This is a genomic window from Sinorhizobium sp. BJ1 (assembly GCF_002531555.1).
Taxonomy (GTDB): domain Bacteria; phylum Pseudomonadota; class Alphaproteobacteria; order Rhizobiales; family Rhizobiaceae; genus Sinorhizobium; species Sinorhizobium fredii_B.
Genome location: NZ_NWTH01000008.1, coordinates 113,848 through 227,976, shown reverse-complemented (window position 1 = coordinate 227,976; position 114,129 = coordinate 113,848). Strand labels below are relative to the sequence as shown.

Here is a 114,129-nt window from a genome sequence, read left to right as displayed (position 1 = left end):
ATATCGTTGCAGCTCTGAGCGAGGCCGAAGTGAACGCTCTGCGGACCGTATCCGAAACCGCTTGTACCGAGTTCGGAATTCGCCGAACGGGGCCACGGGTTCAGGGGCTTGCAAATTTTCTGATGGCCGAGTTCCGGCTCTGTCCATTGGACGAAGACACGCTGCTCGCGGCCGCGCCGGCGTTCTGCCTCAGCCAGGAGCAGGCAACCGGGGCAAGGATAGGTGAGCTCATCTGAGAGAGACAGCTCCAGATCGGCCCTCTTCTGCGAAAACGACAACGGCAGAAATGAGAGAACTCAATGAAATCGGATATTGGAAATTTCGGATGCGGTTTCAGGCCGGTTGAGTTCCTGATCCGCTTCTATCTCGTGATGGCCCTGGGGATCGTCGTCTATTTCACGTTTTATGGCCTCTTTTGGTAACACGGCGATGCGGCGGCCGTTGGTCGCCGAGTTTGTCTCCCTTCCCGTGCGGCACCCAGCCACCTTCGAAAGACGGCGCTAATTTAAGATAGGCGATCTCACTGCGCTGCGTTAGAATCGCACCGGACCGCCGATCTGCCAGTCCGGAGATGGCGCATCCCTAGTGGCAACTCTATGAAACAGAAACTAGCTGCAGTCCTGGCGGCCGATATGGCAGGCTATAGCCGGCTGATGGAGACCGACGAAGCAGGAACGATCGCCCGCCTCAGAACGCACCGTATTGAATTGATCGATCCCGCCATCGCAAAGAACGAGGGCCGGATCATCAAGACGACGGGCGACGGCATGCTGGTTGAATTCCAGAGTGTGACCGACGCAGTGAAATGCGCCGTGGAAATTCAGCAGCGCATGAAGCGGCGCAATTCGGACGTGCCTCCGGATCGGCGGATCGAATTCAGGATCGGCATCAATCTCGGCGACATCATTTTCGACGACGACGATATTTTCGGCGACGGCGTGAATATCGCCGCCCGCATCGAGCAACTGGCCGATGTGGGCGGCATCTGCGTCACGGCTGCGGTGGCGACGCAGATTGCCGACCGACTTGAAGTTCCCATCGAGGATTTGGGCGAGAAGACACTGAAGAATATCAGCCGTCCTGTGCATCTTTATCGTATCGGGATCGAGGGCTCCGCCCTGTCTGCTCCGTCGGAAGAGAAGGACGCGAAGCGAGCCGTCTCCAAGCCGTCGATCGTCGTGCTGCCGTTCGACAACATGAGCGGCGATCCCGAGCAGGAGTTTTTCGCGGATGGCTTGACCGAGGACATCATCACCGAGCTGTCCCGCCGCCATGAACTCTTCGTCATCTCGCGCAATTCCAGCTTCGTCTACAAGAACCAGGCCGTGAACGTGCGCGAAGTGGCCGAGAAGCTTGGGACCCAATATCTAGTGGAAGGCAGCGTCCGGAAGATCGGCGACCGGGTGCGGGTGACGGTCCAGCTCATCGACGCGATCAACGATGCCCATGTCTGGGCCGACAAATACGACCGAAGACTGGACGACATTTTCGCCATCCAGGATGAGGTGACGGCGGCGATAGCGGCCACGCTCCCAGGGCGTCTCGAGGCGGCCCAGCGAGACCAGCTCGCCCGCACGAAGCCGGGGAACATGGCCGCCTACGAATGTGCGCTCACAGCCAAGGTGCTGCACCACCGGAGCACCGTGGCAGACAATGCGCAGGCCCAGGCGTTGATAGACAGGGCACTCGCACTCGATCCCGGCTATGCGCATGCGCATGCCTGGCGGGCCTGCATCCTCGGGCAGGCGTGGGTGCACGGCTGGTGCGAGGACAAGGATGCGGTCTGGGCCGAAATCGTTGCCGAGCTGGAACGGGCGCTGGCGCTCGACGATAACGACGCCGACGTGCATCGCATTCTCGCCGCCGTGAACGTCAACAACAACGAGCTGACGACGGCACGTTATCACCAGGAGCGCGCCCTTTCGCTCAACCCCAATTACGACCTGGTGGTCGTCCAGCAGGGCGAGCTGTTGACTTGGCTCGGCCGACCGGAAGAAGGGGCCGAGTGGATTCGCAAGGCCATGCGGCTCAACCCTCATCATCCGGAACGTTTCTGGAGCCACCTCGGAAAGTCACATTTCGCCGCACGGCAATACGGAGAAGCCATCGAGGCATTCATGCACCTTTCGGTGATGGACCACGTCCAGCACGCTTTCGTCGCCGCCTGCTACGGCTGGCTCGGCGACGACGTTGCCGCGTCTGCGCATTTGACGAAGGTCAGAACGCTCGCCCCCGACTTCGGCCTCGAATCCTTCCTCGCCACCTTGCACTACGCCCAGGAATCCGACACGCAGCACATCCGCGACGGGCTCGTCAAAGCCGGTGCGGACGCCGGCTTGTCAGCGACGGGCGACATCGCGGCGCAATAGAGCCTTCTCAGACGAAGTCGAAGACCCGGCATCACGCCGCTGTCACGTATTCGTTTCAGGCGGCGGGGCGATGTAGGGCGGCACCGCCATTCAAGGGCCGGATGAGGACGCCATCAAAGGATCTTCGCGGACGACCTCGATGAGGAAATCGAGGGCGACCCTGACGCGCAGCGGCAAGTTCCGTCGCGATGGATAGACGACATTGATCGGCAGGCGGGTCGGCGGAAAATCCGGCATCACGTTCACCAGCCTGCCTGCCTCGATGTCGGGGCATGCTAGGATATGGGAAAGCACCGCAAGGCCGCTGCCCGCCAGCGTCGCGCGATGGACGGCCAGCGCATTGTTGGCGATCAGCCGAGGCGCAATCCGTACGGCAACCTCCTCCGCCCCGCTGGAAAACCACCAAGTACGACCGTCGCCGGCCCGGCTGTAGCAGATGCATTCATGGGCACTGAGATCGTCGGGCTCTTCCGGTGCAGTTCGTCCCTTTAGGTAGGAAGGCGCTGCGACGAGAAAGGCAGTCGTCCAACCGATCCGGCGGCACATCAGGCTGCTGTCTGCAACCGGTCCAAGGCGCACCTCGAGATCAATTCCTTCCCCAACCAGATCCGACGGTTCTTCACGGAAGATCAATTCGACGGAAAGCCCCGGATGGCCGGCAAGCAGCCCCGCGAGGCGATCGCTCACATGGAGCCCGAGCGGCGCGGGAAGAGTGAGCCGTACTTTCCCTGATGCCATTGCTCCTTCGGTACAGCTGGTCTCTCCGAGCGCGTCGACTGCTTCGACGACCCTGAGCGCCATCGGGATGATTTGCTCGCCTTCGACCGTCAACGCGACTGCGCTGGTCGTGCGATGCAGAAGGCGTGTGTTCAGATGCGCTTCCAGCGCCGACACCTGCCGGGACACGGCCGGCTGCGTCAGATTGAGGTCGACCGCCGCCGCGGAAAACGAGCCGGTCTCCGCTACCCGCAGGAAGGTTCGCAGCGCGGATACGATGTCCATCCTCAACCCCCATGCTGTTTCCGAATAAGGCTTATGTCGCGAGCCTAGGCAGGAACGGCTTTACTGTCCAGATAATAAGGATATCTGTTATCCATAAGGACACCAAATATCCTTAATTAAGGAGAGAAAATGACCCAGCGCCTGAACTACGCCCAGCAATCGCCGGAGCTATTCAAGAAGCTCTCTGAACTCAGTATGGTCCTGAAAGACAGTGTCATCGACCAAACGATCCAGGATCTCGTTCATATTCGGGCATCGCAGATAAACGGCTGCGGATTTTGCCTCGACATGCATGTGAAGGAAGCTAAAATCCACGGCGAAAGCGAGTTGCGTCTTTACCACGTTGCAATCTGGCGGGAGTCGAATCTCTTCGTCCCGCGTGAACGCGCTGCACTTGCCTGGACCGAAGCCGTAACGAGGCTCCCCGATGGCGGCATCCCCGACGAACTCTACGAGCGAGTGCGTGGTCAGCTTTCAGAGAAGGAAATCTCGGACCTGACTTTCTCGGTCATGGTCATCAATGCCTGGAACCGCGCCAGCATCGCCTTCAGGACCATGCCCGGTTCCGCTGACAAGCTCTACGGCCTCGACAAGGCCGGACTGAACTAACTAGCATGCCGGCCGCGGGGCCAAAGTCACGGTCGTCTATGAGCACGAACTGCCGAACGTTCCGGGCAAGAGCATGAAGGTCGTTCTGGTCGAGTATGGTCCGGGTGGATCCTCCGAGGCCCCTACCCATCCGGATTCCGCCTTCATCTATGCAAGGGTTCTGGAAGGCGCCATCCGCAGCCAGGTCAATGACGGTGACGGTCTATAAGGCCGGAGAAAGCTGGTCCGAGGTGCCGGGCGACCGCCACAGCGTCAGCGGAAACGACAGCACCACAAATCCTGCTAGACTGCTGGCCGTGTTTGTGGTCGACACCGGGTGAGACGGAACTGGTCCTTCCCATGAAGTAGTGGACGCAGGCCGGGTGACATTCGCGTGCCCGGCCCTGCCCCCCGGGACGGGACGAGTAGCCAACGGAACGAGAAACCATTGCCAGCGAGCCCTGCCATGATCGCCGATCAACTTTCGCTGCCCTTCCTCCTGATCAACCTTCTTGGGATTGCCGGCATCATCGTTTGGCATCTGCAGGGGCGCGGCCGCCCGACCGCCCGGTTGATCGTCCAGATCCTGTTCTTTGCCGCCATGACCGCCATACTCGGCTTCAGCGGAATCCTGCCGCACCGGGTGGACGAGACACATCTGAGCGGGTTGGCAGCATTTCTCGCAATGTCTGCAAGGGTCCTCTGGTGGACGCATCTCGCTTGGGCGACCATCGGATTTGTGCGCATCTACATCGTTCTGGACCGACGCCCGAGGGAAGCGCGTCTGTTTCAGGATCTGATCATTGGCGTCGTCTATCTGGGTGTGGCGCTGTCGATCATGGGCTTCGTCTTCGGTGCGCCCATCGGCACGCTGACCGCAACCTCCGGCGTGGTCGCCATTATTTTGGGCCTTGCGCTGCAGAACACGCTTGGCGACCTGTTCTCGGGCGTAGCGCTCACGCTTGGGCGGCCCTTCGCCATCGGCGACTGGATCCAGCTCGACGACGGCACCGAAGGACGTGTCGTCGAAAACAACTGGCGCTCCACGCATCTGCTCACGCTCGCTAACAACGTCGTGGTCCTGCCGAACAGCGTACTGGCAAAGGTTGGGCTGACCAACCTCAGTCGTCCCGACGAGACACATCAGGTCTTCGTGATCGTTCGTATCGCGGCAACGCATATGCCGCACTTTGTCGAGGAGGTCCTGCGAACCGCGCTAGAAGGCTGCGAGCGGATCGTCCAGGATCCACCGCCAAGCGTCGGTCTCAAGGCGATCGATGCGGTGGCGATCGAGGCGGAGCTCCTGTTTCGCGTGGTCGGCCCGGCCAACCGGACGCCGGCGAGAAATGAAGTGATCGATCGGGTGGATCGTCACTGCAAGGAGAGCGGTCTCTCGTTTGCAATGCCGCCCCAGAGTTATCTCTACGCGCTTACTGGCCCCGGCAAACAGCCGCAGGCGGCCATGCATTCACGCTCATCCGGCACGCTCTAACACCCATTCGAAGCTGCTTTTCCAAAGCTCCGCCGGAATCTCCTTCGCCAAAGTTTCGGCAAGATCGGAAAGCCGGACGCTGCGGAGCTTTTCGCGCCATGCTTCGTCGGCCTCCCACATCACACGCGCCACCGCGCAAGGCGCGCTTTCGCAATAGTCTTGCGGGCGGCACGGGTTGTTTGCCCGGATATTGTTGCAGACGAAGGTGCGTGCGTTGCCCTCCACCGCCTCGACGATATCGAGGAATGTCAGCTCGGCCGGTGTCCTGGCCAGGCGATAGCCACCCGAGGGACCCAGCGTCGTATGGACAAGCCCCGCCTGCGACAGGCTCTGCAGAGCCTTGGACAGATATTCCTTCGGCACACCATGAAACTCGGCAAGCGCCTTGGTCGACAGATAGCGGCCCTCGGGCAGGCCGGCGAGGATAGCGCAGCAGTGCAGTGCCCATTCCACTTGGCTTTTCAGTATCATAGATGCATTACCGGATCATGCGGAACAGCTATTACGGATATCAAATATCCCTATTTGTCGATTGTGTAAACACGCGTTATGAATGTCACAGGTTGCATTCGATCCACGCATGCTGAGCGGCAAATCCGCTCCAGGCAAAGCGGAGACGTTGATGAAGCGACACCCGGAAAATGACGGGGCATTGAAGTCCAAAAGTTCAAGGCTCTACCCGCCGCCGCCCTTTCCGCCCAGAACGTCCTTTCGTGCGACGGTTCGGCGTCGATGGGGTGACCGAGGAGCGCTTGCTTGGACGAGGTCTGCGGACTTATCTTGAACGTTTCACGAGCCTGCCCCAGCGCGCAGCCGAGGTGGAAGGCTCGGCGAGACAGAGGGAGGTTCATCATGAGAATTGCATCTCTAGTTGCAGTCGGCTGGATCGGATTCTGCGGGATCGCCTCCTTTGCTTCGGCAGAGGATGCGCACACGCTGGTCACTCCCGACGACGTCAAGTGGACTCCGGCCCCCAAAATGCTTCCTGCCGGAGCAGAAACAGCGGTCTTGTTCGGCGACCCCACCAAGGAAGGTTTGTTTGCGCTTCGGCTCAAAGTGCCTTCGGGCTATGCGGTCGCACCGCACACGCATCCTGCGGATGAAGTGGTCACCGTCATATCGGGGACCATCAAACTTGGAATGGGCGAAGCGGCCGATCGGAGCGCTGCCAAGGCACTGCCTGCAGGCAGTTTCTTCGCATTGCCGCCCGGCATGGCGCATTTCGCTTACTTCGACGAAGAGACTGTCGTCCAAATTACCACCAATGGCCCGTGGGGCATCAAATATGTCAATCCGGCGGACGACCCTCAAAAGTCGCAATAACCGGTGGCGGCACGGTAGGCCAACTGCCCCGCCACCGCGCGCGGCGCGGCATGACAGCGCCGTGCGTCATTTCCCGCGGCCAAAGGAACTGACGGCAAGAACGATCTGTCACCGTTGCGAGGCTGCTGAGGGAGCAGCCAGCGGAGAAAAAATCGCCGTGCATGTCACATTGGCCGGATCCTGTCTCGTCATGGTGTCGTAACCAACAAAGGAAAGCCACCATGACCGCCAAACTTGATCCTTTCGCCGCTGCCCCTTCCCTCATGAAGAACTGGATGAGCACATCGATGGCCGTCGCTTCGAGCCTCGAGCCTACGCTTATCGAACTGGTCAAGATCCGCGCCTCGCAGATCAATGCTTGCGCCAACTGCATCAACATGCACACGGCCGAAGCCCGTGCGAAGGGCGAGACCGAGCAGCGGATCTATCTGCTGTCGGCCTGGCGCGAGGCGCCGTGCTATACGGATCGCGAACGCGCCGCGCTCGAGTGGACAGAGGCCCTGACGCGGCTGTCGGAAGGACATACGCACGAAACAGCCTATCAGGGGCTGAAGGCTCATTTCACGGAGGAGGAGCAGGTGAAGCTCACGCTGATGATCAATGTCATCAACGGCTGGAACCGCATCGCGGTCGGCTTCGGTCTGTGGGTCGATCCGGCAGCGGCAGCGGCCGCCGCCAAGGCGGTCGCCTGATGGCGGGCGCCGGGCACGAAGATGCCGCACTGAGCTTCGATCCGTTGCGTCCGAGGCTCCTGCGCGTCGCCTATCGTATGCTCGGCTCCGTCGCCGACGCCGAGGACATTGTGCAGGAGGCCTTCATCCGCTGGATGGGGGCCGACCGCGTTGCCGTGCAAGAGCCGGAGGCCTTCCTGCGTCGTACGGTGACTCGGCTCTGCCTCGATCAGCTGAAATTGGCACGGCGCCAGCGCGAGACTTATGTGGGGCCCTGGCTACCCGATCCCGTCGTCGAGGAAGAAGAAGACCAAGACGTCACCCTGCCGCTGATGCTGGCACTGGAGCGCCTCTCGCCGCTCGAGCGCGCGGCCTTCCTGCTGCATGACGTGTTCGGACTGGCATTCGAAGAGGTGGCGGCGACCATCCAGCGCAACCCGGCTGCCTGCCGGCAGCTCGCAACCCGCGCGCGCACCCATGTCCGCGAGGCGCGACCACGTTTCCGGGTCGAGAAGGAGCGTGGCATCGAGCTCGCCAAGGCATTCTTCACCGCATCGCGCAACGGCGATATGAAGGCGCTCGGTGCCATGCTGGCGGCCGATGTCAGCATCCATTCCGACGGCGGCGGCAAGCGCGCGGCGGCCATTCAGCCGATCATCGGATTCGATGCGGTAATGAAGGTGCACGAATATCTGGCGGCGCTGTTTCAGAAGAACGGCTCGAAACTGGTTCGTGCCGGCTTTGTCAACGGACTGCCCGGTTTCGTCACGCTGGAAGCCGATGGTGAACTCCAGACGACGGCACTCGAAATCGAGGATGGAAAAGTCGCTGCGATCTATGTAGTGCGCAACCCCGACAAGCTCAGGCACCTGCACTAGATCATTTCATGGTTTGAATGAATGAAGTGATCTAACCCTTTGGACCTACGCAATTCCCGACGGAGAACCGTTACACACTTTTCCTGGAATTGTTTTAGGCTGTGGGGCGAGTTCAGAAGAACTGCGGGGAAACATGGGGGCGACCCGGCCGACGCATATCATCGGCCGGTCACTCAAATCAAATTTCGGCGGGCAGGAAATCCGAAACCGGCACCTGAAGGGCTATGGCGATTCGCTTCAGTTTTGCCGGACTGTTATCCATGCCGCTTTCAATTTCGCTAATTTCAGCATTGGCGAGACCACAGGTGACGGCGAGATCCTCGATGCTGTAGCCAACGGCTTCACGAGCGGCCCGGACGCGAGCGGCGATATCGCCGCCGAGTATGGCAGAGGCGCTATGGCCAATGCTGGAGGGTGAAATGGACATAAATGTCTCCTTCTCTTGGCATCAAATTCTAGCGAATTCGCGGTTGAGTGCGGGTGACACGCGCCTTGGGACAAGCGGTAACGTTTTATGTCAATGTTGTAACATGAACAAGCCGAAATGACCGGTGCTGCTACGATTGCGCTCCCAAGGCGATCACAGTAGCGATGCCGCGCACCCCCAATAGGCAGCAAAACCTGTTTCCATGGGGGCCGGTTGCCCGTAAACTGGCTGCATGGTTGTTACTGATTTGGCTGCATTTCAGCACCTACGGATATTCAGTCGTATTTTTGCCTTGAACGGGCTGCCGCCCGCCCCTGAATGCGGGCATTTGATCGGCAGTCTCCGACCGTCCCGACTTTTACAGGATGTGCAATTGCCGACGCTCCTGGAGCGGGGCATTGACCTCGTTGATTCGGTATCGCTGCGAGCCTGCGTCCACTGCAGGACCGACCGAGATCGCAAAAACCCTGAACCGTCTGTTGGTGCGTCGTGCTTGCCGATCAGTCCGGCGTACCGACCGTCGGGTTAGGCCCGACAGGCTGTGCCCCTCGAAGGGAGGAACTGACGATGAAGAAACCGCCCGGCAAGAAGACCGCGCCCCGATCGCCGGCCGCACCGCCAGACGGCAGCAGCATCTGGCAGCAGTTCGACATGATGCGGCGTGCCTTCGTCGCCTCTCCGCTTCTGAAGCCGATCCTGTGGCTGACGGCCGGCAGCTTCACCGTCATCGTCGTCACCGCGATCGGGCAGATCATCCTCAACCGCTGGTACAGGCCCTTCTTCGACGCGATCGAACGGCGCGACCTCAATGCCTTTTTCTATCAACTCATGCTGTTCCTCGTCATTGCCGGCGTTCTCCTGGTGTTCAACGTCACCCAACAGTGGCTCAACCAGATGGTGCGCCTGAAGCTGCGTGAAGGATTGACATTGGACCTGATCGGCCAATGGATGCGGCCGCGGCGCGCCTTTCGGCTCGCAAATGCGGGCACAATCGGCGTCAATCCCGATCAGCGAATGCAGGAGGACGCCGGCCACCTCGCCGATCTCACTACCAGCCTCGGCTTCGGCCTTCTGCAATCGTCGATCTTGCTCATCTCCTTCGTCGGCGTCCTGTGGTCGCTCTCAGCCGGCTTCGCCTTCCAGATCGGCGACAGGTCCCTGGAGATTCCCGGCTACATGGTCTGGGCGGCGATCCTCTACGCCGGCTCGGCCTCCTGGCTGAGCTGGCTGGTCGGACGCCCCCTGATCCACTTGAACGGCGAGCGCTATGCGCGGGAGGCCGATCTGCGCTTCTCGATGATGCACGCCAACGAGCATATCGACGGCATTTCGCTTGCGGGCGGTGAGGCGGGAGAGCGCCGGAGGCTGGAGCTCGATCTCGCCGCGGTGCTCAGCGCCATGCGCAACATATTCCGCGCCGAAATCAACCTTGGCTGGGTCCAGGACGGCTATGGCTGGGTCACGGTCGTGGCGCCCATCCTCGTCGCCGCGCCCGTCTATTTCGCCGGGAACATCAGCTTCGGCGGTCTGATGATGGCGGTCGGCGCCTTCAACCAGGTCCACACGTCGCTCAAATGGTTCGTCGCCAATGTCAGTGCCATCACCGACTGGCGGGCAACACTGCTGCGCGTCGCCGCCTTCCGCCGCGCGCTGATCGTGGCGGACACCCTGCACGACAAGGAAAAGCGGATAGAATTCGTCGAAAACGACAGAGGCAGCCTGACATTCGACAATCTCGAGGTGGTCTCGCCGTCGGGACGAACGAGGCTCGCCGAGCCCCATATCGAGATCGCCGCCGGGCAGCGCGTCATCATCAGCGGCGATCCACGCGCGGGCAAGACATTGCTCTTCCGGGCCCTTGCCGGTCTCTGGCCTTGGGGCAGCGGACGCGTCGGTCTGCCCGCCGACGATGACGTCGCCTTCATACCGCGCGACCCCTATTTCCCGCGCGGCCGGCTGCGCAATGCGCTGGCCTACCCTCGCCCCGAAGGCTTTGCCGACTCGGAGATTGTCGCCGCCCTCTCGAAAGTCGGTCTCGACCATCTTGCGACATCGCTCGACCGCGAGGCCAGGTGGGAGCGCGAACTCAGCGACGACGATCAGCGCCTCTTGGCTTTCGCTCGGCTGCTCCTGCAACGGCCGCGCTGGGTGATCATCGATGAAGCGCTCGAGACCATGGACAGCGATGCACTGAAGCTGGCGCTGTCGATCTTCGAGACCGACCTCAAGGAAACGGCAGTCGTCAAGATCGGCCGCACGCCACGCAATGGCGCGCTGTTCTCACGCGTCATCCATCTCGTCAAGGATGCCGAAGGCCCGGCGTTGAAACCGGTCCGCCTCGACGCAGGCGTGCCAGAGCTGGAAATGGCGGGGTCGAGCGCGCCTTGATTGCTCGCGGCTACACGCCGCGCCTGTTGCCCCAGATCAGCACGTGCAGTTGCGGCAGCACGTGCGCCACGAACCACTTGTCCGCGATGACCTTCTCGACCAGCCAGCGCATCCGCTCCGTCACGCCCTCGATGTCGATCGGCGCATCATCGTCATCCGGCGGTGGCGGTGTGTGATTGCCCGGCTGCAGATAAATCGGCAATTGCGGATGGCGGGCCGCCGCCGCCCGTGCATAGGCGTAATCGGCCTCGTCGAAGACGACGATCTTAATCACGGTCTGCGGCTTGCCCCCAACCATCCGAAGACAGGCGTCGAATGCCTCCCAATCCGTCTCCATGCCGCTCGAGGGCGGTTTCGGGCTCAACACCAGCATGTCGAGTTCGGCGAACCAGTCGCGGGCGACCGAGCCTTGTGTCTCCAGGGCGAAACGGTAGCCTTCCCGATGACCGCGGGCGATCAGCTCCCCGAACGGCTGGATCGCCGGATTGCCGCCGGAAAGCGACACCGTCAAAGGCATGCCTCCGGAAAGCCGGGTGACTTCGCTCCAGACTTCTTCTGTCGTCATCGACCGCCACTCATCGCGATACGCGCTGTCGACGGCGTAGAGGCTGTCGCACCAGGAACAGCGGTAATCACAGCCGCCGGTGCGGACGAATACCGTCGGCAGGCCGATCAGCGCGCCCTCGCCCTGGATCGTCGGGCCGAAGATCTCGCTGACGCGGATCTCGGCGGGTCGCTTGCCGGTCATGGCCGATATTCCGCCCAGGTCTTCGCCGTCTCGCTGACCCGCACCGCCGTCGTCTCCGGCAGCCGCGCCTTGCACCATTCATAGAAATGCTGCGCCAGGCATTCCGCCGTCACCCGGTCATGACCGAGCACGTCGTTCAGGTGGCGGTGATCGAAGGCCTCGTCGATATAGTGCTTCAGCGGGGCAAGCTCGTGATAGTCGCGCACGAAGCCGTGCTCGTTGAGCGTTGCGGCCGAAAGCTCCACTTCGACGACATAGTTGTGCCCGTGCAGCCTTGCGCACTGATGCTCGGGCGGCAGGCTCTTCAACTGGTGCGAGGCGGAGAAGTGGAATTCCTTGGTGATGCGGAACATCAGCTCACCTCCTCGGCGGCGAAGGCGCGCGTGGCCGCGACCCAGAAATCCGAATCCTCATATTCTGTCGGGTCGGCGACGCCGGCGAGGTGAAAAGCTTCCCGCCGCTCAACGCAGGTGCCGCAGCGGCCGCAATGGCGCGTGCCGCCTTTATAGCAGGACCAGGTCTCGGCAAAGGGCGTGCCGTGTTTCGCGCCGTCAGCGACAATGTCGGCCTTCGATACGTTGACATAGGGCGTGTGGAGGGTGACGTCGGCATATCCTTCCAGCGCATGATTCTGCATTGTCTGGAAGGCATTGATGAAGCCCGGCCGACAGTCGGGATAGATGAAGTGGTCGCCGCCATGCACGGCGGCGGCGACCGCATCGGCCTTGCGGGCCGCCGCGACGCCGAAGGCGATCGCCAGCATGATCGCGTTGCGGTTCGGCACGACCGTCGCCTTCATCGTCTCTTCCGCATAATGGCCGTCCGGCACATCGACGTCGTCGGTCAGTGCCGAACCGGTCAGATGGCGGCCGATCTCGCGAATGTCGATGATCTGGTGCGGCACGCCGAGGCGCTCGGCACAGGCGGCGGCGAAGTCGAGTTCCTTGCGGTGCCGCTGGCCGTAGTCGAACGACAGCAGGCCGAGAAGCTCATGTTCCGCCGCGATCCTGTGCGCAAGCGAAACGGAATCCAATCCGCCGGAGCAGATTACGATGGTTTTCATGACAGGTGTCCTTGTTTTGACCGGGTAGGCTGCGACCGGAGTGTTACCTGGCTGCCTTTTAGAGCCTTTCATGCTCAAATGAAAGGTCTTCTTCTTCTTGTCTGTTTGGGAAGACACAAAGGTTCTCACCGCTCCCCTGAATTGGACGATCACCAATGAGTGCAGTGATATTGGGCGACACCCAAGACCTTCCCCAGGCCGCTTCGTTCTTCTGCTACACAGGCGACAATCAGCGATTGCTTGGCTATAGTTGCCCTCGATCGATGGACACAGGCGCTGCCGCGCCACGTCCGCGAGGCACGTTAAGGTCGTTGTCGCACATCGAGTTTCTGCGTCGTTCGGATGTATGGGAGGTATATGGCGGGTTTAGGTCTCAGGCCCAGCAATGGCGTGGTGCTTGCCGCGATCCTGGTGCTGGCGGCCCTGTTCCGTTTGCATGACGTGCAGCAGCCACTGGTCGATGCCTTCAGTTGGCGCGAGGCCAGCACGGCGATGATGGCCGACAACTTCTTCCAGCGGAGCTGGAACATCTTCTTTCCGGAGGTGAGCTGGACCGGGCCGGGGCCTGCCTATCAGGGTCGCGAGCTTCAGGTGATATCTTATATCACCGCCCTGCTCTATGCCGTCTTCGGTTGGGACGAGGTGCTGGGGCGGCTCGTCGCCATCGCCTTCGGCGTCTGGGGCGTCTACGCACTGCACCGGCTGATCGAGCGCATCTGGGGCACGGCCCACTCCCATGCCGGCGCCTTCCTGCTGGCGATCATGCCCGGCTCGGTGATGATCGACCGCTCGTTCCTACCAGACCCGGCGATGCTGTCGCTGGTGATAACAGGCGCATGGCTCTATGTGGCCTATCTGCAGAACGACCGCTTACCGCTCCTCGTTGCCGCCGGGCTGATCACCACCATCGGCGTGCTCGCCAAGCTGCCGGGGATCGCGGTCGTCGTGCCGATGACCTATGCGACCTTTCTCATCCTGCACCGGAGAGGCAAGCTCAGCCTTCGCCGCATCCTGCAGATCCTGCCCGTCGCACTTATCGCCGGCGCGCTCATTCTCGGCTACTATCGCTGGGCCCACTATGTCGGCACCAACTATCCGCCCTATCACATCGCCGGCAGCGGCTACCTCTGGAGCGATGGGCTCGCCAAGTTCTTCAGCGAGGCCTTCTACATTCCAGCAACTTGGAAGATCGCCAGCAACTGGCTCTTCACCCTGCCCGTAGTGATGCTTGCGGGGATCGCGCTCTTGACCGCACCACCGACGGCGAATGACCCGACGCCCGTCCGCGCGCCCTGGTTCTTCCATGTCTGGCTCGCCGGCGCGGCGCTCGTCTATTTCTTCGCCGCGCGCGAGATCAAGACCAATCCCTGGAACTTCCATATCTTCAACGTGCCGATGGCCGCACTTGCCGGGCGCGGGCTGATCCTGTTGATCGGCATAGGGGGCGAGCAGGCGGGGGGTATCCGGTCGCGCGCGCTGCGCTTGGCGGCGATCGCAGCCGTCGTCATCATCGGCGGCAGCATCCCAGGGCTCACGCTGATGAAGACGCCCTATGCCGATTCCGGCTACAAGCTCGGCACACGCCTCAGCGAACTCAGCCAACCCGGCGATCTCGTCATCACCGCCACGCCCACGATCGGCGATCCGGTGGCGATCTATTACAGTCGCCGCCGCGGCTGGGTTTTCCCGCCGGGCGGCGGCAACAACGACTGGTCGATGCTGATCAAGGACGAGGACGCGATCCGGGCGCTGGAGGCGCTGCGCGCCCAGAAGGCGACCTGGTTCGGCATCACCAAAAATGCGCGCGACATGCGGCGGCGCAAGCTCATCGAATACAACACGGGGCTGATTGCCCATCTCGACGGGACTGCCGAGCGCGTCGTCGATGACGACACGATGCTGATCTACCGCCTGGCTCCTCGCGTCGATGCCGCGTCGAATTGAAGGAAGGCTCCGGTTTCGACCGAATTGCAGCCGCGAGCTTGCGACGTTCGACCCGCGGCTTAACTTGGCCCCTCACCCAAGATGCAATTCCAGGAGAAGTGGAGATGGTTTCCCCGGAACCACGTCGCTCTAAGCGGTCGGGGCATTTCATGTATGAATGGCCGGCGGCGCAAGAAAATTCCTCTTACCCGGCCGGCGGTGCGGTTGCGACGAGCCTCACTCAGCCGTCGCTGAGCACGAGCCCCTTGGTCAGTTCCAGTGCCTGCCTTTCGAAGAGGCTCCGGTAGATGCCGCCCTTGAGGCGGATGAGCGTGTCGTGATCGCCCTCCTCCGCGATGCGGCCCCGATCGAAGACCAGCAGGCGGTCGAGTGCCCGCACGGTCGACAGCCGATGCGCGATCACCAGCGTCGTGCGGCCGGTCATCAGCCGTTCCATAGCCCTCTGGATCAGTACCTCGGATTCCGAATCGAGGCTCGACGTCGCCTCGTCGAGGATCAGGATCGGCGCATCCGCCAGGAAAGCCCGGGCGATGGCGACGCGCTGACGCTCGCCGCCGGAAAGCTTGACGCCGCGTTCGCCCACCAGTGTCGCATAGCTCTTCGGTAGGGCCGTAATGAAATCGTGCGCGCTCGCAAGACGTGCGGCCTCCTCGACCTCGTGCTGCGTCGCGCCGGGGCGCCCATAGGCGATGTTCTCGGCGAGCGAGCGGTGAAACAGCACCGGCTCCTGCTGGACGATGGCGATCTGCTGGCGCAGCGAGGCCTGCGTGACGCCGGCAATATCCTGCGCGTCGATGCGGATCTCGCCCGACTTCACGTCGTGGAGCCGCTGGATCAGCTTGACGAACGTCGTCTTGCCGGAGCCGGAATGGCCGACAAGGCCGACCCGCTCGCCGGGGCGGATCATGACCGAAAACCCGTCATAGAGGGGCGACCGATGGGCTCCGTAGTGGAAGGTCACATTGCGGAACTCGATCTTGCCGTCGGTGATCTGGATCGGCCGGGCAGCGGCGCGGTCTTCGATCCCAAGCGGCTGGGCGTGGATGGCAACAAGCTCCTCCATGTCGTTCACCGAACGCTGCAGGTTGCGGATGTGCATGCCCACCTCGCGCAGATAGCCCTGTAGGATGAAGAAGGCGGTGAGCACGAAGGTGATGTCGCCGGCGCTGACCTTGCCCTCGGCCCAGAGCATCAGCGCAAGACCGAAGATCGCGGCGCGCAGGACGAGGAGCATCGCGCCTTGCGCCGTACCATTGAGTGTCGCGCGCGACCAGGTGCGGTCGGTCCGGTTTTCCCACTTGCGCAGCACCCGGGCGAGTCGGGCGTCCTCGCGTTTCTCCGCCCCGAAGCCCTTGACGACAACGTTGCAGCTCACCGCGTCGGCGAGCGCGCCGCCAAGACGCGTGTCCCAACTATTGGCAAGGCTTGCCATCGGCGCGACATAGCCGAGCGAGAGCGACAGCGTAACCGCGATGAAGAGGACGGAGCCAAGGCCGACGATCGCGCCCATGATTGGCCAGTGCCAGGTCATCAACGCCGTCGAGCCGATGAGCATGACGATCGAGGGGAACAGGGCGACGAGCAGCGTATCGTTGAAGAGGTCCAGCGCCCACATGCCGCGCGTGACCTTGCGCACGGTCGAACCGGCGAAGCTGTTGGCATGCCAGTCGCTGGAAAGCCGCTGAATGTGATGGAAGGCGCCGGCGGCGATGTCGGACATCATCACGAGCGTGAGGCGCACGATGCTCATGAAGGCGGCATGTCTCAGGACGATGGCGCCGAGCGACAGGACCAGCAGGATCAGGAAAGCCGAGACCGCGGCATTCCAGGCGATCGCATCGGTGGCCGCACCGGATACCACCGCATCGACCAGCCGACCGGAATAGAGCGGCGTCAGCACATCGGCCAGCGTGGACAGCAGCACGACGCCGAGAATGCCTGCAAGCCGCACCGGCTGCTTCTTCCAGTGCGCCCAGGAAAAACGGAAAACATTGCGGAAGGCGCGATCACGCGCCGCAAAACGAGTAAACGCCATATGACTTGCCCGGTGGCAACGCACCGGCCTCAACATCTGATCAGCAAGGGATGCCGCCCGGGAAGAATGCGCGTGCGACATTGATGGAACGGCGCCGTCTCCAAAAAAAGGAGGGGCCGGACGGTCTGGGATCCGTCATGCAATCAGGAAGCGCAGGCGCTTCCGTTCACGAGGTCAGGATCGTGGACCGCCCCGTAGGGAGAAGCAATAGCCTGTCATCGTAACCTCCCTGTTCTGATTGCTGGAGGACCGCTTATAGTTGAAGTCGCCTTCCGTGCCAAGCGTCAATATTGCATTCGTCGCCATGCCACGGCAAAGTGCTGCATGTCTGCCACAGGCGCGGCGCCTTTGCCATGCGATCGCGAAGCGAACCACCGTTCGGCGTTGTCTGAAGCGCCATCTTTTGCAGAACTTTCACACTGTGTTGGAAAATCGCCGCTATTGGTTGCGAAGCCTAATGCCGTTCCATTCCATTTTCTGAAGTCATTCCCTGAGGTTGCCCCGTGCAGAACAACAACATCCTCGTCGTCGGCGGTGCCGGCTATATCGGCTCCCACACCTGCCTCCGACTGGCCGAAAAGGGCTATACCCCCGTCGTTTACGACAACCTTTCCAACGGCCACGAGGAATTCGTCCGGTGGGGCGTGCTGGAGAAAGGCGATATCCGTGATCGGCGGCGCCTCGACGAGGTACTGGCCCGCCATCAGCCCCGCGCCGTCCTGCATTTTGCCGCCATGATCGAGGTCGGCGAATCGGTCAAGGATCCGGTCGCCTTCTACGACAACAACGTCATCGGTACGCTGACCCTGCTGTCGGCAACGCTTGCCGCCGGCATCGAAGCTTTCGTCTTCTCGTCCACCTGCGCCACCTATGGCCTGCCCGACAGCGTACCTATGGACGAAACGCACAAGCAGGCTCCGATCAATCCCTATGGTCGGACCAAGTGGGTCTGCGAGCAGGCGCTCAAGGATTACGGCCTCTACAAGGGCTTGCGGTCGGTGATCCTGCGCTATTTCAACGCCGCCGGCGCCGATTTCGAAGGCCGCATCGGCGAATGGCATGAGCCGGAGACCCACGCGATCCCGCTGGCGATCGACGCGGCGCTCGGGCGACGCGAAGGGTTCAAGGTCTTCGGAACGGACTATGAGACGCGCGACGGTACCTGCGTGCGCGACTACATCCACGTCCTCGACCTCGCCGACGCGCATGTGCGCGCCGTCGACTACCTGCTCGAGGGAGGCGACAGCGTCGAACTCAATCTCGGCACCGGCACGGGGACAACCGTGAAAGAATTGCTCGCGGCCATCGAAAAGGTCTCCAAGCGACCGTTCGAAGTTGGCTATGTCGGACGCCGCGAGGGCGACTCGACGACGCTCGTCGCCAACAACGACAAGGCCCGACAAGTGCTCGGCTGGGAGCCGCAATACGACCTGGCGGCAATTACCGAGTCGGCCTGGAACTGGCATTCGCGCCGAAACGGTTGAGCGCCGACTCGCCGGGCATAAAGCGGGATGAGGAAAAGTGTGTGCGGTTTTCCGCCCGCATCCCGCTCTAACTTCTTGGAATGGATCCGGATTTTGATTGATCCGACCAAAATCCGGATCTATTCGGCAGCAGGCCCGGCGACAGCGACTGCTGGAGGCGGCGTCCGCCCTCGCTGAAGCAGCGGGCGCTCGAGAAACAAATAGGCCGCGATACCGAGAAGCGTCCCCGCCACGATCCCGAGGGACATCGAAATTGCCGGGTGGATGCCGAGCATGTTCGCTGCTTTGGCGACGACCGAGATCGCGAAGCTGTGCCACAGATAGATCGAATAGGAAGCGTTGCCGAGCAGGCTCGGCAGGTTCAGCATCGGCACCCGGCCGCTTGCCTCGATCGACAGCGCTCCTAGAACCAGCAGGACCGCCAGCGGCCCGGTCGTCCGTTCATCGAAGGGAAGATGAAGGGATCCGATCAGTGCGAAGCCGCCAACAGAGCAGGCGATCAAGAAAGAACCGATCACGGCCCCGGGGACCCTCCGTCTCAGCCAGAACTCGCCGAGGATCATGCCGGCGACGAATTCGAGGATGATCAGCCGCGTGTACGTCAGCCACAGGGCATTCTCGACGGGCACAAGCAGTCCGATCGCCGCCAGCGCCACGAACAGACCGGCTATGGCCGGCAGGCGCCATTGGCGCGGCAGCAGCAGAGAGACGGCGAACACGCCATAGAAAAGCATCTCGAAATTCAGCGTCCAGCCCTGCACGAGCACCGGCCAGATCTCGCCGCTGCTCGGCGAACGGGCCGGGATGAAGAACAGCGACGCCAGGACATGGTCGACGGTCAGCACCATGCTGGGAAAAAGCCCTGCCAGCGCGCCGGCAACCATCACGGCTGTCGCAAACCAGTAGACGGGGACGATGCGGCGGATGCGCTCCCACATGAATTTCGCCGGGGTCGCAGGCCGTCGATCGCTGATGACCCACATGATGAAGCCACTAATGACGAAGAAGACGTCAACGCCGGCCGCACCGATGGCAAAATGGTGGCCGGTCTTCTCTGCGGCATGAAAGATCACGACCGCGAGCGCTGCCGCCGCCCGAAGATACTGGATCGCCCGGATCGTTCCCATCGCCCCCTCTGACCGTGATATCACATGCTGAGCCGCGGCCGATAGGCCGCCGCATGCCCGTCGCCTGGCCAAAGCCAGGCCACCGCCTGTCGGCGGCGTGCGATCGTCAATTTCCCTGCGTTGAAATACAGCAGGAACGACCCGACATGGTACGGGTTCATCACGTCGATCTCGACAAAGGAGCGAATGAAAAGCAGCATCGCGATGCCGAACAGCACCATGGCTTCCGCATCACGATCTTCGGACAGCAGGCGCTTCAATTGCCCGAACACCGCCGTGAGCAGCAACATGGTGAGCAGAAGGAGCCCAACCAATCCCGTTTCGACGGCGGCCTCAATATAGGTGTTGTGGAAGTGGAAGCCGGAGCGCGCAGTGATGTAGAACTCTTCCCACAGGCGCTCCGCTTCGGAAAATCCCTGCACCCAATAGGCCTGATAGCCGATGCCGAAGATAGGGGAAGCCTGTGCCGCTTCGATACCTTGCTGCCACAGATAGGTGCGTCCGGTGAGCGTCGAATCCTTGCCGAATGCGCCAAGGACGAGATCGGTGGCACCGGCATAGATCAGTGCCACGGCGGCAATGCTGCCGAACGCCGCCAGGCCGACGAAGAGACCTTTTCGGCTCGCGGGCCTGAGCGCGGTGATCGCCCGCATGCCGACGCAGAGCCCAAGGATCACGACCGTCGTCAGCACCGACGTGGCCGATTGCGAGGCAAGCAGCGAATAGGCGGCAGTCGCTCCCGCGCCCGCCGCGGCCGCCCGCCAAACGCCTCGTTCGCCCAGGACGAAGATAGCCATGACGGCGAAATAGATGCCGAGCGAGGCATAGAAACCCAACTGGTTCTTGGAAGCGAATGCGCCGACGAAGCTGAACGTGCCGTCGAGCGGGTCGTAGTGGTAGACGCCGAAAAGCAGCGAGTAGACGAGCACGATGGCGACGCCCGCAATGGCACCGCGGCAAAGCGTGCGGATGTCGATCACCCGCATGGCAATGAGCGCGCAGACAATATGGCTCAAATACTGGATTCCGGTGCGCAGCGTCACGCCGGGCGCGGCCGACCAGAACATCGAAAGGCAGGCAAGGATCACAAAGGCGAATATCCAGAGACACTTGCCGTAATTGCCCAGCACTCTCCGGTAATCGACGAGAACGAGCGGCAGCCACAGGCCGTAATAGAGAAGGACGGAAACCGGCCCGAACCGGGTCGAGTAGGCGAAGACGAACAGCGAAAGGGCAACGGCCGCGGTGCCGTAAAGCCCGTTCGCGTCAGGATCTATGAGGCTCGCCTTCCGGATCCTCATGCACTCACCGCATCGCAACTGCGGCATTGACCTTGATCACGTCACCGGGAAGCACCGGCGTGGTCTCGGTCGCCGCGATCTCCGTCGACTTTCCGTCCTGTTCGCGGATGATCGAATAGGTGATGTTCTCAGCCTGCTCATCCAGCTGCGCCGCCTCGGCCGATTGCATAAGCGCCTCGGTCATCAGGTCCCGGCTGGTGCCGAGCTTCAGCGTGAGCGTGTCGAGCTCGGCCTCGGTGTTCTGCAGTTCCTGGGCGAGTTGCGCATCCCAGTCATTGCGCAAATTGGATTCGTCCTGTGTCGCCTTGCTGATGTCCTGCTTTGCCTTGAGCGAGGTGGTATCGATGTCGAGAAGCTGCGACTGCACGTCCGCAACCCGCTGTTCGAGGGAGAGCTTGCGCTGGCTCAGGGCCAGGCCCTTCTCGGCAAGACTGTCGACCTTCTCCAGGTCCTCCGTCGCGAGCTCGAACTGGCGCTGTTGCGTTTCGGACTTCTTTGCCAGCGAATCGATCTCGCTTTGCAGCAGGGACTTGAGATCCGCCAGGGCGGCGAGCTGGCGTTCCTGCCGCTTGTCGCGCGATACCATCAGCGCCGTCTCGCTTTCGAGCAGCTTGTCCACCGCGGGAACGTTCTTGAGCTCCTCCGGCAGCGTGATCTTGTCGCGATTGGCGATTTCCGCCTGAAGGCGGGCTCGGCGGATGAGCAGCCGGTTGCGCTCAGAGACCTGGACGGAGGAATCGCCATTCGCAGCAATATAGTCGCGGGCAAAGCGCTGGCCGCTCTCGGCCCGACGCAACCCGCCGCCAAGGCTAATCGCCTTGAGGACCGTCAGATTGGGAGCGTAAGGATACTCGCCCGGAGTTTCGACCTCTCCGTAAAGATAGACCGGGCGGTACTGTGCCATCTCGACCGAGGCGGTCGGCCGGTCGCGAAGCCCGAAGAGCTTCTGCATCTTGATGCCGATCTCTTCCGCAACCTCCGTCGTCGTCCGGCCCGAAACCTGCAGATCGCCGACGAAAGGCAGCGACACGTTGCCCGAGGCGCCTACCGTGTATTCACCACTGACAGCCGACCAATCCCGGACCGCCCCCTCGGCGGTCTGCCATTCGGCAACGCGGATCCGCAATTTGTCCATGACGCCGAGCCTATAGTCGTCCGCCCGGGCCATGGCCGCACCGGACAGGAAAAGCGCCGCGCAGAGTGCGAGGCGGGCGAAATGGAAAAACTTGCGGGAGCCAGCAGGCGCCCCAGGAACTCTGATCAATTGCATATGGAATACCCGTTACTTGACGTCGTGCTCAACCGCGAGCGGGCGTCAAGGGTTTCAGTAGCTGCCGCGGGAGAGGCAGACGGCGGGGATAGTTTTGAAGACGATGACAAGGTCGGCGAGGAGTGACCAGTTCTGGACATAATGCGTATCGAAGGCCACCCGGGTGGCGTAGGACACATCGTTGCGGCCGCTGATCTGCCAAAGGCCGGTCAGGCCAGGACGCGAGCGCAGATAGAATTCCGCCGCCGAATCATAGAGCTCCAGCTCATCTTCGACCACTGGACGCGGGCCGACGATGCTCATTTCACCACGAATGATGTTGAGGAGCTGGGGCAGTTCATCAAGGCTGAGCTTGCGCAGTACGCTTCCGACGACGGTGACACGCGGATCGTCTTGCAGCTTGCGGGTCGCGCGCCATTCTTCGTAGGCGGCAGGGTTCGACTTCAAGAACTCCTGCAGAACCCGATCGCCATTTTCCATCATCGTGCGGAACTTGAGGCACTTGAAGGTCTGGCCGTTATGGCCGATTCGGCGATGGCCGTAGAAAATGCTGCCGCCATCCGAGAGCTTCACCAGCGCCATGATAAGCAGGAAAAGCGGACTGAGGGCGATGAGTGCCAAAATGGCGGTGAGAATGTCGAAGCTTCGCTTGGATATCCCGCCGATCGGCCGGATCGCACCGGTCTCCTGGGGAATAAAAAAAGCCGTACTGGCCGAGCGAGTCGCGGACTTCATAGAGGTGACTCCATTTACGTTGGCGATTGTCGGTCCCGAGGGACGGGGCGTCATCTAGCGCGAGTGTATGGTGAGAATTTGTTTTTTGAAGGCGGAATGATGGCAGCACCCATGCGCAGTGCCGCAAGGCGTCTTGGCGGCTGTCCCGCTGTGACACTATTACCAATTCTTAAGGATACGGATTGGAGAACACGCCTAAAATAGATTGACGTGGCATCACCACATTCAAACATCGGCGCCCGTCCATTATTTGCGATACCTAAAGTATTGTATTTGACGCATCAATTTTTCACTCACGACGACGACGACTATCTATGGGCACGATTTGACACGCCCCAAATTCCTCGCTTTTGTTGCATTGCATCATTTTATTGCACCGCACATATTCTCCACCATCCGCCCGGTCGCCTGTAACAAAAGTTGATCGGGAAAAATGGCACTGGCAAAGACAAAAATTGCAACAATCAGAACGAGTTCGCATTTTCCCCTGTGAATTTAGGGGCCGCGGGAGCGAGTCATCTTGACCGTCGGATTTCGCGGAAAAATAATCCCCTAAATCTGTCGAACATATCTCTGATTGTATCGTTAACCCCCAGACCCATTCGAATTGCTCCGTCTACCTAAAGATGACGGAAAGCTTTTCCGGTTAGGAACCGTAGCCACAAAGTTGCATTTTGCAGGTTGAAGAGACAAGCGACCGCTAATATAGTGAGAAACAGGAGCGAGGGCGGGAGTGCGATGACGGTTCCATCAGAAAACCAGAAAGCGGGGTAGGCAATGTTTGCACCACGCTTCGTCTTGAGCATGTTCGGCGCGTTGGCGGCGTTTGCCATCGCAACCTATTTCCTTACCGGGTCGCTCGCCTCCACGGCCATCCAGACGCTGCTTTGTGCCGTTCTGATACAGGTCGGATATTTTCTCGCCGTGCTTTTCCTGGTGTGGAGAGAGGCGCGCGAGCGCCGAAAGTTACCCCTCGGCAAACTACCGGCAGATTCAATGAATGACGAAAAGCAGGCGAGCAAAATTTCTCTGCGCCGGCTGAACCGTCCGCCCCACTTCAATTCCTGACCGAGGATCTCTCGGCCCTTTTCGCACCTGCGAAAAATTCTTGCCCTTTGACGCGTTTGCGACATGATCGCGATGCATGTTCCCGCGTGCCCGCTCCGGCACCATGCGTTCTTCCAGGCGCACAAGGTCGCTGGGGCACATTGAATCGCTGCATGTTTTTTCCTCAGATCGGCTCCCATCGAAGGAAACCATGCGGCAGGACCCGCGCAACAAGACGCATCCGATGACTTGCTGGAGGCCCTTATATGACCGCAGCCGCGCCGACGAATGTCTGCATTATCATTGCCGCCAAGAACGCCGCCGACACGATCGCCAGGGCCATCGTCTCTGCGCTCGCCGAACCGGAAGTCGCCGAACTCGTCGTTATCGACGACGGCTCTACCGATGATACCGCAGCCGTCGCTCGCGCCTCAGCCGATGGCAGCGGACGTTTGAATGTCGTCCGCTTCGAAGAGAACCGCGGACCGGCCGCAGCCCGCAACCACGCGATCGCTGTCTCCAAATCTCCGCTTCTCGGTGTCCTGGATGCGGACGACTTCTTCTTCCCGGGGCGGATGCGCCAATTGCTTGGGCAGGACGACTGGGATTTCATGGCCGACAACATTGCTTTCATCGATGCTGGGCAGGCGACCGGCGCAGAGCGGAAGATCGACCGCTTCGCGCCCAGCCCTCGCCTTCTCGACCTCGTCGGTTTTGTTGAAGGCAATATATCCCGGCGCGGCGTACGGCGTGGCGAAATCGGCTTCCTGAAGCCGCTCATGCGGCGTTCGTTCCTGGACGAATTCGACCTCCGCTATAATGAGACATTGCGCCTGGGCGAGGACTTCGACCTCTATGCCAGGGCGCTCGCGCGCGGCGCGCGCTACAAGATCATCCATAGCTGCGGTTATGCGGCGGTGGTGCGGGGCGATTCCTTAAGCGGCAAGCACCGAACGATCGACTTGCGGCGTCTCTATGAAGCCGATCGCGCCATTCTCGCCGAGGCCCACTTGAGCGGCAACGCCGCCGCAGCGATGCGGCGGCATGAACGCCACATTCGCGGCCGCTACGAGTTGCGGCACTTCCTGGATCTCAAGCGCAATCAGGGAATCGCCAGTGCATTCGCCTATGCCCTGGCACACCCGGGCGCCCTCCCCGCGATCGTCGGCGGAATCGTCGGCGACAAGACCGAGCACCTTCGACGTAACCGGTCGCCCGCTCCGGTGGCGCTCGGCGGAACGGGCGATGTCCGCTACCTCCTCGACGGCCTTGCGTTGGATCGAGCGGAATAACGCACAACTGTGGAAGCGGGAAAAGGCCGCGGGTCGGCAGCTCGCGACTCTCACCCCTCCGCGTCGCCGCGATCCGACCGATCCTGTTGCGCCGGCGGGCAGCAGGAACGCTTTTCTGCGCGCAGCGTTACCCCGGCATGGTCAACAACAACCGGGATATCGAAATGAAAGGCATCGTTCTCTGGCTGATGGGTGTTCCCCTGATTGTCATCGTCTTGCTCTACATGTTCGTCTTTTGATCGCAAACCCCGTGGGATGATTTGCCGAACGGAACTGAAGGGGCTGACGCCCCTTCAGCGGCTACTGCGAATATCCACTGGTCTCGAGCGCCTTCCCCTAGTTTTTCAAGGATGCGAACCGCAATCCGCCTGAGCTAAGTTCATGCCCAGAACAGGGGCTGGATGGACGCATGGTCGGCAGTCGGATGGCCGCAAAGACCCTCACCCGAGGACGCTCCCGCCCGCAAGCGGGAGGGGTGTCGCCGTCGTTTCCGACGAGGCCGGGTACGATAGCCCTTGTTCTGCTGAGCACGATGGGCGATGCCGCAGGGGCGGGGTCGATCATCGGCGACGCCTTCGTCATTGATGGCGATACTATTGAAATTGCAGGCGAGCGCATCCAACTTTACGGGGTGGATGCACCGGAAGATTGGCAGTTCTGCCTCGACGAAACCGGAGCAGACTATCGGTGCGGCAAGGAATCGTCGCTGGCTCTGGACGCATTTCTATCGGCATCCCGCCCCACCCGCTGCGAATTCGCCGGCCGCGACCGTCACGGTCGTTATCTCGGCACATGCTTCCGAGCGGACGGGAGAGACGTCAACCGCTGGCTGGTTGAATCCGGCCATGCAATAAATCGTGAAAACCACGACAGAGGGCTGTACGCCGGCGCACAGGAAATGGCACGATCGCTCCGAGCCGGAATGTGGAGAGGGCAACCCAGAATAGACGGATCCCGGAGCGTTGCGGAAGAGTAAACCGAGGGTTTTCCTCGCTAGGTGGCAAGTGAGAGTCAATGATCGTCGAGTTCTGGGTATTATGCGCCATCGCGACCGCGGTCGTCGCTGCGGTTAGGGGTGGACACAGTCTTCTTTGGCTGCTGATCGGTTGCGTTCTGGGCCCGGTAGGCCTGCTGGCAGCAATCCTGAAGCCTTCTCTTAAATCGAAAGAACCGATCGTCGCGGCAGAGCGTCAGGCTGAACTCGACGAACTGAAGAAGCCCCTCCGGGAGAGCAATCCCCACACGATCTCGGCCAGGCCCAAGGACGAATAGGCCGGTCGAAAAATCGTCTCCGGCGAGACGATTTCACGTGTTCGCAAAAAACCCGCCGATCGCGCGGCGGGCTTGCTTGGTACTGAAAGCAGTAAAGTATGCAGCCACTATTGCCGTAGGCGCGGAATATTTCCAGTAACATTTTAGGGGCTTTCCAACCTCGGATGGGCCGTGGCGCGCTCGGCGTTGCCGCAGGAAGGCCTCCACGCGCCGGGCTTTCTGTTCGACAAGCAGTCGAGAATGCGAATCGATTTATCTCGTGTCGCAGCAGCCCCGACAGGAAAGCCTCGCCTCATCCTTGCCGCATTTCCCCTTGGCAGTTGCCGAAAGGCCGGTTCCACACCGGGAAAACCTTGTCCGTTTAGGAAAATTCACAGCCTCTCCACACAACCGGTAATTGCCCCCAAATTTTGCGGGGCACACTTTTCGCAACATGCGAGGAAACAGGGATTTATCCTGAATGGCCGCCGCATGCAGATGCGGGCTCGTTGTCGAAAACTTCGCCGCTTGGGTGCGGTGCAGCATGGCTTCCCTCAATTTTCTGCTGCACCGCCATATTTTCTCTTTGCAAATGCCCTAGTTTATTCGCCGTGAGCTTAAGTTTGCTCCGTTGAAACGGCGCTGCGAAGCGCCGCCCGATAGGAGTGACCGATATCGTAAGTATGGGCGCTTATGTCTCGACGCAGATCGACCTCGTGCGCGTTGCGCTGCTCTGGGGCGCCGCATTCGCGCGCCGTCTCCACAATCCTCAGTCGAGCCTCGCTCGGGCCTTGATGATCCCCCCGGACCGAATTCGCAGCAAAGGCAGCAAGACAATGAAATCCGACCACTATGGGCGCCTGTGGTGCCTCGCCCTCGTCACGGCACTTCCCCTCACTTGCAGCGTGAGCAGCGCTACGGCGCAGGAGGGTGCCAACGGTGCCTCCTTCATGGATGACTTCGACAAGCTGGACAGCAAGATCTGGTACGTCTCGGATGGATGGGACAACGGCGCCCATCAGAACTGCACCTGGTCGAAGAAGCAGGTGAAGGTCGTCGACGGGATACTCGAACTGGGCTTCGAGGAGCGCAAGGAAGGCAAGCGCAATTTCGCCTGCGGCGAGATCCAGACGCGCAAGCGCTTCGGCTACGGCACTTACGAGGCGAGGGTCAAGGCGGCCGACGGTTCGGGCCTCAACTCGGCCTTCTTCACCTATATCGGCCCGACCGACAAGAAGCCGCATGACGAGATCGATTTCGAGGTGCTCGGCAAGAATACCGCGAAAGTGCAGATCAACCAGTATGTGTCGGCGAAGGGTGGCAACGAGTTTCTGGCCGATGTGCCGGGCGGCGCCAACCAGGGCTTCAACGACTATGCCTTCGTCTGGGAGAAGGACCGGCTACGCTACTACATCAACGGCGAGTTGGTCCACGAAGTCAACGATCCCGCCAAGATACCACCCAACGCGCAAAAAATCTTTTTCAGCCTGTGGGGAACGGACACGCTCAGCGATTGGATGGGCACCTTCTCCTACAAGGAGCCTACCAAGCTCCAGGTCGATCGGGTCGCCTTCACGGCCCCTGGCGACGAGTGCCAGTTCGCCGAGTCGGTCGCCTGCCGACTGGATTGACCGCAATCTGAGCAATTGACCATTTAGTGAGCAACTGCAACATCATGTTGCGCTGCACAAAAAACTGAATTAAGCTCGGCCCGGGCTGAGCAGGGAAACGGATGTTTTCATGCTGCAGATACTTTACCTGGCACAGGATCTTGCCGACCCCGCCGTGCGGCGCAGGACGCTGACGCTGGTCGCCGGCGGTGCCAATGTCACGCTGGCGGGCTTCCGCCGCAGCGGCAATCCGCTCGCGACGGTGAGCGGCCTCGAGCCGATCGAGCTCGGAACGACGGCGGACGGCCGCTTCGCGCAGCGGGTCGGCGCCGTCGCCTCAGCCTGCCTGTCGCTGAAGAGCAGGCTTGGACATCTTCGCAAGCCTGACCTGATCATCGCCCGCAACCTCGAAATGCTGGCTGTCGCGAAACGCGCCGTCACGCTCTTCGGCGGTGATGTTCCGACCGTCTACGAGTGCCTCGACATACACCGGCTGATGCTGCGCAGGGATATGGTCGGGCGGGCGCTGCGCGCTGCCGAAGCGCGCCTCGGGCGGGACGCCCGTTGGCTGATCACCAGTTCGCCGGCCTTCATCGAGCATTACTTCCGCCCTCTTTCGGGCATCGAGGCGGCGCCAATGCTGCTCGAGAACAAAGTCCTTGAACTCGACGGGAGCACGCTTCCGGCGGCTGTCCCCGCACAATATCCGCCGCCTGGCGCGCCTTGGAAGATCGGTTGGTTCGGCGCGCTGCGCTGCCGCAAGTCACTTGGTCTCCTCGCCGAATTCTCCCGCAAGATGGAAGGCCGCTACGAGGTCGTTCTGCGCGGCAGACCGGCCTATTCGGAATTCAGGGATTTCGACGGCTTCGTGCAAAACGAGCCCTTCATGCGGTTTGGCGGCGCCTATCGCAATCCGGAGGACCTCGCCGAGATCTATGGCGACGTCCACTTCACCTGGGCGATCGATTTCTTCGAGGAAGGCCAGAATTCCTCCTGGCTGCTGCCCAACCGGCTCTACGAAGGATGTCGTCATACCCGCATCCCGATCGCCATGAAAGGCACCGAAACTGCGCGCTTTCTCGCCGTGCGCGGCATCGGTCTCGTGCTTGAGGAGGCCAATGCCGACAGCCTCGCCGCGCTTTTGGGCTCGATGACGCCGGACCACTTTGCCGAAGCCGCCGATCGCATCGGCCGGTGCCATCCGGCCACCTGGGTGTTCGATCGGTCGGATTGCGAGACACTGGTTCGACGGCTGGCAACGCTCACCGCCGATGCACCGCAAACTATCATTCCAGCCGCTGCCCTTGCGGAAGCCCGTCACAACGAAAGTGGATTGCTATGACCGCGGACAGTCCGGCATCGACATCGAGCCTCATCGTCATACCCTGTCTCAATGAAGCGCTGCATATCGAGGCGCTCATCGAGAAGCTGCGTCCCTCGCTTGGCGTCCTCGATGCGAAGGTCGTCATCGCCGACGGCGGCAGTACCGACGGCACGCGCGAGATCGCTCGCCGCCTTTCAGAAGAGGATCCGCGCGTCCTGTTCCTCGACAATCCGAAGCGAATCCAGAGCGCTGCCGTCAATCGGGCCGTCGCCGAGTTGGGGTCCGGGTTCGACTACCTGATCCGCATCGATGCGCATGCGAGCTACCCGGACGATTATTGCGAGCGTCTCGTGGAGGACGCGCTCGCAACCGGAGCCGACTCGGTCGTCGTCGCCATGCAGACCGAAGGTTTCAGCACCTTCCAGAAGGCGACGGCCTACGCCCAGAATTCCAAGCTCGGCAATGGCGGCTCCAAACACCGCACGGGTGCTGCCGGTCACTGGGCCGAGCACGGCCATCATGCCCTGATGCGCATAGCCGCCTTTACGGCGGTCGGGGGGTATGACGAGTCCTTCAGCCACAATGAAGATGCCGAACTGGACTATCGCCTGGCAAAAGCCGGCTACCGCATCTGGATGACCGACAGGACCAGCATGGTCTACTATCCGCGCACCCGGATCGTGCCGCTGTTCAAGCAGTATTTCGGCTATGGCCGCGGCCGGGCGAAGAATATCCTCAAGCACCGCGCCATGCCCGGCCTCCGGCAGATGCTGCCGCTTGGCGTAGCGCCCGTCGCGTTCGGCGCGCTTCTTGCCATCGTCAACTGGGCGGCGATCGTCCCCTTCGGTGTCTGGGCAGCGGCATGCCTCGGCTACGGCGTCTGGATGGCGGTCGGCCAGCGCAACCCCTACGGGCCGCTCGCGGCGATCTCGGCCATGGTCATGCATCTGGCCTGGTCCGCCGGCTTCTGGCGGGAGATTCTCGATGTCCGGCGGCGGGTGGCGGGATGAGCGCGACCCTTCAGATCGACATCGGCATCTGCACGTTCCGGCGGCCCGAACTCGCCGCGACGCTGCGATCGCTCGCGGCAATGACCGTACCCGCAAGGGCCACACTCCGCGTCATTATTGCCGACAACGACGCCACGCCGAGCGCCCGGGCGCTCGTCGAGGAGCTGCGGCCGGAGATGCCGTTCGACATCACCTATCTCCATTGCCCGGCCTCGAACATCTCGATCGCCCGCAACGCCTGTCTCGACAACAGCACCGGCGACCTGCTCGCCTTCATCGACGACGATGAGACCGCCTCGAGCGACTGCCTGGTGCGCCTCCTCGAAGAGGCGCAGGCGACCGGCGCGGACGCAGTTCTCGGCCCGGTCCGGGCCCACTACGCGCCCTCGGCCCCCGCCTGGATGCGCCGTGGCGATTTCCACTCGACATCGCCGGTCTGGGTCAAGGGCGAAATCCGCACCGGCTATACCTGCAACGTCCTGCTCAGGCCCAAGGCTCCGTCGCTCCATGGCCGCCGCTTCAAGCTTTCGCTCGGCCGGAGCGGAGGCGAGGACACGGACTTCTTTACCGGCATGCATGAAGCCGGCGGAACGATCGCCTTTGCCGAAGATGCCTGGGTATATGAGCCGGTGCCGGAAAGCCGGGCCTCGCTTGCCTGGCTTGCCAAGCGCCGTTTCCGCTCCGGCCAGACCCACGGTCGGCTGCTGACGGAAAATGCGCGCGGCGGCCAGCCCCTCAACCTTGCGCTCGCCGCCTCGAAGGCTGCCTTTTGTACATTCGCAGCGGTTCTTTGCCTGCCCTCGCCTGTCCGGCGAAATCGCTATGCGCTGCGTGCCGTCCTGCATGCCGGCGTGATAAGCGGTCTCCTCGGGCATAAGGCGCTCGAGCAATATGGAGCGGCCGAGGTGACCTCCCAATGAGCGCGCCCATCAACGAATCTATGAACGAGCTTACCCCGGACGTCACATTCGTCGTTGCCGCCTACAATGCCGCCGACACGATCACTCGTGCCGTCGCCAGTGCCCTTGCCCAGGAGGGCGTCGCGGTCGAGGTGATCGTCGTCGACGATTGCTCCTCGGATGCGACCGCCGCTCTGGTCACGGCGATCGACGACCCTAGAGTCCGGCTCATTGCGCTCGAACGCAACCGCGGTCCGGGCGGGGCCCGCAATGCCGGCTTCGAGGCGGCACGGGGCCGATGGATCGCCGTTCTCGACTCCGATGACACGGTGCGCCCCGGACGGCTGGCGCGGATGACTGCCCGTGCCGAAGCGACCGGAGCGCAGATCGTCGTCGACAATCTCGACGTGCTGTCGCTCGACGGCAGCAATGTCCGGATGTTCGAAGACGCCGAGCTCGAGGCGCTGCCCGAACTGACGCTGCCGGCCTTTATCGAGTCGAATGTGATTTTCCGCTCCGAACACAATTTCGGCTACATGAAGCCGGTGTTCGAGCGCCGCTTCCTCGCCGAACATGGCCTTTCCTTCGACGAGTCGCTGAGGATCGGCGAAGACTACATCCTGCTTGCATCGGCGCTTGCCTGCGGCGGGCGCTGCGCCGTCGAGCCCTCGACCGGCTACACCTACCACATCCGCGAGGGCTCGATCTCGCGGGTGCTGAAGCTCGAGCACATCGACGCGATGATGGCGGCCGACGAGACGTTCCTGCACCGTTACGCGCTCGATCCGCTGTCGCAAAGGATGCAGCGCATGCGTGCGCGCGGATTTCGTCAAGCGCGCTCGTTTCTTCTCCTCATCGAGCACCTGAAATTGAGATCGTTGGCTGGAGCGCTGAAGGCCGCGCTCGCCGACCCGCTTGCGCTTCGGCATCTCAGGATGCCGATCGCCGCGCGATTGCGCCGCCTGGCGGCGCGGGCGCCGCAACCCGCCCCGATCACGGTGTCGGCTGAACGATCCCCGCTGGGCAATGATCCTCACACAAGCAAAGGATAACAAAATGGACCGCATCAGGACCGTCAGGAAAGCAGTGATCCCGGTCGCAGGAAACGGAACGAGGTTCCTTCCCGCGACAAAGGCCGTGCCGAAGGAAATGTTGACGATCGTCGATCGCCCCGTCGTCCAATACGCGGTCGACGAGGCGCGTCAGGCCGGCATCGAGCACATCGTCTTCGTCACCAGCCGCAACAAGCAGGTGATCGAGGACCATTTCGACGACTCGCCCGAACTTATCTCGTCGCTGTCGCGCTCGGGCAAGAACGCGCAAATCTCCGAGCTCGAAGCCATGTTGCCGGCGGCCGGCTCGGTCAGCTTCACGCGCCAACAGGCGCCGCTCGGCCTTGGCCACGCCGTCTGGTGCGCGCGCGATCTGATCGGCGACGAGCCCTTCGCATTGCTGCTGCCGGATATGGTGTCCTTCGGGGCGCGCGGCTGCATGGCCGGACTCATGGACCTCTATCGCGAGGTCGGCGGCAACGTCGTCGCGGTCGAGCAGTGTGCACCCGAAGAGGCGTCGAAATACGGTATCGTCGGCAAGGGAGAAACCGTGCGCCACGGTTTCTCGGTGTCCGAGATGGTGGAAAAGCCGCCGGCGGGCCACGCGCCGTCCAACTATTATCTCAACGGCCGCTATATCCTGCAGCCGGAGATCTTCTCCATTCTCGCGCACCAGACGCGCGGTGCCGGCAACGAGATCCAGCTGACTGACGGCATGCTGACGCTTTCGGCGTCCCAGTCCTTCCACGCCCATCCCTATGAAGGCCGCACCTTCGACTGCGGCTCGAAGCAGGGCTTCATCGAGGCCAATGTCGCCTTCGCGCTCGCCCGCGCGGATATCGGCGACATCGTGTTCGAATCCGTTCGTGAGATCGTCCTGTCTCACGAAAGCCGCATCCGGGCGGCATAAGCGCAAACCTTCGGCGGCCGAAAACGGCCGCCGAAGCTGCAGCGCCGCGCGTCTGATCAGGCGCGCAAAGGCCGCAGCACTTTGAAAGACTGCATGTTTTTAAGAATATGCAGGAGGACCGGAGAAAAAGATGAACAGAACGGCCCCGATGAAACAGAGAAGTGTACCCTTGAGCGTTGTGCCTCGCGAAGAGCAGTCGGACGGCTTTATCGATCTCGACCGTCTGCTGGCTGTCGTCGTCCGCAGGGCAAGGCTCGTTGCGGCTTTTGTGGTGCTCTTCATTCTGCTGGGGGCCGCGTACCTCTTGTTCGCGACACCATTCTACACCTCGCTGACACAGATCCTCCTCGACGACAACCTGTCGAAATACGCCGAGGAAGAACCGGTGCCGACGAACAGCCAGATGCTCGACACGCAGATTGCCAGCGCGGTCGAGATCCTGAAATCCGGGGAACTTGCGCTGCGCGTGGTCGACAAGCTCAACCTTTCGGAGAACGATACGCTCGTCAATCCGCCCCGATCCCCCGCCACCGTCGTCAAGGATTGGCTGAAGACGGCGACCGGTCTCTTTTCCGGCGGCCCGGGTGTCTCCGAGGAAGCGGCGCGAAACGGTCGCCGGCTGAAGGCCGCCGCCCTCCTGCAGCAATCGCTCTATGTAGAACGCGTCGGCCGCAGTTCGGTGATTGCGCTGTCCTACCGCTCGAGCGATCAGCAGCTTGCTCGAAATGTCGTCAGTACCTATGCCGCCGCCTATCTGACGGACCAGCTGAACGCCAACTTCGAAGCGACGGAACGGGCCTCGGTGTGGCTGCAGGAACGGCTTGCCGATCTTCGGCAGCGCTCGCAGGCGGCCGCTCTCGAGGTCGAACAATTCCGCAGCGCGAACGGGCTGACCGCCGCGCGCGGCGAACTGATGTCCGAACAGCAACTCTCCGATCTAAACAGTCAGTTGATCGTCGCCCAGGCGGACACGGCCAGCGCCTCGGCGCGCTACGAGCAGTTCAAGTCGATCATCGATCAAGGGCAGGACGCCGGCGTCAACAATGCCACCATCTCTCCCAAGGAGGGTGACAATTCGGTGATCCGCGATCTCAGGACGCGTTATCTCGCCATCGGCAAGCGCGAGCAGGAGGTCGCCCAGAATTTCGGCGAGGACCACCCGCAGGCGGTGTCGCTCAGGGCCGAGAAGAGTGACATCGGACGGCAGATCTACCAGGAACTGCAGCAACTGACTGCAAGCTACAAGAACGAGTTCGAAGTCGCGCGCTCGCGCGAGGCCTCGCTGCGCAAGAGCATCGAGGGAATCACCGGCAAAAATTCCGACGCCAGCAAGTCGCTCGTGCAGTTGCGGGAGTTGGAGCAGAAGTCGGCGGCGCTGAAGACGCTCTATGAATCCTATCTCGGCCGCTATGAACAGGCGACCCAGCAGCAGTCCTTCCCGATCGCCAAGGCACGCGTTATTTCCGAGGCCGGCGTCCCGACGGCACCGTCGAGCCCGAAGAAGACCATGACGTTGGCACTTTCGGCCGTGCTCGGCCTGATGGTCGGCGGCGCCTATGCCGCGTTCCTCGAGTTCCGCGAAAGAACCTTCCGTCTCGAGGGTGAAGTGCGTTCCGTGCTCGGGCACCGCTCGCTCGGCTACGTTCCGCTGATCGGCACGCGGACGAAGAAAACGGCAGAGCTGGTACGCGCCCGCTTCGGATCGGACCGGCAGCCGCACGATCCATCCCATGAGGCCACCCCATTCCAGCGTCTCTCTCGCGTCGTGCTCGACGCACCGCGATCCGCCTTCGCGGAAACGTTCCGGAATGCCAAGCTCGCCTGCGATCATATGCTTCCGGGCAACGAGAGCCGCGTCATCGCGATTGTCTCCGCCCTCCCGGACGAGGGCAAGTCGATCGTCGCCGCGAATTTCGCGGCACTCTTGGCCTCGAGCGGCAAGCGGACCCTGCTGATCGACGCCGACATCCGTAAGCCGGGGCTCACCCAGATGATCACGCCCGCCCCGCGCACGGGGTTGGTCGAGACGCTCACGGGAGAGGCGACCTGGCCTGCCGGCATCAAGGTGGATCAGCGTACGAAGCTCGCGATCCTGCCGGCCGGCGGCGGAGCGGCGGATCGCAGGCACCAGAGCAATGAGTTGCTCGCCTCCCCGGCCATGGCGGGGCTCATCGAGAATGCCCGCAACTCCTTCGACTACGTCGTGGTCGATCTCGCCGCCCTTGCTCCCGTCGTCGACGCGAAGGCCTTCACGCCGCTCGCCGACGGCGTCCTCTTCGTCGTCGAATGGGGCCGTACGCCATCGAGGCTCGTTCGGGACCTGCTCAATTCCGAGCCGCAGATCGATGCGAAGGTCCTCGGCGTGATCCTCAACAAGACCGATATGGACGAACTCGAGAAATACAGCGATTTCGGCGGGGCGGAAAAATATCGGCACCGCTACGGCAAGTATTATATCGAGCAGGGTATCACCGACAACCGACACACTGCCGCTTGACCAACGGACAAGTGGCCGTCGGATGGCGGCCGCCATACCTGCGGTCGAGGCGAATGAGCCAGGTAGCGACCTTTACTGCCTCAGCGAGGCCACCATTCATGAAAATGGTGGACTGGTCCCCGCCCCTCTCCGACCTTCAACCTGTCGGCGGCGGAGATCGCCGCGTGCAGATAGGTCTTTGCGGCGCCTGCCGCCTCGGCCAGTGACTGCCCCATGGCAAGACCGGCGGCGATGGCGGCCGAGAGCGTACAGCCGGTGCCGTGATCGTTACGTGTCTCGACGCGCCTGGCGGGGAACCGGATGAGCCCAACGCCATCGAAGAACAGATCGGTGGCGTCGCTGCCCTTCCGATGCCCTCCCTTGATCAACACAGAGCTAGCGCCCGACCTCATCAGCGCTTCGGCCTGGCGGGCCATCTCGGCTTCGTCCTCGGCAATCGGGCGGCCGGTGAGAAGTGCCGCTTCCGGCAGATTGGGCGTGACGACGATGGCCAGTGGCAGAAGCTCCTGCGCGAGCGCGGCCATGGCATCCGGCTGCAGCAACGGGTCGCCGGAGGTTGCAACCATCACCGGGTCGACGACCGCTTTTCTGTCGAAGCGGCGCAATCCTTCGGCGATGGCGATGATGGTCTCCCGGCGCGAGACCATGCCGATCTTGACCGCCTTCACGTCGAGATCGGAAAAGACCGCGTCGATCTGTGCGGCCACGATATCTGGCGAGACGTCCTCGACGGCGATCACACCCTTGGTATTCTGAGCCGTGATCGCCGTAACGACGCTGGCGCCGTAGACGCCAAGGGCCGAAAAGGTCTTGAGATCGGCCTGGATACCGGCCCCGCCGCCCGAATCCGATCCGGCAATCGTGAGGGCGATCGACGGGAAGGCAGAATGAGGCAGCATTGTCGATCTCCCTACGATTGGAGACCCAGGTGAAGGCGAAGACGTCGTGAGGGAAGCCTCTTTCCGTTCCTACGCCGGCATGACCCGGATCAGGTTCAAGGGTCCGGCTCACCGCCGTCTCAGCGCCGCTCGGCGCTCCCCTCGGAATGGCCGCATTCTATGCGGCAGCGGTGCTGCGGTGTCAACGTGGATATCGACTACCGGTGCTTGCGGCCGAGCCTGAAATCGCCAAGGGGAAGATTTTTCTCCGAATCCTAAAAATCACGCTGCGGCTATTTCCCTTAAGGCCCGCGATCGCGCGTTTCCTCCTCGAAAACTCCGTTGTTTGCGCTATCCTTGGCCCCATTCCCGCCGACCCGAAAGGAGCAAGCTATGAGCCTCCGCATCAACGAAACCGCCCCTGATTTCACCGCCGAGACGACGCAGGGTACGATCAATTTCCATGAATGGATCGGCGACGGCTGGGCCGTCCTCTTCTCGCATCCGAAGAATTTCACGCCCGTCTGCACCACCGAACTCGGCGCCATGGCCGGGATCGAAGGCGAATTCCGCAAGCGCGGCGTCAAGATCATCGGCATTTCGGTCGATCCGGTCGACAGCCACGCGAAATGGAAGAACGACATCAAGGTCGCAACCGGCTTCGATGTCGAATATCCGCTGATCGGCGACCGGGATCTGAAGGTCGCCAAGCTCTACGACATGCTGCCGGCCGGCGCCGGCGACACGTCCGAGGGCCGCACCCCGGCCGACAATGCCACCGTGCGCTCGGTCTATGTCATTGGACCGGACAAGAAGATCAAACTGATCCTCACCTATCCGATGACCACCGGCCGCAACTTCAACGAAATCCTGCGCGCCATCGATTCCATCCAGCTCACCGCCAAGCACCAGGTCGCAACGCCGGCAAACTGGAAACAGGGCGAGGACGTCATCATCACGGCGGCCGTATCCAACGAGGACGCAATTCAGCGCTTCGGCTCGTTCGATACCGTACTGCCCTATCTTAGGAAGACCAAGCAGCCGACCGCCTGAGGCTGTTCCGCGCACGCCGGTCGAACCGACAGTCGCGAAAGGCTCGTTCAGCCTTTCGCGACTTCCCGTGATCCAGCCACACGACATCGGCTCGCCGCAGCCGTGGTATCAATCGGTTTTCACCGCGCTTACGATCTCCGCCAGAACGCCATGCAATGCGGCGCGATATCCGTTGCGCGCCGAGGGGCCGCTCTCCTCGGACGTCATGACGACGGTGAGCTTCAGCGCCGGGACGATGTAGAGCATCTGGCCACCGTAGCCCCAGGCGAAGTGGACGGTCTCGCCGCCGATCTGCCGGGCGAACCAGCCATAGCCGTAGGCGTCACCGGAAAAGTAGGAGTTCGTGCGCGGTTGCCACGAAAGATCGATCCAGTCTGCCGGAACGACCTGCCGTCCATCGGCCGTCCGACCGCCTTTGCGGTATAGCTCACCGAAGGCGAGCAGTGATCTTGCGCTCATCGCCATCTGGTTGCCGCCGAGATAGATGCCCTGCGGATCGCGTTCCCAGGCGCCGATCCTGAAGCCCTGAACCGGGCCGAGCCAATCGCGCGCGAGCGCGAGCGTCGACTTGCCGCCAACCTTCGTCAGGATCGCCGAAAGCAGATGCGTGGACGCCGTCGAGTAGAGCATCCGGCCGCCCGGTTCGTCGGCGAAAGGCTGTGCGAGCGCGAAACGGACCCAGTTGCGGCTCGACACCCAACGGCCGTAATTCGGGCCCGACAGGCGGCCAAGTCCGGCCTGCATGGAAAGCAGGTTGCCGATCGTGATGTCGTTGACCCGCGGGTCCGCCGACGAGGGCAGATCTTCCTTCAGAAGCGGCGCGATCTTCTGCTCAGGGCCGTCGAGAAGACCCTTGTCGATCGCGATTCCGACGAGTGCCGAAATGATCGATTTCGATGCGGATTTGATATTGGTAGACTCGCCCGGCGCGTGGCCGCGATAGCCCTGTTCGGCGATTGTTTCACCGTCACGCGCGACGATGACTGTCTTCAGGGGTTTCAGCTCGTCTCGGTCGGCAAGCCCCTTCAGCAGTTCCGGAACCGCAGCGGGCTGTTCGGCCGCAGCGGACGAAAGCGAAAGCAAGAGCCATAGGACGACGGCCATCAACCTGATCATGCTTCCGCACCTAATGCGAACAGGCGGTGAAGTCATCACCTGCGCCCACAACTCACGACGAATTGAAAGGGTTTCTCTCCGCGACCCAGCCCACCCGTCCTGCCTCAGGCACGATGGGTTGCGAGCAAGCCAATGACCTCTTCATCGGTCAACTGCTCGAAATCACGATAGAAGTAGCCGATCGCCCCCAACATCCGCGGCTGAATCGGACACACGACTTCATCCGCCTCCTTCTCCAGCTCGGCGATGGCACTGGGCGATGCGATGGGCACCGCGACGACGATTTTCGCGGGCATCCGCGCCTTGAGCCCGGCGACGGCGGCCCGTATGGTCGCGCCGGTCGCAATCCCGTCATCGACGACGATGGCGATGCGCCCGGCGATCTCCAGCGGTGCGCGGCCGGCGAAGTATCGACGGCGGCGGCGTTCGATCTCGGCGAGCTCCCTCTGACAGATGGCGTCGAACTCGGCGTCCGAAATCCCGGCAAGGCGGATCGTCTCCTCGTTGCGGACGACCGCCGGCCTGCTGCCGTCGATGACCGCGCCCATGGCGAGTTCCGGCTGCCACGGGACGCCGATCTTGCGCACCAACAGGAGATCGAGCGGAGCGCCGAGTTGGTGTGCAATCTCCACCGCAACGGGCACGCCTCCGCGGGGCAGGGCGAGGACGACGGCCTCCTGCCCGCGATAGGCATCTAGGACCTTCGCCAATTCCTTTCCCGCTTCCGAGCGATCCGAGAAACGCACGGGCCGTGTCCCCCTTCCTGTTCGAGTTTCGTGCCGCGCAGCCGGTGTCGAGGCACTGCTGAAGCAGAGATAACCGCGTCGTTCGCTTCGAAGTTCCGGATTTGGCGGCTGTGATCACCGCAAGTTGAGCCGTCCATCGGGGCGCTGCTCTAGGACTGTTCCGAACCGACCGCTCTCACGGGCAAGCGTTTCGCTGATCCATTCCAGGTCCGATCCGGAGGGATCGACAAGGCTGAAGCCGTGAGCCTGCAACGGCACGATCTCCAGGGCCGAGAGATCGCCAGCCTGATCGATGTCGGCGAAGTACATCAGGCGCAGATCGCTCCTGAATTCCGCATAGCCGGAGATCCCCTCATAGTCGTTGATGAAATCGCCGCAGCCATAGAGGATGAGACGGTTGCGGTAGAGTTCGATCGCCTTGGCGTGATGCGAGGAGTGTCCGTGAACGATCGAGACATCCGCTTCGTCGATGAGCGCGTGCGCGAAGTCTCGCTGGGCGGCAGGCACGCCATGGCCCCAGTTTGGACCCCAGTGGATCGATACGACCACCACGTCGTGCGGCCGCTTGATGTGGCGGATATGTTCGGCGAAGCCACTTGTGTGGAGCGGGTCGAGAGAGGGCAGGAAATTCACACCTGCCCTGCCCTCACTAGCCGCCCAGCTTGGAGGCACGCCGCTTGTCGGGGTCGCCAGCGCGAATAGCAGGAGGCGCCCCTCGGTACCGATATCGAAGGCCACCGGCTTGCTAGCCTCGTCGAGGTCGCGTCCAGCGCCGACTGTCACGATCCGCAAGCGCTCCAGCGTTACCAATGTGTCGAAAAGCCCGGCCATGCCCCAATCCAGAATGTGGTTGTTGGCGAGCACGCAACAGTCGACGCCGAAGGCAGCAAGACAGGAGGCGTTTTCCGGACTCATGCGATAGTTGATGCCCTTTGAAACATGGTCCTCGCTGCGGGTGATGGCCGTTTCGAGATTGATGAGGCGGAGGTCCGGCTGGGCGCGAGCGCATTCGTCAAGCGCTACGCCCCACACCAGAGCCGGGTCCATCGGCACAGGTATCGGACCGTTTGCCTTCTCCGCCAGGCGGACATAGTCGCGCGCCGAGCGAATATAGCTCTCGTACAGGATCGGATCGCATGGAGCGGGCAGGACCTGATCGATGCCCCGTCCGGTCATGACGTCGCCGCACAGGAAGACGCGGATCGTGCCCTCCCTTGTGCGTGAGTCGGAGAAAAGCTGGCTGGTGGTGCTCATGTTTGCCGACCTCTCTGCGCGCCATTCTACGAAGCTCGCCCCGGCAAGGAAAGGTCGCTCGACCGCGCGCGATTTCAATGCGCGGCCGATGGCCCGAGAGCCACGCCTAGTCGAACTTCTCGCGAGCATCCGCCTGACCCATGACCCAATATCCCGATGCCTTGACCCAACTCAGCGGATAGCCTCGCTCGTCGACAATATGCCAGCGGATTGACCGGGTCACGGCCGCCTCGGCGGCGATCCAGACGAAGGTTCCCGGCTCGATGTCGATCGTCTTGACGGCGGCAACCAGCGCCTCGGGATCCGCGGCCCGGGAGAGCGGTCGATGGACCCAGAGCGCAACATAGTCCGCCCGGGTTTCAAATCTCTGATGTTCCTCCGGCCCTTGTCACGGCTGCGATCCTGGTGACGCGCCTACCGGCGGCTGCCTCTTCGATCCGCCGGCCGATCGCCGGCAGCGCCGTCTCGTCGCCGATCAGCAGCCATCGTTCCACGTCGGGCGAGACCACCGCCGATCCGCGTGGTCCGGCGACCTCGAGCCTGTCACCCGGCTGCGCCCAAAGCGCGCACAGCGTTGCCGCGCCGGCGTCATGAACGACAAAGTCAATCGCAAGTGTGCGTGAACGTGCATCATAGCGTCATGGCGTATAGTCGCGCCGCTCAGCCTCCCCGGAAGAGGACGGCACAAGGATCTTGACGTGGTCGTCAGGCGACAGGCTCGGGAAGTCCGCGAGATCATCACCGGTCAAGTTGACCCGCAGCATGCCTGGGGTGAGTTGAACAACGCTCGTGATCGTCAGAAGTCGCCGCTTCAGTTCATGACGGACACGCTAGATGCGAGGTGCGGCAGATACGGATGTTGAATCAACGGGAACACCCATAGCATCGCGCTGGACCGTGGCGGCGAAGACACGCCCCGGGGTTAAACCGAGGCTCCTTTGCCTCTTCTAACGGCACCCTGCACAACATTTGCGCAGACATCAGAGGCGACAGGCATCTCATGAGGAAAAAGTGACCGGCAGCCCCATCTTTCCGCTTGTAAAGCCCTGTGTCGTTGCATAATCGCGCGCCAACCAAACCATAAAGCGATGGCGACAGACGGTAGCCACTTCGACTGCGGCGCGATCGTGAGCTATCGGGCCATCGCGGCGGTGCCACGGGGAGGATGCATATCTTCATTTCTCTTTGGGAAATTGGCGGATGCAAGGGCAAAGGCGGGGAATGAAACTCTCATATCTGGGCAGCGACGCCGAAGAACTGTCGGATGTTCTGACGCGCTGCATTGGACCCGTCAGGGTGCAAAGGCCGCTGAACACGGATTTCTCCTATAGCTATGAGTTCGTCGCCGCCGGCCGCGTTGCCTTCAGCCGCGTGACGTCGCAAGGCAGTCTGAGTATAGGCCAGAAGGACGAGGTGCCTAAGCTCCTCATATTGCTCCCCCTGCACGGCTCCGCCTGCGTGAAGATAGGGCGAAATGAGAGCCTGATTTCCAAACCCGGCCAGGCAGCGATCCTCGACGGCAACAGACTGTCCGAACTGCAGATCGAGGGAGACCGCCGCCATCTATCGCTTGTCATCGACCAGGAAGACATTTTCCACCGCCTCCGTGGCGGACTGGAACGGCCGGTCTATGGTTCGCTCGACTTCGTGCCCGAACTCGACCTTGCAGATGGGGCGGGCCAGATCATCTTGAGGCTGTCACAGATCATGGCGGCTTCCCTCGGGGCGGAACCCGCGATGCGTGACATGCCCAACGCGCTTTCATATCTCTCCGGAAGCATCGTTAACCTGCTGGTCGATACGGTGCCGCATCGGTTCTCGGCGGCCTTGAGTCAGGGCGAGTGGCTGCCGTCCCCAAAGCACGTCAAACGTGCTGTCGACTTCATGCACGCCAATCTCTGTGCGCCAATTTCGATGACCGACATCGCAGGGGCGGCCGGCATCGGCGTTCGGTCTCTGCAGGAGGGCTTCAAGCGGTTCAAGGGCACGTCGCCGATCAGCTATCTCGCCCAACTGCGAATGGAAGCGGCCCACCGCGACCTTCTACAAGCGGATCAAAGGGTCTCGGTGGCGGAGATCGCCCGCAAATGGGGTTTCAGGCATATGGGTCGTTTCGCGACCGAATACCGGAAATGCTATGGGTGCCCGCCTTCCGAAGCGCGAAAAGGGCGACCGCACGCGTTGGAGCCGGGAGAATAAGAGATAGGCGGCGCGGCTAAGCCGCACCGCCCAAAGATCGACTTTTCCCTGCGTGCACGGATCGGCATGATCAGTGATAGCCCGCATTGCCCGTAAAGAGATCATTCAGCTTGTAGGCCACCTCGGTCCGGTTCGTCGCCTTCAGCTTTTTCATGATGTTGCGAATATGGACCTTTACGGTGCTTTCGCGAAGATTGAGCTCATAGGCGATGATCTTGTTCGCCTTGCCCTTGCGAAGCGCTTGGACGACTTCCGCTTGCCGAAGCGTGAACATGCCGGCCATCGGCTGGGCTTCCGGCCTTTCCGTCTCGATCAGATGTCGTACGGCGAGAACGCTGCTGGCCGGCAGGAAGATTCCGCCTGCTACCGCCAATCCGATCGCTTCGATGCAAACCTCCACCCCAACGGAGGTAGGGATATATCCGCGCGCCCCGCATTCGAGCACCCGCAAGATCTGGCCGAGATCATCGATGTCGGACAGGACGACGACCGGGAGCGGCCGGAACTCGGCGGCAAGCTTTGCGATCTCGGCCGCGACATCGGCGACCTTGCGGGCGCCGATATTGAGGAGAACGGCTCCGACTGGCGGGCAGGTGCCCTTCTTCTCTCGCCATTCATCGACAGAACCGAAGGCGCCGACTTCCATACCAAGACCATGGGTGGTCAGGGTCCTCGCCAGGCATTCTCGGTCCAGCGCCCTGCTATCGAGGACAAGTAGACAGCGTTTGTCCACCCCCTCCGTTTGCTGCATTTCGCCGTCTCCGGTACGATGTGTGAGACTGTTTGAGCCGTTCGGCTCCAGCGCAAATGCCGGCATTTTCTCAAATCTTGAAATTGAAGAAGCCATTGCAAATCCCCTTAAACGAATGGTCCCAATGGAGGCAAATTCCTCAGACCGAGCGTTCTTCTAGAAAATACTCTGAATACTACTTTATAATTAATACTTTCGGCGTCACCCTTTTGGAATAACCTCGTTTTTAGACACCGAGTTATCAAAAATATACATGTAATACACGATAGTCTAGTAGAACACCCCCAAAAAAATGAAGGGATGCACACGAAGATCGCGCCGCCGCGTCAATGGCGCAACGATAGCCGACCGGCTCGTGGCGCGACCACGGATTCCCGGCCGACCAAAGTGATCCCCTAAAGGCGTGGGCGACCGGATAGAGACGGTTCCTGGCGGAGCAAAATGGGAAGGCAGTCTCTCCCCTCGAATGAGCAGTACCATGACATCCACCCCCCGACCTTCAGGCGGAGCTTCGGATTAAGAGACGCAGTGCGGCTTTTGACAATTGACGAAATGAGAGGATGCCTACCGCCTTCGAAGGCTGACCGGGTATCTGCCGATCCACCTTTCGTGGTACCCACAGCCGAGACTCGGACGCAGCAGGCGGCCGGTGCTCCGGCGTTGGCGCCGTCGGGCTCCGACAGGGACGTGCTCAAATCGTGGAGCGGAACTCCCTGAGCGCCGATGATTTCCGGTCCTGAAAGTTGCGGTACCTGGCCGCTGCCTCAGTTCGGTTATGAGCACCCAGCTTGGTGATGATGTTGTGCAAATGGATCTTCACGGTGTGTTCCGACAACCGGAATTCAGCCGCAATGAGCTTGTTCTGCAGCCCGCGTGAAACCATCTCGAGAATCTGCAGTTCGCGAGCCGTCAACTCGGCAACGCCATCGCCCTCGATCCGCGCGCCCGCGGAAACCCCGTTATGGGACGGCAACGGGGGGCCGCCTCTGCTTGCCTGAAGCATGAGCTCGGGCGGAAAATACGCGCCGCCGCAAAGCATCAGCCGGATCACCGACAGCCATACATCAAGCTTGACGTTCATAGGCAGCATGCCACGGACCAGGGGCGACCGCAGAACCTCGGCGAAGGACGAATTCTGGCCATGTCCATGCGGTTCGATGACGGCCGTAAGAGATTGCGGATGCAAGCGCAAAATTCGTGTCGAGGCTCCCTCAACGTCCTTCATCAGGCCGATGTCGACAAGAAGCAACGACACCGGATGCGAGAAGGCCCGGCATGCCGCATCGACATCGTCGACCTGTTCGACGAGCACCCATGGAAATTCGCGTTCCGTCGCCTCGATCAGCCGCTCCGAAACACTTCCGGCGCTCGATACGATCAGAATGACGCGTCGGGGCTCGGCCCGCCGTTTTCCGTATGCAAACGCCCCGGCCCCAATCTCACCCCGCTCAGCCACGTTTCGCAAAGCCATACCCCTCACTCGCTCCATCGATCGGCAACTGCTGGTCGATTGAACCTGCGCAAATCACGTCGCTTCGGCGAACTCTAGCCCACGGCGCGCCCAGTCGCGACGACGCAAAAGGTGTGAGCTATCCGTTGAAAGGTTACCAGGCGGCGGAGCTTTGCCCCGCTCTGCTTCATCCAAATGAACGAGACAGTACCGCGGCGACATCCATCCTGTGAAGCCCTGGGACGTTCCGCAAGCCGCAGATAGAACGGAGAGCGGCGAGGTGCCGCGAATTTTAACAAGCATGCTGATGTGGGATGAGAACGTGAAAGTCTAGTTGATCAGGACTTCAAATGCTTGGCTTCATCGGTTTCGCCACGCGGCGAGATTGGCGACGCTCGCGAATTACTATCCCGAAACGCCGGTAGACTTGACGCACTCGAGCCCAGTGACCGGATTTATTGACCATCGCCCGCAGGAGTGGAGCCCTGGAATTTACTTGACGACATACGGAGCGATCGACCTGCGATGGTAATTCGCCTTCACGCTTCGAAAGTCTTCTTTTAAAGAGCGTAGCTGCCCAAGGTACCATCTGCCACTCGTGCTGGCCGTGAACTGCACCCCTGGAAAGCGGGGCATCAAGGATGCGCAAAACTGCACCGAAAGAGGTACGCACTTTCCAATTTAATTGCTTCAATAGTACGCATTTTTCTGCACTATTCACAATGTTGCAAATGAATGATACTTGTTTGCGTGATTATTTCCATCTCATTTAGGAATTTTTCATCACGCTCCTTCTGCAGTAGTCAATGCTTTATTGTGATTTTATTTAAGACTTTTTTCGAGGCGAATGTGGTCAACGAAACAGGCGCATTAACCAAATCTGCAAGACGCAAGCCCCTCAACCGTAGCCGAGGTTTGACGAGTTGCCGAGGGCTACGGCCATGAACTCACCGAGCCCGGAAGATGGCGGCGGAGCCCCAATCAAGCCTGCTCACGAGGGCACTGGCGACGAACCCCGCGCAACGGAAACAGAAGCGTGGTCGCCGCAAGAGCGGCACCTTGTCATCATCGACGGGCGAGCTCTCTGGCGCGATAGCCTGGCGCGAAACATCGCCGCCGACAATCCCGGCTGGTCTATTCTGACGTTCGAGTCCTCCGAGGTATGGAGGCGGCAACGCGAGGAAGACACGCCGCCGGCGGCAATCCTGTTGAACATTGCGGACAAGAGGATCGATGATCCGGCTGTTGAACAAGAAATCACGATACTCGCATCCGAGTTCGCTCCGGCTCCGGTGATCGTCCTATCGGACAGGGACGATCTGACACAGATCGTGAAAGCACTGGAATGCGGAGCAAAGGGGTATATTCCTTCTTCTGTGGGCGTGGATGTCTGTATCGAGGCCATCTCGCTTTCGCTCGCGGGCGGCATCTTCGTTCCGGCGAGAAGTGTGTTCGCGATGCGTCACCTGTTTGAACCGGGGGGCGCCGCCGAGCGGCCATTGGCTGGTTTGTTCACCGAGCGCCAGGCGGAGGTGGTGGAGGCGCTGCGGCGTGGAAAGGCGAACAAGGTCATCGCTTACGAGCTCAACCTTCGGGAAAGTACGGTAAAGGTTCACGTCCGCAACATCATGAAGAAGATCAAGGCGGCCAATAGGACCGAGGTCGCCTACAAGATCAACGATTTACTCCCCGATTATCCCTCGGTCGAGAAACCGTCGAGCACTGCCGGTGTCGATCCCGACAAGAGGCGCCGCGACTAGATTTTGCACGCGGGCGCTCACCTCGCCTTCGCGCGAACGAGCTGCTGTGCATATTGGTGGCGAATGCCGCATCGGTTTCCGCCATGGCCTCCACAATGGCGAGCGCGGCGCCCCGTGCGTCCGTCAGGATAGCACTCGCTTCTTGGACAAAACCACAAATGGTGGCGACCGCCGCATCCACTACTAGATAGTTACTTGCAAGTATTGCCTCCATCTAGAGATGTTCCGCGCCGACTGGCCAAGAAGCACGTGCCGTAAAGCAAGTTCGCTTGCAGGTAGATTGCCTCGTCGGCTTCCGGAAACTCAATATCCGCTGCGCGCAAATTCTGTCCGTATGACGCCGAGATGTCTTTGCCGTGCGATATTTTTGTGGAGCTTTAATTCTCCCGGAAGGACGAATAGCGCCGTGCGATTCTTCCTTCGCAGAGAATGGCGTGGGCGGGATAGTTTCATGCACCACGGGATGTGGAAGATACGGTAGCGCGGCAGCGGCGGCCGACGGCCCTATTTCAGGTTTGCCCTGTGGTCAGCCCGCCCCCGCCGAGGGAGGGAAGCAGCGAAGTGGACAGGATTTCTATTGCAGCCACGTCGTTTCGCGGCTTCGATCCGGACGAACTCGCAGCCGTCCTGTCCACGCCCGCTTCCCCAATCAAGGTCGAGAGGCTGAGCGGTGAAGCTCTTTCGTTTGACTGCGAATTCTTTTCGACGGGGACGATATCATTCGGCAGCTGCGCCTATGAAGGCGAATTGGAGTGCAAACGGCAGGCGGCAAGCGACAAGCTGCTGATTTTTCTGCCGACACGAGGAGCCGCCCTGTTTGAACCCAGCGGCAGGGAAATCTGGTCGCGGCCCGGCCAGGGAACGATCGTCGATGGGGCGCGCAACGAAAGCGTCCGGCTATATGGTCCCCGTCGACACCTCACCTTGTTCATCGATCACCGCAAGATCGCCAACCATCTGATCAACATGCTGGAGCGGACGATCAGCGGCAATCTCGAATTCCACCCGCATATCGATGTCACCGCGGGACCAGGGCTGGCCCTGGCACAACTTGTCGAAACTACATGCAGCGGTCTGCGGGGTGACGCCCCCCTGCGGCAATCCCCCTTGGCTCTTGCGTCGCTCGGCGATGCGGTAACCCACCTCATACTGGAAGCCGCACCGCACCGCTACTCGGACCAGCTGTCCAGCCCCGTACCCCTGCCGGCGCCGCGACATGTGAAATGGGCGATCGATTTCATGCATGCGCATATCGCGGAGCCGATCACCATGGCTGATATTGCTGCGGCGGCGAAGGTGAGCGTCCGCACCCTGCAGCAGGGATTTCGACAGTTCCGTCTGACCACGCCCATGGCTTATCTGCATGAATTGCGATTGACCGCCGCCCACCAGGATCTCATGAACACACATGAGGCCCAAAGCGTCGCCGATATCGCGCTGAAATGGGGATTCACCCATCTTGGCCGGTTTGCAGCCGACTACAGGAAGCGCTTTGGCCTGTTGCCTTCGCAAACGATGCGAAGCGGCAAGCGCTGAAGGTCGAAAAAGGACGGCCCGTCCGGACTCCTGAAGAAAGCAGGACATCACTCGACCTGGACAGAAAGCTCGCCTGACACCAGCCTGTTACCAAAGGAACCCACACTACTTAGAGCGGTCGATAGACAGGAATGGCACCAATTCGGTGCGCCAGCAATGGAACGAAGAACCTGCCGATGACGCCCGAACGTTTTGCCGAATGTCTCGCCAGTTTGAGATGGACGACCATCGATCTCACATCCGCGCTCCAGTGCCAGCTTTCGTGGGTCGAGGCCATGGAAAGCGGTCAGGCAGAAATTCCTGAGGACCTGGCGCGCTGGCTGGAAGGCCTTGCCAGGTGCCATGAGGCCGCGGGGATTCCGACCGGCTACCGCGACGTTGCGCATTTTTGACATGAGGCGCGCGCGCGTCGGCCATGCTTGATGAGCCTCCCACGCCGCCTCCCGTCCAGGTTTAAGCGACCCGCGCGCCCGTGGCGTCGAAATACCGCCTACGCTCGGAGGGCGCCGACAGCCATACCGTCGATCCTGACGGAATGTCGTCGCCTTCCCGCAATTCCACCACGACATTCTGCGCATCGCCGAGCCTGCAATAGATATAGCGCGTGCCCCCGAGATATTCGGTGAACTCCACGGTCGCCTGCACCGCATCGGGTCCGCCGGCGACGATCCGGGTATGTTCGGGCCGCATGCCGAAGACGATCCTTTCGCCGGCTCGAAGCGAGTCCAGGCGGGCCTCGATCTCGCAGCCGGCAACCCGCACCTTTCCCGAGCCGCTCCATTCTGCATCCAAGAGGTTCATGCGTGGCGAGCCGATGAAGCCGGCGACGAAGGTGTTGACGGGGTTCTCGTAGACCTCGCGCGGCGTGCCGGTCTGCTCGATCCTTCCGTCGCGAAGGATGACGATCTGGTCGGCGAGCGTCATCGCCTCTGTCTGGTCGTGCGTCACATAGATCATCGTGTTGCCGAGTTCGCGATGCAGCCGGGCGATCTCGACACGCATCGAGACGCGCAGTTCTGCATCGAGGTTTGAGAGCGGCTCGTCGAACAGGAAGACGTCAGGCTTGCGGACGATCGCCCGGCCGATTGCCACGCGTTGGCGCTGGCCGCCCGACAATTGGCCCGGCCGCCGGTCGAGCAGGTGATCGATCTTGAGGATTTCGGCGGCTTGCCCGACGCGCCGCTCGATTTCCGCGCGGTCGGTCCGCGCCAGCTTCAGTCCGAATGCGAGGTTGTCGCGCACGCTCATATGCGGATAAAGCGCATAGGACTGGAAGACCATGGCGATGCCGCGCTCGGAGGGGTCGAGATCCGTAACATCGCGCCCCCTGATGGCGATTTCCCCGTCGCTTACCTCCTCGAGCCCGGCGATCATGCGCAACAGCGTCGATTTTCCGCAGCCCGACGGACCGACGAACACGGTGAAATCGCCTTCCCTGATCGTCAGATCGATGCCATGAACGACCTGCAGCGCGCCGAAGCTCTTGCGCACTCCGTTGAGTGCCACACCGATCCTATCCCGTTCCGTCATCTAGCCGCCACGCTTCTCAGCTTGCAGCCAGACGAGCATTTCGCCCGGTGCGCGATTGTCCCAGAGGTGGTAGGGCACCAGGCGCAGCCGCGCGGCGCGCTTTGCCGCCGGCGTCGGGCGATAGAGCGCGCCCCCCCAGTCCGCCGTATCCTCGCGCTCGACCGGCAGTTCGACGGCGACCGCACCCTCGAGGTCCTCCAGGGTCGTCGACGTCGTTTCAGGCAGATCCTCCGGCACGACGATGGCGTTGAGATCGCCGCCATTATCGATCTCCTCGGCACAATAGACCAGAGGCCCACGCAACAGTGCAATGCGGCCGGCATCCTGCCGGACCTTTGGATTGGCGAATTGCGGACGCAGTTTCATCGGCAAGTCAATCGAAACCGCGTCGCCATCGGACCATTCGCGCTCGATGCGAGCATAGCCGTCCAGCGTGACGTGTTCGAGGTCGATACCGCTTCCATTTACCGAGATGCTGGCGCCGTCGGCCCATTCCGGAATGCGCAAGGACAAGGCGAATTGCCTCGGCTCCGCGAGTTCGAGCCGGATCGAAACCGCACCCTCCCACGGATAGTTGGTGACCTGCCGTAACGTGACGCCCGAGCCGCCCAGTTTCAGCCGCGCCGTGCTCTCCCCATAGAGATGCACCGCTATTTCGTCGGTCGCCACGCCATACATGTAGGCGCCTACCGAGGCGACAAGCCGGGCGATGTTCGGCGGGCAGCAGGGGCAATTGTGCCATCTCCAGCGATGATGCTTGCCGGTGCTCTCCAGCGGATTGTCATAGAAGAAGGTCTTGCCGTCGAGCGACAGGCCGCTGAGCGCGCCGTTGTAGAGCGCCTGTTCCATGATGTCGGCAAAGCGCCGGTTCGGTCCGCGTCCGAGCATCCGGCTTGCCCAGAAGACCAGCGCGACCGAGGCGCAGGTCTCGGCATAGGCGGTGTCGTTCGGCAGGTCGTAATAGTCGGTGAAGCCTTCATTTCTGGCTGAAGGGCCGATGCCGCCCGTCACATACATCTGCTTGGTCGTCAGGTCGTCCCAGAGCGTTTCGAGCGCGTCGGTGAGCGTGTCGTCCTTATACTCGGTCGCCAGATCGGCCATGCCGGAATACATGTACATAGCGCGCACCGCGTGGCCGACGACCTTCTTCTGCTGGCGCACCGGCTCATGGGATTGGCTATACTCGTGGGTCTTATGCACGTAATCCTTCGGTGAACGCCCATCGCGGATCGCCTCTTCCGTGAAGAAGTGCGGCTCCTGGCCGCGCTCGTCGATGAAGAACTTCGAAAGATCGAGATACTTCGTCTCGCCGGTCACGCGCGCGAGCTTGACGAGCGCAAGCTCGATCTCCTGGTGGCCGCAATAACCGGGAATCTGCCCTTCGCCGTGGCCGAATATGTCGATCATGTAGTCGGCAAAACGGCACATCACGTCGAGCAGCTTGCTTTTTCCGGTCGCCTGGAAATAGGCGACTGCCGCCTCGATCAGGTGCCCGGCGCAATAGAGCTCATGGTGATCGCGCAGGTTGGTCCAGCGCCGATCCGGCTGCACCCTCTGGAACCAGGTGTTCAGATAGCCGTCCTTATCCTGCAGCCGTTCATACATGTCGATGATCTCATCGGCCCTGGCCTCCAGCCGCGGATTGGGCTTGCGATAGAGCGAGTAGGCGATGGTTTCGATCGACTTAGCCAGGTCGCTGTCCCAGAACATCTGTGTCGTCCCCCCCCAGGACTGGATGGGAATAACGATGCCGGGATTCGGATGATTGACGTCGACGGCGCGCAGCATTCCCGCTTCGACGCAGCGGTCAAGCAGGATCTCGGCCGTGGCGTTGCAGACGGCATCCTGCCACTTGCCCCAGAATCCCCCGACCCGGACATCCGGAACGGCCACGGGCCTGAACTGTCGGTCCTTCTTACTCATGATGTGCCTTTCTCTCGTTATTTGACCGCGCCGGCCATCAGCCCGCGCATGTAGTATCGTTGCAGCAGCAGGAAGACGATGAGGCAGGGTACGACCATGACGGCGACCCCCGCCTGCACGGCGCCCCAATTGATCGCCCCAAGCCGGCCGGCGCGCACGGCCATCATCAGCACCGGCAGCGTGTAGTTCTCGTTGCTGGAGAGCAGCACGAGGGCCGCGAGAAACTCGTTCCAGGCATTGAGGAAGGCAAAAATCGACACCGTCGCGACGCCGGGCATGACCAGCGGCAACAGCACCCGAACCAGCAGCTTCAGGTCGCGCGCGCCGTCGATGCGGGCCGCCTCCTCGATCTCCTTCGGCACCGCGTCGAAAGCGTTGCGCATCATGAAGACCGAGAACGGCAGCTGCAGCGTGACATAGACGAGCATCAGGCCGAACAGCGAATTGTTGAGCCCCAGCCGCGCCAGGATGATGAACAGCGGCGTCAGGATCGACTGGAACGGAATCATCAGCGTCGCGATGATCAGCACAAACAGCGCGTTCTTCAACGGAAAGCGGTAGCGCGAGAAGCCATAGCCGGCAAGCACGCTCACGACGACGGTCAAGACCACAGTCCCGAGCGACACCACCAGCGAATTCATCGTGTGCTGCAGGACGCCGGAGCCGAAGCCGTCGAGGATGCGATAGGCATCGAAGCTGACGCCCGAGACCGGCCATGGCGGCAGCGGCGGCAAGCCGGATTCGCTGCTCGGCCGAAACGATGCCAAGAAGCCGATGACGAACGGCGCCAGGAAGAAGAAGGCTGTGCCGATGCCGATCCCGTGATAGGCGATCCGATCGCGCAGCGCCTTGCGGGCGCGGAGTTCGCGGCGCGTCCTCATGGCCTCTCATCCCCCACCTTGAGCAGCCAGAGCTGGAAGATGCTGATGGCGACGAGGATTGCGAGCAACGCGATCGAAAGTGCCGCGCCGTAGCCCAGATTGAAGGACACGAAGGACTGGATGAAGATGTAATAGACGACGGAGATCATCCGGTTTTGCGGACCGCCGCTGGTCATGATGTAGAACTGGTCGAAGGCAAGGATGGAGCCGGTCACCGACAGGATCAGCGCCAGTGCCATGGTTCGTCGCATCAGCGGCAGGGTCAGATAGCGGAAGCGTTGCCAACGGCGGGCGCCGTCGATACGGGCGGCCTCGGTCAGTTCCGCCGGTATCGCCTGGAGCCCTGTCAGCAGAATGATCATGGTGAAGCCGGCAATCTTCCAGACAACCATGACAATGATGGTCAGGAAGGCCGTATCGAAACCGGCAAGCAGGTTGATGCGGCCATTGGTCAGCCCGAGCCATTGCATAAGCGGGGCAAAGAGGCCGCTGTCGACATTGGCGAGCCAGACCCAGAGCAGCGAGGCCGAGGCCAGCCCGACGACGACCGGCAGAAAGATGATCGTTCGATAGGCCGAAACCAGCGGCCGCTGTTTTTCGACGAAAATCGCCAGTGGAAAGGCCACGGCGAAGATCGCGAGGGTGACGATGATCGTATAATGTGCCGTAAAGCCGAGCGCCGTCATGAAGCGTGCGTCGCTTACCATGCGCACATAGTTGCCGAAGCCGATCCAGGCCGGCTTTCCGAGCAATGGCCATTTGTGCAGGCTCATCCAGACGGTGAAGAGCACCGGCAGGACAAAGAACACCGTGACCAGCGCCATCGCGGGTGCGATGTAGAGTAGGCCGCGCCAGCCGGAACGCTTCCTCTTGCGGCGACGCGGCGACGGGGATGCGATGCCCGAGATCGTCATAGATGATTTCTTCGATCCTGTTCCGAATGCTGGAAGGGCAAGGCGCCCTTCCAGCGTTAAGGGCTACTGGCCCGCGCCGATGATCGACTGCATCTCGGATTGAGCATTCGAGAAGGCGCCGTCGACGTCATCGCCGTAAATCGCTGCATTGATGAAGGTGGCCCAGGGGCCGTTCGAGCTGTTGATCAGGTCGTTGAACTGCAGCGTATAGGGCGTCTTTGCGACCGCGATGGCCTCGATGCCGACCTTGAGGCGCGGATCCAACCCTTCGAGAACCTCACCGGCGATGTCGCCGCGAGTCGGCAGGCTGCCGTATTTCGCCATGATCTTCTGGCCCTCCATCGAATAGGTGAATTCGAGGAACTTCTTGACCGTCTCCAGCTTCGGCGTTCCCTTGGTGACGACGAAATTGTCGCCGCCGGCAAAAGACGAGGGCTTGCCGTCGACACCCGGGATCAGCGTGACGCCGAAGTCAATCTCCGGATGCTGGGTGACGAGCGTGCCGATGGCGAAGGCACCGATGCTCTGCTGGCCGATCTTGCCGTTGGTGAAGGTCAGGAAATTGACGCCGTTGTCGCTCGCGGAACCGGCGGGAACCGTGTCCTTGGCGACGAGATTGCGGTAGATGTCGACCGCCTTGCGCATCTGAGGCGTGTCGAGCGTCGCCTTCTTGCTGTCGGCGGAGAGGATGTCTGCCCCCGCCCCCCAGACCAGCGGCGTGAAGGTGAAGATCATGCAGCCGCCGCAGCCGCCGCCGGAGAAGTAGAAGCCGTAGGTGTCGCCGCCAAGCGCGCGGATCTTCTCGGCGTTGGCCGTAATCTCCTCCCAGGTCTTCGGCGCTTTTTCCGGATCGAGGCCGGCCTTGCGGTAGAGCTCCTTGTTCCAGGCGAGAATCGAGGTCTCGACCGAAAGCGGCAGACCGTAGATCTTGTCCTGATAGGTGCCGAGCTTGACATGCGACGGCGAGAGCGCGTTGAAATAAGGGAGCGATTTCGCCCATTCGCTCAGGTCTTCGAGTTGCCCGGCGGCGGCGAAGGCCGGCGTGTAGATCAGGTCGAGCGATAGCGCATCCGGCGCCTGTCCGCCGGCGATGGCGGTGGCGTATTTCTGCACAAGCTCTGAAAAGGGAACTTCGGTCAGTTCCACCTTGTCCTCACCGGCAGCATTGTAGGCTTTGACGACTTCCTTGAAGGAGTCGCCGATGCCGGAGCGAACCCACATGCTGATCGTTTCGGCGGAAGCAACGGAGAGCCCCAGCCCGTAGGCGAGCGTCGTTGCGGCAAGCAATCTCTTCAACACTTTCCATTCCTCCTCTTGATTGGAGCCGCATGCACGCGAGCTCCCTCCTCCTCGTTCAGTCGCACTCGGTCAGCCGCGCTTAGGCAGGCGTACCGGCCCCACCACAGGATTGCCGGACGACAAGCTTGCAGGGCAGCTTGCGCAAGCCCGGCTCGGCCGTCCTACCCTCCGCAAGGGCAAGCACCATCAACCCGGCCTCCCTGCCGAGTTCCTTCAAATTCATGTCGATCGTCGTCAGCGGCGGGCGCGTCTGCTCGGCAAGGATTTCCCAATTGTCGAAGCCGATGACGGAGACGTCGTCCGGGACCTTGACGCCGCGCTCTCGAAGCGCGTCGATCACGCCGCGAGCAATCTGGTCGTTCCCGCAGAAGATGCCGTCCGGCAGCCTTTCACCAGCGCTCCACAGTTCGGCGATGGCCTCGTGGCCCCAGCGCTCGGACCAGACGCCGTAAAGGACGGGCGCATCCCCGCCCGCCTCCTTCGCGAAGGCGCAGGCGCGCTCGCGCACGGAAACGAAATCCTCGGGCCCGGTGATATGCACCAGGCTGCGGCGGCCGATCTTCTTGAGCCAGGCCGCGGCAAGAGCCGCGCCGTGGGCATCGTCGGCCGTGAATGTCACGCTTTCCGGCGCCCCGGCAGTAAAGGCATAGACGACTGGCACCGGCAGGCCAGCGAGATCGACCGGGAGAGACCTGTCGATCCGCTTGCCTGTCGCGATGATGCCGTCCACCTGCTTGTCCAGCATGGCATCGACATGGACCTTGCCGAGGGCAGGATCGTCTTCGATTGCACAGAGGAAGACTGAGACGCCGTGGTCGACCAAAGCCTCCGAAACACCCGCCATGACGGGCAGAGTGAAACGGCCATAGGTGTCATTGGTCAGAAGCCCGATGGTGAACGACCGGCTGGAGAGCAGCCCCCGCGCCAGCGCGTTCGGCCGGAAGCCGATTTCGGCGGCCATCCGCTTGATCCGCGCCCGCGTCTCGGCGGCCATGCGGCCGTTGTCGTTCAACGCCTTCGACACTGTCGAGACGCTGACGCCCGCCACTCGCGCCAGGTCGTGAATCGTCACGCGCCCGCTTCTGGATCGCTGTGTCGTCAAATCGGTCTCCCACCCTAAAGCGTGTGTGAGAAAACCTTTTCGCATGGAGGATGTCAATATGAGAAAACGTTTTCTCATGCTGCTGACGTTTGTGACTTTCCTGAGCGATCGTAGTGAATACCCGGCAGTAAAACTTCGTTGCGCCGCTTGCTTCCGCTTCCGCCCACGACGCACCACATTTCCGAGCAAGGCATTGTCGGCCCGGGTGGGTTCGTGCTCCGACGCTTCATCGGCGCAAAGCGAAACCGTTGCGAACTGGTGGTTGGGCCTTTCCTTCCGCTTTTACTCCCATAGGTAAAGCTTCGTAAGCCAACGCAACGGAGCGGAAATACATGTCCTTACTGATCAGCGTGCTCGTGACATTTCTCGTCGTCATCCTGGTGCTTTACCTCGTCAATCGGCTTCCGCTGGACGGACGCACCAAGCAAATCGTCCAGGCCATCGTGATCATTATCGGCGTGTTGTCGTTGCTGAGATATCTTGCGGTATTCTAGCTTGGCCGCCCTTTGGCCTGAACAGCCCGTCATGGGCCCGCGAGTTCGGATCGGTGTCCGTCGCCCATCCAATATTGACTTCCGTACCGCGTGTCGCTCGGGCGAACGACACCGCAGAATACACTGTCGCAGTTCGCCAACGCCACTCGCAATAAATAGAATCAAGCAATTGGTTGCGAATCACCCTGTTCAAGGGTGATTATGGGCTGTGTTCACTGATCTCTGATTGCAAAGCAGACTGGCCGCTCCAATAATCGAGTCGAGACCGTCAACCAAAGATGGTCTCCAGTGTCGGAGGAACTATTCAATGAACAGAAACGTGATCATCGGTATCATAGTGGTCGCGATCGTCATCCTCGCGGTAATCTTCCTGATGCCGGGTGGCACCGAACAGACAGCCGAAACGCCCCCGGCGCCGGCTCCAACAGAACCCGCCCCCGCGCCTGCGGCACCAGAACCCGCACCCGCAACGCCCGCACCCGCGACACCGGAACCCACTACTCCGGCGCCCGCTACGCCCGCGCCTACTACGCCGGCCCCCGCTACGCCCGCGCAATAGACCGCCGGCCACCGTTCTGGAAGCCTCGCGCCCGCCAGGGCGCGAGTGCTTGTTTCTTTGGCTTCTCCACCAGAGGACAAGAGAGTTGCGCTTGCGTCGCCGATGTCCTCGCGAGCGCTGCGACCTGTCAGTCCGTCACGATGTGGATGCCCAGCATATGGATGGTCTCCGGCGGCCGCTCTGTTTCGAGGGGATAATCCTCGATGCTGCCGCCTCTTCCCCATCGCGCGGCAAGGCTCATCAGTTCTTCCTGTTCCTTCCTGAGCCTATGCCAGGCAAGGATATCGTCGGCATGGACGGCGTTCAGCCGCGGATCGTAGAAGCGGTCGATTTCTTCACCGGCATCCTTGCGGGCGGCCTCCATCCGCTGCTTCAACGCGTTCGCCTCGTCCTTCAACAGAAAATAGCGGCGCATCACGGCAATCAGCGCAAGATCGTTCGGACTGGCGTTCAAGAGCGTTCCTCCGCGTTGTTGCTGACAACCATTTCGCCGGGAGGCATTCCCGGCTCGCCGTGGCCTTCGCCCGAAACTGTGACGCTTTTCCGGCAAAAAATGCAGAAGCAAAATCTCTCTCGCATGGACCCAGGATGGCTTCGGCATCACGCCAGCGGATCCGACGGGAGAATGCGACGCCGGCACTTTCCGCCTTGACCTGTGCTGTGGCAAGCATATCCGCGGCGTGCGGGATCGCCATGCCTCGGGGTAAAACAAAGACGGCCCGGCATGGATTGCCGGGCCGTCCCATTCCTATGGTGGCGATAAAACTTACGCCCGCAGCCGCCCGTCCGGCTCGCCCGCCAAAGTCTCCCCTTGCGCCTCGCGCCGGTTGTGGCGAATCGACGACCAGAGCGAAAGGCCGATGAGACCCGCGCCGCCAAGTCCGGTGATGACCTCGGGAATATGCATAAACGTCTGGAAATACATCACCACCGAGAGGATCAGGATCGCATAGAAGGCGCCATGCTCCAGGTAACGATATTCGCTGAGCGTTCCCTTTTCGACCAGCATCACGGTCATCGAGCGGACATACATCGCGCCGATGCCGAGGCCGATAGCGATGATGAACAGGTTCTGGGTCAGGGCGAAGGCGCCGATGACGCCGTCAAAGGAGAAGCTGGCATCGAGCACTTCCAGATAGAGGAAGGCGCCGAAACCGCCTCTAGCCGCAGCGCTCATGGTCTGCTCCGTGGCGTCCAGCAGGCCGCCGACGATCTCGACGACGAGGAACGTCAGCAGCCCGTAAACGGCCGCATGGACGAAGGCGACCGCCTCATCTCCCTCGAGCAAGGTCGAGAAGCCGAGAATAAGCGCCAGCACAAAGGCGATCTCGACGCCCCTGATGGTCGCAAAACGCGCCATCTTGCGCTCGAGCCAGGCGATCCAGTGCACGTCTTTCTCATGGTCGAAGAAATAATTGAGACCGACCATCATCAGGAACGTTCCGCCGAAAGCGGCGATCGGCAGGTGCGCATCGTGCATGATGCGGGCATATTCCTCTGGACGGGCCGCAGCGAGGATGATCGCGTCGATGGGGCCGATATTTGCCGCGATCACCACGATCAACAGCGGAAAGACGATGCGCATGCCGAAGACAGCGATGAGGATACCCCAGGTGAGGAACCGCTGCTGCCAGACCGGCGTCATGTCCTTGAGCTTGTTGGCGTTGACGATGGCATTGTCGAAAGACAAGGAGATTTCGAGAACAGCGAGCACGGCACAGACAAAGAAGACCGTCATCATGCCGCTGAGGGTACCGGTCGATTGCCAACCGACCCAGGCGCCGAGAACGAGACCGGCAGCGGTGGTGAGAAAGGCCCATTTGAAGTAATCAAGTGTGCCTGTTTGCGAGCGCGGCTGTGTCATTGGCGAATCTCCTCTGCCCGCGAGCTCGTCGCCTTTGCGAAAGGGAGATTGTTGGAAACAAAAGAACGCACGGCCGAACGGCCACATGCGTGGAGCATGAGTTGAATTGTCATGGTAGCGTTTTTCCGCCGGCTGATTTGCTGGCGGTACCGACATCACGAGAGCGCCGTAAAAACTCTCGCCAGAGGGGCCCGGCACCAATGTTCCTCCCGCGATCCGATGTCTGAGAGCGGGAGCTTTTCTTTACTTAGCGAGATCGGGCTTCGCGTCAAGAGTTCACCTCGTCTCTCGCACGTGCACGGGGCGTGTTATCGCCATTTGCGCGGGAACCAAAAGCCGGCTCCAACAGTTTGATTTCCAGCGGTAAACCAGTGGTGAGGCAAGGCATCATGCACTGTTTCTGGTGGGAAAAGAGCGTCGAATTGGAGCTCGGTGAAATGGGCGGATATCGCGCCGTGAAGAGTACGCGGGAGGCCGTCGAATGCCTGCTGTTGCGTTGGCCGCAGCGCGATGGCCGCGCGCTTGCCGCCGCCAAACGGACTTGCCTCCAGGCACTGGACGGCAAGATCAAGACCGAGAAAGCCCGCAGGGCCTTCATCAAGGCGGCGGAGGAGGCCCACATCTCGATTCGCAGTCAATAGAAGCGCATAGTCTCAGGCGCTACGTGTAAGAGCGTCGCACAGGCAGTTCGGGACGCAGAGGAGCACCTGCAGCGCCGCGCGTCTAAACGCACAAAGGCTTTTCAAATGTTCCTTATCCTTGGATCGGCTCCGGTTTAAAAAACATGCAGGAGGGGCGAAAGGACAGCCATGCTTGAGATTCCATGGAACGAGCCCGTCAACCTCAACATGCTGGACGGCAAGTGCCGCACCGTCATTGGGCCGCTCGACGCGATGAAATGCCTGCAAAGCGAATGGCCGGTGCGGCATGGTGCCTATTACGGCTGCGCCGTGCGTGCATGCAACGCGGCGCTGAGGCACCGGAAGAGACCCGAGGACGCCCGCGCCGCTTTCCTTGCCGCTTCCCGCGAGGCCTTCCTGACGATCGTCACCGGGACGGTGCAGGACAGCGGTGGCAATGCACATCCGCGCTTGGAGTGAACGTGGCTGGGCGGCATGGGCCGCCTTCTCCTGCCCCTGATCTCCCTGCTGGCGACGCAATCGCCACATTGTCACAGGGAACTCTTTTTTGGTTTCAGGCATTTACAGCGAGCCGACGTGAAGCGGTTTGCCGCTTCGGCACCGGAACAATTCGATGATCATCGCAATGCATGGGACGGGTCTCTCGCATGGTGAACAATTTCAGCAGATTCTCCACGGCGGTCGCAGAATATTCCGGCAGGCCGGTCACTTTTGTGATCGCGGTTGCAACGGTCGCTCTCTGGGGCATGACCGGACCGTTCTTCGATTTTTCCGAGACATGGCAGCTCATCATCAACACCGGCACGACGATCGTGACCTTTCTGATGGTCTTCGTTCTCCAGAATTCGCAGAATCGCGACGGCACCGCGCTCCAGGCGAAGCTGGATGAGCTTATCCTGACGAGTGAGGCCGAAAACCGTTTCATCGGCATTGAAAAACTCGATGATCGGGAGTTGAAGCGCCTCAGCGAAATCTTGAGGGAGCACGCGGCGAGCGAGGACGATCAGGCGCTGCACAGGAAGATCTCCAAGGCAGCCGGGCGAAAGCCGCGACGGGCCGAGGCCCGGTAGCTGGCGGGCCTAGTCGGTGGAACTAAAAACAACACGTGGCCGTTTGCCTGAAAGGCAAAGCACCACAGGAAACGCAAACCGGCTTCCGCTCGGTCGATGATGTCAACATTCGACCCGCGCCTGGAAGCGCGACCAGGAGGATAAGCATATGCACGTTGTCGGCACGCAGGTTATTCCGGAACAGGGCGGCAGGGCCGGTTTTACGGTTGAATTCGTCGGTGAGGGAGGTGAGATCGTATCGGTATCCCTACGCAACGACGCCTGCCGCAGCCTCAACCGCATGAATGCGGTGGAGCGGGCGAAGGAGGTGATGATGGAACTCGCCACCACCGAGACCACCGTTCTCGAGAACGGCGAGGCTCCGGAAGGCCAACCGAATATGCGCCGCAGCGCTCGCTTCAACAAGGATACCGACGAGATGGAACGGCAGCTCGACGAGGGGCTCGAGGACAGCTTCCCGGCCAGCGATCCCGTTTCGGTGACGGCTTCCACGATTCCGACAGACCGCGCGAAAAAGCACTAGCCATGGTCGGCCGCTCGTCTGTCGCGCTCGTCACCGGCGCGGGATCCGGCATCGGCAGGGCTACGGCACTTATGCTCGCCGCAAGAGGCGCCAAAGTAGGCCTGCTGGGGCGTAGGCGGCCCGAACTCGACCAGGTTGCCGCCCAAATCAGCGCCGAGGGCGGGCAGGCGCTCGTCCTTGAGGCAGACGTTTCCGAGGAGACGCCGATGCGCGAAGCGGTGGACGAACTCGTCTCTGTGTTCGGTGGTCTAGACATCGTCGTCGCAAATGCCGGCATCAACGGCGTTTGGGCGCCAATCGACGATCTGAAGCCGTTCGAATGGGACGAGACGATTGCCGTCAATCTGCGCGGCACCTTTCTCACCCTGCACACGACGGTCCCTCATCTGAAACAAAACGGCGGCGGGGCCATCGTGGTCGTCTCTTCGATCAACGGGACACGTACCTTCACGACGCCGGGCGCCACAGCCTACACGGCCACCAAGGCCGCCCAGGTCGCCATGGTCCAGCAACTGGCTCTGGAGCTGGCAAAGCACCAGATCCGGGTCAATGCCGTCTGTCCGGGGGAAATCGACACCAGCATTGCAGAGAATACGAGCCTTCGCCACGAGCAGGAAACCGCGATACCGGTCGAGTGGCCGGATGGACAGGTTCCGATTACCGGCGGCGAGCCCGGACGCAGCGAGGACGTCGCAGAAGTCATCCGCTTCCTCGTCTCGGACGATGCGCGGCACATAACCGGCAGCCCTGTCTGGGTCGACGGCGGCCAGGGGCTGCTGCGCTAGAGTCCTGCCACACTACTGCAGTTTCCTTAAAATTGTTGCCGATTTAAAATATGCAGCGATTCAGAGTGCTACAGTTGTCCAAAAGAAGCCCCGCCGGGGTGGCGGGGCCATTATCCGCATCAGCACTATGGAACGCCCGGATCCGTAGGGGCTTGCGGAGAGGGAACTATTCCGCGCGTTCCGTTGGCCAAACTGGAAGCGCACCGAATTGTTCCCGGCAATGGGAAATAATCGTGGTCTCCGTTAGCGGACAAGCCGGAGCACAGGGACGGGACGAAGGAATCGTTAACTATCTTGCCGATAGAGCTTTCCCGGAAGGCGAGTGCGGGGTGATTCGATGGAAGTTGAAGTAAGCGAGCGGACGAGTGTGTTCAAAGCCGGCGGGATCGTCGCATTTCCGCTCGAGGCGCGCGCCGGCGAGATCGATCGCTGCGCCCGGGAGCTCGATCGGCTCCATGGAAGCGCCGCTCTGCAATTCTGGAAAGCAGAGTGCCGGAAGCTTGCCGATGAGCTTGCGCAGTTGGGCCTGGGGGAAGACGAAATCCGCAGCCAGGTCCTCGCGTTCCAGGCGGAAGTCCAGGCCGCCATCGCGCGCCGTTACGAGCCGCCTGCCGCCGGGCGAAACCGTTCCGACAGCAGGACGTGATGATCATCGACAGGATTGCCTGAAACGCCCGATCGCGCGCCTTCATTCACCTGTCCAGCTATGGACGGCGAACTGGGCCTCCTCGGCCGCCTTGATGAACGCAGCGCGTGCGACATCCGGCTCGTCCTGCCCGTCAATCACGCGGTCACAGGCGGCGAGCGCCGCACTCCTCGCGCTCCCGTCGCCATCCGGCACCGGCCAATGGTTCTTGAGGCAAAGAAACGCATCGCGCGTGCTTTGCACACGAAGCACACGGTTCGGTGCCTCCAGGATCACCACTTCACTCCACAGTCGGTCCTGCGTCAGGCCGGGCATGGCGACATTCCTTCAAGCTGCTCGTTTGCCGGTTCCTGGCGGGACATGCCATCAAGCACGAGGCCACCGAGTTCCGGGCTGACGCGAATGATGTCCGCCAGCGCGATGATACCGGCAGCGTGGCGCTTTTCGTCTACCACAACGAGCTGCCGTATCCTCAGATCGTGCATCTTCTGAGCGGCGAGCAGGATGCTGTCTCCTTCTTCGCAGGATTCAGCCGCCACCGTCATGAATTCGAACACCGCCGTCGATGTCGATCGTCCTTGGGAAACGACCGAGGTAAGGATGTCGCGATCGGTGACGATCCCGAGGATCGTCCCCACTCCCGGAACCTCCACCGGCAATGCGCCCACTCCGGTCTCCTTCATCAACCGCGCCACGGACTGTGCCGTGTCCGTCGGCGAAACTGTATAGATCTGGCGAGACATCACGTCGCGGACGCGAATCGCCTTTTCCTCATGGCCGGCCATCTATGAGGCTCCTACCGTTGACCGAGGCCGGCACCGCGATTTCTTCGTCTGGCGATTTCTTTAAGGTGAGATCGACCTGGTGCGGCACGGTGACCTGGGGTTGCCATGAGTTCCGTGGCGCCTTCTTTGTAGGATTTGGATTTTCAGGCGGCCGGGCAAACCTCGGACGCATTTTCTTCGCTCGTTGTCGCACGATTCAATCCCTTCTGTTGACGTGGACCTGCGCGGCTGCAACCGCGGGCTTGTTGTTAACGCGCGAACAGGGAGTGCGGTTCCCCACAATTGGTTGGCTTTGCTGACTACGCCGTTCGAGGAGCGTCTGGATCCAGCGCAGCTCGCATCGCAGCCGCCCGCAGGATGGCGGTAATCTCCGCCGTCATCGCGTTTTGTCTCGCGAAGGCCTCAGAGGGAACGATCCCCGGATCTTCTTCATGATCCTGGACGATGCGGGTCTCGTCGAGGACGCGGTTGATCTCCGGCCACACATCCTCGTGGCGCGCGAGAGCCGAGAGAACGGCGATCAGAATCTCCCGGTGGGCTGCCAGCTGAAATTCCGCATTCTCCATCGTCGCCTCACTGCGGTGGCGTAGAAGGACAAGAAAAGCGGCATGGAGGCAGTTCCGCCATGCCGCGCTCTTCGAATTACTGGACGACCTCCACCACCGCGCGGGTCTTAGGATTTATGACAACTCGTTTCTCGTTCACGATCGCGTAGGCAAAATCCGGCTGATCGGGAATCGTATGGATCTCGACGGTTTCCGGCAGGGGCTGCCCCACGACGATCTCCCCCTCAAAAGCCACGGACGGCGTCTTCTGCTCCATTACATAGGTTCTGACCTCGCCCGGCAGCACAACGGTCGTTTGAGCGATCGCCGATACGGGGAGCATGAGGGCGGCACAAATCAAGGCAAACTTCTTCATGGTTTTCTCCTTCCTAAGGCCTACCCAACCGGGAACGGAGGCATTTGGTTCCCGCGGGCGTTTTGGCCGTTCAAGTGCCAAACAGGGAAGTCCGTGACCTCGGCTGAGGCGGAGCGACGCAGAAGAAGCGGCAGAAAGCGCTTGGCGGACGGGCGATATCAGCGCAGTGCCGGTGTCAACCGCCGTGAATTGTCTGCCTTCTAGGAACCAAAACCGCGGACAGGCATTTTCCTTCGCGTCACCAAAAATACTCACGGCCAGAAGGGCGATAGTCGATATGCCTGCCACCGCCGGTCACGCGTCGCAGCCATCACCACACATTGAAGAGCAGGTCGTCGACCTGATACCGGCATTGCGGGCCTTTGCCCGGACCTTCACGTCGGCGTCATTCGAGGCTGACGATCTGGTGCAGGAAACCCTGCTACGCGCCCTGCGCAGCATCGATCAGTTCGCGCCGGGTACGAGCCTCAAGTCCTGGCTGTTCACGATCATGCGCAATGCTTTCCGCACGCAATACAAGATCCGCACCCGGGAAGGCCCGGGAAGCACCAACTGTGCGGAATTGCCGATCCCGACAGCTCCCTCCCAGGAGTGGTGTGTGCTCAACGGCGAGCTTCGGACGGCCTTGGGTTGCCTTTCTCCCGAGCACCGCGAAGTTCTGGTGCTCGTCGCCGGTTTCGGGATGAGCTACAAAGAGGCCGCCGACATTTGCGATTGTGCGATCGGAACGATCAAGAGCCGACTAAGCCGCGCGCGCGATGAATTGACCGTGCAAATGCACGGGAACCCCTTGAACTAGAGGATCACTGCGCGCCTACAGCGCCGCGCGTCCAGACGCGCAAAGGTCGCTGTAGCACTTTGAATTGCTGCATGTATCCTTAGATCGGCGACGATCTAAGGATACATGCAGTAGGCCCGGTCACTTCCTGCGCGTGTTGAGCGCTTCCTGCAACTGCTGCGCCAGTTCAAGCAGACGTTGCGGCACCGCCTCCTTCTCGATCTTGCCCAACAGGAATGCGATCCGCTCCTCGACGGCCATGTCTGCGTCCGCATCTGCACGGGCTTTGGGTTCGCTCATTCGTCCGTCCTTCTTACCGGGGTGCCAAACTTAAAATATGGTCCCCGGTTCCTGGTGTAAATCACCAAAACGAAGCCGACACGAAAACCCTATCCCCTTGAATTCGGCACGTCTTTGCCGCCAGCGGCGTAGACGGTCCTTCACCCTCCGAAGGTTCGCGGCGCTTGAATGGGAGCAGCAAATTGGGCTCCTTTGCGGCGCCTTCAAGACTTCGAAACGTGTTCCTTCTTACCCTTGCGCTTGGTCGACGCCATTTCCTCGAGCTCCTTCTCGCTCATGGACTCGGCCATGCCCTTGGAGGCTCCCTTGAGTTCGCTTTTCTTCATGTCGCCGCGCTTGGCCGCGAGTGCGGCGCCGGCTGCCTTTTGCTGTGCCTTCGATTTTGCAGGCATCTTTCTTCCTCCGCTCAAGCGACGGCACGGCCCGGAAGACCCGCCGATCTTGCGACATTCCGCTCCGGCTATCGATGATATCGAGGCCCTCGGAACCGGCGAGATCGAATTATGTTCCGCGACCGGTGACTGGCTTAGGAGATGTTTTATTCGAGCTCGGTGAGGCTCGTCGCCAGGATCTTGTCTATCCGTCTGCCGTCCATGTCGACGATCTCGAACCGCCAGCCATCGAACTCGAAACACTCGCCGGCATCGGGCAGATGCCCGAGGATGTGCAGCGCGAAACCCGCGATCGTGTGATAGCCGCCATCCTGCGGCCGCTCGTGCAGCTTCAGCCTGTCGAAAGCGTCATGGGCCGGCATCATGCCGTCGATCAGCAGAGACCCGTCCTCGCGTTCTACCACCGCCCGCTCTTCCGCCTCCAGATCCGGCAGCTCGCCGGCGATCGCCTCCAGGAGGTCCGTCTGCGTGACGATCCCTTCGAGGCTTCCATATTCGTCGACGATCGTTGCGAGGCGAACAGGCGCGGACTTGAACCGCTCGAGAACGCGGAAGACCGGCGTTGCCTCGTGGAGGATCAACGGTTCGCGAATGACGCCGAAGGGGTTCACCGACTTGCCGTCGAGCAATTGATCGAGCAGGTCCTTCTTCAGCACCATGCCGATCGGCTCGTCGATATTGCCTCTGCCGATCAGCAATTGCTCGTGCCGACAATCCCGGATGGTCCTGAGAACATCCGCCGGCGGGTCGTCGGCATCGATCCAGTCGACGTCGACGCGCGGCGTCATGAAATCGGAAATACGGCGATCGCCAATGCTGAAGATGCGTTGCACAAGTTCCTGCTGGGCTTCATCGAGGAGCCCGGCTTGATGGCTTTCCGCAACGATGAGCTTCAGTTCCGCGGGCGAGTGCAGCGAGGCCTCACCCGCTCCCGGACTCAAGCCAGCGAGGCGCAGAACGAGATTGCCAAGGCCATTCAGCACCAGGATTGCCGGTCGGAGCAGAAACAGGAACAGACCAAGCGGCCGGACGACTGCAAGCGCCGTACCCTCGCTGCGCTGCAGCGCCAGGCTCTTCGGCGCCAATTCACCGAGCACGATATGAAGCGCGGTGATGATCACAAAGGAGATCACCGAGGCAATGGCATGCGATCCGGCCACGACCCAGAACTGCGGCAGCACCGCCAGCAAGGGTTCGATCAGATGGGCGAGCGCCGGCTCGCCAATCCATCCTAGGGCGAGCGACGAGATGGTGATGCCGAGCTGCGTCGCGGCGAGATTTGCGTCCAGATTGTCGACGGCGTGCCGAAGCGCGCTCGCATTCATGCGTTTCTGCGTCACCAGTTCCGCGACGCGGCTGCGCCGGACCGAGACCAGCGAGAATTCGGCCGCGACGAAGAACCCGTTCGCGGCCACGAGCAAGAACACCGCCATGATTCCGAAGAAATCGAACAGGCTACTGTCAGGGTTCGGCATGTTCTCCTCTCGGCCCGAGCGGCCAGCCGTTTTCACCGAACAGGGAGTTTAACACGCTGTTTAGGCGGGCATGCCGTCAAATCGCCAAGCACAACACCTCTCTCCGAAACCTCGCAAGGTGCGGCCAAGGCGAATGCCCATCGGAGCCAATGTCCTGACCCTAGTCGTTATTGATCTCGAGAGTCTTGCTGAAGATCAGCGCGGCGATCGTGCAGAGCGCGCCGGAAAGCAGATAGTAGCCTGCAAAACTCAAACCGAAACGGCTGGTCAGACCCAGCGCCACCAGCGGCGCGAAGCCCGCACCGATCAGCCACGACAGGTCCGAGGTGAGCGCGGCACCGGTGTAACGATAGGCCCTGCCGAAGCGCGACGCGACAGCACCGGCCGCCTGGCCGAAAGACAGGCCGAGGAGGCTGAAGCCGACGATCACGAAGGCATTCCTGCCGGTGGCACCGGCCTCGAGCAGCATCGGGGCGATAAAGCTGAAAATCGCGATCAACACGGCGCAGACGCCGAGGTGGTAACGGCGGCCGATGCGATCCGCGACGAGCCCCGAGGCGACGATGGCCAGGATCCCGCAGATCGCGCCCAGGAACTGCACGATCAGGAACGAGCTCGCGCCATGATCCGTGTAGATCTCCACCCAGCCGAGTGGAAACACGGTGACGAGATGGAAGAGCGCAAAGCTGGCAAGCGGCACAAAGGCCCCGATGAGCACGTTGCGCCCATGCAGTCGCAGCACTTCGGTGACCTGCCTTGCCTGCAACTCGTGCTCTTCCAGCAAGGTCCCGAATTCCTTCGTCATCACAAGGCGCAGCCGCGTAAAGAGCGCCACGACATTGATCGCGAAGGCGACGAAGAACGGGTAGCGCCATCCCCAGCTGAGGAAATCGGCCTCGGAAAGCGACATCAGGAAAAAGGCAAAGAGCGCACTTGCCAGCATGAAGCCGATCGGCGCACCGAGTTGTGGGATCATCGCGTACCAGCCGCGGTGGTGCTGCGGGGCGTTGAGCGCGAGCAGCGAAGCGAGACCGTCCCAGGCGCCGCCGAGTGCGAATCCCTGCCCCAGCCGAAAGATCGCCAGCAGGAGTATCGACCACGCCCCGAGCGTTTCATAGCCCGGAAGAAAAGCGATCGAAGCGGTCGAGCCGCCGAGAAGGAAGAGCGCGATCGTCAGTTTGACGCCGCGGCCGTAGGTCCGGTCGATCGCCATGAAAACAAGGGAGCCGACCGGCCGGGCGATGAAGGCCAGGGCGAAGATGGCGAAGGAATAAAGCGTCGCGGTCAGCCGGTCGGGTGCGAAGGGAAAGAAAAGCTGCGGGAAGACGACGACCGAGGCAATGCCATAGACGAAGAAGTCGAAGAATTCGGCGGCACGCCCGATAACGACGCCGATCGCGATGTTACCCGCCGATACCGGCCTATCGTCGTGAATGCGCCGCGCGTCACGCTCCATCGAAGAAGACGACGGGCCTAGGGACTGTTGCGTCACACTGTTCATGAAAGGCCTCCCACCACTCGGAGCCGCTTTGCCCGGCGCCCCTCAGAGGGGATGTTGATCAATCATCCGATCATATCAAGTGTTGAATTGCGAAATTGCGGCTTGCCGTAGTAAAAATTCCGCTCTTCCGGGACAGACTAACCGGCAGCCGACGTACCCCGACTTCACGCCGCAATGCACAAGATTGCTGCGGTGCGACTAAAAACCTCATACCGTTCGAACCACTCCTACTTTAGTCGCAGGGCGGTCGTCATCAGAAAGGGCTCAGAGTCGTGCCAGCATTTCTGAAGTTTATCCGCCGCATCACCCTCTTGCCGCCGCTCTTGCTGCTTGCGGGCTGTGACTTGGTGGTCATGGCTCCCTCCGGCGACGTCGCCGCGCAGCAGCGCGATCTCATCGTCATATCGACGGTCCTCATGCTGCTGATCATCGTGCCGGTGATCTTCCTGACGCTTTTCTTCGCGTGGCGCTATCGCGGCTCGAACACGACCGCAACTTACGATCCCGATTGGCATCATTCGACGGCGCTCGAAGTGGTGATCTGGTCGGCGCCGCTCACCATCATCATTGCGCTCGGCGCCGTCACCTGGATCAGCACGCACAAGCTCGACCCCTACCGCCCGCTCGATCGGCTGGATTCCGAGCGCGCGCTGCCGGCGGACGTCAAGCCGCTCACCGTCGAGGTCGTGGCGCTCGACTGGAAATGGCTGTTCTTCTATCCCGAGCAGGGGATCGCGACGGTCAACGAGCTCGCAGCACCTGTGGACGTACCGGTCAAGTTCAAGATCACCGCCTCCTCGATGATGAACTCGTTCTATATCCCGGCGCTTGCCGGCCAGATCTACGCAATGCCGGGCATGGAGACGAAGCTTCACGCGGTGATCAACAAGCCGGGCGACTATGAGGGCTTCTCCGCCAACTATAGCGGCGACGGCTTCTCGCACATGCGCTTCAAGTTTCACGGGGTCGACCGGCAGGGTTTCGACGACTGGGTGGCGCGCGTGAAGGCGCAAGGCACCGCGCTCAACCGCGACGCCTATTTGAAGCTCGAAAAGCCGAGCGAGCGGGAACCGGTCCGTTACTTCGCCACTGTCGAGGCGGGCCTGTACGAGACGATCCTCAACCTGTGCGCCACGCCGGGCAAGATGTGCATGCATGAAATGATGCACATCGATGCGATGGGCGGCGGCGGCAAGGAGAGTGCCGGGAACCGAGAAAAACTCGAATACGACAACAGGCACGCCCTCGAAGAGGGAGCTGGTGCCGCGACTTTTCCGGCCACGGGAACGCCCGCGCGCAGCCAGGAGGAACCGCAGGGTACCAATGGCGCCAACGTACCGATCCAGCACGACAGGCCCGGGATGGGAGGACACGAGGGACACTCGACCCCGGGCATGCACGAGGGCGGCGATCCGGCACCGGCGCAGCTCAGAAACTGAACGCTGGCGCGCTAGCGTCGCAAAGACACCAACGAACGGGTTTTTCCATGTTCTCCGATCCAGATCTCCTGAAGTTCGTCTTTGGCCGACTGACCCTCGAGGCGATCCCCTATCACGAGCCGATCCTCGTCGCGACATTCCTCGCCGTCGCCGTCGGCGGCATCGCGCTCGTCGGTCTGATCACCTATTACCGGTTCTGGGGAGCGCTCTGGCGCGACTGGCTGACCAGCGTCGACCACAAGAAGATCGGCATCATGTATGTCATCCTGGCGCTGGTGATGCTTTTGCGCGGCTTCGCCGACGCGATCATGATGCGCCTGCAGCAGGCAATGGCCTTCGGCGGCTCGGAGGGCTACCTGCCGCCGCATCACTACGACCAGATCTTCACCGCACATGGCGTCATCATGATCTTCTTCATGGCCATGCCGTTCGTCACCGGGCTGATGAACTTCGTCGTGCCGCTGCAGATCGGCGCCCGCGACGTGTCCTTCCCTTTCCTCAACAATTTCAGTTTCTGGATGACGACCGCCGGGGCGATCATCATCATGCTGTCGCTCTTCGTCGGCGAATTCGCCCGCACCGGCTGGCTCGCCTATCCGCCGCTCTCCGGCGCCGACTATAGTCCGGGCGTCGGCGTCGATTATTACATTTGGGGACTGCAGGTCGCCGGCATCGGCACGACGCTGTCCGGCATCAATCTCATCGCCACCATCGTGAAGATGCGCGCGCCGGGCATGACGATGATGAAGATGCCCGTCTTCACCTGGACGTCGCTATGCACCAACGTGCTGATCGTCGCGACCTTTCCGGTTCTGACGGCGACGCTCGCGCTGCTGTCGCTCGACCGCTACGTCGGCACGAACTTCTTCACCAACGACCTCGGCGGCAATCCGATGATGTATGTGAACCTCATCTGGATCTGGGGCCACCCGGAGGTCTACATCCTCGTTCTCCCAGCCTTCGGCATCTTCTCGGAAGTCGTCGCCACCTTCTGCGGCAAGCGGCTCTTCGGCTACGCCTCGATGGTCTATGCGACGGTCGTCATCACCATCCTCTCCTATATCGTCTGGCTGCATCACTTCTTCACCATGGGCTCGGGCGCCAGCGTCAACGCCTTCTTCGGCATCACGACGATGATCATCTCGATCCCGACCGGCGCGAAGATGTTCAACTGGCTCTTCACCATGTATCGCGGCCGCATCCGCTACGAGGTGCCGATGCTGTGGACGGTCGGCTTCATGGTGACCTTCGTCATCGGCGGCATGACCGGCGTCCTGCTCGCCGTGCCGCCGGCCGATTTCGTGCTGCACAACTCGCTGTTCCTCATCGCCCATTTCCACAACGTCATCATCGGCGGCGTCGTCTTCGGGCTGATGGCCGGCATCGTCTACTGGTTCCCGAAGGCCTTCGGCTTCAGGCTCGATCCGTTCTGGGGCAAGATGTCCTTCTGGTTCTGGCTGATCGGCTTCTACTTCGCCTTCATGCCGCTCTACGTGCTCGGCCTGATGGGCGTCACCCGCCGCGTCAGCCAGTTCGAGGATCCGTCGCTGCAGATCTGGTTCCTAATCGCCGCCTTCGGCGCCTTCCTGATCGCGCTCGGCATCCTGTCCATGCTCATCCAGCTCGTCGTCAGTTTCGTCAAGCGCGAGGAATTGCGCGACACGACAGGCGATCCGTGGGATGCCCGCACGCTCGAATGGTCGACCTCTTCGCCGCCGCCGGACTACAATTTCGCCTTCACGCCTGTCGTCCACGACCAGGATTCCTGGTGGGACATGAAGAAGCGCGGCCACAACCGTCCGCTCGCCGGCTTCAAGCCGATCCACATGCCGAAGAACACCGGCACCGGCGTCATCCTCGGCGCGATCAGCGTCGCCTTCGCTTTCGGGATGATCTGGTATATGTGGTGGCTCGCCGGGCTCTCCTTCCTCGCCATGATCGCGATCGCGATCGGCCACACCTTCAACTACGACCGCGACTTCTATATCCCGGCCGAGGTTGTCGTCGAAACGGAGGGCAAGCGCACCGAAATGCTTGCCAGCGAGGTGTAGGATCATGACCGAGCTTACCGACCACGCCCTACACGAAGGCCCGGCGCCGACCTTCTACCTGCAGGAAGAGCATCACCCTGAAGGGAGCACGATGCTCGGCTTCTGGCTCTACCTGATGAGCGACTGCCTGATCTTCGCAGTGCTCTTCGCCACACACGCCGTCCTCGGCCGCAACTATGCCGCCGGCCCGTCGCCGGCCGACCTCTTCGATCTGCCGCTCGTCGCCGTGAACACCTCGATGCTGCTCTTCTCGTCGATCACCTATGGCTTCGCCATGCTGGAAATGGAGAAGGCCAACAGGAAGGCGACGCTTGTCTGGATGGCCGTCACCGCCCTGTTCGGGATCGCCTTCGTCGGGCTCGAACTCTACGAGTTTGCGCACATGATCCACGAAGGCGCCGGGCCGCAGCGCAGCGCCTTTTTGTCTTCCTTCTTCACGCTCGTCGGCACCCACGGCCTTCACGTGACGTCGGGCATCGTCTGGATGTTCGTGCTGATGGCTCAGGTGACAAAACATGGCCTGATCCTGGAGAACAAACGCCGGTTGATGTGCCTGTCGATGTTCTGGCACTTTCTCGACGTGGTGTGGATCGGCGTCTTTTCCTTCGTCTATCTGATGGGAGTTCTCGGATGAGCACGCACGCACCTTCGCATGAGGATGCATTTGAGGCCCATCATGGCCATAGCCACGGCCACGAGGCCGGTCACGGTACGCTCAAAAGCTATATGACGGGCTTCGTCCTCTCCGTCATCCTGACCGCCATTCCCTTCTGGCTGGTGATGGCCGACGTCCTTGACAGTCCGGTCCTGACCGCGGTCATCATCATGGCGCTCGGCGCCGTCCAGATCGTCGTGCACATGATCTTCTTCCTGCACATGAACACCCGATCGGAAGGTGGCTGGACGATGATGGCGCTGATCTTCACCATCGTCCTCGTCGCCATTGCGTTATCCGGCTCGATCTGGGTCATGCATCATCTCAACGTGAACATGATGTCGATGAGCCCGGAGGTGATGAAGAACATGCCGTGACAAAGCGGCTTCAGCTTCCCCCCTCACCCCCCCTCTCCCCGCGAGCGGGGAGAGGGGGGCAAGAACGGCGCGGCATATCCCTTCTCCCCGCCTGCGGGGAGAAGGTGGCGGCGGCCGGTTGAGGGGCGGCACTGATCCAAGCCGCATGCATTTTGACCTCCCCTTTTCAATCGGCGACACGCAATGAGCAATCCCGAAACCGCGCCTCCCCCGCGCTCCCGGCTGTCGCTCGCGATCCTGAGCGTTATCGGACTTCTTCTGATCGTCGGTCTGCTGGCACTCGGCACATGGCAGGTCAAACGTCACTACTGGAAACTCGATCTGATCGCCCGGGTCGAGGAACGCATCCATGCAGCGCCCGTCCCCCCACCGTCTCGAAGCGACTGGGCGAATGTCGGCGCGGCGCGCGACGAATACCGACGAGTGCAGGCCCGTGGCCACTTCCTTCACGACAAGGAAACGCTGGTCTATGCCGCGACCGAACTCGGCGCCGGATACTGGGTGATGACGCCGCTGGCGCTCGGCGATGGCCCGACCGTGCTCGTCAATCGCGGCTTCGTGCCGACCGAGAGGCGCGCCCCGGCGACTCGGTCACCGGGGCAAGTATCGGGCGAGACGGAGGTCATCGGTCTCATGCGGATGGACGAGCCGGAAGGCTCGCTGCTGCGTTCGAACAAGCCTCAGGAGGAGCGCTGGTACTCCCGTGATGTCGGCGCAATCGCCGCGGCCCGCGGCCTTCCCGACGTGGCGCCCTACTTCGTCGATGCCGATGCCACGCCCAACCCCGGCGGCCTTCCTGTCGGCGGGCTGACGCGCGTCGTCTTTTCCAAAAACCACCTCGTCTACGCGATTACCTGGTACTGCCTGGCTGCAATGGTCGGCGGTATGATGATCCCTGTCTGGCGGTCCGGGCGAAGCCATGCGGAAGGCTAAGCCACCCGCATCAAGCCTCGAACGTCAATTGACGGAATTGAGGGTCATCGACGTGCCGGCGGCCGCAACGTTCAGTCCGAGCTGCCCGGTGACGCTGACCGTCTGGAGATGAATGGAACCGGAGGTGCCGCCGACGAGCACATTGGCGCCCACGCCGGCGCCGATGGTTGCCTCGGCGGTCGCGCCCTTGTAGAGCCCGCTGAGGGACCCGTGATGGTAACCGGCCGTCGGCGCGAATACCGCCCAGAGCAGCCGGCTGCGCATGGTAAAGCCGATATCGACGCCGAGCTTGCGGATCTCGCCGGTATAGCGATCTTCGATCTCATCGCCCCCGAGCGAGCGGAAGACGCATTCGATCTCCTTCGACGAGCCTAAAACATAGCCGGCGCCACCGCCGATATCGCATTCGAGATAACCGATCTTGACGCCGTCCTGGTCGTCCAGCACGGGCGGCGGCGCGGGCTCCCGGTAGGGCGTAAGGTCGGCCGCATGGGCAGTCATGCCGGCGAGAGACAGCGACGCTGCGGAAAGAGCCGCGACAAGATTCGTTTTCATGCAAACTCCCTTCTCGGACCGGCGGTCAGGCTCGCCAATCCGACAATACATTCAGCAATGGGTGGCCCGCATCGCAGAAGATGGACGACGCGCGCGTGTAAGACCGCGGCACAGTTCAACTCCATTGAGACAATTCGGGGGCGTGTTTGTGGCCGTCACCAGCTTTTTGCGTGTATCTATTGCGGCCCGAAGCGCGTACGTCTTCCCGGGAAAGCTTCTATCCCCCGTTCACAAGATCGAGGATGAGCTGGTGAATATTGCCGCCGTCGCTGAGTTCCACGCGGTCGAAATCTCGGCTCTGCTGGCGCTGCGCATTGGAGAGCGCCCCGAGCCGCTTCGTCATCTCCTTTTTGATCTTGCGGCATTGCGGGTCGCCGGGAACCGTGAGCCCCACGGTGGCGGCCTCGATCTTTCTCACCATCTCCTTGATGAAATCGCCATGCACCAGTTCGTGCTTGTGCACCCCGGCGATGAAGGCTTCCCAAAGTTCCCCGACGGCGCCCGGCAAGGGCTTGGCCGGTTTCGGTAGGGTGTAGGTGATGGCAAGCTTCGGCAGCGCCGAAACGAGAACGCAGGCATCGCCCTGAGCCTCGTATTTTCGCGACCAGGTGAGCTTGAAACTGGTATGTGCGATGGCGCGCGTGGGTCCAAGCTTCGGACCGCGCTCGCCGATCGAGGCATAGAGTTCCGGACCGGATTGGCCGGCGATTGTGTAGCTCTGCACCTTCTCGACTGCCTGCCAGTCCGCATTGGCTGCCGACGGTTGAAATGCCAGACAGGCAAGTAGATGAAAAAATCGACGGCCTCTCGTCACGCGAATATCCCCGACCGACCTCAGTTGATTGCGGCCGGAAACTAATGGGCACGCGTCTGGCTTTCAATGACCGATTTCGCGCCAGCCGCTCAAACGCTGCTCAAGAGAAGGCTGGTTTCGCTGTTGGCCACGCCATCGATCATCCGCACCTCGCGCAGGATGCGGTCGAATTCGGAAAGGTTCGCGGCGCGTATATTTGCAACCAGATCCCAATTGCCGTTGGTCGTATGCAGCGAGTGGATTTCGGGGATGCCGCGCAGCTTGCGGATGACCTGGGTCGTCGATTTCCCGACGACCTCGATCATCATCACCGCCTGTACGGTGTTGAGGTCGTAGTCCTCGCGGATGCGCACGGTGAACCCCATCAGCGTTCCGGTTTCGGTCAGCCGGTCCAGCCGGTTCTGCACCGTGCCGCGCGCGACGCCGAGCGCGTCTGACAATTTGGACAGCGAAGCTCGGCCGTCGACGCGCAGGTGAGCGATGATCCGGCGGTCCAGATCATCCGGCGTATACTTCGCAATGCCCGTAGCTCTCGATGTCATGGTAAAATTGTGCAATCTAGCTGTCAAAACTGATCAATCTCGTGACGAAAATAGCACAGCTTTGAGCTTTCGACCAGCAGCGCCTGTCAGTACCCTTCTAAGATGTTCAGCACATGCAGGAGGAACCTCATTGCTCTCACCGCTCCCGTCCGCCAAGGCCATGGTGCCCTTCGTCAGCGTCGAGAACATGATGCACCTCGTCCACCACCTCGGTATCGAGACCGTTTTGGCGGAGCTCACGGATGCGATCGAGACGGATTTCCGCCGATGGGAGAGCTTCGACAAGACTCCGCGCGTCGCCAGCCATTCGCGTGACGGCGTGATCGAGTTGATGCCGACCTCCGACGGCGCCGTCTACAGCTTCAAATATGTCAACGGCCATCCGAAGAACATCGTCAACGGGCTCCAGACCGTTACCGCCTTCGGCTTGCTTGCCGAGGTTTCGACCGGCTATCCGGTGCTGCTCACGGAAATGACGCTGTTGACGGCGCTCAGAACGGCTGCGACCTCGGCGATGGCGGCGCGCCACTTGGCGCCGAAGGGCGCACGCACCATGGCAATGATCGGAAACGGCGCCCAGGCCGAGTTCCAGGCGCTGGCGATGAAGGCCGTCTGCGGCATCGACACCATTCGCCTTTACGACATCGATCCTCGCGCGACCGAGAAGACGGCACTCAACCTCGCGGGCTCTGGCCTCGAGATCGTCGCCTGCCCCTCTGCGCAAGTGGCGATCGAGGGTGCGGAGATCATCACCACCTGCACGGCCGACAAGCAGTTCGCGACCATCCTCACCGACAACATGGTCGGCGCCGGTGTCCATATCAACGCGATCGGCGGCGACTGCCCCGGCAAGACGGAGTTGCACCACGACATCCTGCTCCGCTCGGACGTCTTTGTGGAATATCCGCCGCAGACCCGCATCGAAGGCGAGATCCAACAGATGGCTTGGGATTTCCCCGTGACCGAGCTCTGGAAGGTCGTCACAGGCGCAGCGGAGGGCCGGCGCGATGCGAGGCAGATCACGCTCTTCGACAGCGTCGGCTTCGCCATCGAAGATTTTTCGGCGCTCCGTTACGTGCGCGAGCGGCTGTCCGGCACCGACTTCTATCAGAATCTCGACATGATCGCCGATCCGGACGATCCGCGCGATCTGTTCGGAATGCTGCAGCGTGCGAAATAAGCGGCAATTGCTCCACTATTCCATTCAGGCTGCCACCGCGGTTGTGATGGTGCGGCAGCAAGCCGGATCGCCGACAAGGCGGCGGGAGATCGTCGCCCCGCTGGAGCGCTCCGGCCGGCGGGTGACCGGCATTACTGCCTCTTGAGCCGCGCCAGGGCCTCTGCCGCCTCCTTGCTCAATCGATGGTCCGGATGGCGGCGGATGAAGCGTTCATAGGCTTCCACCGTATTCTCCGCCTTCACCCGCTCGAATTCCGCCCGGACGGCCGCCTCATGATCCGGAGGCTCCTGCATGTCCACTCCTCTTGCCTTTGTCGTTCCTGATGCAGTAGGAGCGGAGAATACTGCTGCCAGAAACATCGCGGCAAAATACGCCACCACCCTCAGGAACGGCACGATTCTCTCCAATCTTATTGAACTCGTTACAATAATCGTAGGCATTCGGAGCCTAACGTCGCCCGCACGATCTGCGCTTTTTGGAGCCGAGGCAACGGCCCTGCGCTCTTATGATAGGAATTTGGCATGAGCGGCACCGGTAAGACCGTCAAGACTTTGAAAACCACCGGCAACACTCTGATCGACGGCGTGCTGTCGGGCTATGCCTGGACGGGAACCATCACCTATGCCTTTCCAACGTCGCGCAGCAGCTACAGCTACAGCGGAGAGAAGGACAACGGCTTTGCCGCAGTTTCCCCGGCACAGATAAACGCCGCGCTCTTCGCGTTGGAGCAAAGCTTCGGTTCGGCCGCCAATGACGGTTTTTCCGTCGAGGGCTTCACCAATGCCAATTTCACCTCCGGAAGCGCATCCAGCGCGACGGTCCGGTTTGCGCAGTCGAACGAGCCGGACACTGCGTGGGCTTACCTGCCGGGCGGCTATGCTCAGGCCGGCGATATTTGGTTCGGCACCACCTATGCCGGCACGGTTGCCGATAATCGCAAACCGGTCGCCGGAAACTACGCGTGGCACACGCTGCTGCACGAACTCGGCCATGCACTTGGCCTGAAGCACGGGCACGAGGTAGAGGGAGCCTTCAAGGCTCTGCCTTCCCAATACGACTCGATCGAATATTCGATCATGACCTACCGGGGCTATGTCGGGGGCTCCGGCTACTACTATGAACAATACGGCGCGCCGCAGACCTTCATGATGGCTGACATCGCCGCCCTGCAGGAAATGTACGGCGCCGATTTCACTACCAATAGCGGCAACACGGTCTACAAGTGGACGCCCGGCAGCGGCGCCACACTCGTGAACGGAGAAGCCGGCGTTGCTCCCGGCGCCAATCGGATCTTCGCCACCATATGGGATGGCGGCGGCAACGATATCTACGACCTCACCGCCTACAAGACGGCACTCAAGATCGATCTGCGGCCCGGCAAGGCCTCGACCTTCAGCATCGACCAGCTCGCCTGGCTCGGCGGCGGCTCCAACAAAGGCTTCGCCGCGGGCAATATCTTCAATGCCCTGCTCTACCATGGCGATGCGCGCTCTCTAATCGAGAACGTCAAAGGGGGGTCGGCGGGTGACACGATCACCGGCAATCAGGCAGCGAACGCTCTATGGGGCTATAGCGGCAACGATGTGCTCAGCGGGGAGTCCGGCAATGACTCGCTCTACGGGGGGGCCGGGGCGGACAAGGTCTATGGCGGCAACGGCAACGACGCCCTCTATGCCGAGTCGAATAATGACGTGCTCTACGGCGGCAGCGGCGCGGACAAGTTGACCGGGGGTAGCGGCGCCGACACGTTCCAGTTCAAGGCATCGTCGGAAAGCACCGTTGCCGGCTCAGGCCGCGACACGATCTACGACTTCCTCGCCTCTGAATCTGACCGTATCGACCTTTCCGCCATCGACGCCGACACGACCACGACCGGCAATCAGGGTTTCACCTTTGTCGGAACCGCCGCCTTCAGCGGCAAAAAGGCCGAACTTCGTTACGACCGAGCGTCCTCCGACAGCTATATCTATGGCGACGTGAACGGCGACAAGAAGGCCGACTTCGCCATCCACCTCGATGACGCGGTTACCCTGCAGAAGGGCTATTTCATCCTCTAGCGGGAGCGATAGCTCGCATTCATCTACCGCGACGTGGCGAAACCTCCTCGGCATCGCGGCCGAGTGAAAGTATTTTAACGAGGCGCTCCGAAGTCGCTCTGTAGCGCTCAGCACTGCTGATCCCCGCGAGGGAGCGAGGTTGTTCCCTCGCGGGGAGCAGCATTCTTTTTCGCTGATCTTCAGATCTCGCGAACGCTAATCGAAACTTTGCTTTTCCATTCTCCGCCGACACGGGACTGGCCTTGTGCAGGAGCGCACGAGTTGGGCTGCGATTGACAACTGTCGCATTCCGGATTATGAGTGACGAAATACGAAATTCGTCACTCATAATCCGGAATGCGACCCCATGACCGAGCCGGCAGACAGCAGCATCGACGCGACCAGGCAGGAAAACATTGCGCGGATCCTTGAATCCGCCGAGCGGCTTTTCCGGCACTACGGCTACACCAAGACGAATGTGGCCGATATTGCCCGTGATCTCGACATGTCGCCCGCCAATATCTACCGCTTCTTCGCCTCGAAGACGGAGATCCACCAGGCACTTTGCGACCGCATGCTCGCGGCGAGCTATCAGCAGGCCTATGAGATATCCCGCCTCGCCTTAAGCCCCTCCGAGCGCCTGAGGCGCTATGTGCACGGGCAGCACCAGATGACGGTGGAGACCATGCTGGACGAGCAGAAGGTCCATGAGATGGTCGTCGTGGCGATCGAGCGGGACTGGCACGTCATCGAGAAACACATCGACCGCCTCGACAAGCTTCTTGCCGGCATTATTCGCGAGGGCATCGAGGCCGGCGAATTCGCCGAACAGGATCCGGAAGTTGCTGCCCGATGCTTCGGTGCGAGCATTGTCACCCTCTGTCACCCGCAGATTGTCGCCCAGTGTCTTGCCAAGGACAATCGCCCGACCCCGGACGAGCTGATCGAATTCGCCATCAAAGCGCTGAAGAAGTAAGAGCGGCGCCGCCGCCAAATACCGGATCAGGAGTCCGAACGATGTTTTCACCGAGAGCTTACAACCGGCCGCTCTTTGCCCGTGTCCTGGCCCTGATCTCGCTTACCGCCGTCCTCTCCGGCTGCGCGGAGGAAAAGGCGGAAACGAAGGAGATCATTCGGCCCGTCAAGGTGATAGAGATCGCCGGCATGGGTGAGGCCCGCCAGCTCGACTATTCCGGTGTGGTGAGGGCACGCACCGAGATGACTCTCGGCTTCCGTGTGGCCGGCAAGATCACCGAGCGCCTCGTCAATGTCGGCGACCGGGTGAAGCCGGGCGATCTCCTCGCTCGCATCGATCCGACCGACTACCAACTGGCCGTAAATAGCGCCGAGGCAACCCTCTTCGCCGCCGAAAAGCAGGTGCAGACGACTTCGCTGACCAAGGCTCGGGCCGAGCAACTCTTCACCAAATCATTCTCCTCAAAGGCCGAGCTCGACCAGGCGACTCTCCTCTATGATCAGGCGGTTTCCACGCGCGACGCGGCCGCCTCGAGCCTCAGCCAGGCGAAGAACCAGGTCGCCTATGGGAATCTCAAGTCGGACCAGATCGGCATCGTGACGGCGATCAATGCCGACATCGGCCAGGTCGTCGGCGCCGGTACGGCGGTCGTAACCGTCGCGGTCGACGGCGAGAAGGAAATCGAAGTTGCCGTTCCGGAAATGGATATTGCCGAATTCAAACCCGGCAAGACGGTAAAGGCGCGTTTCTGGTCCAACGACATGCTCACCCTCGACGGCCATGTTCGGGAAGTCTCCGGCAGTGCAGAACGGCAATCCCGGACTTTCTTGGTTCGCATCAGCCTGCCCAACGATCCGCGAGTCTTGCTCGGCATGACCGCAACCGTCGAGGCGGCTGCCGCCAGTTCCGAACCCCTCGTCGCCATTCCCCTGAGCGCGCTTGCGCAGAAGGACGGCAGGGAGATCGTCTGGGTGGTCGATCGCAGCGCCTCGACCGTCCATGCCCGCCCCATCGGGCTCGCCGATTACGCCGGCGATCAGGTGCGCATCGCCGACGGGTTGCGACCGGGCGATCTCGTCGTCGCAGCCGGCACGCAGTTCATGGCCGAAGACCTGAGGGTCAAGCTGCCCCTCCCCGAGCAGCAGTCCGCCCGCGCCGAAACGCGCGAAATCCTCCGCTAAGACCAATCAGCAGAACGGAAATACGCCGATGCAAGCCTCCACCGGGGACAAGAAACCGTTCAATCTGTCGCGCTGGGCGATCGGTCATCCGAGCATCGCGCGTTTCCTGTTCGGGCTGATCATTATCACCGGCGCGCTCGGTCTCCTTCGCATGGGGCAGCGCGAAGATCCGGAATTCACCTTCCGCACCATGGTCGTGCAGGCCGTCTGGCCCGGCGCCTCGATCCAGGAGATGCAGGACCAGGTCGTCAACAAGATCGAGCGCAAGCTGCAGGAAACGCCGCATCTCGATTTCGTCCGCTCCTACACGCGCGCCGGCAGCGCCATCATCACCGTTCAGATCGAGGGCGATACGAACGCCGACGACGTGGCCGATGCCTTTTACCAGGTGCGCAAGAAGGTAGGGGACATTGCCAACGAACTGCCGGACGGCGTGCTCGGCCCATATTTCAACGACGAGTTCGGCGATACCTTCATCACGCTTCACGCGATCAGCGGCGATGGTTACAGCTATCCCGAACTGAAGCGTTTCGCGACCGAGGGCCGCGACATGCTCCTGACGACGCCGGGTGTCGAGAAGGTCGTCATCCTCGGCGACCAGCCGCAGAAGATCTATATCGATGTTTCCTCCAAACTGCTCGCCGCCCGCGGGCTGACGCTCAATGACCTGCGCAACGCCGTCGCCGGCCAGAACAATGTCGATCCGGCCGGTACCGTCGAGACGGGCGCCCGCTCGGTTCGCATCTCCGTCGACGGCGATGTCAGGCGTGCCGAGGATATCCGCGAACTGAGGCTGCGCGCCGGCAATGAGACGATCCGGCTTGCCGACATCGCGACCGTCACCGCCGGTCTTGAAGACCCCTATTCGCGCAAATTCCGCTTCAACGGCCACGACAGCGTTCAGATCGGCGTCGTGATGGCCAAGGGACACAAGGTTACCGACGTTGGCAAGGCGGTGGAGGCAACCTACGAGCGCTTCGAGTCCGCCCTTCCCTATGGCGTCTCGGTCGAGCAGATCTCCAACCAGCCGGAGGTGGTGACCGATGCGATCAGCGAATTCAGCCACGCGCTCGTCGAGGCGTTGATCATCGTGCTCGTCGTCTCATTCCTGTCGATCGGCTGGCGCTCTGGTCTGGTGATCGCCATCGCCATCCCGCTGGTGCTCGCCGCCACCTTCGCGATCATGTACGAGCTCGGCATCGACCTGCAGCGCATCTCGCTCGGGGCACTGATCATCGCGCTTGGCCTGCTCGTCGACGACGCGATGATCGTTGTGGAAATGATGGAGCGGAAGCTCGAGGAAGGGCTGGTCAAAATCGAGGCGGCGAGCTTTGCCTATTCCTCCACCGCCTTTCCGATGCTGACGGGCACGCTGATCACCACGGCCGGCTTCATTCCTGTCGGCTTCGCCGAATCGACCGCCGGCGAATATGTCCGTTCTCTCTTCTACGTCGTCGGCATCGCGCTCGTCGTGTCATGGTTCGTGGCCGTCTATTTCACTCCCTGGCTCGGCTACATGATCCTGAAGCAGCGCCACCACGCCGGCACCCACCACGATGCGTTCGACACCCGCTTCTACCGGCGCCTCAGGGCGACCGTCGGCTGGGCGGTGCGCCACCGCGTCATCGTGCTCGTGATGACGCTCGCAACCTTCATGGCAAGCCTCTGGGCGTTCCAGTTCATTCCGAAGAACTTCTTCCCGCAGTCCTCGCGGCCGGAGATTCTGGTCGATCTCTGGCTGCCGGAGGGCACGAGCATCGAGGAAGTCGAAAGGCAGGCCAAGGCGCTCGAGGCGCGCATGATGGGCGACGAGGACAAGCGCTTCATCGCCACCTATATCGGCGAAGGCATACCGCGCTTTTTCCTGCCGCTCGACCAGCAGCTCCGCAATCCCAACTTCGCGCAACTCCTCGTGATGGCGAAGGACGAGACGGCCCGCGAAAGGCTGATCGTCAAGTTGCGGACGATCCTTGCCGAAGATTTCCCGTCGATCCGCGCCAAGGTCGACCGCCTCTTCCTTGGCCCTCCGACCGGCTGGCCAGTGCAGATCCGGGTGATGGGGCCGGATCGCCAGGAGGTTCGCCGCATCGCCGATCAGGTGAAGACGAAGTTCCGCGAGAACCCGCTGCTCGGCGCCGTCCATGACGACTGGCTGGAGCCCGTGCCGGCGATGAAGCTGGTGATCGACCAGGACCGCGCCCGCGCCCTCGGCGTTACCTCGCAGCGCATCCGCCAGATGCTGCAGGCGGCGATGTCCGGCGCTCCGCTCGACGATTTCCGCGATGGCGAAGAGACTGTCTCGATCGTAGCGCGAGAGCCGGACGGCAACCGCCAGCTGCTTTCGGCCGTCAACTCGGTCTATGTGCCGACGGATTTCGGCAGCTTCGTGCCTGTGTCGCAGGTTGCCAAGGTGGTTCCGGTCATGGAGCAGGGCATCGAATGGCGACGCGATCGCTTGCCGACGATCACCGTGCGCGCAACGCTGCCGGACGGCATCCAGCCGAACGACGTGACCCTGCAGATCTACAACGAATTGCAGGGTCTCAGGGACGGTCTTTCTCCCAGCTACAAGGTCGAGATCCAAGGCGGGGCAGAAGACAGTGCCGAGAGCCAGGCGTCGATCGCAGCAAAGGCGCCGATCATGCTGCTCGTCATCGTCATCCTGCTGATGGCGCAGCTCCAGCACTTCGGCAAGTCAATGCTGGTGCTCGCAACCGGGCCGCTCGGCATCATCGGTGCGGCTGCGGCCTTGCTCATCAGCGGCGCCCCCTTCGGCTTCGTCGCCATCCTCGGCGTCATCGCGCTGCTCGGCATCATCATCCGCAACTCGATCATCCTAGTCGACCAGATCGATCAGGACATTGCGGCGGGGATGGAGCGCTCCGAGGCGATCATCGGCGCGGCGGTACGGCGCTTCCGGCCGATCGTGCTGACGGCGCTGACCGCCGTGCTCGCGCTGATCCCGATCTCGCGCGGCGTGTTCTGGGGACCGCTTGCCTATGCGATGATGGGCGGCATCCTCGTTGCGACCGTGCTGACGATCCTGGTGCTGCCGGCCGGCTACGCGCTGTTCTTCGGCAAGGAGCCCAAGGCGCGCGAACCGGAGGGCGAGGCCGCCGAGCCGCGGCAGGAGGCGGCCGAGGATCGCGCCGCCTACCCCGCACCTATTGCCGCCGAATGACCTGTACTGTCATCGGCACCGCTGCGCTTGGAGCGGGATGAGGAAATGTGTGCGCGGTTTTCCGCCCGCATTCCGCTCCAACGTTTACTGCATGTCTCCTCAAATCCGCGACGATTTAGAAGACATGCAGTAGGATCGAAAAGCCTGGCTTGCGGCGCGAACCTTCGATCGCGCCTTGAAGCCGGACAATACTGTAATCGGCCGCAGCCGGTGGCCCTTACTCTTCGAAGGCCATTGCCGGGGTCGGCGCGGCATCCGTGGCGACCAAGGCCTTGACGAGCGCCACGATCTTGCGCCGGACCTGTGGATCGCTGAGCCGGGTAAAGGCGCGATTGAGTGCCACGCCCTCCTCGGTGGCAAGGAACTGCAGCATCTCATCGCTGGACGTCACCGCGGCATTCTGCTCCGAGCCATTCAAGCTTTCGGGACCGCCTTCGAAGAAATAGGACACCGAAACGCTCAGGACCTCGGCGGCACGCTGGAGACGGCTCGCACCGACGCGGTTCAGGCCCTTTTCGTATTTCTGCACCTGCTGGAAACTGACGTCGAGCGCCTCACCGAGCTTTGTTTGACTCCAATCCAAAGCCAATCGGCGCAAGCGGATGCGATTGCCTACATGGATGTCGATCGCACGGGGTTCTTTCTTGTTCGGTCTGGCCTGCATTCGTTCTTGTTCCCACCTTTTTGCGGCGTCCTGCGTTCAATGACTCAAGCGCCGTGATTTCCCGCACGACACCACGCTCAGTAGAAGCCAGCGCCGCCGGGAGTAGTTTTCAACTTAAATTCACGACTTCCTTGAATATGTCGGACGGCTTGCAAAAGACATATGGAAACAAGCTCTCCAGTATCCGCATAGCGCATGGCCTATCCCGAAGACGACGCTTTCCGTCTGCAAGGATTAGTTCGCTGGTCGCCATCGATGGCCTCTGCAAAGGCATGAACATTGCGGCTCGCCGATTGGCCAGCCAAAATGAGTCGGCTCGGCTGCGCTATCAGTCGCCCGCCACGGCCCGCGACGCCGCTGTTTGGATCGCTACGATGCTACGGCTGATTTTGATCTCTACGAACTTGGCCCGAGAACGGCCGATCGATGGTGCACGCTCTCCACCGACGGAATTTGCACGCCCTTTTCGTTCGAGTACCCGCAACCTGTGAGCGAGAAGTTCTCCTCCGGGCGACGCGCACAGCAATTCTTGCGAAATCCGGCTTCGTTTTTCGTTTTTTGGATATCCGGCTTCATATAACCGTTTACGACAAAGCTAATATACGCTTATTTGTACGACAATTGCGGGCGTGGAGAGCGCCCTTGAAAGGGAGGTGGCGTGAACCTGATACGTCAAAATGTAAGCCAAGGCGCTACCCTGCAGGGCGCCAAGGCTATTTCGGGACTTTGATGAGGTACGTCCCTCATCGCCCGGCATTCCGCATCGTCAAAGCAGATGCCGACGAAATGTCCGAGCATTATGCAAGGACATTGTCACCTGCAAAGGTTGAACCCTTGGACGGAGGTGGACCTATCTCGGTCGAGGACCGGCACTATTCTGCCGGGCCCTTCAGCATCTGGGCCGGCATTTGCCATTCGGGCATGAAGGTCACATTCTCGCAGCCCTCCGACGCCTTCGTGCTCTACTTGCCGCATTCGAGCGCGATGGAGATCGATATCGGCCGCAAACGGCTTCTGTCGACGCCGGGAACCGCCATGGTCGGCAACATGGCGCAGTTCGAAAAACTGACAATTCACGAGAACCGCGGCCACATCGGTATCGCTTTCGACAAAGCGGCGATGGTTGGCCAGCTCAGTCAGCTCCTCGACGCCCCCGTCCTGGGAGACATCGATCTTTGTGCGACCTTGGAAACGAGTTCGGCCATCGGCTCGCGGCTTGCCGCTCTCGGAGGCCTGCTCTGGGATTGTTTCGACGTCGCGGGCGAAGACCGAGTTTCGACGACGGCGACCACGCATCTTTTCCAGGCAGCAATGGTCATGATCCTGGAATCACTTCCCCACAACTACAGCGCCCGACTGCACAAGCCAATGTCCCCCGCCATGCCACGAAACCTGAAACGGGCGATCGAATACATGGTTGCCAATATCGCCGAGCCCATGACCGTTGCCGATATCGCCCGGGAGGCAGGCACGAGCGTGCGCGCCTTGCAGACCGCCTTCCAGCAGTTCAAGGACACGACACCCTTGAATTTTCTGCGCCATATGCGGCTGGAGGGTGTTCGCAAAACCCTCTCCGACGAGGCCAATACGCTCTCGATCGCGCAAGTGGCACGCGCCTGGGGCTTCACCCATATGGGCCGGTTTTCCGCGGTCTACCATGACGCCTTCGGCCAGACGCCGTCCGAAACGGCCAAGCTTCACAGCCGGTGCGGCATCGGCGTTCCTCCGTCACGATCGAATCGCTGACACCTATTCCGGGCCCGAACGGCGAACCTGCGCTGTCGGACGAAGCCGCTTGCACCCCTCAGTCGTTTTCCTGCGCGATCCGGATAACCAAGCGCCAATCGGCTAGCCAAACACGCCGCTAATTTACCCCCGAATAATATTTCCCCAGCACGATCGGCACGCGAAGTAACGGAGCTGGTCACTAAAACATGCATTTGGATTTCGGCGTTTTCCGTCGGTTGATCGCCAGCCGAATGGCAACAATGGTCAGCGACAGGAGCGGCAATGTCGCCCTGACGGTCGCAGTCTGCATCATTCCCATGATCCTCGCCGTCGGCGCCGGCCTCGACTATACGCGCGCCTACAACGTCCAGAGCAGGATGCAATCGGACCTCGACGCCGCGCTGGTCGCCGCCATCAAGGAGATCGACGAATACGATGAGGACGAAATCGCCGAAAAGATCAAGGAATGGTTCGACGCCCAGTCCGAGAAGCAAGGCGCCACCTATGATCTGACGGAGATCACCGTCGACAAGAGCGGCCACACGATCACCGCCAGCGCAAGCGGAACCGTCCCGACGACGCTGATGACCCTGGCGGACATCAAGACCGTTCCGGTCGGCGTCATCAGCGCCATCGAGGGACCGGCAACGTCCTACCTCGAAGTCTACATCGTCATCGACAAATCACCGTCGATGCTGCTGGCCGCGACGAGCGAGGACCAGGCAATGCTGCGGGCCGACAAGAATATCACCTGCGAGTTCGCCTGCCATGACACGAAGGATCCAGTGAAGAAGAATGGCTCCGTCATCGCATCGACCTACTACAACTATATTAAGAGCCTCGGTGTAAAGCTCCGAACAGACGTGGCCCTCGACGCCGTCGAAGAGGTGCTCGAAATGGTCGACGCGGCGGACGAGGACCATGCGAGGATCAAGGTCGGCCTCTACAGCCTAGGCGAGACCATTACCGAGGTTGTCGCGCCGACCTATTCGACCAGCACCGCGCGCAAGAAACTGTCCGACGATGACAGTGGGCTAACGAGCGCGACCTCCACCACTTCGACCGACTTCAAGACGTCGCTCAAAGGGCTGCAAAAAAAGGTCGGGATGGCGGGAGATGGCACTTCGGCCAACTCACCGCTCAAACTCGTGCTTTTGCTAACAGATGGCGTTCAATCGCATCGCAACTGGGTTATCAACGACATCCCGAAGGGTACTAAATGTATTCAGTGGAACGCCGCTGGAACGTGTATCCGACACACATCCAACGCCGGTAAGAACTGGGGGATTGTGACGCCTCTTAATCCCGACTGGTGTGGATACCTCAAGAATGACGACGCCACAGTGGCCGTCCTCTATACGGAGTACCTCGCCATCCCCGATGATTGGGGATACAACGATACCCTTGACGACACGATGGCGAAGAGCAGGTGGGCCTCCACCTGGGGCGGTACGCTGCATAGCGGCGTCAGCAGCAGCATCACCAGGCACGACTATATCCCCATCGCGCTGCAGGACTGCGCCTCCTCGTCCGATCTGTTCATCTCGGCCGCCTCCGAAGACGAGATCACCGACGGGCTCTCGACCCTCTTCAATCAATATCTGACTTCGGTACGGCTGACCCAATGAAGAGCCGTTCGAAGATCACCCTTTTGCGCCGGCTGCTGCGCGACAGATCTGGCGTCGCCGCCATCGAATTCGCGCTTCTCGCCCTGCCACTGTTCACCATCATCTTCGGCATTCTCGAATGTGCGGCGATGTTCTTCATCGACTCGGCCCTCGATGCCGCGGTTCATAAGGCCGCGCGCCTCATCCGAACCGGCCAGGCGGCTGAGGGCAATATGGCGCTCATAGGCTTCAAGACGGAGGTCTGCGGCAACCTGCTTTATGTGCTCGACTGCGAAGACAAGCTGCTGGTGGCCGTCGACACGCTCACCGACACCTCCTCCTCCGGCGCGATGAAGGCGATCAACAGCAGCGGCACGGTGTCGATCACCGAAGGTTTCGAAATCGGCAAGGGCAGCGACTACGTGATGGTCCAGGCTTTCCTTCCGTGGAAGCCCGTCGTGAGCCTCTACTCGCTTTCGAGCTCGACGCTCGCGGACGGCAGCTACCTGATGGGCGCCTCCGTCCTGCTGCGCAATGAACCGTTCTGAGGATGCCCGCATGACACCAATCGCCAAGAGGACAGTCGCCCTTCTGCGGCATTGCTTGCGGAATCGCGACGGAGCTTCCGCGATCGAATTCGCGTTCCTCTTTCCGATCATGCTGCTGCTGCTCGCCGGACTGGTCGATCTCGGGCAAGGCCTGACGGTGCGCAGGAAGATCAACCAGGTCGCCTCGACGAGCAGCGAGATCATCGCCATGCAAAGCAGTTGGACCGAGGCGAGCGTCGAATCGATCCTCGATGGCGTCAGCTCCATCGTGCAGCCCTATGACACCGACGAACTCACGATCCTTCTTTGCGTTCTTGACGTTGACAGCAAGGGCAAGGCGACCGTGAACTGGTCTGCCGCCTATGGCACGACCGCCCTTTCGGCGGGACAGGACTCACCCGTCGAGGTGCCGGAGGAATTGCGGACTGAGGACGTGCAACTGGTGGTGACGCGTGTCCAATACAAATTGGATACGCTCTTCTCCAGCCTCTTCGAAAGCTTCACGGACGGTGGCACTTACGAATATGACCAACACTTCTTCATCCGGCCCCGAAACGGCAACACGATCACCTACAGCTAAGCATGAGGTCGGTTTCGAACGACGTCGCAGAAGATTTCGCTAATCGACCGAAATTCTCGGCGCCACAATACAGACGTAGACTAGCCACGGTTGCGCCATACCTTTACCTGTCCCAGGCCAAATTACACGATTTAATACACACCAAACAACATTGCACTCTATTGTTGCTGTTTTACTATGTGCTCCACACCGACCGCAGGCTCTCCGCGCAATAATGCGTCAACCGTACACCTTCTTCGCAATGCGGATATCGATTTAATCTTCCAACTGTAGCCTAACGCCGGCCAGTCCGCTTACACTCCTTCTCGTGGGTGCAGGGCAGCCTTGGGCATGATGCCCTGGGTATCGTGCCAGCGGCTTGGCTTGCCGCTGGCACGTGCCGCTTTCGGCGGCTGGCAAAGCTTTCCGCCTCTCGCACTTCAGCTGCAGATTGCTCGGCCCGAGTGTCTCAATTCCTTTCTGCCCGCACCCTGGCGCATCAGGCAGCGCGGCGCGCCCGCCCGCCATTCCCGTTCACCTGAAACCGTTCGGCAATTCTGTCGAGATCGAGCACCTCCTCGCTGAGCGCGCGGCAGGCGGCATTCGTCTCCTCGACCATGGCAGCGTTCTGCTGCGTGACCTGGTCCATCTGCTGCAGAGCGGCATTAATGCCGTCGAGCGCGGAGGATTGCTCGTCGGCGGCGGTGACGATGGCGCCGATCAGGCCGCTTACCTGCAGCATATGGCCTTCAATGCCCGTCAGCGCGGAACCTGTCTGATTGACGAGTTCGACACCGTCCGCAACCTCGCGGGCCGAGGTTTCGATCAGTGTCTTGATTTCCCTCGCCGCATTGGCCGAGCGGCTGGCAAGTTCGCGAACCTCCTGCGCGACGACCGCAAAGCCCTTGCCGGCCTCGCCCGCCCGCGCCGCCTCGACCCCTGCATTCAACGCAAGCAGGTTGGTTTGGAACGCGATCTCGTCGATGACATTGAGGATTTGCCGGATACGCGTCGAAGAACCTGCGATCCGTTCCATCGCCGCAACGGCATCGCGGACGACGGCCGCAGAGCGTTCCGCTCCGTCCTTGGCAGTCCGCATCACCAGGCTTGCTTCTCGGGCACGTTCCAGCGAGTTGCGCACCGTCGCGGTGATCTCATCGCAGGCGGCGGCCGTCTGCTCCAGCGACACGGCCTGGTGCTCGGTGCGCTTTGCCAGATCGTCGGTGGCGCTGGCGATCTCCGACGAACCGGAACGCAGCCGGCTGGTCGCCTGGAGCACGCCGGAAATGGCTTCGGCAAGCTGCCCGACGCTGCCGTTGAATTCACTGCGGAGCCGTTCGAATTCCGGCGCGAAACCGGCGTCGATATGCGCCGTGAGGTCGCCGGTCGAAAGCCGCCCCAGGCCCCCGCTCAGTCGATCGATGACGGCTCGCCGCTCCTCTTCCTCGGCTGCCCGCTGTTCTCGGAGAACCCTCTCCTGCTCCTCCTGGCGGCGGCGCTCCTCCACCGCGCGCTCACGCATGCTGCGGCGTTCGATGGCCGCCTCGCGGAAGATGGCGACGGATTTCGCCACCGCGCCAATCTCATCCGTGCGGTCCGAGAAGGGCACGGCCCGGCCGTAGTCGCCCCCGGCGAGCGTCTCCATATAGGACGACATCGCCGCCAGCGGCTGGACCGCACGGCGGCGAAAGTACCAGAGGCCGGCGGCGAGCAGCGCGACCGAGATCACCGAACTTGTCGTTGCCGCCATGGACAGCTGGTCCGTATCCACGGCTGCGGCGGCTTCCTCGCCCGCCTGGAAGGCGACAGCCATCTGCACCAGTTCGTTCACCGCAACTTCGTGATGATGGAAGCTGTCCTTCAAGGCGCCCAGCGCCTGACCAACGGCGGCACCGTCATTTGCCTGAAGCGCAGGAAGGAACTGCTTTTCCATCACCTGCCAGAAGAGGTCGGCCCTGCCGAGCACCTCGGCCTCCAGCTTCCCCATCAACGCATCGGGCGCGGATGAAGTCTTCCAATAGGCCCGCCGCTCGTCATAGGCGCGCTTCAAGGCGGTGATCTTTTCCTGATTCTTGGCGGCGAGTTCCGGACCGGAGATCGCTTCCATGGCGAGCATGTAGGATTCGACTGTGTACAAGGGCGGCGGAAGGATATCGGCGACGAGATCCTTGCCGTAGACGATCTGCGTGTAGACCGGACCGTTCACCCTCAACTTGTCGAAAGCGTATGTCTTGATGCCGATCGAGACCAATAGACCGACCGCAATGATTCCTCCGAAGGCGATCATACCGCGTGCAATATTGAGTTTCATATGTCTGCCCCGAATACACCTTCCCCGCAGGGAACCCTCGCCAAGAATGCAGAAAACAATCGTCCGAATGCCGAAAAAACGGTGTCGGTATCACTTGGAAAACAGGTGGTCATGCATCGCCGGTTCTCGCGATGCGAAATGCCCTTTACCGCAGCAGCAATCATGCTTGCGCCACACTATTTAGTTGCACTCCATCGTTGCGGAATGGTTAAGAGCCGCGGCGGGTCCGAACTAAATCGATTTTAACTGCGTGAACCGGATCCTGAGGACGTCGTTGTGTCCCCTCAGACGCACGACGATGGATTGAGTGCGACTGCGCTTCAGGGCCTGTCGAGCACGGCGACCAGGAGATCGATTGCTGCAAAGACATCCATCGGCTTCCAGTCTGCCGGGTTGCGGTAGCTCGGATAGAGACCGAGCACGGCAGCGGTGAGTTGGTCGGCCGTCGGTCTCGCCACGGCGCGGCGTGCCAACGCGAATTCGGCCCTTGGGCCTACCCTATCTTCCGTCAGCCCCCATCCGGCATAAAAGGGCACCGCGTAGCAGCGCACCGGTATTCCTCTCAGCAGCGCATCGAAGCCGACCTGGCTGGAAACGGTCCAGACCTCGCCGACGACGTCGAGGATCGAGGCGACTGACACCTTGTCGGCGAGCAGAATGACGCCAGGAGTGCTGGCGGCACGCTCCGTCAGGTAACCCTTGCGATGGCCCGCCATGACGTCCGGATGGGTACGGACGACGCATTGGGCGCCGCTCGCCAGCGCATCGTCCAGCATTCGATCGAACGAGCGGCGGCTGCCGAGTGCGCGTGACACCGAAACATCGCCGAGGACCTGATCCACCAGGAGGATCCGCCGTCGGCTGCTCGGCTCGATCGCCGGTTGGCGATGCGGCAGGTTGTTGTATTTGGAAAGCCTGTGTTCGACCATCCGCTCCCGGATGCGCTGGCCGAATGCGTGATGTCCGCCGCCTGCGGCCGCGGCGATCAACAGCTCGAGCCGCGACGCCTTGCCGCCGTCGACCGGCAATGCCAGATCGTCAGCAATGATCGAAACCGGCGCAGCTCCGTCCTTGCCGAGGCCGACCGAACGCAGGAAACCGTCCTCGAGGTGCCAGTGCGGCAGCCGCCGTGCGCGGGCGACCGCCATCGCCGTCTTTGCGGGGATACGCCCGCCCCAGGAGACGATGCCCTCGATCCCGGGCGACAGCGACGATGCGAGCGTTTGGCCGCCGAAATAGCGTCCGAGCCATGGAAAGGCCTGACGCACAAAGAAGGTCGCACCGAGGCGGCTGCCCGGCCCTGGCCACCAGGTCTTGCCAACGCTTTCGGGCAAGCTATCCATGCTTTGCGACACCCCATGCAGCTTTCGGCCGATGCGCGCGTCCTTCGACCGCCCTGCCGATCCGGGACCAAAAATCAGGTTAGGCGGGGAAATGCAATCGCTAACTCGGCGCGCCTCGCCGGGGCGCGTCAGCGACCAACTCAGCTGTCCTCGAGTTCCACCAGGAAATAGGTCGTCGGCCCATAGGGCGTGTCGTTCGACAGACGGAATGTGACGGCGCCTGTGCCGCTGCGCACCGGCGGATAGACGGTACCGTCCAGGCCGACCGGAGATATCCTCCACCTGGCGGCCCCTCTCTCAAGCGCCAGATCGACATGGCCCTCGCGGATCAGCACCGGAAGTGTGCCGAAATCCTCGATCACCTTTTCCTCGCTGTCGCGGAAGATCATCCCGCTGTTCCGGGCGTCCGTTGCGAAGATCAGCAGCATGCGGCGGCTTTCAGCGAGCGAAGGCTGGCGATCGATGGCCGCCAGGGCAACGAGCCCGTCTCCATCCGCCTGCTCGATGCTGAGAACGCCGAGATCGATCGGCACGCGAAGCGAGGAGAAAGCCGCCGCCTCGGTCGCCGGCGTCGAGACCCGCAACTGCCCGGCGCGGCGATCAAGCACGATCTGCCCGGTGTCGCTCTCGTAGATCCCGCTTTGCGTGCCGGTCTTATTGTTGCGAGGCAGCGAGCGGCTTTCGCGAAGAGCTGCCAGCACGTCGTCTGCACCCTGTGTACGCGGCTGCGCTACGCCGGCCGCGTCGTCGTCGACACGATCCGCAGGAACGAGGCCTATGCCGCCGATCAAGGCGAGTTCGGTGAGGCGCTCGGGCTCGCGCGCCTGCATGTCCTCGCCAAGATCCTCCCCGCCGTGCACGGCAACGGGGATGGTAATCCCGGAGGTCGCCACATCGCCGCGCCGATACAAAAGGGCCGCCAGCGTTTCGCCGGCCCGTGCCACCGGATCGAGCGCGATCGCATAGGGAAGCATCGCCTTCTTGTGCGGATAGGGTTCGCCATAGGCAAGGACGATCGGCCCATGGCCATGCCGGCACAGCACGTCCCAGCCCTGTAGCGATGCATAGGCCGGCAGCACCAGCCCCGCCTCGTAGCGGTAGCGGTTCCAGAACAGGTGGTCGTACTCGCTCACGATGAAGGGCTTTCCGAACCAGCGCGCCGCGGCGATCATCCGCATGTAATTGGCACCGTCGGCGATAGAACTCACCTGCAGGAGAGCGCTTCCCGGCGCATAGCCGCCGACCCAGTCATGATAGGTGTTCATGGTGACCACTTCGAGATCGCGCCTGCTGAGCGCGGTCTGAAGGGTAGGCCAGTTGTTATAGGTGCTGATCAGGCCTCTATAGCCGAGATCGCGCAGTATCTTGCTCATCCGAGCGGTCGACGCTCGCTCCAAGTCGGTGAAGAATGCCTGCAGATCACGCATGCGGGCGCTGTCGGCATAGCGGTCGGGCGGAAGCCGGACCGTACCCATTTCCAGCCGTTCGTCGGCGCCAAGCTCTCTCCAGGTCTGGGCGAGTTGTCCGGTCGAGGCGTAGCGCTTCGCAAGCCACTGGTTGAAAGGCGCGGCAAGCGCCGCGTCATAAGCGGGTTCGCCCGGTCGGTCATGCACGACGCCGTCGAACTCGATGCCGTTTTCGTTGGCGAGGATCACCAGCGCCAACGCATCGTCGCGGATGGGCGCGACACCGGTATAGGGATTGACCCTCCCCAGGAACTTCTCCTGCAGCGTCCTCCAATGGGCGAAGGCCTCTTCATCCAGGTGCAGGCGCAACTTGAGATCGCCATTTGCATCCCAGCGGTCGTCATAACCGCCGTAGGCGCCGCGTGGCGACGAGAGCCCGTCGACGATCCAGTAGATGCCGTTGCGCTTCAGCGCCGCGAGCAGGTAGTGAATGCGATCGAGGGTTTCCGGATCGAAGTCGAAATCCTTCTGCCGGCCGAACATCAGGCTCGCATCGGTAAAATGCAGCCGCGCTATGTTATAGCCGTGAAGCGCCAGTTGGCGCGCGTAGCGCTCCGCGCCGTCATGATCGGGAAAGCCGCCTGAGGCCGGGCTCCAGGCGAGCGAAGCGCAAAGCATCCGCAGCGGCTTTTCCGGCGCCTTTGCATAGGCCAGGCGCCCGCCCCCGCCCGCGACAAGGCGGTGCTCCGCGTCAATCGCGCCATTGGGCAGGAAGCTGGAAAAATCGAGGGGACTTCCCGATTGGACCTCCAGCGAGACGTCGCGGACAGGCACCCATTCGTCCGAGGCATCGGCCCGCGGCATATGTGCGCCAAGGAAGATTACCGCCGCGGCAAGCAGTAAACGCATCGTCACGCCGGATTTCCAAGGATTCTGCTCTCGATCGGTTCGTCGGGTTGGCGACGGCTTCCAAGCATCCCGACGGGCAACGCTGCCGCGTGGAAAAACCAGGCGATGACCGTGTAGAGCCCCATGCCGAGGCTACGCTTCTTAATACTCGCCAGCGCAACGACACCTGCGATCATGGCGAGGACGGCTCCGATCGCTGCAACCTTGTTCGGGAGGAAGACAACCAGGCAAACGCAGAACAGCCACCAGAGATGCACGAGCCCCCAGAGCCTGAGTTCGGGCAGCTCGCGCAGGAGCTGGAGGAAATAGGGCTTGCCGAGCGAAGCACGCAAGAGCTCGCCGATGCCGTAGAGATATTTGCTCTTCCAGCGACGCACGAGCAGCCGGTAGGAGTTGACGGTGTGGCCAAAGTGCTGGACGAACCGCCGATCGAGGCGGTGAAGCCACCAGCCGGCGCTCCTCAGGCGGATGCCGAGATCGAACTCCTCATAGCCGTGCAGGTTGCGATCCGAGAGGTAACCGACATCTTCGATGGCGCTGCGCCTGTAAAGCCCGCCACCATTCATGCGGTCGATCGACCCCGTGCGATTTTCCGGGGCGTTGCGGTGGACGCGCCGGGCAAATTCCAGGTTGGCGATGTGCATCTCCTCGACGTGGCCGGTCACGCCCGCGACAGTCGGATTGTCGTCGAGGAAGCGGACGGCCTCGTCGAGAAAGCCGGCATCCAGCAGCATGTCGCCGTCGATGAGGCAGACGTAGTCGTGGCGGGAATATTGAAAACCGAGTTGCGGCCCGATCCCGCAGCTCGGACGCGCCGGCGGGGTGATCTGCGCGATGACAATCGGATATTGCGAGGCGATTTCGACCGTGGCGTCCGACGATCCGCTGTCGGCAAGGATGACTTCGCCCCCTTGACCCTGAAGCGCCGCCAACGCGCTCTCGATCGTTGCGGCAATACGCTTCTCTTCATTCAAGGTCTTGATAATAACGGATATCCCCAAGAAGGCCCCCAGAAAGATTGCGCCGTGTTCCGCTCGCCGCGCCTATGCCGTCAAATGCACTAAGCCGAACTTTCTACCTGCGATGGTTTGAGTTTTGGTTTACTTTGCCAGCCTCGCAAATGCCTCCAGTGGCGGGCGGCAAACAAGGCTGCACCGACACCGCATGCTGCACCGGCCATCTTGACCGCAATGTCCTCCATCCGCGCGTGGCGGTCAGCCGACAGCATCTGCAGCAATTCGAAACCGACCGCCGCTCCAAGCACCATGCCCAGAACAAGCGGGAGCCGTCGCGGACAGGCGGTCACGAAGAGGAAGCCTATCAGCCCGTAGGCGCCGAACCGCTCGACGTGAACCGACGTTCCGATACGCGGCCGCATGCCGATCGGCGACAGCGTCGAATAGGCGACCAGCGCCAGGAGGAGCCATGCGAGAACCGTGGCCGCACGCCTGAGATCCATGACCCGTTGCCTGTTTCTATCGGCCATCTCGCCGCATTGCGCTCGGCTCATCTTGCAAGCGCTCGATAGATCGCAAGCGTCTTTTGCGCCACACTTGCCCAACTGTGGGTCGATTCCACGTGGGCCATCTGCGAACGGACCTCGTCGTCACTGGGGGGATTTGCAATCTTTCTGGCGATCGCAGCGGCAAGGGCATCTATGTCGCCGAGCGGGAAATAGTCGGCCGCCGGCAGGCCGAGTTCGCGATTGGCGACGATGTCGCTTGCCAGGACCGGCAGGCCATGAGCCATGGCCTCCAGCAGGGCGATCGGCATGCCTTCGTGACTGGAGGGCAGGACGAACAGTGCCGCATTGGCAAAGAGTTCCGCCAGCCTGTCGCCCGATTGGAAGCCGGTCATGACCACGTCGGGCACGCTATCGGCCATCGCCCTCACCTCATCCGCATAGGGCGTCTCGAACTCCGCGCTACCCGCCAGGACGAGCTTGACGCCGTTATCGCCCAGACGTGCGAATGCCTGGACGAGATCGGTCTGGCGCTTTTCCGGAACGAGCCGCGCCGCAAGCAGAATGTAACGGCGGCGCGTGAGGCCGAACTCATTGAGTATGCCGGTTCCGGCGCGCCCCGGCGAAACAGCGACGCCGTTCGGGACGAAGGCAACCGGCACCTTGTAGCGCTCGCCCATTGTCTTCACGATTTCCTTCGAAATGGCGATCCGCCCATGAGCAAGCCGCATGCCCATGCGCTCCCCAAGCTTCAGTATGCGCTTGGCGAAGGTGCCCCATTTCTGCCGGTCATAATCATAGCCGTGATGCGTGACCACGACCCTCATGCGCAAGAGCCTCGCCAGGGGAACCAGCAAGGCGGGGCCGATCGCATGGATATGCAGGACGTCCGGCCGGCGCAGCGCGGCGAAACAGACGCCGACGAAGGTGTGGACGATGGCCTCCAGCGCCATCAGCCGGGGTGCCCAAAGCGGGAAGACGCGAATCGCACCCCAGGCGTAGGACGAGGATTTCGAAAGATAGCGCTGTCGCCCGATGACGTCGACGCTCCAGCCAAGGGCCACGAGCCTGGTGGAAAGCATCTCGACATGTTTCTCCACGCCGCCCTGCACGTCCGGTATCCCACGCAGGCCCAGCATCATCACGCGCGGACGCGCAGCCGTATTCGCAAGGGACGGGAGAAAACCGTCGAGCTCCTCCGGCGATAATGCCGCGCCGTCGAGGCCGGGGGGTGGTCCCTCGAGCAGCGCGGTCGTCGCAGCGGCCCCGGCATGGACGGAGAGGAGCTTTTCGGGAAACCGCTCGCCGCTGCCACGTGCCGCATGGATCGACGTCGCCGAACCCCTCGTCTGCTGCGGACCGTGATCTCGCGAGACTGCAGTCTGACTGCTCATGGTTGTACCTGTCCCGAAAGTTCCCTTTGGACAGCTTTTACGGGAAGAACACTTTCGCCCGGCGTAAGAACATCGCTAAACTTTTAGGAGAGTGGCCGAAAACCAGACGTCGGGGCTTCAGCGTCTTCTGCGACGGCGTTCCGAAGCCTCACAGCGGGAGAGCGGCCGCCTTTGTATCCGCAGCGGCATCGCTGCCTAGGCACCCAGCGATGCGTAGAGATCGAGAGTCCTCGCCCGATAGGCCGCGGCGGAAAATTCGCTGGAGATCCAGGATCGACCCTCCGCTCCCATGCGGCCGCGCGCGCCAGGCGAAAGCGCCGCCATTTCGCGCAGCGCCCTTGCGAGTTCTTCCGGCTGCCCGGAGGCCGCCAGCAGCCCGGTTTCGCCTTCCCTCACCATCTCCGGAATGCCGCCGATCGCCGTGCCGATGACCGGACGCTGCAGCGCGTAGGTTTCGAGGACGCTGATCGGCGCATTCTCGTACCATTCCGACGGAAGCACGAGGGCGCGGGATTCACCGATAAGGCGGTGCAGCTTCTCGCCGGAGAGATAACCGGCGAAGGTGACGTCGGCACCGAGTTCGGCCGCCAATCGGCGAAGGCTCGCCTCTTCCGGGCCGGTCCCGGCGACGACCAGCCGCTCTCCCGAAAGAGCGATCGCCCTGATCAGCGTCGCCAAGCCTTTTTCCGGCGCCAGGCGGCCGGCGAAGACAAAATAGTCGCCCTCCTGCCAATCGGTGCGAAAGATCGAAACATCGACGAAATTGGGTATGTGGACCATCTTATCGCGCGGCCAGCCCCATTCGGCGAGCTTTTCCAGGTAGAAGCGGCTCGGCACGACGAGGCGATCCACCTTTTCGCGATAAAGTCCGAGCAGACGATGCACCATCGTTTCGGCCAGCACGACGGCGCTCAGGGGCACCGAATCCTTGACACAGCGATGGCGTAGCACGTTGTAGATTTTCCCACCCCGACAGTCTTCGCAGACCTTGCCGTCGCGAAGCATCTTGTAAGAGGGGCAGGCGAGCTTGAGATCGTGAACCGTCATGACCACCGGAATGCCTGCGGACTTCAGGGTGGAGAAGATCGCCGGCGACAGATGGTGATAGACATTATGGGCATGCGCGATTGATGGGCGCCTGTGGTCGATCAACCGACGGATATTGCGTTGGGCTTCGAGCGAATAGATGACGCTTGCCGCCTGAACCGCCTTGCGAATCAGACCAGTCCGCCGGCCATATTCGATCTCGGAGACGAAATAGTCCGACCAGGGCGAATGCTCGTTGCTGTCGTGCCGCATGGCGAAGGGCACGACGTCCCAGCCGACTTCGCCGAACATGCTCATATGATCGAAGAAGACCGCCTCCGCTCCGCCGCGGCGATAGAAGTAGTTGTTGATTGCCAGCAGGCGCTTCCCGGCCTTCTCGACTTCAGGCACCGCGGCCCCCTACCAATTGATCCGGTCGAGCACCTGGTCGACCGGTAGCACGCGGCATCCCTTCTCGACGGCATAGCGGACGAGACGGTCGAAGGTTTCCGGCGTACAGCCATAGGGGGTCGGCCGCGGCGCGATGTCATGCGTGAAAAAGATGAGCCAGCCGGGCGCATCCACCAGCTCGTCGATCCATCGGGTCAGCGCCTGGGCATGCTGCTCCGGCTGGCGGATTTCGACGGCCTTGAGCATCAGCGGATCCACGGATCCTCGATTAATGGCCTCGCCGCCGGCGCGGCAGGACCGATACCGCCGGCGCAGCTCGGGACGGGCCAAGGGCCAGCCGGCGTTATAGGGGAAGGCGAAATTGGACGCGGGCGGCGCGACGCCGACGCTTTTCAGGTACTTCGCATTGCGGTCGAGATCGGCGGCGAGGCCGCCCGCGGTGCGTACTCTGCGGTGCGCAAAAGTGTGGCAGCCGATCTCGTGCCCACGCGCCAGCAGTTCGCCGCATCCCTCCGGCGTGATCAGCGTCCGGTCCTTTTCCACCTGCCCCGCTAAGCCGCCGGCGATGTAGAAAGTTCCACGAACGTCGTATCGCTCGAGAATCCCCGCCCCTTCGTGAAGCGCGCTGTCCGGCACGTCGTCGAAGGTGAAGGACACGAGCGGTACGTCCGTTTCCAGCTTGCGCTGCGACCGAACGAACTGCCAGATAGCCCGGTTGGCCAGCCTGTCGACGAGCCCGCCGATCTTTCCTTCCACGTCAAGCATGAGCGACACGTTTCCTTATTTCGGGGACGGCACCGTCCGCCAGCGCGGCGCTCGATTGCAGGTGCAGTCCGTAGAGAGCAAAGACGAAAGTGAACCAGAGAAAGCTTCCGCCTTCGAAGAAGAGGGTCTCGAGACCGGCGTGGAAGATCGTGTAGAGCCAGATGCGGACGTAAAGCCGTGTCAGAGGCGCTTTCTCGCGGTCAGGCGCGATGCGGGAAATGTCGCGAATCGGCAGCAGGATAAGCCAGACCAACGTCAGCAAGAGCCCCGGGAAGCCGGTGGTCAAGGCAATGTCCAGATAGGAATTGTGGCCGTTCGCCGCCGCGACCGCCCAGGTCTCCACCGAGCCGCCGCTATAGACCAACTCCTCCGTCTGCCAAAACGCCCTGAAGCCGTACCCGGTCAGTGGCCGCTCGGCGAGCGCCGAGAAGGCGAAACGCCAGATGTCCGAGCGATTTGTGAATGTCGCATCGATTCCAAGACCGCTGATGAACTCGCCAAGCGGCCTGAAGACCGCCGAACCGACGGCGAAGAGATTGAACAGGCCGACGCCGCCGATGACGATCGGGGCACGCAGCAGGCGCATCTTTTCGAAAAGCCAGCCGAGAATCAGGATCGCCGGCAGCATCGCCGTCGAGGTTTTCCCGCCAGTGTTGACGAGAAAAAGGAACGACAGCGTAAAGATCGCAAGGCCCGCAATGCGCGACCAGCTGCGCGCGACGAAAAGCCCGAAGAAGGCGGCCAGCACCATGGCCGAGGCCGCGCTGTTCTTGTGCGGAAAGTGGCCGCGCCACAGTCCGGCATTCATCGGCTCGCGCAATTCGGACGCCTGATGGATGGCGAGCGTCGGTTTGAAGAGAATGCCGTAATAGGCGAACCCCAGCATGATCAGGCTGCCGATCCCCAGCATCTTGGCGAAGTGGCGCTCGGACGCGGGAAGCAGCAGATAGATGCTGGCATTGACCGTCATCATCGTCGAGAGAACGATGCCTTTGATGCCGAGCATCGGATGGGCGGAGATCAGCGAGACGAGGAGGAACCAGAAGTAGAGGATGGCCAGAAGCATGCGGGGCTGCAGGATGATTTCCCGCATCGGATGCAGCAGGCCAAAACCGAGCATGCCGGCGGACAGCAGCAGCGCCAGGATCTGGTTCAGGCGGTTGGAGTTTGCGGCAGAAGGATCGAGGATCGCCTCGCCCGTCAGATCGACAAAGGGCGTGATCGACACCCACAGAAAGAGAAAGGTCGCCAGGAAGAGGAAGGCGCCAACGCGCATCCTCAAGCCATCAGGCGCACTGGTCTCCGCATAGGCAGCGCTGGTCATTGCCGGCCTGGCTCCCCGGCCGCCGGCCGCTGACCGCGAACATAGTTCCACAGGCCAAGCGCCAGCGCGAGCCCGATACCTGCGGCGAGACCAAGCGCGGCGCCGACGACGAGCAGGATGGAGGTCCGCGGCGGCCAGCTGCGCGAATTCGGCGGCATGGCGCGCGAAATGACGCGGATATTGGTCGTATCGATCTGCTGGCGCTCGGTGATCTGCTGGGCACGCGCCAGGTGGGTTTCGTAGATCGCCGCCTTGGTGCGCGCGTCGCGCTCGAGGTCGCGAAGGTGGACCTGCGCCTCGTTGTCGGAGAAAACGTTCGACTGTTCGTCGTCGGCCTTCGCTCTCAAAGCGCCGAGCGACGAGCGTTCCCGCTCGAAATCCGCCTTGGCGCGCTCAGCTATGCGCCGCGCTTCCTGGTTTATGCCGCCCTCGAGCGTCGCGCGCTCGGAGCGCGCCGCGGCAAGGCGCGGATGCCTTTCGCCATAGGTGAGCTGCATGGCACCGATCTGCTGCTGCAGGGCGTTGTACTGCTGGCGCAGGTTCGTCATGTCGGCCGATTCGAACACCGAGGCGCTGGTCGTCTGTCCTTGCGCGATCGCCGCACTCATCTGCTTGTAGCGCGTCTCGGCCTGGATGAAGCGCTGTTGTGCACCGAGCACTTGGGTATTGAGTTCGCTCGAGAGCTGATTGCTGACGAGCTCGCCATTGGCGGACAACAATCCGTTCTCGCGCCGGAAATCCTCGACCTTCCTTTCCGCCTCGGTGACGTTCCGGCGCAATTCATCGAGCCGCGCATTGAGGTTCTGCGCCACGCGGCCGGCGCTCTCAGCCGCCGATTGGAAGAGTTCCGCTTCGAAGGCGTCGACGATCGCGCCGGAGAGGGCGACGGCCTTTTCCGGTTCCTCGCTCCAAACCTCGAGAACGACGACGAAGGAGCGCTCCTCGCGACGCGCTTCGACCCTTTCCGACAAGGCGCGAATGGCCGTCAATTCCTTGTCGGCCTTGCTGTCTCCCGCTGAGAACAACGCCATCAACGCCGCCAGCGGTGACGGTTTGACGAATTCGGTATCGTTCGCCAGCGCAAGCTTGTCGATGACGCGCTTCAGGACGTTGCGCGACGTCAGGATCCTGAGCTTGCTTTCGACCTCCAGCAATTGTGCGTCGCGCTGCGGATTGCTGGTAAAGACGTCGTCGCTGACGACGTTGAGGTTGGAGGGGTCCACGACGAGGTCGGTATAAACTGTGTAGCGCGGTGTCGCCGTGACCGCATAGGCAAGCGTGGCGGCGACGCAAAGGACGAACGCAAGGACAATCCACCTGACCCCGTCGCGCAGCCAAAGGATGACGTCGTCGATGCCGACGCTGCCAAGCCTGTGAAGCTGCGGAAAATACGCGCCGACGATCGGGCGGCTGGGCTGGACCACTGATACTGCCGGTGCAACATCCGGCTCTTTCTGGTCAGGAATTTCCCGCGCCTCAGGCACAGGCGCCGTTTCCTCGTCCATTGCCGGAACGAGGTCCAGCAGCGAGCCGCCGGCGGCTCGCCGCGACTGACGCGTCTCCACGCGCAATCCTTGCTCTAAGGGCTCGCTCCGCCGATACATCCGTTTTTCCCCACGCATGCCCTTGAAGCCACCGAAGAGCACTGCCCTGCATTGCATCTCCTGTTAAGAATTAGGAGCGCAGGGTGAATATTCCGTTAAGACCTGCATGCGGCCGGTAACCTTTGGCGAGGCTCAAAAATCGGTCAATAGCCGGCTCCAGCTTTCCGACGCTAGGCCGCCGATATAGATGTCGTTGCCGAGCGCCGCCTCCTTGATGTCGGCGTGGCGGGTGACCAAGCAGAAATAGCCGCGGTGGCGGAAGCACAGCCACCGCTGGCGCGAAATCGCGTTCATCAGGAACGGCTGTGCCATGCCCGTGGCGACCGCATAGCCTTCCGCGTCGAGACAGGCGAACATGGCCGCCGTGACATCGGCTTCGCAACCTTCTTCGCAAAGCACGTTGAGAACGTTCGCCATGCCCCCGGGCTTGCCGAAGAACAGGAAGGCCCCGATCGTGCGGCCGTCGTCGCGTATGACGTTCCTCGACTGCAGCACCCCGAGGCTCTTGTTCATCGAGGCGATGTTGACGAGCCAATCGAACTCGGATTTCGACCAAGCGGGACGGATTGAAAAACGCTCAAGCATCGGCGCGGCGCAGCGGAGAAATTCATCCAGGCTTGCTGCCTGCACGTGGCAGCCCGGCGCGCCGAGCGGTCTTGTTGACGGGCTCCATCGGCGCAGCACGCGATCGATCGACCGCAGCGCGCCGACGACGAGACGAGCTTTGAGCATCGGAATGCGCCGCCCTGCAAGGATGGCGACCGCAGCGAGTGGCCGGAGGAAGCGCTGCCATTCTAGGCTCTGGATCGGCAGGATGACGCCTCCGCCGGCAACGCAATGGTCGGCACTTACCGGAGAGGAACTGTCGGAAAAGCAGAGATCCTGGCGCGCCGCCCGGACGCCGCGAGCAAGACGCGCGGCGCCCGCCGCTGCGGCCTTGCCGTCGACCATGAAGGCGCAGAGGAGGCGCGCCACGATCCGGCGGCCATCGACATCGAATTCCATCGGCACGGAAAGAATGGCGCTATCGATGTCGCCGTTGCCGTTCTCATGCACGACGCCGCCCTGTTCAGGCGAATAGAAGGGGCTTCCGAAGAAAACGGTCTCCATATACCGGTCCAGATCCTCCCCGGCCGCACTGTCGCGACGGCGGAAGACCTTGTTGAACAGCCTTCCGATCGCCGGGATATCGCTGCGTGCCAAGGCGCGCGTGCCGGGGCATTGCGGTTCCACGACGGTCGCCGGATGAAGCACAATCTTCGGCAATTCAATTCCCATGCACGACTCCCGCCTGAAACTCGCGAGCTGCCCGCTCCCGGTCGCGCCGCACGAAGCGCAGAAAAACGCCCCATGTAGCGACCACCATGGCGATCTCGATGACGTAGAAGGAGATGAAGGTGCCGGCCGGCGGGGCGTACCAGCTCGCCCCCGCGGCAAGCCCGGCCCCGACGATGCTTCCGAGCCCCATGACGGTGGCGCGGGGGGCGTGGTAGCCCGAGGCACCCAGGGCTTCCACGGCCACCGACCAGATGGCGAGCGGCACCACAACCCATGCGAGGCCCCGTACGAAGCCGACGAGGGAGACATATTCGTGCCCGAACAGATAAGGCAGGACCGGCGCCAGCACGAAGACCGTCAGCGCCGCTGCAAGGCCGATGCCGGTCGCGGCGGCAAGCACGCGGAGCACCCGCTGCAAGGCGTGGTGCAGGCCGGCTGCGGTCATCCGCGCCGAGCCCGGATAGATGAGGCGATTGAGCGCCTCGACGGACAGGAAGCTGCTCTCGAGCATCCGCCTTGCCACGCTGTAGCTCGAAACGATCTCGGCTGTGGTGACGAGGCTCAGGACGAGCAGGTCGGCGTTCTGCCTCAAGGCGCGCAGGATGAACGGAATGCTGAAATAGAGGCCCTGCGGCAATTCCTCCCGCACGATACGGTAGCGCGGTGCGCCGAGGCCCTTGATCGCCCAGAGACAGGCCAAAGCGACCACGACGTGGCAGATGAATTGCCAGACGGCCCAGGACGCCACGGTCGAGACGCCGAAAACCAGACACGCGAGCGCCGCCGCTACGGTGCGCGCGACGGCGAAGCCGACGACCGCCATGTTCGCGGATGCGAAATCGGAATGGGCAATGAAGATCTGTTCGACGAGAACGATGATGCGGACCAGGACGATGTTGGTGAGCAACATCAGCGCGATCACTGCAAAGTTGTCGATCGGATCCGGTGAAAGCGCAAAGAAGAACGGCAGCGTGACGGCGCCGGCCAGCACGAGGACAATCCCGCTTGCCGCCGTGAGCAGGATATTGTGGCCGAGCATGTCGGGATAGATCGTGCGATCCCTCGCAACGCGCCGTACCAGGCATTCCATGGCCCCCAATCCGCAGAGATGTACCGCGATGCTGGCGACGGCGGTAATGGCGACGAAGACGCTGAATTCGTGGACGCCGAGAAAGCGGGCGAGGATCGCGAAGGTGAGAAGCTGCGCCGCGGAACCAAGCACGAGACTGCCGCCGGATGCCGCATAGGACAGGATCATCGGCAGGAAAGGCTTGTAGCCGCGCGATTCCGTTAAGCCTTCCGAAGACATCCGACCTGCCTTGTCGATTTGTGCCACGGGTTCGGCGCCCGAAAGATCGTCCCTTGGTACGACCCTTCCGCCGATTCCCCCGGGGCGCAGACTAAAGGGCAGAGATGATTGGGCGGTTAACATACGCCCATCAATTGTATTTCAGCTTCCGTTTACCCGAGTGCGCTAGTGTCCGCGGGACCCGAAAACCATCCGATAACTGAAGGAGTGTTCGTGCTGCAGGGCGACAATCTTCCTGACGTCAGCCTGGCGAACAGCCATTCGCCTCGCCTCGTCCGCTTCATGGACATCGAACTCGAACTCGCGCCCGACGTCCTCGTGCCGCGCGAAGAGACGGAACTACTCGGCCGGAACGCCGTTGCACGCCTTTACGAGCAGGTCGGCCCGGTGACGATCATCGACATGTGCTGCGGCTCGGGCAATCTCGCCCTCGGGATCGCCGCAGCCATTCCACTTGCGCGGATCTGGGGCGCCGACCTGACCGACAGTACCGTTGCGCTCGCCCGCCGCAACGTCGAGCGCCTGTCGCTTCAAGAGCGCGTCCTGATCCGGCAGGGCAACCTTTTCGCGGCGCTCGAAGGAGACGACCTCGAAGGCCGGGCCGACATGATCGTGTGCAACCCGCCCTATATTTCGACGGCTCGTCTCGAAGGCGACAGCGCCCATCTCCTCGAGAGCGAGCCGCGCGAAGCCTTCGACGGCGGACCCTACGGCATTTCCATCCACCAGCGGCTGATCCGCGATGCCGTCGCCTTCCTCAAGCCGGGCGGCTGGCTTCTGTTCGAGTTCGGCGAGGGGCAGGATCGGCAGGCAGCAGCCCTTATCACCCGAGCCAAGGCCTACGAGGCGGTGAGTTTCGCGCATGACGCACAGGACAAGCCGCGCGTCGCGATCATCCGGAAGCTGGGCAGGTCCATTGACGACGGACGGGTGAGATGAGCGACATCCGTCCGCTCACGACTGCCGATATACCCGCCGTTGCCGGACTGTTTCAAAAGATCTTCCGCAACGGCGACCGGGCTCCGCCGCCGGCGCTCGTCGATTATCTCCGCCACTTGTACCTGCAAGCGCCGGGCTATGACCCCGAGATCGCGCCGCTCGTCCACGTCAATGACAGCGGCCGTGTTTCCGGCTTCGTCGGCGTCAACGCGCTGCCGATGAGCTACAAGGGCCGGCGCCTGCGTGCCGCGATTTGCGGCGCGCTGATGGTCGAAGGCCGCGATAGCGACCCGATGGCAGGCGCCCGGCTTCTGAAGGCCTTCCTGGCCGGCCCGCAGGACCTCTCCTTCAGCGAAACAGCGAGCGAAGTCTCGACGCAAATGTGGACGCGGCTGCGTGGTATCGTCCTGCCGCAATACAGCCTCGACTGGGTGCGCGTCCTTCGCCCGGCCAGCTTCGCGCTCGACCTTGTTTCGCGCCGCATCGGCCCGGCGCGCGCGCTGCGCCCGCTGGCAAGCGCTTTCGACGAGCGCTTTCGCGGAAAGATGGGGCGCGGCGATCTGCGTTGGTCGGCCGTGCCCAAAGAGGCAAGCCTGCCCGCAACGCTCCAGGTCGCCGACATCGATGCTGGATCCTTTGCCGAGCTCTTCGCGCCCTTGATCAGGCAATTCGTCGTGCAGCCCGCCTGGGCGGAGGTTCAGTTCGACCACATTCTGGAGGACGCAATCGATAAGCCAGAATTCGGCGAGCCCCACTTCGCCGCCGTCAAGACGCGCAACGGGGCACCGATCGGGGCGTTCTTCTACCATTTGAGGCAGGGTGGAACGGCGCGGGTTCTGCAACTGCTCGCTCTACCTGGGCAGGCAGGTCCCGTCCTCGACTGCCTGATCGATCATGCAGCGACCCGCGGCGCAGCAGCTTTGTGTGGCCGCACGCAGCCGGCCCTGCTCGAAGCGATGATGGGCCGCCGCATCGGCTTCGTCCATGCGGCCTCGACCGTCGTGCATTCTCGCGACGAGGAACTCGTCGACGCCTTCCGCCACGGGCAGGGCTTTGTAAATGGCCTTGCCGGAGAGCATTGGAGCCGCCTGATCGGCGGCTCCTTCGATAGTTAGCCAGGGAAGTCGGCCTTGTTAGGCCGCGCGCACGCTCGCATTGAGCGGAATCTCGATGTCGACTTCCAGGGTCGAGACGTTTTCGCCCCGATCCATCTTGACGGTCACCTTGTCACCATCGACCTGCACATGCTTGGCGATGACGGCGAGTATCTCCTCCCGGAGCACCGCCACAAGGTCCGAATGCCCGACGGAAGCCCGCTCGTGGGCGAGCAGCACCTGCAGGCGCTCGCGCGCCGTCGGCGCGGATGTCTGTTTGCTGAAGAACCGGAATATGCTCATGCTGCCCTCCGTCCGAACAGTTTGCCGAAAAGCCCGCGCTTTTCGCCCGGAATGGTCATCGGCACCGTTTCGCCGGCAATCCGCCGGGCGGCGTCGAGATAGGCAAGCGCCGGAGCGCTGCGGCTGTCGGCAAGGGTGACCGGCGCGCCGAGGTTGGAAGCGCGCAGCACGTCGGTGCTTTCGGGCACGATGCCGAGCAGCGGGATCGACAGGATCTCAAGAACATCGTCGACCTTCAGCATGTCGCCGCGCTCGGCGCGGGCCGCGTCATAGCGGGTAAGCAGCAGATGCTTTTCCACCCGCTCGCCGCGCTCGGCGCGTTCGGTCTTGGCGTCGAGAAGGCCGATGATGCGATCCGAATCGCGAACCGACGAGACTTCCGGATTGGTGACGATGACGGCGATGTCGGCGTGCCGCATGGCAAGCGTCGCGCCGCGCTCGATGCCGGCCGGGCTGTCGCAGATGATCCAGTCGAAGTGCTTCTTGAGCTCGGCCATCACCCGCTCGACACCCTCGGCGGTCAGGCTGTCCTTGTCCCGGGTCTGCGAGGCCGGCAGCAGAAAGAGCGTCTCCAGCCGCTTGTCGCGGATTAGCGCCTGCGGCAGCTTGGCATCGCCCTGGATGACGTTGACCAGATCGTAGACGACCCGCCGCTCGGCGCCCATGACGAGGTCGAGGTTGCGCAGGCCGACGTCGAAATCGACGACAACCGTCTTTTCGTTCCTCTGCGCCAGCGCCGCGCCAAGCGCGGCGGTCGATGTCGTCTTGCCGACGCCACCTTTACCTGATGTAACAACGATTACTTTCGCCATCTTCCCGCTCCTGTATGCTGGCCGGCCGCCGGCTCAGTTAAGTCTCTCTGCCATGATCGAATCGCCTTCCAGCCAGAGCTGGACGGCCTGTCCGCGAAGGTTGGGGGCCATGTCTTCCGCAGTCTTGTACACTCCATCGATTGCCAGCAACTCCGCTTCGAGCCGACGGCAGAAGATGCGTGCCGAAGCGTTGCCGACCGAGCCTGCCAGCGCCCGCCCCCTGAGCGTTCCGTAAATATGCACCGACCCGCCGGCGATGATCTCCGCACCCGAGGCGACCGATCCGACGACGGTGACATCACCCTCGGGAAAGATCACCGACTGGCCGGAGCGCACGGGCTCGCGGATCACGATGGATGAGATCGCCCTTGCCGCTTGCGGCTCCATCTGCAGGCTCGACGCCGCAGCTTTGGTCGAAGCAGCGCCAACCGGTTCGACGGTCGGTTCGGCCGGAATTTCGATGTCCGGAGCCGGACGACCGCCCTTCATGGCCGGCGGCATGCCCGGCTCGAAAAGCGACGGACGGCCGCCTTCGATGCCCATGATCCGAACGTTGCGCTTGCCAAGCTCATCGATCAGGCGCTTGAGTCCAGCCCGGTCGATTTCGAGGTCTGCGACATCGAGAACGACCGGTCGCCCCAGGAAAAACCCCGCGGACCGCGAGGCCAAGTCATCAAGCCGGGTGAGCCAAGCGTCGAGCGGCGGCTCCGGTGAAAGCACCAGCGCCAGGAACGAGCGGCCCTTGATGCGGATCGAGCGGGTGTCTGTTAGCACTTTGGTCATCTACGTTAATTTTTCGTTGCCCAAGATGTAGGCGAGTCACGGTTAACAAATGGTTAATTCCGCTACCCTGCCCGGGGCTGGAGGCGCGCAACGTGACGCCGGGAGAAGCCGATCAGACGACCGATCAACGAAGATGACAGTGAAAGCACCACAACTGCGGTCGCGGGAGCCACCCTCTCTGGCCGGCAGGCCAGAGGGGGTTTTACACCCGTGTGTTCGGCGAGATCTGGCGTTCTCAGATCACTCGCCGATTTCCGCGACAGGCTGCACAAGCTGCGGCCCGAGATGCAGGTAGCGGGTCGCCTTGCGCTTTGCGGCGATGTCCGCCCAGACCCGGTCGACCTGCGCTGCCGAGAGATCCGCGGCACGGCCGACATCTTCGGCGCTCAGGCCGGTGTTGAGACCGTAGAGGCAAAGATCCATCCGGTCGTAGGGGAGCGAGAAATAGAACTCCTCCTGTGTCTGTTCGAGCGAATAGGTGTCGGTGGTCGGCGGCCGACGGCAGATTTCCTCCGGAACGCCGAGATAGGCGGCGAGCGCGTAGACCTGCGACTTGTAGAGATGGGCGATCGGCTTGACGTCGGCGGCACCGTCGCCGTTCTTGACGAAGAAGCCCTGGTCGTATTCGAGCCGGTTCGGCGTGCCGAGCACCGCGAAGTTCAGCCGGTCGGCATGATAATATTCCAGCTGCTTGCGGGTGCGCTGCTTCATGCTGGTCGCGGCGACGATGCCGAGATAGACGGAAGGCGGCATGCGTAGCTTCGTCCGTTTGCCCCCCGGGTCCTGCACCACCAGCGAGGAGATGTTGTAGCCGTCGCCTTCGAGCGCATTGGCAATGACGATTTTCGAGGCCCAACCCGGTCCATAGTCCGGCACCAATTCGCGAATGAAGGCGTCACGCCGCTCGTAACAACCCATGGCGGCAAGCGTCGGCCCGACATCTTCGACGACCGCCTCGACCCCGAAGGTCTCGGCCACCAGCCGGCCGAGCCGCAGGCTTTCCGGATCGGAATCGTTTTCCGGCATAAACAGGCAGAAGACGTTCTTGGCGCCGACGGCGCGCACGGCGAGCGCCACCGAAACGCTTGAGTCGATGCCTCCCGAAAGGCCAAGGACCAGCCCGCGCTTGCGCATGCCGCGCAATTGGGCGCGCAAGGCCGAAACGACTCGCTCGGTCTCCGCAGCTTCGTCGATCCTCAAGGTTTCGGCGGAGAAAGCGAACATCTCCTGATCGGGGCGAATGTTCATTCAGCGGCCTCCAATGTTTCGGCCGCCAGCCTGCGGCTCACCTTGCCCGTATCCGTCTTTGGGAGCTCGGCGCGGAATTCGACGATCTTCGGCACCATGAAGTCCTCGAGGTGACGCGCGCAGTGGCGGATGACGTCCTTTTCGCTGACAGTCGGGTCGGAGAGGACGACAAGGGCGCCAACCGCAGCCCCAAGCACCGGATCGGGGACGCCGATGACCACCGCCTCGGCGATGCCCGGATGGGCGTGCAGGACGGTCTCGACCTCCTTCGGCGCCACCTTCTCGCCGCGCGTCTTGATGATGTCGTCCTTGCGGCCGACGAAGTAGAGGAAGCCCTCGTCGTCAGTGCGGAAGAGGTCGCCTGTATAGAGCACCTTTTCCCATGGATTCGGGCCGGGGCGCAGCATGCGCTCGGTGGCCGCTTCGTTGCGCCAGTAGCCCTGCATGACATGCGGCCCGCGGATCACCAACTCACCGGGAACACCCGGCGGCACGCGTTTCCCCTCGTCGTCGACGACGAAGGCTTCGGTGTTGGGAATGGCGATACCGACCGAGCCGGGCCGGCGATCGAGTTCGTCCGGAGGCAGATAGGTGCAGCGCTTGCACTCCGTCAGGCCGTACATGGAATACAGCCGAGCTGACGGAAAAAGCTCCCGCAAGCGGGCGATATGCGCCGGCGGAAGCGCTGCGGCAGTGTTGGAGATATAGCGCAGGCTCGGCAGGAAGCCGGGTTCAAGGTCGCGCATCTGCAGGATCATCGCGGCCATCGTCGGGACCAGCGGGAAACCGGTCACGCCTTCGGCACGAATGCGTTCGAAGATCGCCTGCGGAAAGGCGAAGGATTTTTCCAGTACGAGTGTGGCGCCGAGTCGGATCGTCATCAGCAACTGATAAAGCCCGTAGTCGAAAGCCAGCGGCAGGACGTTGAGGATGATATCATCCGGCGTGTTGCGGAGGTAAGCGGTGATCGACTCCGACGCCGCATCGATATTGCGATGCGTCATCATCACGCCCTTCGGGCGGCCGGTCGACCCGGACGTATAGATCAGCATAGCGAGATCGACGTCGATGCCGCCGTGAACGACGCGCAACGGCTCGGCCTTCAGGCACTGCTCGAAGGATGCCGCACCTTCCGCCGTGCGACCGACCGGCGCCGCGGTCGAGGCGACGAAAAGCGGCCTGCCTGAAAGCGCGCGCGCCTCCGCGACGATCGGCATCAGTTTTGCTTGCGTCAGGATCGCCGCCGCCTCGCAATCGGCAATGATATAGGCGAGCTTGTCGGCCTTCGTGGAGGCGTTGACCGGGCTAAAGGTCGCGCCAGCCTTGAGGATCGCGAAGATCGCTACCGCCGCTTCCCAGCAGTTATCCATGAACACCAGAACGCGGTCGTTGGCATTGACGCCGCTTGCGGCGAGAGCCGCGGCAAGCCGCGACGAAAGATCGTCCAGCTCCTTGTAGCTCAGCCGCTTCCGATCGGTGACCAGCGCCGTCTTTGCCCCTTGGGCCGCGGCGTTCCTGATAAGGAAATGCTCGAACCTCATGTTCGTGATGCCCCGCCCTAACCCCTCTTATGCCGTGACCGGCACGGCTTTCGCCTCGATGAAGGCCGAGATGCGCGCCAGCGAATCGAGATTCGCCGGGACGATATCGGCATCCGCCATTGCGATCCCGAACTGGTCCTCGATGAAGGCGACGAGTTCCAGAACGCCGGTCGAATCGATGATGTCGTTCTCGATCATCGAGGCCGTATCGGCCAGGTCGTAGGAAGTATCGCCAAAGAGGAAATTCTCGATGATGAAGGTCCTGACCTTCTCCTTGATCGCTTGCGTCATGTGTTCTCCTTTCGCTGTTTCCGTTTCAGGCCGCTTCGGCCTTGCCGATGCCGGCGCCGGTGAATGTCTGCAGCCACAGCTGCGTCGAGAGAATGCCGACGAAGGCGGCGTTGTCGCGGAAGCCCGAGGCCGGGCGCGCGCGGCATTTCTCGTAGAGCTTCGTCACCGCCCTGACATTGAAGAGGCCGCCCTCGGCGACTGCATCCTCGCTCAACACTCCGCGGACGTAATCGAGCTCGCCGGTGCCGCTGAAGGAATGGCTGTCGGGTGCGCGATAGGGCTGCTTCACCCGTTTGCCGATCACAGCCGGCAAGAGGTCCTTCGTCGCTTCGCGCAGGATATGCTTCTCCGTGAGGCCCTTGAGCTTCATTTCCGGCGGCAGCTTCGCCGCAAACTCGACCAGCCGATGGTCGAGGAAGGGGAAGCGACCCTCGATCCCGTGGGCCATCGCCATCCGGTCGCCTTGGCTGGAGAGGATGTAGCCGGGCAACAGGAAGCGGCTTTCGAGATATTGCGCCTGATGCAGTGGGTGCCATCGACCGAAATCCTGTGGCAGCCGGCCGATGAGTTCGTCAGCCGCATCGTAGTCCTTTAGTTGCGCGCGCAGGTCGCCGGAGAAGAACAGTTTCGTCGCGGCCGTGCCCTTGAGGCGCGGGCGATGCGAGAAGAGCGGGTCGTCGAGCGGCG

At 61.8% G+C, this 114,129-nt stretch carries 108 protein-coding genes, 2 pseudogenes and 1 riboswitch (1 of these 111 only partly in view); of the genes and pseudogenes, 52 read left to right on the top strand and 58 right to left on the bottom strand.

The window, feature by feature from the left end:
• The first annotated feature begins 299 nt into the window (after nt 1–299).
• Together CO676_RS36770 and CO676_RS14325 are read left to right on the top strand one after the other, a co-directional pair.
• A complete protein-coding gene (locus tag CO676_RS36770) occupies nt 300–422 on the top strand; it encodes a hypothetical protein (protein WP_280952036.1) in 123 nt (40 codons plus the stop codon).
• Between the two features lie 174 nt (nt 423–596).
• On the top strand, nt 597–2,369 hold the full coding sequence (locus CO676_RS14325) for an adenylate/guanylate cyclase domain-containing protein (RefSeq protein WP_097521547.1): 1,773 nt from the start codon (nt 597–599) through the stop codon (nt 2,367–2,369).
• A gap of 90 nt (nt 2,370–2,459) precedes the next feature.
• On the opposite strand, the gene CO676_RS14320 is transcribed toward CO676_RS14325, so the two are convergent.
• On the bottom strand, nt 2,460–3,371 hold the full coding sequence (locus CO676_RS14320; protein WP_097521546.1) for a LysR family transcriptional regulator: 912 nt from the start codon (nt 3,369–3,371) through the stop codon (nt 2,460–2,462).
• 129 nt (nt 3,372–3,500) lie between these two features.
• Between CO676_RS14320 and CO676_RS14315 the strand changes: the two genes are divergently transcribed.
• From CO676_RS14315 to CO676_RS14305, 3 genes and pseudogenes are all read left to right on the top strand, one after another.
• Nucleotides 3,501–3,980 carry a carboxymuconolactone decarboxylase family protein gene (locus tag CO676_RS14315; protein WP_097521545.1) on the top strand — a complete coding sequence of 160 codons (480 nt, stop codon included), beginning with the start codon at nt 3,501–3,503 and terminating at the stop codon, nt 3,978–3,980.
• A 10-nt stretch (nt 3,981–3,990) separates the two neighbouring features.
• Nucleotides 3,991–4,328 (top strand): annotated as a pseudogene (locus CO676_RS14310) (cupin domain-containing protein); the annotation flags it as partial.
• Nucleotides 4,329–4,425: 97 nt separating this feature from the next.
• The gene (locus CO676_RS14305; RefSeq protein WP_097521544.1) at nt 4,426–5,451 is read left to right on the top strand and encodes a mechanosensitive ion channel family protein; all 1,026 of its coding nucleotides are present in this window, start codon (nt 4,426–4,428) and stop codon (nt 5,449–5,451) included.
• Here the strand turns inward: CO676_RS14305 and CO676_RS14300 are convergent.
• Nucleotides 5,434–5,922 (bottom strand): Rrf2 family transcriptional regulator, encoded by a 489-nt coding sequence (locus tag CO676_RS14300; protein ID WP_097521543.1) that lies wholly within the window; start codon nt 5,920–5,922, stop codon nt 5,434–5,436. The two genes, CO676_RS14305 and CO676_RS14300, sit on opposite strands and share 18 nt — an antisense overlap.
• Nucleotides 5,923–6,303: 381 nt before the next feature.
• On the opposite strand from CO676_RS14300, the gene CO676_RS14295 reads away from it, so the two are divergent.
• From CO676_RS14295 to CO676_RS14285, 3 genes are all read left to right on the top strand, one after another.
• Nucleotides 6,304–6,774, top strand: coding sequence for a cupin domain-containing protein (locus CO676_RS14295; protein ID WP_097521542.1), 471 nt, complete (start codon nt 6,304–6,306; stop codon nt 6,772–6,774).
• A 221-nt stretch (nt 6,775–6,995) separates the two neighbouring features.
• Entirely contained in the window at nt 6,996–7,466 is a 471-nt protein-coding gene (locus CO676_RS14290) for a carboxymuconolactone decarboxylase family protein (RefSeq protein ID WP_097521541.1), read from the top strand.
• Nucleotides 7,466–8,323: a sigma-70 family RNA polymerase sigma factor gene (locus CO676_RS14285; protein ID WP_097521540.1), complete on the top strand. Its 858-nt coding sequence runs from the start codon at nt 7,466–7,468 to the stop codon at nt 8,321–8,323. Before CO676_RS14290 ends, CO676_RS14285 begins: the two co-directional genes overlap by 1 nt.
• Nucleotides 8,324–8,501: 178 nt before the next feature.
• On the opposite strand, the gene CO676_RS14280 is transcribed toward CO676_RS14285, so the two are convergent.
• The gene (locus CO676_RS14280; RefSeq protein WP_097521539.1) at nt 8,502–8,750 is read right to left on the bottom strand and encodes a helix-turn-helix transcriptional regulator; all 249 of its coding nucleotides are present in this window, start codon (nt 8,748–8,750) and stop codon (nt 8,502–8,504) included.
• 567 nt (nt 8,751–9,317) lie between these two features.
• On the opposite strand from CO676_RS14280, the gene CO676_RS14275 reads away from it, so the two are divergent.
• Complete coding sequence (locus CO676_RS14275) at nt 9,318–11,138, top strand: ABC transporter ATP-binding protein/permease (RefSeq protein ID WP_097521538.1); 1,821 nt, start codon at nt 9,318–9,320, stop codon at nt 11,136–11,138.
• 10 nt (nt 11,139–11,148) lie between these two features.
• On the opposite strand, the gene queE is transcribed toward CO676_RS14275, so the two are convergent.
• The 3 genes from queE to queC are packed head-to-tail and all read right to left on the bottom strand — an operon-like array spanning nt 11,149 to nt 12,949.
• The gene (gene queE / locus CO676_RS14270) at nt 11,149–11,886 is read right to left on the bottom strand and encodes a 7-carboxy-7-deazaguanine synthase QueE (protein ID WP_097521537.1); all 738 of its coding nucleotides are present in this window, start codon (nt 11,884–11,886) and stop codon (nt 11,149–11,151) included.
• Complete coding sequence (gene queD / locus CO676_RS14265) at nt 11,883–12,239, bottom strand: 6-carboxytetrahydropterin synthase QueD (RefSeq protein ID WP_014762144.1); 357 nt, start codon at nt 12,237–12,239, stop codon at nt 11,883–11,885. Before queD ends, queE begins: the two co-directional genes overlap by 4 nt.
• A complete protein-coding gene (gene queC / locus CO676_RS14260; protein WP_097521536.1) occupies nt 12,239–12,949 on the bottom strand; it encodes a 7-cyano-7-deazaguanine synthase QueC in 711 nt (236 codons plus the stop codon). Before queC ends, queD begins: the two co-directional genes overlap by 1 nt.
• A 357-nt stretch (nt 12,950–13,306) precedes the next feature.
• On the opposite strand from queC, the gene CO676_RS14255 reads away from it, so the two are divergent.
• Nucleotides 13,307–14,893, top strand: a complete 1,587-nt coding sequence (locus tag CO676_RS14255; protein WP_245424313.1) for a glycosyltransferase family 39 protein — start codon at nt 13,307–13,309, stop codon at nt 14,891–14,893.
• 220 nt (nt 14,894–15,113) lie between these two features.
• Here CO676_RS14255 and CO676_RS14250 read toward each other — a convergent pair whose 3' ends face one another.
• A complete protein-coding gene (locus CO676_RS14250) occupies nt 15,114–16,928 on the bottom strand; it encodes an ABC transporter ATP-binding protein (RefSeq protein WP_097521534.1) in 1,815 nt (604 codons plus the stop codon).
• A gap of 503 nt (nt 16,929–17,431) precedes the next feature.
• Here CO676_RS14250 and galE point away from each other — a divergent pair.
• Entirely contained in the window at nt 17,432–18,412 is a 981-nt protein-coding gene (gene galE, locus CO676_RS14245) for a UDP-glucose 4-epimerase GalE (RefSeq protein ID WP_097521533.1), read from the top strand.
• A gap of 119 nt (nt 18,413–18,531) precedes the next feature.
• Here galE and CO676_RS14240 read toward each other — a convergent pair whose 3' ends face one another.
• From CO676_RS14240 to exoY, 4 genes are read right to left on the bottom strand one after another with little or no spacing between them, the layout of a single operon-like run.
• On the bottom strand, nt 18,532–19,539 hold the full coding sequence (locus CO676_RS14240) for an acyltransferase (RefSeq protein WP_097521532.1): 1,008 nt from the start codon (nt 19,537–19,539) through the stop codon (nt 18,532–18,534).
• Between the two features lie 20 nt (nt 19,540–19,559).
• On the bottom strand, nt 19,560–20,840 hold the full coding sequence (locus CO676_RS14235) for an O-antigen ligase (RefSeq protein ID WP_097521531.1): 1,281 nt from the start codon (nt 20,838–20,840) through the stop codon (nt 19,560–19,562).
• Nucleotides 20,841–20,844: 4 nt separating this feature from the next.
• Complete coding sequence (locus tag CO676_RS14230) at nt 20,845–22,110, bottom strand: polysaccharide biosynthesis/export family protein (protein WP_097521530.1); 1,266 nt, start codon at nt 22,108–22,110, stop codon at nt 20,845–20,847.
• Between the two features lie 54 nt (nt 22,111–22,164).
• Nucleotides 22,165–22,845, bottom strand: coding sequence for an exopolysaccharide production protein ExoY (gene exoY / locus CO676_RS14225; RefSeq protein ID WP_097521529.1), 681 nt, complete (start codon nt 22,843–22,845; stop codon nt 22,165–22,167).
• A 777-nt stretch (nt 22,846–23,622) separates the two neighbouring features.
• On the opposite strand from exoY, the gene CO676_RS14220 reads away from it, so the two are divergent.
• The 11 genes from CO676_RS14220 (at nt 23,623) to CO676_RS14165 (ending at nt 35,737) form a co-directional block, all read left to right on the top strand.
• The gene (locus CO676_RS14220) at nt 23,623–23,913 is read left to right on the top strand and encodes an exopolysaccharide production repressor protein (protein ID WP_097521528.1); all 291 of its coding nucleotides are present in this window, start codon (nt 23,623–23,625) and stop codon (nt 23,911–23,913) included.
• Between the two features lie 245 nt (nt 23,914–24,158).
• Complete coding sequence (locus tag CO676_RS14215; RefSeq protein WP_097521527.1) at nt 24,159–25,184, top strand: glycosyltransferase family 2 protein; 1,026 nt, start codon at nt 24,159–24,161, stop codon at nt 25,182–25,184.
• Between the two features lie 532 nt (nt 25,185–25,716).
• Complete coding sequence (locus CO676_RS14210) at nt 25,717–26,160, top strand: thermonuclease family protein (protein ID WP_245424312.1); 444 nt, start codon at nt 25,717–25,719, stop codon at nt 26,158–26,160.
• 38 nt (nt 26,161–26,198) lie between these two features.
• Nucleotides 26,199–26,456: a hypothetical protein gene (locus CO676_RS14205; RefSeq protein WP_014762157.1), complete on the top strand. Its 258-nt coding sequence runs from the start codon at nt 26,199–26,201 to the stop codon at nt 26,454–26,456.
• Between the two features lie 815 nt (nt 26,457–27,271).
• The gene (locus CO676_RS14195) at nt 27,272–28,066 is read left to right on the top strand and encodes a glycoside hydrolase family 16 protein (RefSeq protein ID WP_041415000.1); all 795 of its coding nucleotides are present in this window, start codon (nt 27,272–27,274) and stop codon (nt 28,064–28,066) included.
• Between the two features lie 109 nt (nt 28,067–28,175).
• Nucleotides 28,176–29,387 carry a glycosyl transferase family 1 gene (locus tag CO676_RS14190; RefSeq protein WP_097521525.1) on the top strand — a complete coding sequence of 404 codons (1,212 nt, stop codon included), beginning with the start codon at nt 28,176–28,178 and terminating at the stop codon, nt 29,385–29,387.
• Nucleotides 29,384–30,379: a glycosyltransferase family 2 protein gene (locus CO676_RS14185; RefSeq protein ID WP_097521524.1), complete on the top strand. Its 996-nt coding sequence runs from the start codon at nt 29,384–29,386 to the stop codon at nt 30,377–30,379. Before CO676_RS14190 ends, CO676_RS14185 begins: the two co-directional genes overlap by 4 nt.
• The gene (locus CO676_RS14180) at nt 30,376–31,299 is read left to right on the top strand and encodes a glycosyltransferase family 2 protein (protein ID WP_097521523.1); all 924 of its coding nucleotides are present in this window, start codon (nt 30,376–30,378) and stop codon (nt 31,297–31,299) included. The genes CO676_RS14185 and CO676_RS14180 overlap by 4 nt, the downstream gene beginning before the upstream one ends.
• On the top strand, nt 31,296–32,330 hold the full coding sequence (locus CO676_RS14175; protein ID WP_097521522.1) for a glycosyltransferase family 2 protein: 1,035 nt from the start codon (nt 31,296–31,298) through the stop codon (nt 32,328–32,330). Before CO676_RS14180 ends, CO676_RS14175 begins: the two co-directional genes overlap by 4 nt.
• A gap of 4 nt (nt 32,331–32,334) precedes the next feature.
• On the top strand, nt 32,335–33,240 hold the full coding sequence (locus tag CO676_RS14170; RefSeq protein WP_097521521.1) for a UTP--glucose-1-phosphate uridylyltransferase: 906 nt from the start codon (nt 32,335–32,337) through the stop codon (nt 33,238–33,240).
• A gap of 130 nt (nt 33,241–33,370) precedes the next feature.
• A complete protein-coding gene (locus tag CO676_RS14165) occupies nt 33,371–35,737 on the top strand; it encodes a polysaccharide biosynthesis tyrosine autokinase (RefSeq protein WP_097521520.1) in 2,367 nt (788 codons plus the stop codon).
• 80 nt (nt 35,738–35,817) lie between these two features.
• Here the strand turns inward: CO676_RS14165 and thiD are convergent, their stop codons facing one another.
• On the bottom strand, nt 35,818–36,636 hold the full coding sequence (gene thiD, locus CO676_RS14160) for a bifunctional hydroxymethylpyrimidine kinase/phosphomethylpyrimidine kinase (protein ID WP_097521519.1): 819 nt from the start codon (nt 36,634–36,636) through the stop codon (nt 35,818–35,820).
• Nucleotides 36,637–36,685: 49 nt separating this feature from the next.
• Nucleotides 36,686–36,788: riboswitch (TPP riboswitch) on the bottom strand.
• A gap of 220 nt (nt 36,789–37,008) precedes the next feature.
• Between thiD and CO676_RS14155 the strand changes: the two genes are divergently transcribed.
• Entirely contained in the window at nt 37,009–37,668 is a 660-nt protein-coding gene (locus CO676_RS14155; RefSeq protein ID WP_097521518.1) for a peroxiredoxin, read from the top strand.
• 108 nt (nt 37,669–37,776) lie between these two features.
• On the opposite strand, the gene CO676_RS14150 is transcribed toward CO676_RS14155, so the two are convergent.
• The 4 genes and pseudogenes from CO676_RS14150 to CO676_RS14135 all read right to left on the bottom strand — a co-directional run bounded on the left by CO676_RS14150 (nt 37,777) and on the right by CO676_RS14135 (nt 41,599).
• Nucleotides 37,777–38,784 (bottom strand): serine hydrolase, encoded by a 1,008-nt coding sequence (locus CO676_RS14150; RefSeq protein WP_097521517.1) that lies wholly within the window; start codon nt 38,782–38,784, stop codon nt 37,777–37,779.
• 104 nt (nt 38,785–38,888) lie between these two features.
• Complete coding sequence (locus CO676_RS14145; RefSeq protein WP_097521516.1) at nt 38,889–39,530, bottom strand: phosphoribosyltransferase; 642 nt, start codon at nt 39,528–39,530, stop codon at nt 38,889–38,891.
• A 114-nt stretch (nt 39,531–39,644) separates the two neighbouring features.
• The gene (locus tag CO676_RS14140) at nt 39,645–40,784 is read right to left on the bottom strand and encodes a CapA family protein (RefSeq protein ID WP_097521515.1); all 1,140 of its coding nucleotides are present in this window, start codon (nt 40,782–40,784) and stop codon (nt 39,645–39,647) included.
• Nucleotides 40,785–40,890: 106 nt separating this feature from the next.
• Nucleotides 40,891–41,599 (bottom strand): annotated as a pseudogene (locus tag CO676_RS14135) (siderophore-interacting protein).
• A gap of 406 nt (nt 41,600–42,005) precedes the next feature.
• Here CO676_RS14135 and CO676_RS14130 point away from each other — a divergent pair.
• A complete protein-coding gene (locus CO676_RS14130; protein WP_245424311.1) occupies nt 42,006–42,983 on the top strand; it encodes an AraC family transcriptional regulator in 978 nt (325 codons plus the stop codon).
• A 70-nt stretch (nt 42,984–43,053) separates the two neighbouring features.
• Here the strand turns inward: CO676_RS14130 and CO676_RS14125 are convergent, their stop codons facing one another.
• Together CO676_RS14125 and CO676_RS14120 are read right to left on the bottom strand one after the other, a co-directional pair.
• Nucleotides 43,054–43,734 carry a response regulator transcription factor gene (locus CO676_RS14125; RefSeq protein WP_097521593.1) on the bottom strand — a complete coding sequence of 227 codons (681 nt, stop codon included), beginning with the start codon at nt 43,732–43,734 and terminating at the stop codon, nt 43,054–43,056.
• A gap of 691 nt (nt 43,735–44,425) precedes the next feature.
• Nucleotides 44,426–45,205, bottom strand: a complete 780-nt coding sequence (locus CO676_RS14120) for a response regulator transcription factor (RefSeq protein WP_097521513.1) — start codon at nt 45,203–45,205, stop codon at nt 44,426–44,428.
• 920 nt (nt 45,206–46,125) lie between these two features.
• Here CO676_RS14120 and CO676_RS14115 point away from each other — a divergent pair.
• The 3 genes from CO676_RS14115 (at nt 46,126) to CO676_RS14105 (ending at nt 48,872) form a co-directional block, all read left to right on the top strand.
• Nucleotides 46,126–46,944, top strand: a complete 819-nt coding sequence (locus tag CO676_RS14115; protein ID WP_097521512.1) for a response regulator transcription factor — start codon at nt 46,126–46,128, stop codon at nt 46,942–46,944.
• Nucleotides 46,945–47,505: 561 nt separating this feature from the next.
• Nucleotides 47,506–48,480, top strand: a complete 975-nt coding sequence (locus tag CO676_RS14110) for an AraC family transcriptional regulator (RefSeq protein WP_097521511.1) — start codon at nt 47,506–47,508, stop codon at nt 48,478–48,480.
• Between the two features lie 176 nt (nt 48,481–48,656).
• Nucleotides 48,657–48,872, top strand: a complete 216-nt coding sequence (locus CO676_RS14105; protein ID WP_041413967.1) for a hypothetical protein — start codon at nt 48,657–48,659, stop codon at nt 48,870–48,872.
• A gap of 61 nt (nt 48,873–48,933) precedes the next feature.
• Here the strand turns inward: CO676_RS14105 and ugpC are convergent, their stop codons facing one another.
• The 6 genes from ugpC to CO676_RS14075 form a co-directional block, all read right to left on the bottom strand.
• Entirely contained in the window at nt 48,934–50,010 is a 1,077-nt protein-coding gene (ugpC, locus tag CO676_RS14100) for a sn-glycerol-3-phosphate ABC transporter ATP-binding protein UgpC (protein WP_097521510.1), read from the bottom strand.
• Nucleotides 50,011–51,933, bottom strand: coding sequence for a glycoside hydrolase family 127 protein (locus CO676_RS14095; RefSeq protein ID WP_097521509.1), 1,923 nt, complete (start codon nt 51,931–51,933; stop codon nt 50,011–50,013).
• 17 nt (nt 51,934–51,950) lie between these two features.
• Nucleotides 51,951–52,814, bottom strand: a complete 864-nt coding sequence (locus CO676_RS14090; RefSeq protein WP_097521508.1) for a carbohydrate ABC transporter permease — start codon at nt 52,812–52,814, stop codon at nt 51,951–51,953.
• Nucleotides 52,811–53,728 carry a sugar ABC transporter permease gene (locus CO676_RS14085; RefSeq protein ID WP_097521507.1) on the bottom strand — a complete coding sequence of 306 codons (918 nt, stop codon included), beginning with the start codon at nt 53,726–53,728 and terminating at the stop codon, nt 52,811–52,813. Before CO676_RS14085 ends, CO676_RS14090 begins: the two co-directional genes overlap by 4 nt.
• Nucleotides 53,729–53,791: 63 nt before the next feature.
• Nucleotides 53,792–55,027: a sugar ABC transporter substrate-binding protein gene (locus tag CO676_RS14080; RefSeq protein ID WP_097521506.1), complete on the bottom strand. Its 1,236-nt coding sequence runs from the start codon at nt 55,025–55,027 to the stop codon at nt 53,792–53,794.
• Nucleotides 55,028–55,106: 79 nt separating this feature from the next.
• On the bottom strand, nt 55,107–56,129 hold the full coding sequence (locus CO676_RS14075; protein WP_097521505.1) for a LacI family DNA-binding transcriptional regulator: 1,023 nt from the start codon (nt 56,127–56,129) through the stop codon (nt 55,107–55,109).
• Between the two features lie 332 nt (nt 56,130–56,461).
• Here CO676_RS14075 and CO676_RS14070 point away from each other — a divergent pair, with 332 nt between their 5' ends.
• Nucleotides 56,462–56,623: a Thivi_2564 family membrane protein gene (locus tag CO676_RS14070; RefSeq protein WP_014331478.1), complete on the top strand. Its 162-nt coding sequence runs from the start codon at nt 56,462–56,464 to the stop codon at nt 56,621–56,623.
• Nucleotides 56,624–57,309: 686 nt separating this feature from the next.
• On the opposite strand, the gene CO676_RS14060 is transcribed toward CO676_RS14070, so the two are convergent.
• Entirely contained in the window at nt 57,310–57,636 is a 327-nt protein-coding gene (locus CO676_RS14060; protein ID WP_097521503.1) for a hypothetical protein, read from the bottom strand.
• A 312-nt stretch (nt 57,637–57,948) separates the two neighbouring features.
• Nucleotides 57,949–59,046, bottom strand: a complete 1,098-nt coding sequence (locus CO676_RS14055; protein ID WP_097521592.1) for a DUF475 domain-containing protein — start codon at nt 59,044–59,046, stop codon at nt 57,949–57,951.
• Nucleotides 59,047–59,435: 389 nt separating this feature from the next.
• Between CO676_RS14055 and CO676_RS14050 the strand changes: the two genes are divergently transcribed.
• The 6 genes from CO676_RS14050 (at nt 59,436) to CO676_RS14025 (ending at nt 62,711) form a co-directional block, all read left to right on the top strand.
• The gene (locus CO676_RS14050) at nt 59,436–59,687 is read left to right on the top strand and encodes a DUF982 domain-containing protein (RefSeq protein WP_097521502.1); all 252 of its coding nucleotides are present in this window, start codon (nt 59,436–59,438) and stop codon (nt 59,685–59,687) included.
• A gap of 168 nt (nt 59,688–59,855) precedes the next feature.
• Nucleotides 59,856–60,146: a DUF982 domain-containing protein gene (locus CO676_RS14045; protein WP_097521501.1), complete on the top strand. Its 291-nt coding sequence runs from the start codon at nt 59,856–59,858 to the stop codon at nt 60,144–60,146.
• Nucleotides 60,147–60,334: 188 nt separating this feature from the next.
• Complete coding sequence (locus CO676_RS14040) at nt 60,335–60,757, top strand: low affinity iron permease family protein (RefSeq protein ID WP_097521591.1); 423 nt, start codon at nt 60,335–60,337, stop codon at nt 60,755–60,757.
• Between the two features lie 148 nt (nt 60,758–60,905).
• Nucleotides 60,906–61,280 (top strand): hypothetical protein, encoded by a 375-nt coding sequence (locus CO676_RS14035; RefSeq protein WP_097521500.1) that lies wholly within the window; start codon nt 60,906–60,908, stop codon nt 61,278–61,280.
• A 2-nt stretch (nt 61,281–61,282) separates the two neighbouring features.
• Nucleotides 61,283–62,065, top strand: coding sequence for an SDR family NAD(P)-dependent oxidoreductase (locus CO676_RS14030; RefSeq protein ID WP_097521499.1), 783 nt, complete (start codon nt 61,283–61,285; stop codon nt 62,063–62,065).
• A gap of 337 nt (nt 62,066–62,402) precedes the next feature.
• Nucleotides 62,403–62,711: a DUF6074 family protein gene (locus CO676_RS14025; RefSeq protein WP_097521498.1), complete on the top strand. Its 309-nt coding sequence runs from the start codon at nt 62,403–62,405 to the stop codon at nt 62,709–62,711.
• Nucleotides 62,712–62,753: 42 nt separating this feature from the next.
• Here CO676_RS14025 and CO676_RS14020 read toward each other — a convergent pair whose 3' ends face one another.
• The 4 genes from CO676_RS14020 to CO676_RS14000 form a co-directional block, all read right to left on the bottom strand.
• Nucleotides 62,754–63,026, bottom strand: a complete 273-nt coding sequence (locus tag CO676_RS14020) for a DUF982 domain-containing protein (RefSeq protein ID WP_097521497.1) — start codon at nt 63,024–63,026, stop codon at nt 62,754–62,756.
• Entirely contained in the window at nt 63,014–63,496 is a 483-nt protein-coding gene (locus tag CO676_RS14015; protein ID WP_014762193.1) for a CBS domain-containing protein, read from the bottom strand. The genes CO676_RS14020 and CO676_RS14015 overlap by 13 nt, the downstream gene beginning before the upstream one ends.
• 299 nt (nt 63,497–63,795) lie before the next feature.
• Complete coding sequence (locus tag CO676_RS14005) at nt 63,796–64,062, bottom strand: hypothetical protein (RefSeq protein WP_097521495.1); 267 nt, start codon at nt 64,060–64,062, stop codon at nt 63,796–63,798.
• 76 nt (nt 64,063–64,138) lie between these two features.
• Complete coding sequence (locus CO676_RS14000) at nt 64,139–64,417, bottom strand: DUF1236 domain-containing protein (RefSeq protein ID WP_097521494.1); 279 nt, start codon at nt 64,415–64,417, stop codon at nt 64,139–64,141.
• Between the two features lie 277 nt (nt 64,418–64,694).
• On the opposite strand from CO676_RS14000, the gene CO676_RS13995 reads away from it, so the two are divergent.
• Nucleotides 64,695–65,216, top strand: a complete 522-nt coding sequence (locus CO676_RS13995) for a sigma-70 family RNA polymerase sigma factor (RefSeq protein ID WP_097521493.1) — start codon at nt 64,695–64,697, stop codon at nt 65,214–65,216.
• A 120-nt stretch (nt 65,217–65,336) separates the two neighbouring features.
• Here CO676_RS13995 and CO676_RS13990 read toward each other — a convergent pair whose 3' ends face one another.
• The 4 genes from CO676_RS13990 to CO676_RS13975 all read right to left on the bottom strand — a co-directional run bounded on the left by CO676_RS13990 (nt 65,337) and on the right by CO676_RS13975 (nt 68,863).
• Nucleotides 65,337–65,495, bottom strand: a complete 159-nt coding sequence (locus CO676_RS13990) for a hypothetical protein (RefSeq protein WP_097521492.1) — start codon at nt 65,493–65,495, stop codon at nt 65,337–65,339.
• A 203-nt stretch (nt 65,496–65,698) separates the two neighbouring features.
• Entirely contained in the window at nt 65,699–65,887 is a 189-nt protein-coding gene (locus tag CO676_RS13985; RefSeq protein WP_014762197.1) for a DUF3008 family protein, read from the bottom strand.
• Nucleotides 65,888–66,033: 146 nt separating this feature from the next.
• Nucleotides 66,034–67,362, bottom strand: coding sequence for a hemolysin family protein (locus tag CO676_RS13980; protein WP_097521491.1), 1,329 nt, complete (start codon nt 67,360–67,362; stop codon nt 66,034–66,036).
• Nucleotides 67,363–67,522: 160 nt separating this feature from the next.
• Complete coding sequence (locus tag CO676_RS13975) at nt 67,523–68,863, bottom strand: MFS transporter (protein ID WP_097521490.1); 1,341 nt, start codon at nt 68,861–68,863, stop codon at nt 67,523–67,525.
• Between the two features lie 272 nt (nt 68,864–69,135).
• On the opposite strand from CO676_RS13975, the gene cyoA reads away from it, so the two are divergent.
• From cyoA to CO676_RS13950, 5 genes are all read left to right on the top strand, one after another.
• Complete coding sequence (cyoA, locus tag CO676_RS13970) at nt 69,136–70,302, top strand: ubiquinol oxidase subunit II (protein ID WP_097521489.1); 1,167 nt, start codon at nt 69,136–69,138, stop codon at nt 70,300–70,302.
• A gap of 47 nt (nt 70,303–70,349) precedes the next feature.
• On the top strand, nt 70,350–72,353 hold the full coding sequence (gene cyoB / locus CO676_RS13965; protein WP_097521488.1) for a cytochrome o ubiquinol oxidase subunit I: 2,004 nt from the start codon (nt 70,350–70,352) through the stop codon (nt 72,351–72,353).
• Between the two features lie 4 nt (nt 72,354–72,357).
• On the top strand, nt 72,358–72,987 hold the full coding sequence (cyoC, locus tag CO676_RS13960) for a cytochrome o ubiquinol oxidase subunit III (RefSeq protein ID WP_097521487.1): 630 nt from the start codon (nt 72,358–72,360) through the stop codon (nt 72,985–72,987).
• Nucleotides 72,984–73,385, top strand: a complete 402-nt coding sequence (cyoD, locus tag CO676_RS13955; RefSeq protein ID WP_097521486.1) for a cytochrome o ubiquinol oxidase subunit IV — start codon at nt 72,984–72,986, stop codon at nt 73,383–73,385. Before cyoC ends, cyoD begins: the two co-directional genes overlap by 4 nt.
• A gap of 183 nt (nt 73,386–73,568) precedes the next feature.
• Complete coding sequence (locus CO676_RS13950; protein WP_097521485.1) at nt 73,569–74,318, top strand: SURF1 family protein; 750 nt, start codon at nt 73,569–73,571, stop codon at nt 74,316–74,318.
• A 24-nt stretch (nt 74,319–74,342) separates the two neighbouring features.
• Here the strand turns inward: CO676_RS13950 and CO676_RS13945 are convergent, their stop codons facing one another.
• From CO676_RS13945 to CO676_RS13935, 3 genes are all read right to left on the bottom strand, one after another.
• Nucleotides 74,343–74,873: a DUF992 domain-containing protein gene (locus CO676_RS13945; protein WP_014762205.1), complete on the bottom strand. Its 531-nt coding sequence runs from the start codon at nt 74,871–74,873 to the stop codon at nt 74,343–74,345.
• Nucleotides 74,874–75,090: 217 nt separating this feature from the next.
• Nucleotides 75,091–75,687 carry a DUF922 domain-containing Zn-dependent protease gene (locus CO676_RS13940; RefSeq protein ID WP_097521484.1) on the bottom strand — a complete coding sequence of 199 codons (597 nt, stop codon included), beginning with the start codon at nt 75,685–75,687 and terminating at the stop codon, nt 75,091–75,093.
• A gap of 89 nt (nt 75,688–75,776) precedes the next feature.
• Nucleotides 75,777–76,229, bottom strand: a complete 453-nt coding sequence (locus tag CO676_RS13935; RefSeq protein WP_014762207.1) for an Lrp/AsnC family transcriptional regulator — start codon at nt 76,227–76,229, stop codon at nt 75,777–75,779.
• A 130-nt stretch (nt 76,230–76,359) separates the two neighbouring features.
• Here CO676_RS13935 and CO676_RS13930 point away from each other — a divergent pair, with 130 nt between their 5' ends.
• Entirely contained in the window at nt 76,360–77,409 is a 1,050-nt protein-coding gene (locus CO676_RS13930) for an ornithine cyclodeaminase (RefSeq protein WP_097521483.1), read from the top strand.
• Nucleotides 77,410–77,540: 131 nt separating this feature from the next.
• Here the strand turns inward: CO676_RS13930 and CO676_RS13925 are convergent, their stop codons facing one another.
• The gene (locus CO676_RS13925) at nt 77,541–77,702 is read right to left on the bottom strand and encodes a hypothetical protein (RefSeq protein ID WP_097521482.1); all 162 of its coding nucleotides are present in this window, start codon (nt 77,700–77,702) and stop codon (nt 77,541–77,543) included.
• Between CO676_RS13925 and CO676_RS34540 the strand changes: the two genes are divergently transcribed.
• The 5 genes from CO676_RS34540 (at nt 77,701) to CO676_RS13905 (ending at nt 84,783) form a co-directional block, all read left to right on the top strand.
• Complete coding sequence (locus tag CO676_RS34540; protein ID WP_144340131.1) at nt 77,701–77,934, top strand: hypothetical protein; 234 nt, start codon at nt 77,701–77,703, stop codon at nt 77,932–77,934. The genes CO676_RS13925 and CO676_RS34540 overlap by 2 nt on opposite strands.
• Nucleotides 77,931–79,466: a M10 family metallopeptidase C-terminal domain-containing protein gene (locus CO676_RS13920; RefSeq protein ID WP_097521481.1), complete on the top strand. Its 1,536-nt coding sequence runs from the start codon at nt 77,931–77,933 to the stop codon at nt 79,464–79,466. Before CO676_RS34540 ends, CO676_RS13920 begins: the two co-directional genes overlap by 4 nt.
• A 346-nt stretch (nt 79,467–79,812) precedes the next feature.
• Nucleotides 79,813–80,421, top strand: coding sequence for a TetR family transcriptional regulator (locus CO676_RS13915; protein ID WP_014762211.1), 609 nt, complete (start codon nt 79,813–79,815; stop codon nt 80,419–80,421).
• A gap of 41 nt (nt 80,422–80,462) precedes the next feature.
• Nucleotides 80,463–81,602 carry an efflux RND transporter periplasmic adaptor subunit gene (locus CO676_RS13910; RefSeq protein ID WP_097521480.1) on the top strand — a complete coding sequence of 380 codons (1,140 nt, stop codon included), beginning with the start codon at nt 80,463–80,465 and terminating at the stop codon, nt 81,600–81,602.
• 28 nt (nt 81,603–81,630) lie between these two features.
• Entirely contained in the window at nt 81,631–84,783 is a 3,153-nt protein-coding gene (locus tag CO676_RS13905; RefSeq protein ID WP_097521479.1) for an efflux RND transporter permease subunit, read from the top strand.
• 217 nt (nt 84,784–85,000) lie between these two features.
• Here CO676_RS13905 and CO676_RS13900 read toward each other — a convergent pair whose 3' ends face one another.
• Nucleotides 85,001–85,447, bottom strand: coding sequence for a helix-turn-helix transcriptional regulator (locus tag CO676_RS13900; protein ID WP_097521478.1), 447 nt, complete (start codon nt 85,445–85,447; stop codon nt 85,001–85,003).
• 729 nt (nt 85,448–86,176) lie between these two features.
• Between CO676_RS13900 and CO676_RS13890 the strand changes: the two genes are divergently transcribed.
• The 4 genes from CO676_RS13890 to CO676_RS13875 all read left to right on the top strand — a co-directional run bounded on the left by CO676_RS13890 (nt 86,177) and on the right by CO676_RS13875 (nt 89,910).
• Nucleotides 86,177–87,193 carry a helix-turn-helix domain-containing protein gene (locus tag CO676_RS13890; protein WP_097521477.1) on the top strand — a complete coding sequence of 339 codons (1,017 nt, stop codon included), beginning with the start codon at nt 86,177–86,179 and terminating at the stop codon, nt 87,191–87,193.
• Between the two features lie 188 nt (nt 87,194–87,381).
• On the top strand, nt 87,382–88,803 hold the full coding sequence (locus tag CO676_RS13885) for a TadE/TadG family type IV pilus assembly protein (RefSeq protein WP_097521476.1): 1,422 nt from the start codon (nt 87,382–87,384) through the stop codon (nt 88,801–88,803).
• On the top strand, nt 88,800–89,330 hold the full coding sequence (locus CO676_RS13880; RefSeq protein ID WP_097521475.1) for a TadE family protein: 531 nt from the start codon (nt 88,800–88,802) through the stop codon (nt 89,328–89,330). The genes CO676_RS13885 and CO676_RS13880 overlap by 4 nt, the downstream gene beginning before the upstream one ends.
• A 10-nt stretch (nt 89,331–89,340) precedes the next feature.
• The gene (locus tag CO676_RS13875; protein ID WP_097521474.1) at nt 89,341–89,910 is read left to right on the top strand and encodes a TadE/TadG family type IV pilus assembly protein; all 570 of its coding nucleotides are present in this window, start codon (nt 89,341–89,343) and stop codon (nt 89,908–89,910) included.
• Nucleotides 89,911–90,388: 478 nt separating this feature from the next.
• Here CO676_RS13875 and CO676_RS13870 read toward each other — a convergent pair whose 3' ends face one another.
• The 12 genes from CO676_RS13870 to CO676_RS13815 all read right to left on the bottom strand — a co-directional run bounded on the left by CO676_RS13870 (nt 90,389) and on the right by CO676_RS13815 (nt 106,431).
• Nucleotides 90,389–92,200, bottom strand: a complete 1,812-nt coding sequence (locus CO676_RS13870) for a HAMP domain-containing methyl-accepting chemotaxis protein (RefSeq protein ID WP_097521473.1) — start codon at nt 92,198–92,200, stop codon at nt 90,389–90,391.
• A 320-nt stretch (nt 92,201–92,520) separates the two neighbouring features.
• Nucleotides 92,521–93,543: a capsular biosynthesis protein gene (locus CO676_RS13865; protein WP_097521472.1), complete on the bottom strand. Its 1,023-nt coding sequence runs from the start codon at nt 93,541–93,543 to the stop codon at nt 92,521–92,523.
• Nucleotides 93,544–93,683: 140 nt separating this feature from the next.
• On the bottom strand, nt 93,684–95,858 hold the full coding sequence (locus CO676_RS13860; protein WP_097521471.1) for a glycoside hydrolase: 2,175 nt from the start codon (nt 95,856–95,858) through the stop codon (nt 93,684–93,686).
• A gap of 2 nt (nt 95,859–95,860) precedes the next feature.
• Nucleotides 95,861–96,859, bottom strand: a complete 999-nt coding sequence (locus CO676_RS13855) for a glycosyltransferase (RefSeq protein ID WP_097521470.1) — start codon at nt 96,857–96,859, stop codon at nt 95,861–95,863.
• A gap of 59 nt (nt 96,860–96,918) precedes the next feature.
• Nucleotides 96,919–97,317: a VanZ family protein gene (locus CO676_RS13850; RefSeq protein ID WP_179875486.1), complete on the bottom strand. Its 399-nt coding sequence runs from the start codon at nt 97,315–97,317 to the stop codon at nt 96,919–96,921.
• Between the two features lie 47 nt (nt 97,318–97,364).
• Nucleotides 97,365–98,714 (bottom strand): glycosyltransferase family 4 protein, encoded by a 1,350-nt coding sequence (locus CO676_RS13845; RefSeq protein WP_097521469.1) that lies wholly within the window; start codon nt 98,712–98,714, stop codon nt 97,365–97,367.
• Between the two features lie 195 nt (nt 98,715–98,909).
• A complete protein-coding gene (locus CO676_RS13840; protein ID WP_097521468.1) occupies nt 98,910–100,151 on the bottom strand; it encodes a glycosyltransferase family 4 protein in 1,242 nt (413 codons plus the stop codon).
• Between the two features lie 9 nt (nt 100,152–100,160).
• Nucleotides 100,161–100,916, bottom strand: coding sequence for a polysaccharide deacetylase family protein (locus CO676_RS13835; RefSeq protein ID WP_097521467.1), 756 nt, complete (start codon nt 100,914–100,916; stop codon nt 100,161–100,163).
• Nucleotides 100,909–102,240: an O-antigen ligase gene (locus tag CO676_RS13830; RefSeq protein WP_097521466.1), complete on the bottom strand. Its 1,332-nt coding sequence runs from the start codon at nt 102,238–102,240 to the stop codon at nt 100,909–100,911. Before CO676_RS13830 ends, CO676_RS13835 begins: the two co-directional genes overlap by 8 nt.
• Complete coding sequence (locus CO676_RS13825; protein WP_097521465.1) at nt 102,237–103,844, bottom strand: GumC family protein; 1,608 nt, start codon at nt 103,842–103,844, stop codon at nt 102,237–102,239. Before CO676_RS13825 ends, CO676_RS13830 begins: the two co-directional genes overlap by 4 nt.
• A gap of 132 nt (nt 103,845–103,976) precedes the next feature.
• Nucleotides 103,977–105,122 (bottom strand): GNAT family N-acetyltransferase, encoded by a 1,146-nt coding sequence (locus CO676_RS13820; protein ID WP_097521464.1) that lies wholly within the window; start codon nt 105,120–105,122, stop codon nt 103,977–103,979.
• On the bottom strand, nt 105,112–106,431 hold the full coding sequence (locus tag CO676_RS13815; RefSeq protein ID WP_097521463.1) for a lipopolysaccharide biosynthesis protein: 1,320 nt from the start codon (nt 106,429–106,431) through the stop codon (nt 105,112–105,114). Before CO676_RS13815 ends, CO676_RS13820 begins: the two co-directional genes overlap by 11 nt.
• A 213-nt stretch (nt 106,432–106,644) precedes the next feature.
• Between CO676_RS13815 and CO676_RS13810 the strand changes: the two genes are divergently transcribed.
• Both CO676_RS13810 and CO676_RS13805 read left to right on the top strand, forming a co-directional pair.
• Complete coding sequence (locus CO676_RS13810; RefSeq protein ID WP_097521589.1) at nt 106,645–107,370, top strand: class I SAM-dependent methyltransferase; 726 nt, start codon at nt 106,645–106,647, stop codon at nt 107,368–107,370.
• Nucleotides 107,367–108,485, top strand: a complete 1,119-nt coding sequence (locus tag CO676_RS13805; RefSeq protein ID WP_097521462.1) for a hypothetical protein — start codon at nt 107,367–107,369, stop codon at nt 108,483–108,485. The genes CO676_RS13810 and CO676_RS13805 overlap by 4 nt, the downstream gene beginning before the upstream one ends.
• Nucleotides 108,486–108,503: 18 nt before the next feature.
• Here CO676_RS13805 and minE read toward each other — a convergent pair whose 3' ends face one another.
• The 7 genes from minE to asnB all read right to left on the bottom strand — a co-directional run.
• Nucleotides 108,504–108,767, bottom strand: a complete 264-nt coding sequence (gene minE / locus CO676_RS13800; RefSeq protein ID WP_014762233.1) for a cell division topological specificity factor MinE — start codon at nt 108,765–108,767, stop codon at nt 108,504–108,506.
• Complete coding sequence (gene minD, locus CO676_RS13795; protein ID WP_014762234.1) at nt 108,764–109,579, bottom strand: septum site-determining protein MinD; 816 nt, start codon at nt 109,577–109,579, stop codon at nt 108,764–108,766. The genes minE and minD overlap by 4 nt, the downstream gene beginning before the upstream one ends.
• Before the next feature lie 33 nt (nt 109,580–109,612).
• Complete coding sequence (gene minC, locus CO676_RS13790; RefSeq protein ID WP_097521461.1) at nt 109,613–110,362, bottom strand: septum site-determining protein MinC; 750 nt, start codon at nt 110,360–110,362, stop codon at nt 109,613–109,615.
• Nucleotides 110,363–110,602: 240 nt separating this feature from the next.
• A complete protein-coding gene (gene nadE, locus CO676_RS13785) occupies nt 110,603–111,610 on the bottom strand; it encodes an NAD(+) synthase (protein ID WP_097521460.1) in 1,008 nt (335 codons plus the stop codon).
• On the bottom strand, nt 111,607–113,151 hold the full coding sequence (locus CO676_RS13780; RefSeq protein WP_097521459.1) for an AMP-binding protein: 1,545 nt from the start codon (nt 113,149–113,151) through the stop codon (nt 111,607–111,609). The genes nadE and CO676_RS13780 overlap by 4 nt, the downstream gene beginning before the upstream one ends.
• A gap of 27 nt (nt 113,152–113,178) precedes the next feature.
• On the bottom strand, nt 113,179–113,442 hold the full coding sequence (locus CO676_RS13775) for an acyl carrier protein (protein ID WP_097521458.1): 264 nt from the start codon (nt 113,440–113,442) through the stop codon (nt 113,179–113,181).
• Between the two features lie 25 nt (nt 113,443–113,467).
• Nucleotides 113,468–114,129, bottom strand: the final stretch of a protein-coding gene (gene asnB, locus CO676_RS13770; RefSeq protein ID WP_097521457.1) for an asparagine synthase (glutamine-hydrolyzing). The gene runs 1,276 nt beyond the window's last position; 662 of the gene's 1,938 nt are visible here — the last part of the coding sequence; its start codon lies off the right edge, out of view; the stop codon is at nt 113,468–113,470.

Coding starts and splice junctions, on each gene's coding strand:
- CO676_RS36770 (WP_280952036.1), top strand. CDS start 300: ATGAAATCGGATATTGGAAATTTCGGATGCGGTTTCAGGCCGGTTGAG.
- CO676_RS14325 (WP_097521547.1), top strand. CDS start 597: ATGAAACAGAAACTAGCTGCAGTCCTGGCGGCCGATATGGCAGGCTAT.
- CO676_RS14320 (WP_097521546.1), bottom strand. CDS start 3,371: ATGGACATCGTATCCGCGCTGCGAACCTTCCTGCGGGTAGCGGAGACC.
- CO676_RS14315 (WP_097521545.1), top strand. CDS start 3,501: ATGACCCAGCGCCTGAACTACGCCCAGCAATCGCCGGAGCTATTCAAG.
- CO676_RS14305 (WP_097521544.1), top strand. CDS start 4,426: ATGATCGCCGATCAACTTTCGCTGCCCTTCCTCCTGATCAACCTTCTT.
- CO676_RS14300 (WP_097521543.1), bottom strand. CDS start 5,922: ATGATACTGAAAAGCCAAGTGGAATGGGCACTGCACTGCTGCGCTATC.
- CO676_RS14295 (WP_097521542.1), top strand. CDS start 6,304: ATGAGAATTGCATCTCTAGTTGCAGTCGGCTGGATCGGATTCTGCGGG.
- CO676_RS14290 (WP_097521541.1), top strand. CDS start 6,996: ATGACCGCCAAACTTGATCCTTTCGCCGCTGCCCCTTCCCTCATGAAG.
- CO676_RS14285 (WP_097521540.1), top strand. CDS start 7,466: ATGGCGGGCGCCGGGCACGAAGATGCCGCACTGAGCTTCGATCCGTTG.
- CO676_RS14280 (WP_097521539.1), bottom strand. CDS start 8,750: ATGTCCATTTCACCCTCCAGCATTGGCCATAGCGCCTCTGCCATACTC.
- CO676_RS14275 (WP_097521538.1), top strand. CDS start 9,318: ATGAAGAAACCGCCCGGCAAGAAGACCGCGCCCCGATCGCCGGCCGCA.
- queE (WP_097521537.1), bottom strand. CDS start 11,886: ATGACCGGCAAGCGACCCGCCGAGATCCGCGTCAGCGAGATCTTCGGC.
- queD (WP_014762144.1), bottom strand. CDS start 12,239: ATGTTCCGCATCACCAAGGAATTCCACTTCTCCGCCTCGCACCAGTTG.
- queC (WP_097521536.1), bottom strand. CDS start 12,949: ATGAAAACCATCGTAATCTGCTCCGGCGGATTGGATTCCGTTTCGCTT.
- CO676_RS14255 (WP_245424313.1), top strand. CDS start 13,307: ATGGCGGGTTTAGGTCTCAGGCCCAGCAATGGCGTGGTGCTTGCCGCG.
- CO676_RS14250 (WP_097521534.1), bottom strand. CDS start 16,928: ATGGCGTTTACTCGTTTTGCGGCGCGTGATCGCGCCTTCCGCAATGTT.
- CO676_RS14240 (WP_097521532.1), bottom strand. CDS start 19,539: ATGGGAACGATCCGGGCGATCCAGTATCTTCGGGCGGCGGCAGCGCTC.
- CO676_RS14235 (WP_097521531.1), bottom strand. CDS start 20,840: ATGAGGATCCGGAAGGCGAGCCTCATAGATCCTGACGCGAACGGGCTT.
- CO676_RS14230 (WP_097521530.1), bottom strand. CDS start 22,110: ATGCAATTGATCAGAGTTCCTGGGGCGCCTGCTGGCTCCCGCAAGTTT.
- exoY (WP_097521529.1), bottom strand. CDS start 22,845: ATGAAGTCCGCGACTCGCTCGGCCAGTACGGCTTTTTTTATTCCCCAG.
- CO676_RS14220 (WP_097521528.1), top strand. CDS start 23,623: ATGTTTGCACCACGCTTCGTCTTGAGCATGTTCGGCGCGTTGGCGGCG.
- CO676_RS14215 (WP_097521527.1), top strand. CDS start 24,159: ATGACCGCAGCCGCGCCGACGAATGTCTGCATTATCATTGCCGCCAAG.
- CO676_RS14210 (WP_245424312.1), top strand. CDS start 25,717: ATGGGCGATGCCGCAGGGGCGGGGTCGATCATCGGCGACGCCTTCGTC.
- CO676_RS14205 (WP_014762157.1), top strand. CDS start 26,199: ATGATCGTCGAGTTCTGGGTATTATGCGCCATCGCGACCGCGGTCGTC.
- CO676_RS14195 (WP_041415000.1), top strand. CDS start 27,272: ATGAAATCCGACCACTATGGGCGCCTGTGGTGCCTCGCCCTCGTCACG.
- CO676_RS14190 (WP_097521525.1), top strand. CDS start 28,176: ATGCTGCAGATACTTTACCTGGCACAGGATCTTGCCGACCCCGCCGTG.
- CO676_RS14185 (WP_097521524.1), top strand. CDS start 29,384: ATGACCGCGGACAGTCCGGCATCGACATCGAGCCTCATCGTCATACCC.
- CO676_RS14180 (WP_097521523.1), top strand. CDS start 30,376: ATGAGCGCGACCCTTCAGATCGACATCGGCATCTGCACGTTCCGGCGG.
- CO676_RS14175 (WP_097521522.1), top strand. CDS start 31,296: ATGAGCGCGCCCATCAACGAATCTATGAACGAGCTTACCCCGGACGTC.
- CO676_RS14170 (WP_097521521.1), top strand. CDS start 32,335: ATGGACCGCATCAGGACCGTCAGGAAAGCAGTGATCCCGGTCGCAGGA.
- CO676_RS14165 (WP_097521520.1), top strand. CDS start 33,371: ATGAACAGAACGGCCCCGATGAAACAGAGAAGTGTACCCTTGAGCGTT.
- thiD (WP_097521519.1), bottom strand. CDS start 36,636: ATGCTGCCTCATTCTGCCTTCCCGTCGATCGCCCTCACGATTGCCGGA.
- CO676_RS14155 (WP_097521518.1), top strand. CDS start 37,009: ATGAGCCTCCGCATCAACGAAACCGCCCCTGATTTCACCGCCGAGACG.
- CO676_RS14150 (WP_097521517.1), bottom strand. CDS start 38,784: ATGATCAGGTTGATGGCCGTCGTCCTATGGCTCTTGCTTTCGCTTTCG.
- CO676_RS14140 (WP_097521515.1), bottom strand. CDS start 40,784: ATGAGCACCACCAGCCAGCTTTTCTCCGACTCACGCACAAGGGAGGGC.
- CO676_RS14130 (WP_245424311.1), top strand. CDS start 42,006: ATGAAACTCTCATATCTGGGCAGCGACGCCGAAGAACTGTCGGATGTT.
- CO676_RS14125 (WP_097521593.1), bottom strand. CDS start 43,734: ATGCAGCAAACGGAGGGGGTGGACAAACGCTGTCTACTTGTCCTCGAT.
- CO676_RS14120 (WP_097521513.1), bottom strand. CDS start 45,205: ATGGCTTTGCGAAACGTGGCTGAGCGGGGTGAGATTGGGGCCGGGGCG.
- CO676_RS14115 (WP_097521512.1), top strand. CDS start 46,126: ATGAACTCACCGAGCCCGGAAGATGGCGGCGGAGCCCCAATCAAGCCT.
- CO676_RS14105 (WP_041413967.1), top strand. CDS start 48,657: ATGACGCCCGAACGTTTTGCCGAATGTCTCGCCAGTTTGAGATGGACG.
- ugpC (WP_097521510.1), bottom strand. CDS start 50,010: ATGACGGAACGGGATAGGATCGGTGTGGCACTCAACGGAGTGCGCAAG.
- CO676_RS14095 (WP_097521509.1), bottom strand. CDS start 51,933: ATGAGTAAGAAGGACCGACAGTTCAGGCCCGTGGCCGTTCCGGATGTC.
- CO676_RS14090 (WP_097521508.1), bottom strand. CDS start 52,814: ATGAGGACGCGCCGCGAACTCCGCGCCCGCAAGGCGCTGCGCGATCGG.
- CO676_RS14085 (WP_097521507.1), bottom strand. CDS start 53,728: ATGACGATCTCGGGCATCGCATCCCCGTCGCCGCGTCGCCGCAAGAGG.
- CO676_RS14070 (WP_014331478.1), top strand. CDS start 56,462: ATGTCCTTACTGATCAGCGTGCTCGTGACATTTCTCGTCGTCATCCTG.
- CO676_RS14055 (WP_097521592.1), bottom strand. CDS start 59,046: ATGACACAGCCGCGCTCGCAAACAGGCACACTTGATTACTTCAAATGG.
- CO676_RS14050 (WP_097521502.1), top strand. CDS start 59,436: ATGCACTGTTTCTGGTGGGAAAAGAGCGTCGAATTGGAGCTCGGTGAA.
- CO676_RS14045 (WP_097521501.1), top strand. CDS start 59,856: ATGCTTGAGATTCCATGGAACGAGCCCGTCAACCTCAACATGCTGGAC.
- CO676_RS14040 (WP_097521591.1), top strand. CDS start 60,335: ATGGTGAACAATTTCAGCAGATTCTCCACGGCGGTCGCAGAATATTCC.
- CO676_RS14035 (WP_097521500.1), top strand. CDS start 60,906: ATGCACGTTGTCGGCACGCAGGTTATTCCGGAACAGGGCGGCAGGGCC.
- CO676_RS14030 (WP_097521499.1), top strand. CDS start 61,283: ATGGTCGGCCGCTCGTCTGTCGCGCTCGTCACCGGCGCGGGATCCGGC.
- CO676_RS14025 (WP_097521498.1), top strand. CDS start 62,403: ATGGAAGTTGAAGTAAGCGAGCGGACGAGTGTGTTCAAAGCCGGCGGG.
- CO676_RS14020 (WP_097521497.1), bottom strand. CDS start 63,026: ATGCCCGGCCTGACGCAGGACCGACTGTGGAGTGAAGTGGTGATCCTG.
- CO676_RS14015 (WP_014762193.1), bottom strand. CDS start 63,496: ATGGCCGGCCATGAGGAAAAGGCGATTCGCGTCCGCGACGTGATGTCT.
- CO676_RS14005 (WP_097521495.1), bottom strand. CDS start 64,062: ATGGAGAATGCGGAATTTCAGCTGGCAGCCCACCGGGAGATTCTGATC.
- CO676_RS14000 (WP_097521494.1), bottom strand. CDS start 64,417: ATGAAGAAGTTTGCCTTGATTTGTGCCGCCCTCATGCTCCCCGTATCG.
- CO676_RS13995 (WP_097521493.1), top strand. CDS start 64,695: ATGCCTGCCACCGCCGGTCACGCGTCGCAGCCATCACCACACATTGAA.
- CO676_RS13990 (WP_097521492.1), bottom strand. CDS start 65,495: ATGAGCGAACCCAAAGCCCGTGCAGATGCGGACGCAGACATGGCCGTC.
- CO676_RS13985 (WP_014762197.1), bottom strand. CDS start 65,887: ATGCCTGCAAAATCGAAGGCACAGCAAAAGGCAGCCGGCGCCGCACTC.
- CO676_RS13980 (WP_097521491.1), bottom strand. CDS start 67,362: ATGCCGAACCCTGACAGTAGCCTGTTCGATTTCTTCGGAATCATGGCG.
- CO676_RS13975 (WP_097521490.1), bottom strand. CDS start 68,863: ATGAACAGTGTGACGCAACAGTCCCTAGGCCCGTCGTCTTCTTCGATG.
- cyoB (WP_097521488.1), top strand. CDS start 70,350: ATGTTCTCCGATCCAGATCTCCTGAAGTTCGTCTTTGGCCGACTGACC.
- cyoC (WP_097521487.1), top strand. CDS start 72,358: ATGACCGAGCTTACCGACCACGCCCTACACGAAGGCCCGGCGCCGACC.
- cyoD (WP_097521486.1), top strand. CDS start 72,984: ATGAGCACGCACGCACCTTCGCATGAGGATGCATTTGAGGCCCATCAT.
- CO676_RS13950 (WP_097521485.1), top strand. CDS start 73,569: ATGAGCAATCCCGAAACCGCGCCTCCCCCGCGCTCCCGGCTGTCGCTC.
- CO676_RS13945 (WP_014762205.1), bottom strand. CDS start 74,873: ATGAAAACGAATCTTGTCGCGGCTCTTTCCGCAGCGTCGCTGTCTCTC.
- CO676_RS13935 (WP_014762207.1), bottom strand. CDS start 76,229: ATGACATCGAGAGCTACGGGCATTGCGAAGTATACGCCGGATGATCTG.
- CO676_RS34540 (WP_144340131.1), top strand. CDS start 77,701: ATGTCCACTCCTCTTGCCTTTGTCGTTCCTGATGCAGTAGGAGCGGAG.
- CO676_RS13925 (WP_097521482.1), bottom strand. CDS start 77,702: ATGCAGGAGCCTCCGGATCATGAGGCGGCCGTCCGGGCGGAATTCGAG.
- CO676_RS13920 (WP_097521481.1), top strand. CDS start 77,931: ATGAGCGGCACCGGTAAGACCGTCAAGACTTTGAAAACCACCGGCAAC.
- CO676_RS13915 (WP_014762211.1), top strand. CDS start 79,813: ATGACCGAGCCGGCAGACAGCAGCATCGACGCGACCAGGCAGGAAAAC.
- CO676_RS13910 (WP_097521480.1), top strand. CDS start 80,463: ATGTTTTCACCGAGAGCTTACAACCGGCCGCTCTTTGCCCGTGTCCTG.
- CO676_RS13905 (WP_097521479.1), top strand. CDS start 81,631: ATGCAAGCCTCCACCGGGGACAAGAAACCGTTCAATCTGTCGCGCTGG.
- CO676_RS13900 (WP_097521478.1), bottom strand. CDS start 85,447: ATGCAGGCCAGACCGAACAAGAAAGAACCCCGTGCGATCGACATCCAT.
- CO676_RS13890 (WP_097521477.1), top strand. CDS start 86,177: ATGAGGTACGTCCCTCATCGCCCGGCATTCCGCATCGTCAAAGCAGAT.
- CO676_RS13885 (WP_097521476.1), top strand. CDS start 87,382: ATGCATTTGGATTTCGGCGTTTTCCGTCGGTTGATCGCCAGCCGAATG.
- CO676_RS13880 (WP_097521475.1), top strand. CDS start 88,800: ATGAAGAGCCGTTCGAAGATCACCCTTTTGCGCCGGCTGCTGCGCGAC.
- CO676_RS13875 (WP_097521474.1), top strand. CDS start 89,341: ATGACACCAATCGCCAAGAGGACAGTCGCCCTTCTGCGGCATTGCTTG.
- CO676_RS13870 (WP_097521473.1), bottom strand. CDS start 92,200: ATGAAACTCAATATTGCACGCGGTATGATCGCCTTCGGAGGAATCATT.
- CO676_RS13865 (WP_097521472.1), bottom strand. CDS start 93,543: ATGGATAGCTTGCCCGAAAGCGTTGGCAAGACCTGGTGGCCAGGGCCG.
- CO676_RS13860 (WP_097521471.1), bottom strand. CDS start 95,858: ATGCGTTTACTGCTTGCCGCGGCGGTAATCTTCCTTGGCGCACATATG.
- CO676_RS13850 (WP_179875486.1), bottom strand. CDS start 97,317: ATGGATCTCAGGCGTGCGGCCACGGTTCTCGCATGGCTCCTCCTGGCG.
- CO676_RS13845 (WP_097521469.1), bottom strand. CDS start 98,714: ATGAGCAGTCAGACTGCAGTCTCGCGAGATCACGGTCCGCAGCAGACG.
- CO676_RS13835 (WP_097521467.1), bottom strand. CDS start 100,916: ATGCTTGACGTGGAAGGAAAGATCGGCGGGCTCGTCGACAGGCTGGCC.
- CO676_RS13830 (WP_097521466.1), bottom strand. CDS start 102,240: ATGACCAGCGCTGCCTATGCGGAGACCAGTGCGCCTGATGGCTTGAGG.
- CO676_RS13825 (WP_097521465.1), bottom strand. CDS start 103,844: ATGTATCGGCGGAGCGAGCCCTTAGAGCAAGGATTGCGCGTGGAGACG.
- CO676_RS13820 (WP_097521464.1), bottom strand. CDS start 105,122: ATGGGAATTGAATTGCCGAAGATTGTGCTTCATCCGGCGACCGTCGTG.
- CO676_RS13815 (WP_097521463.1), bottom strand. CDS start 106,431: ATGTCTTCGGAAGGCTTAACGGAATCGCGCGGCTACAAGCCTTTCCTG.
- CO676_RS13805 (WP_097521462.1), top strand. CDS start 107,367: ATGAGCGACATCCGTCCGCTCACGACTGCCGATATACCCGCCGTTGCC.
- minE (WP_014762233.1), bottom strand. CDS start 108,767: ATGAGCATATTCCGGTTCTTCAGCAAACAGACATCCGCGCCGACGGCG.
- minD (WP_014762234.1), bottom strand. CDS start 109,579: ATGGCGAAAGTAATCGTTGTTACATCAGGTAAAGGTGGCGTCGGCAAG.
- minC (WP_097521461.1), bottom strand. CDS start 110,362: ATGACCAAAGTGCTAACAGACACCCGCTCGATCCGCATCAAGGGCCGC.
- nadE (WP_097521460.1), bottom strand. CDS start 111,610: ATGAACATTCGCCCCGATCAGGAGATGTTCGCTTTCTCCGCCGAAACC.
- CO676_RS13780 (WP_097521459.1), bottom strand. CDS start 113,151: ATGAGGTTCGAGCATTTCCTTATCAGGAACGCCGCGGCCCAAGGGGCA.
- CO676_RS13775 (WP_097521458.1), bottom strand. CDS start 113,442: ATGACGCAAGCGATCAAGGAGAAGGTCAGGACCTTCATCATCGAGAAT.